We start from the raw sequence: 115343 nt of genomic DNA, 5'->3' as shown, positions 1-115343 counted from the left end.
GCCACGGACACGCGCAGCGACGAGCTGAAGGAGCAGGGCGTCCGGCCGCGGGTGTGGTTCGGGGAGCGGTGGATCACGTCGATCTTCGACCTGTTCGAGGAGAACGTGCGGTACTTCCCGGCGTTGCTGCCGATCTGCGACGAGGAGGACCCGTTGCAGGTGCTGGAGCGCGGTGACACGCCGTCGTTGGCGGAGCTGCGGCTGCACAACGGCACGATCTACCGCTGGAACCGCCCGGTGTACGACGTGGTGCGCGACCAGCCGCACCTGCGGGTGGAGAACCGGACGCTGCCCGCCGGGCCGACCGTGGTCGACATGCTCGCCAACGGCGCGTTCTACTACGGGCTGGTGCGCGTGCTGGCGGAGGAGGAGCGGCCGCTGTGGTCGCAGATGTCGTTCAGCGCGGCGGAGGAGAACTTCACGGCGGGCGCGCGGTCGGGCATCGACGCCCAGGTGTACTGGCCGGGTCTGGGCACGGTGCCGGTGGCGGAACTGGTGCTGCGCCGCCTGCTGCCGATGGCGCACGAGGGGCTGGTGCGGCTGAAGGTCGACCCGGCCGAGCGGGACCGGCTGCTGGGTGTCATCGAGCAGCGCTGCCTGACCGGCGTGAACGGGGCGACGTGGCAGGCGCGCACGTTCCACCGGCACTACGACCACACCGCGCTGGACCGGCCGGAGGCGCTGCGGCGGATGCTGCGCACGTACCGCGACCTGATGCACAGCAACGAACCGGTGCACACCTGGCCCGTGTCCTGAGCCCCCGGGATCGTCGGACCCCGCCGGCAGGATGACAACAGGGGTGCCCTGGGCGAGAACCCCCTGCGCGGCGTTCGTGTCGGGAGGGTCGGGCGTTGCCGCTCAGTCGGGCGTGTGCGGCGCCGCCGCGGCGTCCGCCTGCCGCGCCTCGATGGCGCGCTGCCACCACAGGTCGCCTTCCGGCCGGCCCCCGTGCAGGGCGGACAGGCTGACCATCGCGTCCGGGTGACCCGCCTCGGCGGCGCGGGTGAACCAGGTTCCCGGCTGGTCCGACGACGGCTCGACCCGGCGGCCCGGACGGCGGGCGGCGGCGCGCGTGGCGGCGCCGCCCCAGCGGGTCAGCAGCATCCCCAGCTCGTACATCGCCTGGGCGTTGCCCACGCCCGCGGCGCGGCGGAAGCAGCGCTCGGCGCCGTCTACGTCCTCCCGCCGCCGGGCCAGGAGGCCGAGCACGACGAGCCCCCGAGTCGCCGCGTCGCGTTCCCGCCGCTCCAGCGCGCGGGAGTCCAGCGGTGGCAGGGCGGACCACAGGTCGTGGTCCACCTCGACCCCGGCCGAGGTCGCCGACCGCTCCCACCAGTCCTCGGCCTCGCCGACCTCCCCGCGGTGCAGCAGCACCAGCGCGAGGTCGGCCATGGCGGACCGGTGACCGGCTCCGGCCGCCTGCCGGTACCACTGCTCGGCCTCACCCGCACGGCCCCCGGTCACCAGCACGGCACCGAGGTGTGCCATCGCGTCGACGTGACCGGCCGAGGCGGCACGCCGGTGCCAGTCCTCCGCCCCCTCGACGTCACCGCGCTCCGCGAGCAAGGACCCGAGCTCCACCATGAAGAACGGCTCACCGGTCGTCTCCACGGCCCGTCGCATCCAGCGTTCCGCCTCGGCGAGCTCTCCCCTGGCCCGCAACCGGGTGCCGAGCACCGCGAGGGCGCGCGGGTCGCCCGCCTCGGCGGCACGGCGGTACCACCCGTCGTCCGTCGGCGGCCCCGAGTCGGCCAGCGCCAGCATGGCGTCCCGGTCGCCGCGGTCGGCGGCTTCCCGGTACCAGCGCTCGGCGTCGGCCGGCCGGCCGTCCCGCCGCGCCAGGCGGGCCAGGCCGTGCATCGCGACCGTGTCGCCCACCGCCGCCGCACGGCCGTACCAGCGCAGCGCCTCCGCGAACCCGCCGCGCTCCTCGCAGAGCAACGCCAGCAGGTTCATCCCGTCCACGTCACCGCGGTCGGCGGCGGCGCGGTACCACACCTCGGCCTCCGCGACGTTGCCGCTGCGCGCCGCGGCGACGCCCAAACCCACCACGGCCGCCGTGTCGGTCTCACCCATGGTTCCCCCCGGATGTCGTCCCCCGATGCTCCCGCACGGCGGACCGACCTCTCAAGGCCGCGTGGCGTCCACCGGCCACGCCGTGCCGCGGCGGAACGCCGTCCTCACCCTGGAACGGCCGGGGAGGCGTCGGTGGGAGCGGCGGCGTCCGGGAAGCAGCCCCAGGGCGGTACGGCGTGCGCGATCTGGAGCGCACGCCGTACCCCCATGGACGCGGTCAGCTCGTCGGGAAGTCGTCCGGGGTGCGCATCCGGTCGCGGATCCAGACGCCGGCGGGCTTGAGCACACCCGTGCCGGCGAACGTGGAACCCGCGCAGGTGCCCTCCTTGAACACCGCGCCCGAGCGGAAGTCGTCGGAGAAGTTCCAGTTCGTCCAGCCGATCTTGTTGGCGGCCAGGAAGTCGAGGTACTTCTGGCTGTAGGTGAAGTCGTTCGCGCCGTCACCGGTGTAGGTCTGGGTGCCGAACTCGGTCACGAAGATCGGCAGCCGCGCCGCCGCCCGCTGCAACGCGGCGAAGTACTCGTCCTGGTGCGACGCCGCGTAGAAGTGGAAGGTGTACATGAAGTTCGTGGCGTTGATCGGGTTGGCGACGATGTCCTGCTCGCTGCGCCCGTCGGAGATCCCCAGCGACCCCCAGCCGTGCGTGCCGACGAACACCACGCCGTCGGGGTCCTGCGCCCGGATCACCGGGATCATCTGCTCGGCGTAGGACTTGATCCCCGCCCACGACACGTTGTTCGGCTCGTTCGCGATGTCGTAGATGATGTTGGTCTTGTCGCGGTGGCGCTGCGCGACCTCGGTGAAGAACGTGCGCGCCAGCGAGATGTTCGCGTTCGGGTCGCCCGGGTCGAGCTGGTGCCAGTCGACCAGCGCGTAGAGGCCGCGCCGGGTGGCCTCCTCGATGTAGCCGTGCACCAGGTCGGTGAACTTGCGCGGGTTCGTCTCGTACCCGCCTTCCTGCACGTACAGCGAGATGCGCAGCACGTCCGCGCCCCAGTCGTTCGCCAGCGCGTCCAACGACGCCGTCTTCACGCACTGCGCGTACCACTGGATGCCGTGCGTGCTCATGCCGCGCAACTGGATCGGCTTGCCGTACTGGTTGCACAGCTTCACGCCGCACACCCGCAACTGCCCGTTGACGTCCGCGGGCCGGCCGACGCCGGACGTGCCGGTGTCCACCGCGAGCCGGTCGAGGTTCGGGCCGCCGGTGGACGTGGTCGCGGTGGCGCGCACGCGGTTCGCGCCGGCGGCCAGTGACACGGTCGCGACGGCGGTGCTCCACGTGGACCACGCGCCGGTCGGGGGGAACGCCACGCTCACGCCGGCGGAGCCGTTGACCGTGACGTTCACCGGCCGGCCGGCCGCGGTGCCGTTGGCGTAGCGGAAGGACAGGGTCGCCGGACCGGCGGTCGCGGCGGTCACGGTGAACTCGACGTAAGCGCCGGTCTCGTTGTCGTAGTTGACGAAGCCGGAGCCGGTGTAGCCCGCGTGGTTCGACTCGACCAGGCCGTTGGAGATCGACGCGCTCTCCGCCTGGTGCTCGGTGACGGCCGCCGCGACGACGTCCGCCGAGGCCGTCGGCACGGACAGGACCGCCGCGACGAGCGGCACCAGCAGGGGTAGTACGGGCCATCGGGGTGCCACAGGGCGCCTCCCACGGTTCAGGGGTGAGGTGGAACACGGTGGCGGCGGTTCAGTTAGGAAAGTTTCCTATCTGTTGCGTGGGATCACAGCACCCCGGGACAGCCGCTGTCAACGGTTCAGACGACCGGAACGGGGGTCGGACGGGCCCGCAGGTGGGCGCTCGCGCTCCACGCCGACACCAGGCCGGGCAGCAGCACGCGCCACGGCAGGCGGGCGAGCACGTCACGCCGCAGCGCCAGCACGATCCGGCCGGACGCGCCGCCGTCGAACCACACCACGCGCAGCGGCACGCCACCCGGCACGTCCTCGACGGCGGCCAGCGGCACGAGGCTCGGCGGCAGCACCACCCGGTGGACGCACGAGTCGGCCGTGACGCCCTCGGCGCGCAGCACCTCGTGCCGCACGAACAACGACCGCACGGCGGCGACCAGCCGGCGCTCGCCCAGGCCCGCGCGCACCTGGATGGTCATGGACTCGTACCCGGCGATCGCGACAGGCCGTGTGGACACGCAGCGCCTTCCCTCAGCTTAGGGGAGGCTAACTTAGCACTAGTAGTCGTCGCCGCCGAAGAACGTTTCCTCCAGCCGGTCCGCCGTGCCCGCGAGCAGCGCCAGCGGCTCGGTGAACTCGTGGATGTCCAGGTCCGACAGCGGCAACGAGTGCCGCAGCACCACGTGGTCGCCCATGATCGCCGCGCCGCAGGCGATGGTCGAGTTGCCGACCTCGGCGAGGAACGCGTGCAGGTCGACGTTCGCCGCCAGGCCGATCGGCGAGGCGATCTGCACCCACTCGTGCAGCTTGTCGAGCACTTCGCGGACCAGGATGACCACCTGCGTCCGCTCGTCGTCCTCGTCGTACTGCTCGAAGTTGAACAGGATCCGGATCTCGTCCTCGTTCTCCGCGATCACGTCGTAGGTGTCGTGCACGTACGCGGCGAGGTCGCCCCAAGTGGCCATGCGATCACCCTACGGGCGCGACCACCGCCCACACCGCATCACCGACCTGATCGGACGCCACGGCCAGGTCCAGCGACCCCATCAGGTGGCGCCGGGCGCACTCGTGCGCGGGCCCCATCACCACGGGGTCCAACGACCACAACGGGATCTCGCGCAGCTCGCCCGCCGCCATCCGGGCGGTGAACCAGCGGGCGACCGGCTCGAACACCTCGGCCTTCACCGCGGGGTCGGCGGTGGACGGCGCGGCGTAGAGGAACCGCGCCCGGCCGGGGTGCTCGGCCACCCAGCCGAGGTACCGCGCCACCAGGGCACGCACGGCACGCTCGGCGTCGCCGGCGTCCAGCGCGGGCAGCATCGCCGCCACGCAGTGCGCGAAGCTCTCGCCGTACAGCACGGCGAACACCCCGGCCCGGCTGCCGAAGTGGTGGTACACGCTGCCGTTGGAGACGCCGGAACGGGCGGTCAGCGCGCTGATCGTGACCGCGCCCAACCCGCCCTCGTCGACCAGCGCGAGGGCCGCGTCCAGCACGGCCCGCCGGCCCGTCGATCCCACGGCGCTAGAGTACCGCTCTAGAGCGTCGCTCCCCCAGGAGGTCACCGTGGCCCGTTCCATCCCCGATCTGCTGCGCGAACGCGTGCGGGAGACCCCGGACGCCGAGGCCCTGCGCCACCGCGCCGGTGGCACGTGGACGTCGCTGACCTGGGCCGAGGTCGGCGAGCAGGTGCGCAGGCGGGCGCTGGGGTTCCGCGAGCTCGGCGTGCGGGACGGGGCCAGGGTCGCGATCATGGCCACCACCAGCGTCGACTGGATCCTGACCGACCTGGCCGTGCTCGCCGCGGGCGGCGTCACCACGACGATCTACCCGAGCAGCACGCCGGACGTCGTCGCGCACATCGTCCGCGACTCCGGGAGCGTGCTCGTCGTCGCCGACCCGGAACTGGCGGGCAAGGTGGACGCGAAGGTCGTCACGACCGACTGGGAGCCCGACCGCGCCGAGGGCGACTACGACGCGATGGTGGACGAGCTGACCCCCGACCGGCTGGCCACGTTGATCTACACCTCCGGCACGACCGGCACGCCCAAGGGCGTCGAGCTGACCCACGACAACTGGCTCTACACCGCCGAGGCGATCCGCGAGCTGGGCGTGCTGACGCCGCAGGACCTGCACTTCCTGTGGCTGCCGATGTCCCACGCGTTCGGCAAGGTGCTGCAGGTCGGCATGCTGGCGACCGGCGTGCCCACCGCCGTGGACGGCGACGTGGACCGGATCGCGGCCAACCTGCTGGAGCTGCGGCCGACCGTGGTGGCCGCCGCGCCGCGGATCTTCGAGAAGATCCACCAGCGGGTCGTGGCGTCCATGCGCGAGGCCGGCGGCGTCAAGGCGAAGCTGTTCGACTGGGCGTTGGCGGTGGCCGAGCACCCGGAGTGGAAGGTGCGGCGCCGGATCGCCGACAAGCTGGTGTTCAGCAAGCTGCGGGCGCGGGTCGGTGGCCGGGTGAAGTACTTCGTGTCCGGCTCGGCGCCGCTGTCGCGCCCGGTCGGCGAGTTCTTCGACCGGGCCGGGATCACGATCCTGGAGGGCTACGGGCTGACCGAGTCGTCGGCCGCGTCGTTCGTGAACCGGCCGGGCGCGAACCGGCTCGGCACGGTCGGTCAGCCGCTGGTCGGCACCGAGGTGCGGATCGCCGACGACGGCGAGGTGCTGATCGGCGGGCGGGGCATCATGCGCGGCTACCGCGGGCTGCCCGAGGAGACCGCCGCGACGTTGCGGGACGGCTGGTTGCACACCGGCGACATCGGCGAGCTCGACGAGGCGGGTCGGCTGCGGATCACCGACCGCAAGAAGGAGCTGATCAAGACCTCCGGCGGCAAGTACGTCGCGCCGCAGGCGGTGGAGGGGCTGGTCAAGGCGGGCAGCCCGTACATCGGCAACGTGCTGGTGCACGGTGACGGTCGCAACTACTGCGTCGCGCTGGTCACCGTCGACGCCGACCTGGCGCCCGCCGACCTGGACGCGGACGCCGAGGTCGGGCGGGCCGTGGAGGCGGCGAACCGGAAGCTGGCGCGGCACGAGACGATCAAGAAGTTCGCCGTGCTGCCGAAGGACTTCTCGGTGGACGACGGCACGCTCACCGCCAGTCTGAAGATGCGGCGCAAGGAGATCGAGAGCCGCTACAAGGACGTGCTGGACGGCTTGTACTCCTGAGCTCCCGCTCCCGGGCTCCCGCTCCCGGGCCTGCGCCCCCGGGCCTGGCCGCGCGACACCGCGATGGCCCACAGTCCCGCGACCAGCACGGCGACCACCTCGGTCAGCACCAGCAGCCGTTCGACGTACCCGAGCGGGATGACCCGCCACCAGGACGTGCCGACGACCGCGTTCACGCCGATCGCGTACAGGATCGGCGTGAACGCCAGGGCGGACAGCACGCCGAGCCGGAAGGTCCACCGGGCGTGCGCTCCCCACACCGGGTCGCGCCGCCAGGGCCGGGCGAGCAGCAGCGCCGCGACCGGCAGCGCGACGAACGCGAGCAGGCTGCCGAACCGGTGGATGCTGCCGCTCATGCTCGGGCCGATCGCCCAGTTGTTCTTGGGGAAGATCACCACCAACGTCAGGCCGACCGACCACGCGGCGAACGCCGCGGAGCCCACCGAGTTCCACCTCGCCACACCCCGGGCGACCAGCACGGCCAGGATGGCGACCGACCCGGCCACCAGCAACAGGACCGCCGTGTCGAACACCCAGCGGTGCGGGCCGAGGGCGTACTCGCTGATGGTGCGGCGGAGGTGCCTCGTGGACTCGCCGAGCCGGTAGAGGTCCAGTCCCCCGACGAGGGCGACGGTGAGCACCACGGCAACCGCACCCGCGAGGGCGACGTAGCGGGCCGGGGAACGGGTCGGGGCGAGTTCAGCGGTCGGCACAACGGACAGAACGGACGACGGCGGGCACGTTGTTCCGGCGTTCAGGTAATCGACAGCTCACCGACAGCCTCCGCCCCCGCTGACGCTCACTCGACCGGGCGAAGCATGCAACCTGTGACAACCCGGACCGCATCTCTCACGTTAGCCGGAGAAAACGGCCGGCCCGGCGGCGGACAGGGCTGCACCGGCGGCCCCGGGACAGGTGGCCGGACGCGCGGCACTGGCGGACCGGTGGCTCAGCCGGACTGGCGGGACCGGTGGGTCAGCCGGGACTGGAGGGACCGCTCGGTCAGCCGGACCGGCGGATCACGAGCGTCGGCGCGAACACGACCGAGCTGACCGGGCGGTCCGGGCGCTCGACCCGTTCCACCAGCAGGCGGGCCATCTCGGCGGCCATGTCCTCGACCGGTTGGCGCACCGTGGTGAGCGGCGGGTCGGATTCGGTGGCGGGGCTGCTGTCGTCGAAGCCGACCACCTTGACGTCCTCGGGCACGCGCCGCCCGTCGTGGCGCAGCACGGGCAGCGCGCCGGTCGCCATCAGGTCCGAGGCGACGAACAGGCCGTCGAGCTCCACGCCGCGCAGCCGCCGCGCGGCCTCGGCCCCGCCCTCGCGGGAGAAGTCGCCTTCCACCACCACCGGCTCGGGCAGGCCGTGCCGGGCCGCGGCCTCGCGGAACCCGCGCAGCCGGTCCTGGCCCGCCGGGGTTTCCAGGGGGCCGGTGATGGTGGCCAGCCGCCGGCAGCCCGACGCCACGAGGTGGTCGGCGGCCAGGGCCGCGCCCGCCGCCTGGTCCACGTCGACGTAGGTGATCGACATCGGCCGGACCGGGCGGGCGGCCAGGACGACCGGCAGGTTGGCCTCGATCAGCTGGCGCGGGAGGGGGTCGGCGCCGTGGGTGTGGATGAGGATCACGCCGTCGAGCCGGTGCTGGCGGATGTCGTCCACCACCTCGCGGTGGTCGCCGGTGGTCAGCACCAGTTGCACGCCCAGCGGCCGGATCACCGGCAGCACGCCGCTGACCACCCGGCCGAAGTACGGGTCGTGCACGGTCCGGCCCTCCTCGGGCAGGACGAGGCCGATCGCGCCCGCCCGGCGGGTGACGAGCGAACGCGCCGCGCGGTTGGGCGTGTAGCCGGTCGTGGAGATCGCCTGCTCCACGACTTGGCGCAGCTCACGGTCCACCGTGGCGACCCCGTTGACGACCCGGGACACCGTGGCCCGGGATACCCCCGCGATCCGCGCGACCTCTTCCAACGTGACTGGTCTGCGGTCCACGTCAGCCTTTATACCGGGGGTGCGGCCACGCCGAGGCGTGACCGCACCCACCCGTCACTGGTAGACGCGGACGTAGTCGACCAGCATGCGCTGCGGGAAGACCGTGGTGGCGTCCGGCGGGCCGGGCCAGTCACCGCCCACCGCGTTGTTGAGCAGGATGAAGAACGGCTTGTCGAACACCCACGGGCCGCGGGTCGCCTCGACCGTCGCCTTGTCGATGGTGAGGACGGTCACGTCGTCGATGCTGAACACCATGCCCTTGCTGTTCCAGTCGACCCGGAACACGTGGAAGGCCGCCGCGTAGTCCTGGCCGATGTCGCGCATCGCCCCGATCCCGCCGCCCCCGAAGTAGGCCGGGCCGTGGATCGTCTGGTACGCGGTGTTCGGCTCGCGGCCCAGGTGCTCCATGATGTCGATCTCACCGCTGGCGGGCCACGGCGTGCCCTTGAAGATGTCGGTGCCGAGCATCCAGAACGCGGGCCACAGGCCCTTGGTGCCCGACACCCGGACGCGGGCCTCGAACCGGCCGTACGTCCACGACGCCTTGCCCTCGGTGATGATCCGGGCCGACGTGTACTGGCACGTGCCGCTGCCGCTGACCGGGTCGACCGGGCACGCCGAGCCGGGCGTGACCTCCCGCCTGGCCTCCAGCACCATGTTGCCCGCGCCGTCGGTGAACGCGTTGCGGTTGTCGGTGTAGTACTGCAGCTCGGCGTTCTGGCCGGTGCCGGTCTCCGGCCGCCACTTGGCGGTGTCCGGCCGCGTGCCCGCGGGCGCGTTGAACTCGTCGCTCCACACCAGTCGCAGCGGGGTGCCGGGGTCCGGTGCCTGCGGCGGTGGTGGCGTGGGGCTGCCGCCGGTGCCGTAGACCTGGAACTCCCACAGGCTGTAGCCGTAGGGGCCGCTGCGCTTGGTCAGGTTGACCCGCACGTACCGGCCCGTGCCGTTCACCGCGATCGTCTGCTTGAACCCGGTGCCGTTGGCCACGGTGTGGATCGTGGTCCAGCTCGACGCATTGGCCGAGGTCTGGATCTCGAACCCGGTGGCGAACGCCGGGTCCCACTGCAGCACGACCTTGCTGACCTGCGCGGTGGCGCCCAGGTCGACGTAGATCCAGCCCGGGTCGACCCAGCCGGTGGTGGGGCTGGTGGCCCAGCGGGTGGCCGGGTTGAAGTCCAGGGCCTTGGCGGGCGCGCACTGCGGGCACGCGCCGTCGTCCTGGGACGACGAGGCGAACGCCGGCTTGTTGTAGGACAGCAGGCCGTCGCCGCCGCCACCGGAGTTGGTGCCCGTGCGGACGGCGAACTCCCACAGCGACACGCCGTACTGCGTGGCGCGGGCGGTGGTGTGCACGCGGACGTAGCGGCCCGTGCCGGTGAAGGTGAGGTTCTGCGTGCCGCCGGTGCCGGTGGTGGTCTGGTGCACGGTGGTCCAGGCGTTGCCGTCGGCCGACGTCTGGATCTGGAACGCGGTCGCGTACGCGGCCTCCCACTGCAACGTGGCGCCGCACACCTCCCGGCTGGTGCCCAGGTCGACCCGCAGCCACTGCGGGTCGCTGAACGCGCTGGACCAGCGGGTGCCGGGGTTGCCGTCGACCGCCGAGGCGGCCGTGAACGGGCTGCCGGTCTCGACCGACGACGCGGTGACGGGTGCGTTCAGCGCCGCGTTGGCCGTGCCGCACTCCGCCGCCTGGACCGCGGTGACCGGCACCACCAGGGCGGCGAGCAGGGAGAACGCGCCGATCAGCGTCCTCATGGCCGGCCGTCCGCGCCGCACTTGATGATCGGGTTGATGCAGTCGCGCACCCGGCGGGCGAGTTCCGCTTCCGGCCACGCGTTGAAGAAGTCGCCGTGCATGGTGAAGCCCCCTCCGGAGGCGAGCCGGAACCGCGCCGGGTCGCCGCTGACGGGGTAGCGCAGCACCTGGCGCAGCTTGGGCACCGGCACCGGGTGGGTGGACGGGCAGTCCGCGTTCACCGGGTAGGCCATGTGGCTCTTGTGGTCCGGCGAGTCGAGGTCGCGGCCGTTCCAGCACTGCGGGAAGTCCAGGTAGGACTCCAGCATGGTGCCGGCCGGGCAGTTCACGAAGTCCTTGGACGCGCCCACGTGCCCGGCGTGCAGGCAGGACCAGCGGGCGATCGTACTGGCGTCCGGCGCGGTGGCCTTCGCGTTGCCCGCCACGACGCGCAAGCCGAGCGGGAACGGCTGGATGCGCGCGATCACGTCGTCGCGCACGCCTTCGCCCAGGTAGTAGAAGGTGGTGCCGGTCGGTTCCACGGGCTGGTTGTCCGCGTAGAGGGTGGGCACCCAGTAGGACGAGAGGTCGACGCCCGGGCTGCAGTTGCTGGTGCCGGCCAGCAGGGACTGCGTGGTGGAGTGCGCGTTGGTCGTGCGGTTGCCGAAGAAGCTGTGCATGTGCGACGCGCCGGGCAGGTTGGGCGCCACGATCGGGTCGTCCGGCAGCCGGTGGCTGTACGGGCACTCGGCGAGGAACTCGGCGACCCGCACGATCGGGCCGCTGGTGTTGCGGACGCCGAACACCTGGAACTCCCACAGCGACACGCCGTACTGGGTGGCGCGGGCGGTGGTGTGGACGCGGACGTACCGGGTGGTGGCGGAGACGGTCAGGTTCTGCACGCCGACGTTGCCGGACGCGGTGGCGATGGTGGTCCAGGCGTTGCCGTCGGCGGAGGTCTGGAGCTGGAACGAGCGCGCGTAGGCGTTCTCCCAGTTCAGGGTGACCTGGCTGATGGCGGTGGACGTGCCGAGGTCGACCCGGAGCCACTGGGGGTCGGCGGCGGCGCTGGACCAGCGGGTGCCGGTGTTGCCGTCGACGGCGGCGGAGGCGGGCGTGCCGCCGTTCTCGGTGGAGGAGGCGGTGACGGGCCGGCCCTGGGACAGCAGTTCCGGGGCGGCGCCGGCGGGAGAGGCGACGAAGGTCAGTGCGGACGCGGTCAGCACCGCGGCGGTGGTGGCGGTGACCAGACGACGCCATCGGCGAATGGTGGGGATCACGACTCCCCTTTCGGAGGGCGATGCAGGGAGGGTTCAGAGAGCGCTCTCACAGCGGAACGTAGGACGGTGACCTGTATCAGTCAAGGAAAGGCGGGAGTTCCGGTCATCCCGGAACGGCACGCCAGAGAGCGCTCTCTGAGCCGGGCGTTGAACTCACGCGTCCCGGACGCAGGACTCACGCGCGAGTCCTGCGTCCGCGGTCGGTGGGAGGTCAGGCGCGGGCGGCGAGGGGCAGGGACGCGGGCGAGGCGGTCGGCCAGGACAGGGGGTCGGGGCCCAGGGCCCACAGCTCGGCCACCTGCAGGGCGCACCACGGCGACACCGGGCGGGCACCGGCCAGGACGGCGGGTGCGAACTCGGCCCACGGGGTCCACTCGAACGAGTCGACCTCGTCCGGGTTCGGTCGCGGGTCGGCGGAGACCAGGCCGCGGAACACCGGGCACATCTCGTTCTCCGTGACGCCGTTCTCCATCACCGCCCGGTAGCGGAACGCGGGCAGCACCAGGTCGAGCGTGACGTCGGCCAGGCCGAGCTCGTCGGCCAGCCGCCGCGTCACCGCCGACACCATCGGCTCGTCGGGCGCGGGGTGGCCGCAGCACGAGTTGGTCCACACGCCCGGCCAGGTCTTCTTGTGCAGGGCGCGCCGGGTCAGCAGGAGCCTGCCCGCCGCGTCGAACAGGTACGACGAGAACGCCAGGTGCAGCGGGGTGGACGCGTGGTGCACGGAGGCCTTGTCGGCGACGCCGACCCCCGCACCGGACTCGTCCAGGAGCACGACTTGTTCCACGCCGCCCACCCTGCCACACCGGCGATCATCGCGCGTCCGCGAGCACCTCCGGGTTGCGCACGAGCTTGCCGCTCGGCGTGCGGGGCAGCGCCCGCAGCACGTGCACCCGCTGCGGGCGCTTGTACTCGGCCAACCGCTCGGCGCACCACGCGGACACCTCGTCGGAGGTGAGCGCGTCGGACCCGGTCGCGACGTAGGCCTCGATCACCTGGTCGTGCACCGCGATGGCCTCGGTGACCAGCGGGTGGGCCCGCAGCGCGGCCTCCACCTGGGTCAGGTCGACGTTGCTGCCGCGCACGACGACGAGCGAGTCGGCCCGGCCCAGCAGCCGCAGGTTGCCGCGCGCGTCGAACTCGCCCCGGTCACCCGTCCGGAACCACCCGTCCAGGTACCGGGAGGGGTCGGTCTCGCCCAGGTACGGCGACTGGTCCAGCGCCACCTCGACCAGTCCGTCGCGCACCCTGATCGTGGTGTCCGACAGGGGCTTGCCCACCGACGGCCGGGTCGTGCCCGCCGCGTCCATGGTCAGCGCGCCGGTCTCCGTGGTGCCGAAGCACTCGCCGACGGTGAAGCCGTAGGCGGCGGCGAACCGCTCGGCGACGTCGGGCCGCATCAGCTCGCCGCCCGCGAAGGCGCCGCGCACGGTGCGCAGCGACGGTCGGTCGGCGGCCGCGGCCAGCAGTTCGAAGTGGAACGGCACGCCGGTGATGAAGTCGACCCGGTGCCGGGCCGCGGTGGCCAGGACGTCCTCGGCGGACAGCTTCCCGGCGAACACCAGGTGCACGCCCGCGGCCAGGGCGTGCAGCAGCCCGCCCATCAGGCCGAAGCTCTGCGCGGTGGAGTTGAGCACCAGCATCCGCTCGCCGCGCTGCGGCATGCCCTCGGCCGCGCCGAACCGCATCACCTCGCGGATGATCGACTCGGTGCTGCGGCCGACGACCTTGGGCCGCCCGGTGGAGCCGGAGGTGAACTGGACCAGCCGGTGCCGGGTCTCGGCGGGCCGCCCGTCGGACCTGCGCTCGGTGACCAGCTCGTAGCGCTCGCGGAAGATGCCGACCGGCCGGCCGGAGGCGCGCACGAAGAACTGCGGGCGGGTCAGCTCGCGCAGCACGTCGACCTCGGCGGGGGTGAGCCGGTGGTCGATCGAGATCACCCGGGCGCCGAGGCTCCACAGCGCGAGCACCACCTCGAGCTGGGTGAAGCTCGGTGGCACGTGCAGCGCGACCGTGCTGCCCTCCCCCACGCCGGACGCGGCGAACAGGCCCGCCTCGGCGGCGACGGCGGCGCGCAACGCGCCGTGGGTGACGGTGTGCTCGTGGCTGAACACCGGCACGTCGTCGCCGTGGCGGCGCAACAGGTCGGTGACGAACTCGCGCATCTTGGCTCAGGTCTCCTTGCAGAACTCGCCGATGGGGATGCCCACGTGCCGCTGCTCGGTCGCGATGTAGCCGAGCAGCTCGTCACCGCGTTGCAGCTCGGTGACGTTGCGGACCTTCCCGCCGGGGCCGAGCACCCGCACGTGCCAGTCGTCCTGCACGGTCAGGCACACCTCGACGCCCTCGGGCGAGTGCGCGGTGATGGTGAGGATCGGGCGCGACTCGAGCTTGGCGCGGCCGACGGTGAGCTTGCGGGTGCGGCCCTCGGAGTTGACGGCGAGCACGGTGCTGCCCGAGCGCAGCTCGGACAGGTAGTTGGTGCGGTTGTCCGGGCCGAGCACGTAGGAGTGCAGGGCGCCGGCGTTGACCCGGAACGGCCGGGTCGGCATGTAGGGCAGCGGGTGGGTCTCGCTGCAGCACAGGATGAAACCGGAGGAGAAGGAGCCGACGAGGATGCCCTCGTCCTCCTGGAAGTGCGAGGCGGTGTCCACGCAGACGCGGTCGCCGAGGCCGTTGTGGGTGATGCCGTCGACGGTGAGCGTGGTCAGGTTCAGCGGCGGGGTGGTGGCCTCCAGCAGCCGGGCCAGCTTGAACACGTCGTTGGCGTCGCGCGGGGCCATCAGCACGCCGTCCGAGCCGTGTTCGAGCACGTCGAGCACGATCGCGGCCTCTTCGAGGTCGGCGACGACGGTGATCAGCTTGCCGGGCGCGCCGTCGGCGGCGGCGATCACGATCTCCAGCGGGATCTTCGTCGGGTCGGTGAACGCGACCACGGTGTGCCCCAGCCTCACGGCGGCGGCGCACGCGAGCTTGAGCGTGCGGTCGTCGCGGACCTGCACGAACGCCGCGTCGGTGGTGAGCCGCTCCAGCGCGTCCTGGTCGTCCACGACCACGGTGACCAGGTGCGGGCTGTCGACCGCCGCGTCGGCGACGAGCACCCGGGTGATCGTGGGCGGCAGCGCGTCCAGCAGCGCCGGGTCGTCGGCGACCACGCCGGCCAGGCGGGCGTGCACGGCGGCGTCCACCACGGCCTCGCGGTGCGCTTCGGGGACGGTTCGGAGGTCGATCCAGGCGAACTTCAACGGTTCTCCAAGGGGTGAGAGCCCGGTCGGCGTGCGGACGGGCCGCCGCCGGTCGGGTGACCGGCGGCGGCCGCGGGCGGCGGGGTCATGAGGAGGCGACGACCCCCGTCATGGCGCGGACCAGGTCCGCTTCGGTGTCGTCGTGGACGATCGAGGCCAGTTCCGCGACCAGCGACATGGGCGCGGGCGCGGTGAACACGCGGCGGCCGACGGCCAGGCCCGCGCAGCCGACGGCCATCGCGGTGCGGGCGTGGTCGACCACGCTGCCGCCGGTGGCCGGGCCGCCCGCGACCAGCACCGGGATGGGGCAGCTGGCGATCACGTCGGCCATGCGGCCCGCGGGGTGGGCGAGGTTGGTCTTGACGATGTCGGCGCCCAGGTCGACGGCGATGTTGACCACGTGCGCGAGCAGCGCCGGGTCGTTCGGGTCGGCGATGCGCGGTCCGCGCGGGTACACCATGGCGACCAGCGGCACGTTCCACTCGTCGCAGGCCTTGGCGACCACGCCGAAGTCGGCGAGCTGGCGCTCCTCGGTGTCCGAGCCGATGTTGACGTGCACGCTCACCGCGTCGGCGCCGAGCCGCAGCGCTTCGTCCACCTCGCCGACGAGGACCTTGGCGTTGGTGTCGGCGGCGTGCGCGGTGCCCGCGCTGAGGTGCACGACGAGCGCGCAGCCCGCGAGCACGTCCGGGTCGATCGTGCGCACTCGTCCTTTGTGGACGATGATCGCGTCGGCGCCGCCCACCACGACCGAGTCGATGAGGTCGCGCCACCGGTCGCGCGGCACCACCGGTCCGTCCGAGACGCTGTGGTCGAGCGGGACGAAGAGGTACCTGTCGTCGCGCGGACGGGAAAGGCGCCGCAGGCGCAGAGCTTTCGTCATGTCGCTCACACCTCCTCGGTCATGGGTGCCGGCCACCCAGCAGGGTGGTCGAACGGGTGAGCGCGGCGGGAGGTGTGAGGTGGCGATAACTCGCCAGTTATGCACCTGTTGGAGCAACGGGCCGCGTCCCGCTCGACGCAGAGTCGCGTTCTTCGCCACACGCACGGTCGGTGTCCGGTTCGTTCCATTGCCCTAGGCTGCCGCAGTGAACATGGAGCTCAGGCACCTCCACGTCGTGCTGACCGTGGCGGAAGCGGGCAGCATCAGCCGGGCCGCCTCACTGCTGAAGATCGCGCAGGCGGGGCTGACCGCCCAGTTGCGCCGCATCGAACGGGGGTTCGGTGGTCCGCTGTTCCTGCGGCGCACCGACGGCGTCGAGCTGACCGAGTTGGGCCGCCACGTCGTGCTGCGGTCGAGGGACCTGGTGGAGCGGTTCGACGACCTGCTGGTCACCGCGCGCAAGCTGGCCGCGGAGAGCGACGTCACGGGCATCCGGCTCGGCGGCGTGGCCGGTTCGCTGACGCCGGTGCTGGTCGCGGTGGTGCGCTCGCTGCTGCCGACGCACCCGCGGACCACGCACGTCGAACGCACCAGCGACGGCGTGCTGGACCTGGTGCGGGCCGGGAAGCTGGACCTCGCGCTGGTGACGGAGTACCCGCAGAGTCCACTTCGGATTCCCGAACAGGCTGACTGCCGGACCGTCGTGACCGAGCCGATGCTGGTCGGCATCGGGGTCGGGCACCGGTTGTCGGCGCGCGCCGAGATTCGGCTGTCCGAACTGGCCGATGAGGAGTGGGCCGTCTCCGACGAGAGCTACGGCGGCGGGAAGCTGAACCTGCACCTGGCCTGCGAGGCGGCCGGCTTCACGCCGCGGTGCGCGCACTTCGGGGTCGACCCGGCGTCGGCGGCGGAACTGGTGCGGTCCGCGCACACCGTGGCGTGCTTCTTCCCGACCGGGCAGGACCTGCCGGGTGTGCTGCTGAAACCGATCGTGGGCAACCCCGTGCACCGGCGGGTGACGGTGGTGTGGCGGCGCGACTGCGTGGCCGCGGAGTACGTCGACGAGATCCACTCGGCGCTGGTCCGGGCCTACCAGGAGCGGCTGCGGGGTCACGGCCCGCGCACCGCGAAGCTCGCCGCCGCCGGGCTGACCGTGGCGGCCAGCTGACGCCCTCGACCGGGCGGGTACCGGGCCGCGGACCGCGGTGCCGCCCAGCACCGGCCCGCGCCCCGGTGCGCCGGCCGCAGGCCGGCAGGGCGGTCATGAGCTGGTGGCGCGGGTTTCCGGGAACGGGTGCTCGGCCACCGACGGCGTCAGCGCCTCCACCGCCCGGGCGTGCCCGCCCAGCGCGAGGTCGGTGTCGACGGCCGCTTCGAGGGTGGCCAGGTGGTGCGCCTCCAGCGGCGCGCACAGCCAGGCGCGCAGCGGCTCGGACTCCGCGCCCGCCACCGGTGTGCCGTGCCACAGGGCCGGCGCGCGGGTGCAGAGGTCGCGGCGGCGTTCGAAATCCACGGTGCCGGCGGCGCGCGCGGTCAGGTCGCGGAACCGCAGCGCGTCCACCTGGTCCGGTTGGGCCCGCAGCACGCGACCGGAGTCCTGGCAACTCCACGCCGACCCCGGTCGCGTCGACGTTTCACCGACGATGACGCGACTGTGACGATTCCTCCCGATGCGTGGTTCCGCCGGGTGCGCGGCCGGGTCAGCGGGCGTCCTCGTCGCGGGCGCTGAACCGCTCGGCCATCTCCACGTCCCACCAGGCGGCGAAGAACTGGAAGTCGGCCTCGCCGTCGTTGACCAGCTGGTGCTCCTCGTACGGGCGGAAGTGCACGATGTCGCCCGCCGCGAACGGCGTCCGGCCCTCGCGCGTGACGATCTCCGCCTCACCCGACACGGCGACCCAGACCTCGTGCTCGCGGTGGGCGTGCGTGCTCGACTCCGCGCCCGGCTGCACCACGCACCACGAGCCGTCGAACGGCGCGTTCACCAGCGGCCACGGCATCAGCCTGCGGGCCACCAGCCCGCTGTCCCGGACCAGCTCACGGGGGTCGAGCCGACGCACTTCCACGGCTACCGCCCCACCGCGGCGGCAGGCTCCACGTGTCCCACGATGTACTCCCAGGCGACGACCGGAAACCGACGTTGTCACCGGCGGGCGCCCGGACGCGACCGCCGGGGAGCACCGCCACGGCACGCCGGCGCGGGGATTCCTCGCCACCGAACGGCCCACCGCCAGAACTTATCGACCGAGGTGCCCGGCGGCCACACGCTTCGGCACGCACATTCGCCACGCGTCCACGACGAGTTCGGTCAGCTCGTCCTCGTCCACCGCGGCGAGGGTGCACTCGACCCAGTTGTAGCGCAGGTCGGACGCCGCGGGCAGGTGGAACCGGTCCGGTTCGGCGGTCACCAGCGCGTCCCGCTCGTCCTTCGGGAACGCGAAACCCAGCGTCCGCTCGTCGCGGGACAGCGCCAGGTACACGATTCGGCCGATCCGGAACTTCACCCGGTCCCGGACCACGGCCTCCTCGGTGCGCGGCAACGACCGCGCGATGCGCCGGACGTCCTCGACGGTCGCCATCAGCCGATCGTCCCGCGCGGGTCAGCGGTCGGCGTGCCGGAGCACGCTCTCGACCTCGGTGCGGAACGCGTTCACGCCGTCCTCCCCCTCCGGCGCGCCGTGCGCCTGCAACAGGTGCAGCAGCGCCACGCCGTTCGCGGACCGCCGTGACAGCGCGCGGAACGAGAACGCGGCCTCGTAGACGCCGACCGCCGTCGCCAGCGCCGCCGCGACCGCGGCCAGGAACGCCCACAGCGCGCGTCGCCCGTCGTCGGCCACGGCCACCGCGCCCAACGCCGCCGCCGCGGTGAACAGCAGCACGGTCAGGGCGGTGGTCCAGCGGCGCGCCGCGGTGTAGCGGGCCTGCGCCTGCTCGAACCCGGCGAGCCGTTCGCCGACCCGGTGCCGCAGGTAGGCCCGGAGGAACTGCTCGCGGTGGTCGTCCACCAGGGTCGTCATGTGCGGCTCACCGATTCGTGCCGGAGCCGCGCCACGGCCGTCGCCAGTTCGCGGGCGCGCTCGTCGCGCTCGGCGTCGTCGGCGGCGGGTGGTGCGGCGAGGTGGTCGAAGTACAAGGCGCGCAACCGCTCGGCGCGGACCTGCGCACCGGTGTCCTCGCCACCGCGCGCCACGACCGCGAGCACCGCCGCGGCCGCGCCGGACACGGCGAGCAGCACACCGGGCCACGGCTGGTCGCGCAGCCACACCTGCAACGCGGCGAACACCGTGGTGCCGAAGCCCGCGGCGATGGCGAGCACCACGAGCAGCCGTGCGCGTTCCCGCGACCTGAGGGCGGCGACCTCGCACTCGTGCAACGCGGGGGCGACGACCTGGTTCGCCTCGTGGATCGCGTCGGCCAGCAACGGGTAGTCCAGCACGTAGCCGGGGTCGATCACGGGCTGCGGCTCGGGCACCCGGAACCGCAACCGCGGCCACACGGCGGGCGGCGGCACGTCGGCGTGCAGCTTGGCACCGGGCCGGTTGCCCACCACCCGCCGCACGACGGCCACCACCTTGTCCGCGCCCTCGTCCAGGTGCACCAGGGCGACCTGGCCGCTGCGGACCAGCACGGCCAGGTCGTCGTCGCGCTCGGCGGGCACGTCGGGCGTGCCGGCGGCGGTGTCGGACGTGGGCCGGACAGCGGCGGCCTCGGGCACGGGCCGGGCCGCGGCGGCAGCAGCATCAGGGGCAGGCCGGATCGCGGCCGGGTCGGGGGTCGGCTCACCGGAGGCCGGGCCGGCCGGGCGGGACGTGGAGCCGCCCGCGATCTCGTCCGCCAGACCGCCGGTGCCCGCCAGCACGAGCAGCGGCCGGTCGCGGCCCAGGTGGTCGACCAGCGCGGCGCGGGACAGGTCGTCGCCGCCGATCAGCAGGGCCAGCGCCGGGCGCTTCGACCCGGCCACCGCGTCCACCGCGCGGAACAGCGCGGGCAGTTCCTCGCCCCACCTCGACCCCGGCACGAGCACCGCCGTGTCGTGGTTCACGTTGAGCCGTACCTCACCGTCCGCGGGCTCCGCGTCCTCGGCGGCCACCCGGCCGGACGGCGCCACGCCGACCATCCGGGGCCACCGGCCGTCCAGCGACTCGGCGGCCAGGCCGAGCAGGTGCGTGACACCGACGTCGGCCCCCGCCGTGATCACCACCGCGTCCGCCGCGGCCGCCGCGGCGAGCACCGCACGCAGCACCGGGAGCACCGAGGCGGCCAGGTCGGTGTCCAGCGCGTCGGCCGAGCCGAACACCGCCAGGACCGGACGGCCGCGGGGCAGGCCGAGGGCGCGCGGCCGGACGTCGGCGTCGGGGTGGTCCAGTCGCCGCACCCGTGGGCCGGTACCCGCTGTAGGCATGCCGGGCACCCTAGCGGTGGCTCACGCGAATTTCACCCGTCCGGGGGCGGATTTCGCCGCAGGTAGAGTGCTGGGCGTGTCGATTGACCCCGCCGAGCTGGAAATCGCCCTAAGGGTGCTCGCCCAAGTGGACGAACTGGACACCGAGCACCCCGACGCGGTAGCCGTCCGCCGGGCCACCGCCGGCATCTGGAAGAGCCTCCGCAAGCGCCGCAAGGCCGACCGCCGCGCCTCCGTCACCGCCGCCGACCGCGCCGTCATCGAGGCGACCGCGACCGGCTCGCCGTCCCGCATCGACGACGAGACCCGCGGCCTGCTGCTGCGCGAGCCCGAGCCCGGCGCGAAGGCCGGCACGCTGCTGCGCGCCCGGTCCTGCTACACGTGCAAGAAGCGCTACACCGAGGTCGACGCGTTCTACCACCAGCTGTGCCCCGACTGCGCGGCGCTCAACCGGGCCAAGCGCGACCAGAGCGCCGACCTGACCGGCAAGCGCGCCCTGCTCACCGGCGGTCGCGCCAAGATCGGCATGTACATCGCGCTGCGGCTGCTGCGCGACGGCGCGCACACCACCATCACCACCCGGTTCCCGCGCGACGCCGTGCGCCGGTTCGCGTCCATGCCCGACAGCGCCGACTGGCTGCACCGGCTGCGCGTGGTCGGCATCGACCTGCGCGACCCGGCCCAGGTCGTGCAACTGGCCGACTCGGTGGCCGCCGCCGGACCGCTGGACATCCTGATCAACAACGCGGCGCAGACCGTGCGCCGGTCGGCGGGCGCCTACGCGCCGCTGGTCGCGGCCGAGTCCGCACCCCTGCCGTCCGGGCCCCGGCCCGAGCTGGTCACGTTCGGCCACACCCTGTCCGCGCACCCCGTGGCGCTGGCGGGCACGCTGGCCGACACCATCCCGGCGGTCACCGCGCTGGCGCTGACCGCCGGGTCCAAGGAGATCGACGCGGGCGGTCTCGTGCCCGACGAGGCGCCGGTCAACAGCTGGGTCCAGCGCGTCGAGGAGGTCGACCCGGTGGAGCTGCTGGAAGTGCAGCTGTGCAACAGCACCGCGCCGTTCATCCTGATCTCCCGGCTGCGCCCGGCGATGGCCGCCTCGCCCGCGCGCCGCAAGTACGTGGTCAACGTGTCCGCGATGGAAGGCCAGTTCAGCCGCGCCTACAAGGGCCCGGGCCACCCGCACACCAACATGGCCAAGGCCGCGCTGAACATGCTGACCCGCACCAGCGCCGAGGAGATGCTGACCACCGACGGCATCCTCATGACCGCCGTCGACACCGGCTGGATCACCGACGAACGGCCGCACCCGACGAAGCTGCGGCTGGCCGCCGAGGGCTTCCACGCGCCGCTGGACCTGGTCGACGGCGCCGCCCGGGTGTACGACCCGATCGTGCGCGGCGAGCTGGGCGAGGACCTGCACGGCTGCTTCCTCAAGGACTACGCGCCCGCCCCTTGGTGACCCCATCGCCGCACCCGTCCACCGCACCCGTTCAGCGCGGCGTTCACTCCCCCATTCCGTCGATTCCCGACAGTCGTAATCCGAATGGGCCGTTCGGGGTGCACCGGTTAACGGGAACGTGCCCGTGTGCGACTCTCCGTCGGTAGGCTGAAGCTTTCGCTAGGCCGCCGCGAGGCGACGGGGGTGGGCATGGACGGCGGGCGGGCCGGTCGAGCCGCCGCGCTGCCGCGCGTGACCGGGTCGGTGGGGCCGTGGTGAGCGCGCCCCGCGTCAACCCGTTCCCCCTGCCGGGGTGGGAGAGCACGCCGATGCGGCCGCTGAGCCCGTGGCACCGGCCCGCCCACCGCGACTACTACGTGCCCGTGGACGGCGGCGAGGACGCGTTCGACCACTTCCGCGACGCGATGGGCGACCTCGCCGTGATGCTGGAGTACGGCCGGCTGGCGCTGGTCACCGGCGAGTCGGGCTGCGGCAAGACCGCGCTGGTCAACCGGTGCGCCGACTGGGTCGTCGGCGAGCTGCGGCGGCGTGACGTGCGCGGGGTCGTGCTGGACCTGACCGGCTGCCTGCCGACCGACCGGGAGCTCTCCATCGACGAGCGCACCGCCGAGGTGTGCGACCGGATGTTCGACCTGCTCGTGGACGCCGGGGCGTTGCGCCAGGACAGCGAGCAGCGGCTGGAGGCCGTCCGGGACGTGCCGGGCCGCGTGTTCCCGCGCCTGGGCCGGGCGCTGCGCGAGGACGTCGCGCTGGTCGTGCTCCTGCCCAGCCCGAACGAGCTGGTGGACGAGGTGATCCGGTACGCGCGGACGCTCAACAGCGCGAAAGTGCTGTTCCTGGCCGAATCGGCGTACCTGGGCACGGACGAGGTGGCCGACGTGGTGCGGCAACTGGAACCGTGGGTACCGCCGATCACGATGCACGTCGGCCCGCTCGACCCCGGTGACGCGCAGCGATTCGCCGAAGACCGGTTGACTCGTCACGCGGCGGCGGGAACGTATCCGCGGATGAGTGATGACGCGATCGAATTGGTGGCCAAGCACTGCCAATCGATCGCGATGTTGCAGAGGTTCCTGCACGGCACTTACGAACACAAACGTGCGACGGGACTAGGCTACTCCGAGGCCGACCTGGTGACCGTCGAGGACATCAGGGCGTTCCTGAACACCAAGTCCCGGAATGGACCGGTGAATGGGCCATGAGCGACCGCAGCGATCTCCCGCCCTCGCGGAAGAACCCCTTCTCGCCGATGGCGGTCGCCCGGATCACGGACTTCGACGCCGACCCGGACGCGGTCGACGTGGCGATCACCACCGACGCGACGCGGCAGGCGCTCGCGCACCTGACGGCCTACCTCGACGCGCCGCCCGCCCGCGCCGGCCGCGACCGCACCGGCACCGTGGTGGCCGTGCTGGGCGACTACGGCACCGGCAAGACGCACCTGGCCGTGCGGCTGGTCCGGCACGCCCGGCAGGTCCTGGCCGACCCGACGCACGCGCTGTACCTGGACGCGACCGCGGAGAGCTTCATCGAGCTGTACCGGCGGTTCATGCAGAAGCTCGGCCGGGAGGGCGTGCGGGCGCAGGTCAGCGAGTACTACGCCGACATCGTCGCGGAGTCGTTGCAGAGCAGCGGGCTGACCAGCGACATGCTGGAGTGGCTGGGCAGCAGGCAGCTGGAGCCGCAGGAGGTCGTGGAACGGCTGGGCCTGATGGAGAGCGCGTTGCTGCGCAAGGTCCAGGACACGCTGCGAGAGGTCACCAACAACAAGGACTTCGGCACCGCGCTCACCCTGCTGCTGCGTCCGGGGTTCGAGCACTCGGTGTGGTCGTGGCTGCTCGGCGGCGCACCCGACCAGGTGCTGGTGGAACGCGGCATCGGCACGCCGATCGACGACGAGGTGGCCGCGCTGGAGGCGATGGGCGTGTTCGCCCTGCTGTTCGGCGGCCGGCAGCGGCGGTTCGTGCTGGCGGTCGACGAGCTGGACAAGATCTTCTCCGCCGACAGCCGACCGCACGCCCGCACGATGGCCGCGTTCCAGACGTTGCTGCAGGTGTTCGGCAAGGCGGGGGCGTGCCTGGTGCTGTGCGGGCTGCCGGACTTCAAGTCCGTGCTGCCGCCCGCCGTGCGGCAGCGCATCCCGTACACGGTGGTGATGTCCGGGCTCAGCCAGGGCGAGGTCCGCGAGTTCGTCGAGCTGGCGCAGGAGCAGGTGTTCGGCACCCGGCAGCTCGCCCCGTTCACCGTCGACACCACCCGCTACCTGCGCGACCTCGCCCGGGGCAACGCGCGCAACGTGATCCGGCTGTGCCACCGGGTGTTCCGGATGGCCGACGACCTGTCCCGCGAGCCCGGCCACGGGTTCACCGTCACCGAGGACATGGTGCGGCGGGCCGCGCGCGACCTGTTCGGGTCGTTGAGCTCCGACGACATCGACGGCGTGGTGCGCCGGGTGCTCGACGCCAACGGCCTGGACTACCTGCACCGGCACCTGCTCGGCGTGGCGGGCGACTCGCTGGCGGACTTCTGGGTCACCTTCCCCGAGCAGGCGGGCGGGTGCGCCGTGCTGATCAGCCCGTCGCTGCTGGACAACGCCGACCTGGGCGCGGTGGTGCGGCGGATCTCGGCGGTGCGCGAGGCCGAACCGGACGCCGAGCTGGTCCTGCTGGTCAACGGGGTGGTGGCGGACGGCGTGGCGATCCAGCTGCGCGAGCTGCTGGGCCGGGAACCGCTCGTCTACGTCGACCGCACGTTCGCCGACGACTTCAAGGCGCTGGTGAACGCGGGACGGCGGCCGGGCGTGGACGCGGACCCGTTGTCGGGGCTGCGGTGGCGGATGGACCAGCTGGCCAGGCAGCAGTCCAGCATCTACGGGTTCATCGAGCACCTGGCCGAGCACATGGACGGCGTTCGGGCGTCGTCGGACCGGCAGCTGGGCGCGATCGCGCGGCAGCTCGGCGCGTTGACCGGCACGCCGGGCCGCGCGGCGGAGGCGGCGCCGTCCAGGTTGCCGGGTGAGGTGGAACGGCTGTTCCGGGACGCGGTGGACGCTTTGGAGGACGTCACGCAGGTCGACGTGATGTTCGAGGAGGCGTTCGACCACGCGCCGACCACCACCCGGGAGGCCGTGCACCGGCGGCTGCGGACACCCGAGTTCACCCTGGCCGCGACGCAGGCGGTGTTCCTGCAGAAGGCCGTGCAGGCGTTCCGGGCCGCCGTGGCGCAGTGGTACTCGTCGTCCGGGGACGCCGACGCGGAGGAGCGGCTGGAGGAGCTGTGCGGCATCTACGACGGGATCGTCGAGTTCCTGCCGCTGTTCCTGCTGGACCCGCTGTTCACGCTGCCGCCGTGGTCGGCGCGGGCGGGCGGGCTGGTGGCCGAGGTGAGCCAGGGTTCGCGCCGCACCCGCGTGCACGACGCGTTGCGCAACCTGAGCCCACGCGTCCGCCGCGCCGTGTTCCGCTCGTCCCCGGCCTGACCCGACCGCAGGACTCCCGCGAGAGTCGAACGCTCAGGCCCCGAGAGTCGAACGCTCAGGTACCCCGAATTCAACGCTCAGGGCGTCGGCTTCACCCGGTAGGGCGAAGCGCGACGCGGTGCCGGAGCGGGGTTGAGCGGCACGCGCGGGATGTGTTCCGGCGGCTGAGGCCGGGGCACCGGACGGCGTGCGGCCACGCGGTCGTGAGCGCCGTTCGCCGCGGCGTGCAGCACGTTCACCACGACGACCGCGGGCGCGACCACGGCGATGGCACCCGGGAACGTCGGCTCCAGCAGCAACGCCAGGATGATCGCCGTCAGCCCGTTCTGCTGCCCCAACGCGAGCCGCACCCGGTCGCCGCGCCACCGCTTCGGCACGGTCAACGCGAACGCCACCACCGCCTGCGCCCCGAACGCCGCCACCCCGAGCACCGCGCCGACACCGGCCAGCACCCAGCTGAACTCCGCCGCCAGCACCAACCCGACCGCGGCCAACGCCAGCACCAGGCCCGCCTGCGCCAGCCCGTCGACCCACCGACCCAGATCCGGCCGGAAGAACAGACCCAGCAACGCCAACGCCAGCAGCAGCGAGTGCTGCACCGCGACGAACCCGATGCCCAGCACCGCCACCACCATCACGGCACGCACCGCGTACCGCACGGCACGCCCACCGGCCTCGGCCCGCTCCACGCGCCCGCGCAACAGCGTCCACAGCATGAACGCCACCCCGGCCAGCGCCAGGTTCAGCACCAGGTTCACCGCGAACGACCCCACGCCGCCCACCGCCCCACCCCCCAGGGCGAACGACGTGAGGTACACGGTCAGCAGCACGGTGATCGGGTCGTCGAACGACGCCCACGCCGCCAGCAGCGCCTTCGCCGAGTCCGACATCCGCGACTTGGCCCGCATCGCCGCGACCGACAGCGGGTCGATCTGCGCCACCGCCACCGCGAGCACCAGGTGACCCGGTTCCCGGAACGCGAAGAACATCACCGCGAAGATCAGCGCGACTTTCGCCACCACACCGAGCGTGACCGCGATCACCACGGTGCGGAGTTGCCGGCGGAATTCCGCGATCACGATCCCGCTCGTGCTGGCGTACAAACCGAAACCGAGCAAAGCGGTGATGAAGAACGCGTACACCGGTGACCGGTCGACATCACGAAGTCCGAATTGCCACGCCACGAGCCAACCCGCGCCGAGCGCCGAGAGGAGCGCGGCCGAGCGCGTCGGTGCCGTCACCGTTCCACGATAGGCAGCGGTGGATGAGCGTTCAAGGACCGAGTGGGGTGAGTTCTTCCGCCAGGGCGGACATTCGATCATCCGCCGCCCGCACGCGTGCCTGGTCGATCGTCACGCCGACCAGGTATTCCCCCGCGCGCAACCGGTAGTAGTAGATCGCGCCCATCTCCACGTCCAGCACGAGCCGGGCCAGCAACCCGCCGACGACGGGGCGCACCGCCCGGTTCAGCTTCGTCGCCAGCGCACCCAGCTCCTGCACGAACCCGTGGTAGAACCGGCGCCGCGCGTCCACCGTGACCTGCCGGAAGAACGGCGCCAGCGACGGGTCGCCCAGGCAGTCGACCATCGACCGCACCTCACCGCCGGAGACGTGCGCGACCAGGTGCAGGTCCTGCGCCCGCACCGCCGACAGGCACGCGGTCAGCGGCCCCTCCCCCGCCGTCACGTGCGCCCGCACGTCCTGCTCCACGGGCAGCGGCACGGCGTCCCGCGCGCTCTCCCACCCGCCGGGGTTGAGCGAGCCGAGGCTGAGCTGGCCGCGCAGCCGGGTGGCGAGCGCGGCCACCGCGCGGTCCGCCTCGTCCACGGCGGGGTGGCCGAACAGCGGCCCCGTGCCCGCGTGGTCCAGCACCAGGCCGACGACGTGCTCGGTCGGCACGACGGAGTCGCAGAACAGCGCCCCCTCCTCGGTGTGCAGCACGGTGCGGATCAGCCGGCCCGTGCGCACCTCCTGCAGCGCGCGGTCCACCGTGGCGGCCTGGAACGTCAGGTGCCTGCCCAGCCGCTTGAGCTCCTCCCGGCGCGTGCCGCCGGGCAGGGCGTCCGGCGCGTGACCGGGTTCGCCGAGCGCGTCGACGCCGAAGTCGAACACGCCGTTGCTGTAGTGCGCGAGGTAGTGCAGCGCCGGACTGGCCTCGACCGCCTCGCGGCACGCCTGCCTGGCCAGCTCGAACTCCGGGCCCACGTGCTCGGCCCGCTCCTCGTGCAACTCCACGCCGGTCCCTCCTGCGCGCTCAGGTGTGCGGGATGTCGACATCGCACTCCCGCCAGTCCTGGTCGGTAGGCTGCGCCGCGAGCCGCAGGTTGTGCGCCGCCGCGGCGGTGTGCGGGTGATCGTGCCCCAGGAACTCCAGGCAGTCGGTGTGGGCGTCGGCGATCAGCTCGCCGGCCCGGTCCGGCTCGCCGGCCGCGGCGAGCACGCGCGCCTCGTCGATGGCCGCCGCGAGCGTCCACGGGTGCGTGTCGCCGAGCCGGGCGCGCAACGTCCGCGTCGCGTCCTCCACGTGGCTCACCGCGCCGCCGTGGTCGCCCGCGGCACGCAGCGCCAAGCCGAGGCCCAGCTCGCACAGCGCCACGAACGGGTGGTCGTCGCGCAGTTCGAGGTGGTGCCGGAAACCGGTCAGCGCGGTGCGCGCCAGTTCCACGGCCAGCTCGGGGTCGACGCCGAACCGGCGGTGGTCGGCGGCGAAGCTCAACGCGCAGCCCAGCGTGTACGGGTGGTGCGGGCCGAGAACCTCGCGGTAGTCCCGCAACGCCTTGCCGGTGCGCTCCTTGGCTTCCTTGACCCGGCCCACCAGCCGCAGCGCGATGGCCCGGTTCCACTGCACGCCGATCTGGAGCTGGTTGGCCTCCGGCCGCTGCTGCAGGCGCTGCGCCGCCACCAGCAGCGAGTCCAGCGCCTCCGGGTAGCGGCCCAGTTCCCGCTGGTACAGGCCGATCTGCGCGAGCGTGGCCCACGTCCGCACGTCGTCGGTGCCGAACAGCCGCCGCCGCCTGCGGTAGTTGTCCTCCTCCAGGGCGAGCGCGCCCGCCGCGTCACCGGACAGGAACATCGAGGACGCCAGGTTGTTCGCGGCACGGCGGGTGTCCGGGTGGTCCTCGCCGAGCACCGAGCGCAGGCCCTCCCAGGTCGCCTGGTCCTCGGCCAGCGCCTCGGCGAACAGCCCGAGCCCGCGCAGGTCGCCGCCGCGACCCCGGGCCGTGATCAGCGGTCGGGGGTGGGTCAGGTCCAGGGCGCGGCGCTGCTGGGCCAGCGCGAGGTCGTCCAGCCGCAGCGCCTCGGTCGGCTCGCCGAGCACGCGGTGCACGTTGGCCAGCTCGGTGGCCAGCCGGTTGCGCAGCGGGTCGGCCGGCCCGAACCGCCGGGTCCACGCGTCCAGCAGCGCCCGACCCGGTCCCAGCGCCGCCCGCCGCACGCCCGCGCCGCCGTCGGTGAACAGGAACCGCACCTGGTTGACCAGCCAGCGGCGCACGTCCGGGTCGTCGCCGTCCAGCGCACCGGACGGGATGACGTGCTTCTGCAGCTCGGCGAACCGGGCGTGCCGGGTCGGCGAGGTGTCCTCCACCTCGGTCGGCGCGAACGCGGCCAGCGCGGCCAGCACGTCGGCCTGCCGCTCCTCCCGCTCGGCCGGGCTCATCCGGTCGCGCAGCGCGCGCTGCACCACCCGGTGCAGGCGCAGCGAGTACTGGTCGCCCCAGTCGACGCGGAACAGCCCGTACCGCGCGCCGTGCCAGAGCACCCGGTCGATCTCGGCGGCGTCCAGCTCCAGCGGCTCGGCGTCCACCCCGCCCGCCGCGATCACCCGGCCGAGGAACGCGGGCGAGCGCACGAGCCCGAGGTCCGCGCCCTCGGGCGACAGGAACGCGGACAGCTGTGCCACCAGCACCGCCAACCGGCCGGTGGCGCTGTCCCGCAACGCGTCCACCGCGACGTCGACCACCCGCGCCACACCGTCCACTTCGGACCGGCGGAGCCGCTCGAACAGGGTGCGGGTGGCCCAGGTGGCGGCGTCGGCGTCCCGGGAACCCGCGCCCACCTCCGACCGCGCCGTCTCACCGAGCCAGCACGACGCCAGGTCCAGCGCCAGCGGCAGGTGGCCCACGGCGTCCGCGACCCGCCGCGCGTCGTCCTCGGCCAGCCCCGGCACCCGGTCCAGCAGCAGGCGCACGCTGTCCTCGGCGCGCATCGGCACCAGCTCGACGGCCCGCCCGTCCGCCGGGGCCGCGGTGATCAGCACGTGCCCGGTGGCGCCGGTCGGCAGCAGGTCGGTCAGCACGTCCGGGTCGTCGGCGTTGTCGTACACCAGCAGGAACCGCGCGTGAGCCGGGTCGTTCGACAGCCGCTCCAGCGCCGACAGCGTGCCGTAGTCCGTCGAGCCCGGCTGGCGCAGCCGCGCGGCCAGCTCCGCCAACCCGGTCAGCACCGACTGCCGGTCGTGCGCGGACAGCCACCACACCGCCGAGTAGTCCGCCGAGAACCGGTAGGCGTACTCCAGCGCCAACTCGCTCTTGCCCACGCCGGGCACGCCGTTCACCGACACCACCGCGTGCCGGTCGCCCGCCGCCGCGAACCGGTCGCGCAACGCCTCCAGGTCCTCGTCGCGGCCGACGAAACCGCGGTGGCGCGGCGGCAGCTCGAACACCGCCGGGTCGCTGCCCGGCACCCGCATGGCCGGCTCGTGCACCGTGCCGGGCCGGTCGATCAGCCCGAAGTGGCTCAGCAGCCGGGCGCCCAGCGCCTCCGGCGAGTGGTCGTGCACCGACAACCCGCCGTCGGCCGGCGCGTCCTCGGCCAGGTGCAGCCGCAGCACGGTCAGCGGCACGGCCGGCAGCTCCACCGGGCCCAGGTGCGGCGACGACAGGACCACCACGCCCGGCGGCACGTCGGCCTCGAACCACCCGTGCGCTTCGGGCAGCCGGCGCACCTGCGCGCCCGCGCGTTCCAACTGGCCGCGCACCCAGTCCGCCCAGGCCCGGTCGCGCGGCGCGTACACGAGCGCCACGCGGTCCGGCTCGGTGGTCGACGCCAGGCCGAACACCCGCCGGTAGCGGGCGCGCAGCACCGGTGACACCGGCACGACCCCGGTGACCGCGCCACCGCTGACCGCCGCGGCCAAGCGGCCGTACTGGGCTTCCAGCGCACCACCGGCGCCCGGCTCCTCCACCAGGATCGCCAGCAGCGGGTCGAACGCGTCGTACGGGCGGTAGGGGATCTCGATCGTGCCGCCGTCGGGCACCCGCTTCGCCTGCCCCGCCAGCAGTTCGGCGAACGCGGCGTGGATCGCCGAGCGGATGCGCTGCGCCCGCGACAGCTCGTCGGCGTCGTCGAACAACGTCGCCACCGGCACCACGTCGATCCTGATCGGCGCGCGTTTGCGCAGCCGCGCGGCGAGGTCCGCCGCGTCCGCGATCGCCCGGGGACGCGGCCGGAAGCACACCACGGCCAGCTCGCACAGCGTCGCGATCAGCGTCAGCGACTCGTCACCCGCGCCGGTCGGCGCGTCGATCAGCACCTGGTCGTAGTCGGACTCGGCCAGCCGCGCGCGCAGCTCGACGACCACGCCCGCGTCACCGTGCCCGGTCCCGGGCCGCGGTCGGCCCGCCGAGTCGGTCGGCACCGGCGACACCACGTCGACGTGGCCGGGCGCGGTGACGTCACCCGCCGGCGGCGCGAACCGCTCCACCACCGGCACCGGGTCGTCCTCGCGCACCGCGTCCGCCCGGTACGCGGCCAGCAGCCCGCGGCCCAGCGCGTCCGGCAGGCCGAGGCGCGCCACCAGGAACGGCTCCAGGTACTCGCGCACCCGCGGCACCTCCGAGCCCCAGTCCACCACCAGGACCCGCTGCCCGGCCGCGGCCAGCACCCACGCCAGGTTCGCCACCGCGCTGGTGCGGCCGGTTCCCCCGGTCGCCGACAGGAAGGCGGTGACCCCGGTGCGGCCCGGGGTGGTTCGCGGGGTCGTGCGCGGGGTGCTCATCTGCTGCTCCAGAGCGGCGGGGAACTGGGGAATACCGTCGAACGCGGGCCGCGCGCCCGCGATTCAGCCGCGTTTCACCCGAACGGCAGCAGCGGTCGCGGCCGTCACAGGGAGCTCTCGAAGGCCGCGAACCGGTTCGGCAGCTCGGCGTTCTCCGCGAGGATCCGGTGCAGCGCGGCGCGCAGCGCGGTGTCCGGCAGCTCGGCCAACCGGGCCAGGTCCACCCCCGTGACGTCCAGGAGCTCGGACTCCAGGACGGGTTCGGCAGCCATCCGACGTACCCCCTCACCGCAAAGCTGCGGCTTTCACCGCAGTCGCCTGATTGCCGGCACCGCCGGCGGCGCACTTCCCATCGTAGTGAACGACAACGGTCACCGTCGCGAATCCTCCGATTGGCGGAGGTAGCGGGCGGCGCGCTGTGTTTGATTGCCATAGGGGGTCGGCGATTGCTCGGGATGTCCGAATTATCCGGGGGGTGGCGAAAGCGTTGGCGTTCCGCCAGTTCGTGCTCAAGGTGCACGGCAGGTGCAACCTGGCTTGCGACTACTGCTACGTCTACGAACTGGCCGACCAGCGGTGGCGTTCCCGGCCGCGGGCGATGTCGCCGGAGATCGTCGCGCACACCGCCGAACGGGTGGCGGAACACGTGCGCCGGCACGCATTGTCGGACGTGGAAGTGGTGCTGCACGGCGGTGAGCCGCTGTTGGCCGGGCGGGCCGCGATCGAGTCCCTGGTCGCCCGGTTCCGCGCGGTCGTGCCCGCGTCGGTGCGGTTCACCGTGCAGACCAACGCGACATTGCTGGACCGCGAATTCCTGGAGCTGTTCTCCGCGCTCGGCGTCCGGGTCGGGGTGAGCGTCGACGGCACGCCGGAAGCGCACGACCGGCACCGCGTGCGGCCCGACGGCGGCGGCAGTTGGGCGGCGGTGCGCGCGGCGTTGGCGGGGTTGCGTTCGTTCCCCGACGTGTACGGCGGTCTGCTGTGCGTGGTCGACGTGGGTGAAGACCCGCTGCGCGTCTACGGCTCGTTGCTGGAATTCGAGCCGCCCGCGGTGGATTTCCTGCTGCCGCACGGCAACTGGTCCGCGCCGCCGCCCGGACGCGTCGCCGACCCGGCCGTGACGCCTTACGCCGACTGGCTGATCGCCGTGTTCGACGTCTGGTACGACCGGCCGTCGACGCGCGTGCGGCTGTTCGAGGAGCTGCTGGCGGTGCTGCTGGGCGGGCGTTCCGGGGTGGAGGGCATCGGGTTGAGCCCGTCGGCGCAGGTGGTCGTGGAGACCGACGGCGCGATCGAGGTGTCGGACATCCTGGCGTCGTCTTCACCGGGGGCGTCGACGACCGGGCTGCACGTGGCGCGGGACCCGTTCGACTCGGCGTGGGACCTGCCGGAGGTGCGCGCCGGGCGGGCGGGGCTGGCCGGGTTGTCCGCGCCGTGCCGCCGGTGCCCGGTGGTGTCGGCGTGCGGCGGAGGGCTGCGGGCGCACCGGTTCCGGGAGGGCGCCGGGTTCGACCGGCCCTCGGTGTACTGCCCGGACCTCGTGCGGCTGATCGGGCACGTGCGGGCGCGGGTCGCGACGGACCTGGCGGCGTTGGCGTGACCGTCGGGCCGTTCCGGGTGTCGGCCGCGGACTTCACCGCCCTCGCGCGCGGCGGTGGCGGTCCGTCGGCGGTGCGCACGTTGCGGCTGGCGCGGCGCAGCCGGACGCTGCTGCTGATCCGGTCGATCGCGGCGGACCCGGCGGCACGGGACGCGTTCGCGCTGCTGTGCGAGGTGGCTCGGGTGGCGCCGGAGGCGGTGGACCGGGTGCTGGACCACCCGTCGGTCGGCGCGTGGGCGACGCGGACGGCGTTGGCGGTGCGGCGCGGTGAGGCGGCGCGACCGGCGGAGCTGGCGTTCACGGCGGCCGCGGCGGCGGTGCGGGCCGGCGTGCCGGTGGACCTGGAGTTCCCGCCGGTGGAGGTGTTCTCGCTGCCGTCGTTGGGTGTGGTGGTGGGGCCGGGGCTGGCCTACGAGCCGTTGCCCGAGGTCGAGCTGGACGGGTTCACGCTCCAGGTGGACCTGTGGGCCGGGGGCGGGGTGCCGGACGAGCTGCCGGTGGCGTCGGAGGTCGACGTGCCGCGGTGGCGTGACGCGCTGCGCGCGGCGTGGGACCTGCTGGCCCGTGACCACCCGGGACCGGCGGCGGAGTTCGCCGAGGTGGTGACGGTGGTGACACCGATGCCGTCGTCGCCTTCGGGGACGAGCAGCGCGACGTTGGCCGACGCGTTCGGGTGCGTGTTCCTGTCGCCGACGCCGGACGCGGAGACGTTGGCCGTGACGCTGGTGCACGAGGCGCAGCACAGCAAGCTGGTCGCCGTGATGGACCTGTTCGCGCTGGTGCGGCCGGGTGGTGACGCGGTGTTCTACGCGCCGTGGCGGGAGGACCCGCGGCCCGCGGCGGGCCTGCTGCACGGCACGTACGCGCACCTGGGCGTGGCGGGGTTCTGGCGTTCCCGGCCCGGTCCGGCCGCGCGGGTGGAGTACGCGCGGTGGCGTTCGGCCGCGCTGGTCACCGCCGAGGCGCTGCTGGCGTCCGACGAGCTCACCCCGACCGGTGTCCGGTTCGTCCGAGAGCTGGCCGCCGTGCTGCGCGCGTGGTGCGCCGAACCCCTGCCGCCCGCCGCCGAAGCCGCCGCCGCCACCGAGGCCGCTGCCCACCGTTCCCGCTGGCAGGCCGCCCACGGTCCGCTGACCTGAACGTTGAACTCGGGGTACCTGAGCGTTCGACACTCGGGGCCTGAGCGTTCGACACTCGCGAGAGTCGAACGTCCGGGACGCGTGGGGTGAACGTTCGGGAGCGTGGTGGAGGCCGCAGAACGGCGACTCGCCGGGCGCGGTCCGCGGGGTTGGCCCGGCCGGCCGCGATACTGCCCGCCATGCTCACCGCCGACGGCCACCTGGTGCACTCCCCGGCGGACCTGGTCGACCTGTTGGAGTGCGATCACCGGAGCAGGCTCTCGCTGGCGCTGGCCGTGGGGCTGCCCGGCGCGCCGACGCCCGACGCCCAGCCGAACACGCTCGCCACCCGGCACGGTCACGCGCACGAGCAGGCCGTCCTGGCCCGGTTCCGCGCCGAGCACGACGTGGTCGAGATCCCTCAACCGGCACCGGCGCACGAAGCGCTCACGCTGGCCGCCGCACAGACCGCGCGGGCGATCGAGGACCGCGCGCCGGTCATCTACCAGGCCGTCTTCTACGCCGACGGCTTCCACGGCCGCGCCGACTTCCTCGTCGCCACCGACCGGGGCTACGAGCCGCACGACGCCAAGCTCGCCCGGCACGCCACCCCGGCCGCCGTCGTCCAGCTCACCGCCTACGCCCACGCCCTCGGCCACCACGCCGGCCCCGCCATGCACCTCCGGCTCGGCGACGGCACCACCAAGACGTTCCAGGTCGCCGACTTCCTCCCGCTGGTCCGCGACCTCCGGACCCGCCTCACCGCCCGCCTCGCCGCGCCCGCCACCCTGCCCGGACGCCTGTGGGACGACGAACGCCCCGCCTGCGCCACCTGCCGCTTCGGCCGGCACTGCGCCACCGGCCGCGAAGCCGACCGCGACCTGTCCCTGGTCGCCGGCATACGCGCCGACCAGCGCCGCAAGCTCGCCGCCGCGGGCCTGGGCACCATCGACGCCCTGGCCAACGCCACCCGCGCCGACCGCCCCGCCACCATGTCGGCGGCCACGTTCACCGGTCTGCGCGCCCAGGCCGCGTTGCAGGTCATCCAGGACGACTCGCGCACCGACGACGACCCGATCGGCAAGGTCGCCTACGAGGTCGTCGCGCCGGAAGCCCTCGCCACCCTGCCCGTGCCCAGCCCCGGCGACCTGTTCTTCGACATGGAGGGCGACCCGTTCGCGCTCGACGGAGAGGGCCTGGAGTACCTGTTCGGCGTGGTCGACGCGACCGAGCGGTTCACGCCGTTCTGGGCGCACACCCGGCCGCAGGAGAAGGCCGCGTTCGAGCGGTTCGTCGACCACGCCACCCGCGCGTTGGAACAGCACCCGGAAGCGCACGTCTACCACTACGCGCCGTACGAGGTGAACGCGCTCAAGAAGCTCGCCGCCCTGCACGGCACGCGTGAGGACGCCGTCGACCACCTGCTGCGCTCCGGCGCGCTGGTCGACCTCTACGCCGTCGTGCGCAAGGCGCTGCGCGTGTCCCAGCGGTCGTACTCGATCAAGTACCTGGAGCCGCTCTACATGCCCGACGCTCGCGCGGGCGAGGTGACCACGGCCGTCTCCAGCATCGAGGCCTACGAGGAGTTCCTGGCGCTGCGCGACGTCGACCCGGCCCGCGCCGAGGACGTGCTCACCGGCATCGCCGACTACAACACCTACGACTGCGTCTCCACCCTGCGCCTCTACCGGTTCCTGCTGGAGGTGCGCGCGGAGGCGGGCATCGAGCCGCACGTGCCGGAGCCGTCGTTCGGCGAGGAGATCGAGGACGAGATCGCCGCCCAACGGCGGGCCGAACGCGCCGAACGCCTCGCCGCCGTGGTCGACCCGCTGCTGGAAGGCCTGCCGGACAACCCGGCGGAGGCCACCGACGACGAACGGGCGCGGGCGCTGCTCGCCGCCGCGGTCGGCTACCACCGGCGGGAGACGAACCCGGCGTGGTGGGACTTCTTCCGGCAGATGGCGGCGCCGTTGAGCGAGCTGGAGTCCGACAGCGCCTGCGCGGTGCCGGTGTCCGTGCGGGCGCAGGACTGGGCGATGCCGTCCGGCCGGGTCCGCAAGGCCAAGCGGGAGCTGCGGGTGTGGTGCGACCCCGACCGGCCGCACCCGTTCGCGAAGGGCGACCAGGTGCGGCTGCTCTACCCCGGCACGCCCGCCAACGTGACGCGGGACGCGGTGGTGCTCGCCGAGTCGGCCGAGGACATGGTGGTCCTGGAGAGCGTCGCCCCCGACGAGGTGCACGGCGAGCAGCCCCTCGCGGTGCTGCCCGGCAGCCCGGTCCGCCCCACGCCCAAGGACGAGGCGGTGTACGACCTGGCCCGGTCGGTCGTGGACGGGCTGCCCGCGCTCCCGCCGCACCCCGGCGTCGACCTGGTCCGCCGCACGCCGCCGCGGTTGAGGACCGGCGCGCTGCCCCGCGGCGACGACCTGATCGCCGACGTCATCGCGGCGGTGGACGCGCTGGACGGCTCCACGCTGGCCGTGCAGGGCCCGCCGGGCGCGGGCAAGACGTACCTGGCCGGCCGGCTGATCGCGCACCTGATCCGCGGCGGCCGCAGCGTCGGCGTGACGTCGACCAGCCACAAGGCGGTGGAGAACGTGCTGAGCGCGGCCCTGGCCGCGGGCCGTGAGCTGGGCGTGCCGATCCCGACCGCGAAGCGGGCCAAGGGCGCGCCCGCGAAGGACTGCGCGTGGGAGCAGCCGCGCGACAACCCGGCGCTGGTGCGGTGGCGCAACGACCAGGGTGCCGGGCACCTGGTCGGCGGCACGGCGTGGACGTTCGCCAACGCGGCACTGCGGGAGCAGCCGTTCGACGTGCTGATCGTGGACGAGGCCGGGCAGTTCGCGCTGGCCGACGCGCTGGCCGTGTCGACGTGCGCGCGCAACCTGGTGCTGCTGGGCGACCCGCAGCAGTTGCCGCAGGTGGTGCAGGGCACCCACCCGGCGGGCGCGGAGGCGTCCGCGCTGGGGCACCTGATCGGCGACGCGGACGTGATCGGGCCGGAGCTCGGCTACTTCCTGGACCAGACGCGGCGCATGCACCCGGCGGTGTGCGGACCGGTGTCCACCCTGTCCTACGCCGGTCTGCTGCACGCGCACCCGAGTGCGGCCGCGCGCGGGATCGACGGCGTGCCGTCGGGTGTGTACGTCCACTCGGTCTCCCACGCGCACAACACCACGTCGTCCATCGAGGAGGCGACGGCGGTGGTGGGCGTGGTCCGGTCGCTCATGGGTCGCATGTGGACGGACGGGCCGGACGCGCGGGCGTTGGACGATTCGGACGTCCTCGTGGTGGCGCCGTACAACCTCCAGGTGCGCCTGGTGCGGCGGGAGCTGGAGAAGCACGGCTACGAGCACGTCCGGGTCGGCACCGTGGACCGGTTCCAGGGCCAGGAGGCGCCCGTCGTGATCACCACGATGACGTCGTCGGCCGCCGTGGACCTGCCGCGCGGGCTGGACTTCCTGCTGTCGCGCAACAGGTTGAACGTCGCGCTGTCGCGGGCGCAGGCCGTGGCGGTCGTGGTGTGCTCGCCGCGGCTGGTGGAGGCCGACATCCGCGACGTCGACCAGCTCCGGCTGGTCTCGGGGATGATCGGCCTGATGTCCGACGCCCGCCGGTGGGACATCGACGGGGGCTATGGCCAAACCGTATGACGCGAGCCGTTCACCCGCTCTTAATGTCGTAACACACGAACACCTCCTCACCCTGCACCGAAGGAGATCGTGTGACGAAGAGAGTGCTGCGCCTGCTGTCCGGGGCGCTGTTCACGACGATCGCACTGGTGGGCACCGTCCTGGTCGGTCCGGCGTCGGCCGCGACCGCGCCGCCGACCGCCCTCGCCAGGACCGTCTACTACAGCGCCTCCGGCTACTCGGCGGAAGCCGACCAGGCCGCGCAGATCTGGAACTCGAGGGTGCCGAACGTGCGGATGGTCCGCGGCGGCAGCGCCACGATCCGGATCCACGCGACCACCGGCGGCGGTTCCCGGGCCTACCCCTGCGGGCTCGGGTGCGCCACGATCTACATCGATTCGCGGGACGTGGCGGCGGGCAACTCGGCGCTGCGGATCGTGGCCCACGAGATCGGGCACGGCCTCGGCCTGCCCGACACCTACAACGGCATCTGCTCGTACCTGATGTCGGGCGGCAGCGCGGGCACGTCCTGCCGCAACCCCTACCCGAACGCCCAGGAGGCGAACCGGGTCAACCAGCTCTTCGCGGGCGGCTTCGGCGTCTCGGCGGCGACGACGTCCGGCGTCTACGCGAGGGGCTGACCAGGCGGCGGGCGGGGTGGTGGCGGGTCGCACTCCCGGCCACCACCCCGCCCGCCGTCCTGTCGCGAGGATGAACCGTCCCGGTGACACACAGATCACGGAACCACGGTAAGTAGTTACCGAACCCTAGATCGTGTCGTTACCTACCACCCGATAGGGTGGCGCGGTTCTCCTTAGCCCTTCCCTCAGGAGCCCTCACATGCAGTTCGCCAGAGTCGGTGCCCTGGTCGGCGCCGCCGTCGCCGCCGTCGCCGCGACCGTCTTCGCCGCCGTCCCCGCCTCGGCGCACACGCCGAAGTTCACGCCGGGCTGCGACGGCGAGAAGAGCACGCTGACCGCCGACCTGCAGTACTACGACAAGCACCACACCAAGAAGAACCGGATCAAGATCACCCTCAACGGTGAGACGATCGAGGACACCACGTTCGACCAGAACTTCAAGCAGACCTACGTCCGCGACAGCAAGGTCGAACTGGTCTTCGCCTACGAGGTGCTGGCGTGGAACGACCCGATCGACGAGGTGAACGACAGGAACTGGTCCGTCCGCGGGACCGTCAAGGTCCCGTCGTGCGTGAAGACCACCACGACCACGACGACGACGACGACCACCACCACCACGGTGGCGACGACGACCGACGAGACCGAGCCCACGACCACCACCACGACGGTGGAGGCGACCACCTCCGAGTCGTCGGCGCCGGCCACCACGACCACGACGGCCGCGGCGGTCGTGCCGGTGGCCGACACCGGTGACGGCCTGGCCAACACGGGTGCGAGCATCGCGATCCCGCTGGTCATCGGCGTGGTCCTGCTGGGTGGCGGCGCGGCGCTGCTGATCGTGCTGCGCAAGCGCGCGGCCAACAACTAGCACCGAGCGGACCGGCCCCGGTCTCCCGCGACGGCGGGTGACCGGGGCCGGTCCGCGTTCAGGGCAGCACCTGGATCTTGCGCCCCTGCCCCGCCCGGAACCGCGACAGCGCCGAGGCGTAGTCCGCCAGCGGCAGGCGGTCGCTGATGAACACCTCCGGGTCGAGCACGCCCGCGGCGAACAGGTCGGCCGCGCGTTCGAACGAGTGCAGCACCGCCATCGACCCGGTGATGGTGATCTCCTGGTTGTAGATCCGGTACGGGTCGATGGTCACCCGCGCCGCGTAGTCGGACACGCCGAACTGCAGGAACGTGCCGCCCTTGGCGACCCGGCCCAGCCCGTCCTGGATCGCCTTCTCGTTGCCGGTCGCGTCGATCACGACGTCCCAACCCCGCGGCCGGTCCAGCTCGTCCGGCGACGTCGCGGTGGCCGTGACGCCGAGCAGCTCGGCCGTGGCCAGGCGGTCCGGGTTGAGGTCGACCACCTCGATCGACGACGCGCCGGTGAGCTTGCCGAGCTGCAGCATCATCAGGCCCATCGTGCCCGAGCCGTAGATGAGCACCCGGCTGGCCAACTGCGAGCGCAGCACGTCGTACCCGCGCACCGCGCACGACAGCGGCTCGATCAGCGCGGCGTCCTCGGTGCGCACGTGGTCGGGCAGCTTCACGCAGTTCGCCACCGGCGCGAGCGCGTACTCGGCCGCGCCACCCCCGGTCGTGACGCCGATGGCGGCCCACCGCTCGCACAGGTTGGCGCGCCCGGACCGGCACATGCGGCACTCGTGGCAGTACAGCGACGGGTCCACCGCGACCCGGTCGCCGACCGCGACTTCGGTGACGTCGGTCCCCACCTCGACGACCACGCCCGCGAACTCGTGCCCCGGCACGACCGGCAGCGTCGGCGCGAACTCGCCCTGCAGGATGTGCAGGTCCGTGCCGCACAGCCCGCACGCCGCGACGTCCACGACGACCTGCCGCGGACCGGGCGCCGGATCCGGCACCTCGGCCACCTCCACCGCGCCGACACCGGTGATCACGGCTGCTTTCACTTCACGGCTCCCAGAGACAGGCCCTGGACCAGCTTGTCCTGGGCGGCGAACCCGGCGACGAGCACCGGCAGCGACACCACCACGGCGGCGGCGCACACCTTGGCCAGGAACAGGCCCTGGCTGGTGACGAACCCGGTGAGGTGGACCGGCGCGGTGCCCGCCACCACACCGGTCAGCACGCGGGCGAACAGCAGCTCGTTCCAGCTGAAGATGAAGCAGATCAGCGAGGTCGCCGCGATGCCGGGCAGGGCGACCGGCGCGACGACCCGGCGCAGCGTGGTGACCAGGCCCGCACCGTCCAGCGCGGCGGCCTCCAGGATCTCGCCCGGCACCTCGGCCAGGAACGACCGCATCAGCCACACCGCGATCGGCAGGTTCATCGACGTGTAGAGCACGACCAGGAACGAGATGTTGTCGAGCATGCCGGTGTGTTGCGCGACCAGGTAGATCGGCAGCAGACCGGCCACGACCGGCAGCATCTTGGTGGACAGGAAGAAGAACAGCACGTCCGACCACTTCTCGACCTTCTTGATCGAGAGCGCGTACGCCGCCGGGACGGCCAGCAGCAGCACCAGCACCGTGGAGCCGATCGACGCGCTCATCGAGTTGATCAGCGGCGGCCACGGGTTCGAGTCGAAGAACTCGGCGTAGCCGTCGAACGTGATCGGCGCGGCCAGTGACGGCGGGTTGGTCGCCGCGTCCGGCTCGCTGTGCAGCGAGGTGAGCACCATCCACGCCACCGGCGCGAAGAACAGCAGGCCGGCGGCCCACGCGGCCAGTCCCAGGAGCCTGTTCACCCGCGCACCTCCTCGCGAAGCAGCGACGACACCACGCGCAGCGCGAACGTGGCGATGACGATCGAGCCGACCACCACGACCACGCCCGCCGCCGACGCCCGGCCGTAGTCGTGCGCCTGGTAGAAGGTCTGGTAGATCGTGTACGGCAGGTTGGCCGTGCCCAGGCCGCCGGAGGTGATGGTGAAGACGGCGTCGAAGTTCTGCACCACGTAGATCGAGCCGAGCAGCGCGCCCAGCTCCAGGTACTGCCGCAGGTGCGGCAGCGTGAGGTGGCGGAACACCTGCCACGACGTGGCGCCGTCGATGCGCGCGGCCTCCACCGCGTCCTGCGGGCGGCTCTGCAAGCCCGCCAGCAGGATCAGCATCATGAACGGCGTCCACTGCCACACCAGCGCCGCCTCGACCGCGAGCAGCGGCATGCCGCTGATCCACTCCGGCTGAGGCGCGTCGGCGCCGAACAACCACGTCAGCACACCGTTGAGCAGGCCGTACTCGGGGTTGTAGAGCGCGTGCTTCCACAGCAGCGCGGCGGCGACCGGCACCACCAGGAACGGCGCGATGAGCATCGTGCGCACCACGCCCCGCCCGGCGAACCCCCGGTCGAGCAGCAGCGCCAGCCCCAACCCGAGCGCGAGGCTGACCAGCACCACGGTCGCGGTGAGCAGGACCGTGACGCCGATGGCGCCGCGCAGGTCCGGGTCGGTGAACACGGCCGCGTAGTTGTCCAGGCCCGCGAACCCGCGGTTGGCCGGGTCCAGCGAGTTCCACCGCATCAGCGAGATCACCAGCGTGGCGACGAACGGCAGCTGGGTGACCACGATCGTGAAGATCAGCGCGGGCAGGAGCGGGGCGCGGCGGGCCCAGCGAGCCGCCGCCCCCAACCGCCGCGTCCGCGCGGGTGGCCCGGGTTCGGTCCGCGCCGGTGCTTCCCGCACGGCGGTCACCGGGTCCTCCCGATGGGGGTGGGGTTCGTCATCACTTCCCCCGGTACTTGGCGGCGACGGTCTCGGCCAGCGCCTGGCTCTCCTCCAGCGCGGCGTCCACCGTGGTGGAGCCCGCGATGGCGGCGCTGATCTTCTGCGACACCTGCGTGCCCAGGTCGGTGAACTCCGGGATGCCGACGAACTGGATGCCGCTCGCGGGCCGCTCCTGCACGCCGGGGTCGGTGGGCTTGGCGCCCGCGATGGCCGCCTCCGCCTGCTCGGCGAACGAGCCGCCCGCGGCCAGGTACTCGGGCCGCTGGTAGGTCGACTTCCGCTTGCCGTCGGGCAGCTTCGACCAGCCCAGCGTCTTGCCGACCAGCTCCTCGTAGCCCTTGCCGGACGCCCAGGACACGAACTTCCACGCGTTGTCGGCCCTCTTGCTTGCCTTCTGGATGCCGAACGCCCACGTGTACAGCCACGCCGAGCTGTCGGTCTTGACGACCGGCGCCTGGGCGAAGCCGAGCTTGCCCTTCACCGGCGAGTCCTCGGCCTCCAGCAGGCCGGCCGCGACCGTGGCGTCGTACCACATGGCGACCTTGCCCTGGGTCATGTTGTTCAGGCACTCGGCGAACCCGGCCTGCGGCGCGCCCGCCTCGCCGTGCGCCCGGACGAGGTCCACGTAGAACGTCGTGGCCTCCTTGAACTCCGGCGAGTCGAGCTGCGCCCGCCAGTCCTTGGTGAACCACGTGCCGCCGAACGTGTTGACCACCGTGGTCAGCGGCGCCATCAGCTGACCCCAACCGGGCTGGCCGCGCAGGCAGATGCCCTTCATGCCGGGCTGGGCGCCGTCGACCCGGGCGGCGATCTCGGCGACCTGCTGCCACGTCGGGTTCTCCGGCATGGTCAGGCCCTTGGCGTCCAGCACGTCCTTGCGGTACATGAGGAACGACGACTCGCCGTAGAACGGCTGCGCGTAGACCTTGCCGTCGGCGGCGGTGAGGGACTGGCGGATCGGTTCGAGGACGTCGTCCTGGTCGAAGCCGGTGTCCTTGGCGACGTAGTCGTCCAGCGGGGTGAGCCAGCCGTTCTTGGCGTAGATCGGCGTCTCGTAGTTGCTGATCGTGGCCACGTCGTACTGGCCCGCCTGGCTGGAGAAGTCCTGGCTGATCTTGTCGCGGACGTCGTTCTCGGGCAGCACGGTGAAGTTGACCGTGATGCCGGTGTCCTTGGTGAAGTTGTCCGCGGTGAGCTTCTGCAAGTCCTGCATCTGCGGGTTGTTCACCATCAGGACGTTGATCGAGTTCCCGGCGTCGCCGCCCCCGCCGCCCGCGCCGGCGCACGCCGTCGTGGCCAGGAGCACCGCGGCCAGCAGACCGCCATACCGCAATGACTTCATCGTCTTTGCCTTCCTCGGGGCGAGCGGGACCAGGCCCCCGGTGCTCCGGGGGCCCACGCGTGGATCGGGGTCAGGCCCGGACGACCTTCGGTCCGAGCAGGGCGTAGCGGTGCGCCTCGCCCGCGGGCAGCACGGAGTCGGTGACGATCGCCTCCAAGTCGGCGATGCCGCCGAACCGGTGGAAGCTCGACACGCCGAACTTCGTGTGCACGCCGACGAACACGCGGCGGCGGGCCGAGGCCAGTGCCTGCGCCTTGACCGCGCCCACCGCCGGGTCGGGCGTGGTCAGGCCGTGCTCGCGGGAGATGCCGTTCGCCCCGATGTAGGCCAGGTCGATCACCATCTCCGAGAGCATGCGGGTGGCCCAGTGGTCCACCGTCGCGAGCGTCCGGCCGCGCACCCGACCGCCGAGCAGCAGCACGGTCGCGGACGGCACCTCCGACAGCACGGCGGCGGTCGGCAGGGACGCGGTGATCACCGTCAACGGCCTGCCGGTGGGCAGCGCCTCGGCGACGAGCTGGGGCGTGTAACCCTCGTCGACGAACACGGTCTCCGCGTCACCGAGGCGGTCGGCGGCGGCTCGGGCGATCCGCCGCTTCTCCGGCACCATCGACGCGGACCGGAACTTGAGCCCGGTCTCGTAGCCCGCGCTCTCCACCGGGAACGCGCCGCCGTGCGTGCGGCGGACCAGGCCGTGCTCGTCGAGCAGGCGCAGGTCGCGCCGCACGGTCTCCTGCGCGACCTCCAGCTCGGCCGCGATCTCGGCCACGTCGACCCGGCCGTCCGCCCGGGCCCGGGCCAGGATGCGCCGCTTCCGCTCGTCCGCCCGCACGTCGCCTCCCTGCCCGGTCGGACCGTCGCTGCCCGTTCGGGCCGCGCCTAAAGGTCTAACACCACCGATTTGGTGTGGCCAGCGCCACAAGTGGGTGAACCTGGCCCGAGTTCCGCCCGCTTGACCTGACCGAACGCACACGTCGCGGTGGATCCGTGCCCGAACCGGCGTCACTTCCTGCCCGATCCCACTCCGCCCGCCCACGCCGAAGCCCCCGGGTTCCACAGAACCCGGGGGCCTTCCCACCAACGCGAGAGTCGAACACTCAGGTCTCGAGAGTCGAACGCCCAGGACCCCCGAATTCAACGCTCAGGACGGAACGTCACGCGTTCACGCTGGTCAACGCCGGGTAGTCGACGTAGCCCTTCTCGGTGCCGCCGAAGTACGTGGACGGGTCCGGCGTGTTGAACGGGCCGCCGGTGCGCAGCCGGGCGGGCAGGTCCGGGTTGGCCAGGAACAACGCGCCGAAGCTCAACGCGTCCGCGGTGCCGTCGTCCAGCAGCGGCAGGTGGTCCGGACCGGTGACGCCGTCGGGCGTGAACGGGTTGAGGATCACCGTCCCGGTGAAGCGCTTGCGCAGCTCCAGCGTCAACGCCCGCTCGCCGGACTCGCCGATGTGCAGGTAGGCCAGGCCGAACGGGTTGATCGCGTCGACCAGGGCCGGGTACACCTCGTCGGCCGACCCCTCGACGATGTCGTTGTACGAGGCGAACGGGGAGATCCGCAGGCCGACCCGCCGCCCGCCGATCGCCTCGGACGTCGCCCGCACCACCTCGACCACGAACCGGATGCGGTTCTCGACCGAGCCACCCCACTCGTCGGTGCGCAGGTTGGTGTTGTCGGCCAGGAACTGGTGCAGCAGGTAGCCGTTGGCGCCGTGCAGCTCGATCCCGTCGAACCCGGCCTCGACCGCGTTGCGGGCCGCGGTGGCGAAGTCGGCGATGGTGGCCTCCACCTCCGCCCCGGTCAGCTCACGCGGCGTCTCGAAGTCCACCATCCCCTCGCCGGCGAACAACTGCCCCGCGGGACGCACCGCCGACGCGCCCACGGGGTGCAGGTCGCCGGGCAGCAGGCTCGGGTGCCCGATCCGGCCGCCGTGCATGAGCTGCGCGAAGATCCGCCCGCCCGCCGCGTGCACCGCGTCCGTGACGCCGCGCCAGCCCTCCACCTGCTCGTCGCTGTGCAGACCGGGCGTGAACGGGTAGCCCTGCCCGATCACGGACGGCTGGATCCCCTCCGTGATGATCAACCCCGCACTGGCCCGCTGGGCGTAGTACTCGGCCATGACCGGCGTCGGCACGGTGTCGTACGCCCGGCTGCGGGTCATCGGCGACATCACGATCCGGTTGGGCAGCTCGGTGCCCGCCAGGTCCAGGGGCTCGAACGCGGTGCTCATGGCTTCCTCCAGGTTGCGCTCTTTATCTGCCCGAACAGTAATCCGAACTCGGATGATTCCCGTGCGCGAACGTGACAGCCATCACTCTCACCGCCAGCTAAACTCGAATCATGGCCAGGACAGGACAAAATCCCACGTCAGTGCCGGTTCCCCAGGTCGCAGAAGGTGGCCGGATCAGCCACGCGATCTTCCGCGTCGCCCGGCTGCACCGCCTCCTGGCGAGTCAGTTGCTCAGGCAGGCAGGTCTGCACCCAGGCCAGGAAATGGTGATGATGTACCTCTGGGACTGCGGCCCGCAGCGGTTGACCGACCTGTGCACCGTGCTCGGGGCGGACTCGCCGGCCATGACCAGGACGGTGCAGCGGCTGGAACGCGCCGGCTTCGTGCGCCGCTCCCCCGACCCCACCGACGGCCGCGCCGTGCTCGTCGAGCCGACCGCCGCGAGCCAGGCGCTGCGGCACGAGGTCGAGCGCATGTGGCGCGAGCTGGAAGAGGCCACCGTCGGCGACCTGGACGAAGACCAGCAGGCCGAGACCCTGGGGGTGCTCGGCCTGCTGGAGTGCAACCTGGCGGCGCGGACCCACCGGCCCGCGATGGTCAACGAGCGGGCCTGATCCAGACCGCGGTGTCCGGCGGCAGGGCGCCGTCCACCAGGGGCCCGCTGGCCAGCACCACGGCGTCGTGCGCGGGCAGCTTGACCGGCTCCGCGGACAGGTTGAGCACGCACGCGAAGTCCTCGCCGCGGGTGAACGCGACCACGTCCGGCCCGAGGTCCAGCCACGCCATCGTGCCGTCGCCCAGCGACGGCTCCGACCGCCGCAGCGCCAGCACGGCGCGGTAGTGCGCGAGCATCGAGTCGGGGTCACCGGTCTGCGCGGCCACCGACAACGACCGCCAGTGCGCCGGCCGCGGCAGCCACGACGGCCCGTCCTCGCCCCACGGGATCGGCACCCGGCACCCGTCCCGACCACGGTCGGTGTGGCCCGAGCGCACCCACACCGGGTCCTCGCGCAGCTCGTCGGGCAGGTCGTCGACCTCCTCCAGCCCCAACTCCTCCCCCTGGTAGACGTACACGCACCCGGGCAGCGCCGTGGTCAGCATGATCGCCGCACGCGCCCGCTTCACGCCCAGCTCCAGGTCCGTCGGCGTGAGGTGCTGCCGCCGTCCGAAGTCGAACGACGTGTCCTCCCGGCCCATCCGCGACACGTGCCGCGTCACGTCGTGGTTGGACAGCACCCACGTGGGCGGCGCGCCGACCGGCGCGTGCGCGGCCAGCGTGGCGTCGATGACCCGCCGCAGCTCACCGGGCTCCCACGGGCAGCACAGGAAGTCGAAGTTGAACGCCGAGTGCAGCTCGTCGGCCCGCAGGTAGCGGGCGAACCGCTCCGGGTCGGGCAGCCACATCTCGCCGACGAACACCCGCTCGTCCGGGTACTCGTCCAACACCTTCCGCCACGACCGGTAGATGTCGTGCACGCCGTCCTGGTCGGAGTACGGCAGCTCGGCGTCCGGCTTGGAGAAGTCCTTGACCAGGCCGTCGGCGACGTCGATGCGGAACCCGTCCACGCCCCGGTCCAGCCAGAACCGCAGGATCGACTCGAACTCGGCCCGCACCTCCGCGTTGGTCCAATTCAGGTCAGGCTGCTCCGGGCTGTACAGGTGCAGGTACCACGAGCCGTCCGGCGCCTGGCTCCACGCCGGCCCGCCGAACCGCGACCGCCAGTCGTTCGGCGGCCCGTCGCCCTCGTGGAACCAGAACCGGTCCCGCCCCCTGCCCGCCAACGCCTCCTGGAACCAGGGGTGCCGGTCGGAGCAGTGGTTGGGCACGATGTCGATGATCACCCGCAGGCCGACCGCGTGCGCCTCGCCGATCAGCTTCTCCGCCTCCACGAGCGTGCCGAACACCGGCTCGATGTCGCGGTAGTCGGCGACGTCGTAGCCGCCGTCCGCCAGCGGCGACGGGTACCAGGGACTGAGCCAGATCGCGTCCACACCCAACTCGGCGAGGTACGGGAGCTTCTGGCGCAGACCCGCCAGATCACCGATCCCGTCGCCGTTGCCGTCGGCGAAGCTGCGCGGGTACACCTGGTAGATGGCCGCACCGCGCCACCAGTTCATGTGGATCCTCCCTCGGTAGTGGCGTCAGCCCTTCACGCTGCCGGCGGTGAGTCCCGCCAGGACGTGCCGCTGGAACACCAGGAACAGTCCGATCATCGGCACGCTGGACAGCACGAGACCGGCCAGCAGCAGGTTGACCGGTGTGTCGGGGGCGAAGCGCTGCAACGCGACGCTGAGCGTCTGCCGCGCCGGGTCGGAGAACACGAGCAGCGGCCAGATGAAGTCCTTCCACGCGGCCACGACCGCGAAGATGGACACGACCGCGAGGATCGGCCTGGACAGCGGCAGCACGATCCGCCACAGCAGGGTGAACTGGCCCGCGCCGTCGATCCGCGCGGCTTCCAGCACCTCCGCCGGCAACTGGTCGAAGAACCGCTTGAGCAGGAACACCGTGAACGCGTTGGCGGCGCCCAGCAGCCACAGCGCCAGGGGGTTGTTGAGCAACCCGAGGTCGGAGATCGTGAGGTAGGTCGGGACCAGCAGCACCGCGGCGGGCATCATCAGGGTCAGCAGCATCATGCCGAGGATCCCCTTGCCCAGCACCGGTTTGAGCCGTGACAGCGCGTACGCCGCGGGCACGTCCACCGCGAGCTGCACCGCCCACACCCCCACCGCCACGACGATCGTGTTGAGGAAGTAGCGGCCGAGGTCCATCAGGTCCCACGCCTCGGCGTACGTGCCGGGCGTCCACGTCTCCGGCAGCACCGTCGGCGGCACGCGGGCCAGCTCCACGGCCGGTTTCATGGCCGACAGCACGACCCACACCAGCGGCACCACGAAGATCGCGGTCAGCACGACCGTCGTGACCGCCAGTGCGACGTGGTAGCCGGCCCGGTGACGTCCCGGCGCGATCAACGTCCTCACGCGTCCGCCTTCCGCGTCACCCGCAGGTACAGCGCGGTGAACGCGCCGAGCACCAGCAGCAGCAACAGGCTCAGGGCACTCGCCGTGCCGAAGTCGTTGTAGTAGAAGGCGTACCGGTACAGCAGGAGCAGCACGGTGACCGTGGAGTCCTCCGGACCGCCGCCGGTCATCACGTACGGCTCGGTGAACACCTGCATCGTCGCCACGACCTGCAGCAGCAGGAGGACCAGCAGCACGAACCGGGTCTGCGGCACGGTGACGTGCCACAGCCTGCGCAGCACGCCCGCGCCGTCCAGCTCGGCCGCTTCGTACAGGTCGCCCGGGATGCTCTGCAACGCGGCCAGGTAGATCAGCGTGGCCGTGCCCAGGTTCGCCCAGGTCGCCACGATCACCAGCGACAGCATCGACGTGTCGGCGCTGTCCAGCCACGCCGCGCCCTCCAGCCCGAGCCCGCGCAACGCGGTGTTGAGCAGGCCCGGACCGGGGTCGTACATCCACTTCCAGATCAACGCGGCCACCACCGGCGGCAGCATCACGGGCAGGTACACGATGAGCCGGAAGTACGCCTTGAAGTGCCGCAGCTCGTTGAGCACGACCGCGAGCAGGAACGGCACCACGAAGCCGAACACCAGCGCCAGCGCGGTGAACAGCAGGGTGTTGCGCCACGCCGTGGCGAACAGGGGGTCGGCGAAGAGTCGTTCGAAGTTCTCCCAGCCGACCCACGCGGGGTCGGTGACGAAGTCGACCTGCTGGAAGCCCAGCACGGCCCCGCGCGCGATGGGGTACCAGGAGAACACCGCGAAGCAGACCAGCGCGGCGGACAGGAACCCGTACGCGGCCAGGTTCTCCGCGACGCGGCGGCGCATCACTTGACCTGGGCCAGGACGGGGTTCACCTTGGCTTCCGCGTCGGCCAGCAACTGGCTGACGTCCGCGTCGCGGTTGGTGAGCACGGCCTGCATGACGTTGTCCAGGATCGCGTACACCTGCTGGGCGTTCGGCGGCTCGATCTGCCCCTTCGGCGTGGCGTCCACGTAGGACTGGAAGTTCGCCACCGGCACCGTGGCCAGGCTCGCCTTCAGCTGGGACTGCTTGGCGGCGATGTCACCGGTCCACACGTCCGCGACCGGCGGCACGGGCAGGCCGATCGGCTGGCCCTGCTCCTTGTACCGCTTGAGGTTCTTCTCGAACCGGTCGGGGTTGAGGAACTTCCACTGGATCCACTTCAGGCCCGCCTTGATCTTCTCCGGCGACGCCTTCGGGTTGAGCATGTAGCCCTCGCCGCCGATGAGCGTGCCCTCGCCGTCCGGGATGCCGGTGAGGCCGTAGTTCGCGTAGTCGCCCTTGAACTGGTTGACCAGGGTCGGCACGTTGTCCGGCGCGGCCAGGTACATGCCGAGCTGGCCCGCGCCCATCATCTGCTGGACGTCCTCGATCACCAGGAGCTGCTTCTCGCCCATGGTGTTGTCGGTCCAGCGCATGTCCTTGAGGTGCTGGAGGACTTCGCGGCCCTTGTCGTTGTTGAAGTCGGCGACCCACTTGTCGCCGTCCTGGCGGGCGATCCGGCCGCCGACCGAGTACATCCACGCGGTGAAGTGCCAACCGCCCTGGTTGTTCTTGCTGTACTCGGCGAAGCCGACCTTGCCGTCACCCAGCGCGGTGATCTTCTTGGCGGCCTCGCGGACCTCGTCCCAGGTCTTCGGCGGCTGGTCGGGGTTCAGGCCGGCCTGGGTGAACAGGGCGCGGTTGTAGAGCAGGCCCATGGAGTAGTTGGCGGTGGGGACGCCGTAGACCTTGCCGTCCTTGCTGAAGACGTCGCGCAGCTCGGGGCGGATGGCGTCGTAGTGCGGCACGTCCTTGACGTACTCGGTGATGTCCGCGGCCTGTCGGCGGGCGATGAGGTTGGCCGGGTCGGTGAAGTAGGCGTAGAAGACGTCCTCGAGCTGGCCGCCGGCGAGCTTCGCGGAGAACGTCTTGGGGTCCATGAACCCCTCGTGCGGCTCGATGTCGATGTCGGGGTTCGCGGCCTCGAACTCGGCCACGTCCTCGTCGAAGACCTTGCGGTCGAACGGCTGGGTCTGCGGCGGCTGGCCGTTGACCGAGATCGTGACCTTGCCGCCGGCGGACGTGCCGCCGTCACCGGCTTGCGAGCACGCGACGGCGGTGAGGCTCAGGCTGCCTGCCAGCAGCAGCCCCGCCGCTCTGCGGAGGCTGAGTGAGTTCATGGGGGCGGACCCTCCTCGGGAGTGGTGTGGCGCACACGCTAAATCGCCCCATCACCGTCCCGCAAGATGTCTACGAAAATTCGCAACTTCCCGACATCTCGTCGTAAGCCCACACCCCGCGAGTCGAACGTTCAGGTCCCGAGTGTCGAACCTCCGCGTCCCGAGTGTCGAACGCTCAGGACCCCCGAGTTCAACGCTCACGACGGCCGGGGCACGGTCGCGAACGTCGAACTCGGGGGTCCTGAAGGTTCGACTCGGGGGTCCTGAAGGTTCGACTCGGTGGTCCTGAGCGTTCGACACTCGGGACCTGAGCGTTCGACTCTCGGGTTAGCGGGGGGCGGGGGCGGTGGAGGAGCGGACGACCAGCTCGGGTTCGAAGAGGAGTTCCTCGTCGGGGACCGGGGTGCCGGAGATCTGGTTGGCCAGCAGCTCGACGGCCGCGCGGCCCATCGCCTCGATCGGCTGGCGGACCGTGGTCAACGGCGGTTCGGTGCACGTCATGAGCGGTGAATCGTCGTAACCCACCACGGAGACGTCGTGCGGCACCTTGAGCCCGTGCCGCCGCACGGCGCGCACCGCGCCCAACGCCAGCGGGTCGGACGCGCACAGGATCGCGGTCACGCCCCGGTGCAGCAGCCGGGTGGCGGCGGCCTGCCCGCCCTCCAGCGAGAACATCGCGTGCTCCTCGAACAGCTCCACCCCCGCCGCGCCCGCGCACGACGTCAACGCGGTGAGCTTGCGCCGCGACGGCATGTGGTCCGACGGGCCGAGCACCGCCCCGATCCGGACGTGCCCCAGCGCCACCAGGTGCCCGAACGCCTGCTCGACCGCCACCGCGTCGTCGCACGACACGCGCGGGAACCCGAGGTCCTCTATCGCGGCGTTCACCAGCACCGCCGGCAGCTTGCGCCGCGTCATCTGCCGGTAGTGCTCGTGCGACGCGTCGGCCTGCGCGTACTGCCCGCCGGCGAACACGACCCCCGACACGTGCTGCTCGAACAGCAGCTCCAGGTAGTCCGCCTCGGTCACGCCGCCGGCCGTGCGGGTGCACAGCACCGGCGTGAAGCCGCGCTGCGCCAGCGCGTTGCCGACCACGTCGGCGAACGCGGGGAAGATCGGGTTCTGCAGCTCCGGCAGCACCAGGCCGACCAGCCTCGCCCGCTCGCCGCGCAGCTGCGTCGGCCGTTCGTACCCCAGCACGTCCAGCGCGGTGAGCACGGCCGAGCGCGTCGCGTCGGACACACCGGGCTTGCCGTTGAGCACCCGGCTGACCGTCGCCTCGCTCACGCCGACCTTCGCGGCCACTTCCGCCAACCGCCGTTGCGTCATGGAGCAACTATACGGCAGGATTTACGTCCCGCTTGCGTTGACTTGCACTCGTTTGCGAGTTCGAGTGCGGTCCTGAGCACCGCCGACGGCGGCACGACGCGGTCCACCAGCCCGGTCCGCAACGCCTCGTCGGCGGTCACGCGCCGTGCCACCAACACCTGACCGCCGGTCACCCGGCTGTCGGTCACCCAGCCGAGTGCGGCGTCGGACGACAACACCCGCAGGTCGCACGCCATCGCCAGCTCGGCCACCTCGCCGTACGGGCTGCCGCCGATCGCCGCGACCACCGGCACGGGCAGGTTCGCCACCTCGTCCCGCACCCCGCGCACCGCCGCCGCGAGCGCCTCCCGCTCCGCCGCCGACACCCGGACCAGCCGTTTGATGTCGATCGAGCACAGCCCGGCGTCCACCGGCAGCACGACGGCCCGAGCACCGGCCGCCATCGGCAGCAGCGCGCGGAGGTCGGGCAGCACGGTGTCCGACGGCTCGCCGATCCGGATGACCGCGATCCCGCCGGAGACATCGAGTGAGACGGTCATGAGGCGGACATCGTGGCCGACGATTCCCCCGTTTGTCATGTTCCACCCCACTATCGGGTGATGACGGGGTACAAATCCCCTGTGAAGCGGTGGGTGGTGGCGGTGGCGCTGGTCGGGCTGACCGGGTGCGCGGTGCCCGTGACGGGGCAGCCGACGGCCGGCCCGGTGTCGTCCGGCGGGGCGGACGCCGAGGTCGTGCGCTGGGTGAACAACTTCTGCGGCGTGGCGAAGTACATGGTCGCCTCGGGCGGGGTCCAGTTCGACCAGACGCAGACCGACCCGGCCGAGGCCAAGAAGGCGATCAGCGACTCGCTCGGCCGGGTGGTCGACGTGCTCGACGTCGTGCTGCACGACCTCGGCGAGCTGACCCCCGCGCCGAACCCCGCCGCCGACACCGCGGTCGAGGTGATCAGCGAGCCGCTGGGCCGGGCGCGGGACAAGTTCGTCTCGGCGAAGGCGACCGTGGACGACGCGCCGGAGATGACCACCGACATCTTCTCCACCGTCATCCAGGACATGACCGAGGCGGTCACCGTGATGAACGAGGCGGTGGAGAAGATGGCCGTGGTCTCGCTGCCCGACGACTTCCGCGCCGCCGCCGGCCAAGCCGAGAACTGCGCCTGACGCCAGGGGCTACAACCAGCCGCGGCGCATGGCCTGGACACCGGCCTGGAACCTCGTCCGCGCGCCGCACCGGTCCATCAGCTGCCGCACCCGCCGCTGCACGGTGCGCGGGCCGAGGCCCAGGTGGCGGGCGATGCTCTCGTCGGTCAACCCGGCCGCGAGCAGCGCCAGCAACCGGGTGTCGACCTCGCCGCCGGACCCGCGCGGGCTGAACGGGATCGCGTTGTCCCAGTACAGGTCGAACATGGACACGAGCACGTCCAGCAGCGGTGACGGGCGGATCAGCAGCACCTGGTCCACCGCGCCCCGCACCGCCACCGGCAGCACGGCCACCCGCGCGTCCACCACGCCGAGCTTGAACGGCAGGGTCGGCGTCACCCGGGCCCGCTCCCCCGACGCGACCAGCTCGCCGATCTCGGCCAGCCGCCCCGGCAGCTCCACGCTCGACCGGTCGTAGATGACGCGCCACTGCACGTGCCGCCGCCGCGTGTCGACCTCCAGCCCGGTGTGCTCCTCGACCGGTGAGAGGTACGGCGGCTGGTCGAGCACGCACACCTCGGTCCGCGCGCCGGCCAGCAGCGCCCGCCACACGTCGCGCACCGCGCCCGCGCCGTTGACCACCTCGACCATCGACGTGTCGTGGTGCTGCTCGGCCCGGTTGCGCAGGTAGGCCTCCATCAGCGGGGCCGCCTCGGCCCGCGCCCGCCGGTGCCCGTCCTCGCGGGCGGCGATCAGCACCTCCACCGCGAGGTCCGGCGGCACGGCCTGCCACACGTCGTCGGCGAGCCGCTGCACCACCCCCAGCCGCACGAGCTCCCCGAGCACGCCGGGTGACGTCCCGGCCTCCGCCGCGGTGCACGACCCGGTGCGGACCAATCGCTCGTAGACACGCGCCTGCTCGGCGGAGACACCCAGGTGTTCGAACACCCGCACATTGTCCCCGTTTCGACCGAACAGCCCGTTCGACGTGGACCGTTCGGCCCAATCCGCTGACGGGAACACGTCAGTGTCGCGAAACTGCCGCGTTCCGACTCTGGGCCAATCCCCGCCTTCCTGCCTACCTTTCACGCACTTCGCAGCCGTTTCAGACCCCTGATGCCCTCGACGGCAGGCGAAGTCCCTGCAGTCGGAAGGAACCACCCCTGTGAACGGATTGCGACGCGCCGCGCTGTGCGCGACGGCCGTCTCGGCCGCGCTGCTGTCCGGCGTGACCGCGGCGACCGCCGAGCCCGCGGCGCCCCCGGCCCCGGCCGACGCCCGCCCGTACGAGCGGCTGATCGTCGGCTACAAGGCAGGCGCCGCGGAGGCGAGCTCGGACACCGCCGCCGCCCAGGACGCCGAGGCCAAGGGCGACCGGGTCGGCCGGGACCTCAGCCTCCGCCGCCGGCTGGGCACCGGCGCCACCGTGGTCGACCTCGGCACCACCGACCGGGCGGCGGCGGCGAAGGCGATCGAGGAGTTCCGGGCCGACCCCGACGTGGCCTACGTCGAGCCGGACCTGATGATGCAGCCGCTGGCGGACCCGAATGACACCGACTACGCCAAGCAGTGGGACCTGTTCGAGGCCACCGCGGGCATGAACGTGCCCGGCGCGTGGGGCACGGCCACCGGGCAGGGCGTCACGGTCGCGGTGCTCGACACCGGTTACGTCGCGCACTCGGACCTGGCGGGCAAGGTCGTCGCGGGCTACGACTTCGTCTCCGACGCCTCCCGGGCGCGCGACGGCAACGGCCGCGACTCGAACCCGGCCGACAACGGCGACTGGATGAAGGCGGGCGACTGCGGCACCGACCTGTTCGGCAACCCCGTGCCGCCGAAGGACCAGAACTCGAGCTGGCACGGCACGCACGTGGCGGGCACGATCGGCGCGGCCACGAACAACGCCAAGGGCGTCGCCGGCATCGCCTACGACGCGAAGATCCAGCCGATCCGCGTGCTCGCGCAGTGCGGCGGCAGCACGTCCGACATCGCCGACGCCATCGTGTGGGCGTCCGGCGGCACGGTGTCCGGCGTGCCCTCGAACCCCACGCCGGCCAAGGTGGTCAACATGAGCCTGGGCGGCCAGTCCGCGTGCTCCTCGACCTACCAGAACGCGATCAACTCGGCGGTCGGCCGCGGCACGACGGTCGTCGTCGCGGCGGGCAACTCGAACGCCGACGTCTCCGGTTTCACGCCGGCGAGCTGCAACAACGTCATCGCGGTGGCGGCGAGCAGCCGTGAGGGCAACCGGGCGTACTACTCGAACTACGGCGCCAAGGTCGACATCGCGGCGCCCGGCGGCGAGACCCGGCGCGCCACCGACACGCCGGGCACGATCACCACGCCGCAGAACGGCATCCTCTCCACGCTGAACGCGGGCACGACCACCGCCGGCGCGGAGTCCTACGCGCCGTACCAGGGCACCAGCATGGCCGCGCCGCACGTCGCCGGCCTGGCCGCGCTGCTCGCCCAGGCCAACGCGGCGCTGACCCCGGCCCAGGTCGAGGCGCTGATCAAGAACAACGCCCGCCCGCTGGCCGGCACCTGCACCGGCGGGTGCGGCGCGGGGCTCGCCGACGCGGCGAAGGCGGTCGCGGCGGCCGGTGGCGGCACCACGCCGCCGACCGGCACGTTCGAGAACGCGACGGACGTGCGGATCGTGGACCGCGGCACGGTGACGTCCGACATCGCGGTGACCGGCCGGACCGGCAACGCGCCGGCCACGCTGAAGGTCGGTGTCGACATCAAGCACACCTACCGCGGCGACCTGGTGGTCGACCTGGTCGCGCCGGACGGCACGGCGTACCGGCTGAAGGGCTCGTCGTCGAGCGACAGCGCGGACAACGTGGTCGCCACCTACACCGTGAACGCCTCGGCCGAGGTCGCCGACGGCACCTGGAAGCTCCGCGTCCAGGACGTGTACTCCGGTGACACCGGCTACATCGACGTCTGGAACCTGACCTTCTAGGCCCTGCCGAGAGGGTCGTCCGGTGCCCGGTCCCGCCTGCACGGGGCCGGGCACCACGCCGTTCACCGTCCCGTCATCCCGGCGGTGACCTGCGGCGAAGCGGTTCACCGCACATGTGCGGTCTCGTCGGGGTCCGCGCGCAAATCTGGGGGCACGGCCCCCATGTGCGGCACCGGGCCCCCATGACACGTTGTCGGCGTGATTCCCTCCGCCGTGGAACGGCCGCCAGCGACGTGGTGGCACAGCGGCGTGCGCGGGAACACCCAGGAGCTGGTCGTCCCCCGTGGACGGCCCTCATGGGCCGCGTTCGTGGAACGCGCCACCACGACCGCGGCCCGTGCAGACTTCGCCGGCGGCAGCTGGGACGAGGCGTTCGCGTTCGCGCTGAGACCCCTGGTGCGCGCGGCCACGGCGCTCGACCCGCGGCTGGACGCCGACTTCGCCCGCGCGCTGGGCAAGCGGCTGGTCCGGATCGCGGCTCGCACCCTGGTGCTGGAGCTGAACCTCGACCGGGTCGGCGGCCGGCTCGTCGGCGACACGCCGCAGGAGCGGTTCGCCGACTTCGTCCGGCACGTGGACCTGCCCGCGCTGTTCGCCCGGTACCCGGTGCTGGCCCGGCTGCTCGGCCAGGCCTGCCTGCACTCCGTGGACGCGCACCGCGAGCTGCTGGACCGCTTCACCGCGGACCGGGCGGAGATCGTGCGGACCCTGCTCGACGGCCGCGACCCCGGCGCGCTCGCGCACGTGGAGACCGGCCGGGGCGACCCGCACGCGCGGGGCCGCTCGGTGGCCGTCCTGACCTTCACCGACGGCCGCCGGGTGGTCTACAAGCCGCGGCCGGTCGCGCTGCACCGGGCGTTCGCCGACCTGGTCACGTGGTTCGACGGGCACACCGGCCTGGACCTGCGGCTGCCGCGCCTGCTGGCCCGCCCCGGGCACGGGTGGCTGGAGTTCGTCGAGCACCGCCCGTGCGCGGACGTCACCGAGGTCGGCCGGTTCTACCAGCGGCTGGGCGCGCTGATCGCGCTGCTGTACGCGGTGGACGGCACCGACATGCACTACGAGAACCTGATCGCGGCGGGCGATCAGCCGGTGCTGGTGGACCTGGAGACCCTGTTCCACCCCACCCTGGGCGCGCCGACCGACCCGGCGGTCCGGGCCCTGGCGCGGTCCGTGCACCGCACCGCCGTGCTGCCGCGCGTGCTGCTGGGCGAGCACGGCGCGCTGGACGTCGGCGGCCTGGGCGGTGACCACGGCGACCGGCCGCCCGTCGACGGCGTGGCGTGGCTGGACCCCGGCACCGACCGGATGCGGCTGGTGCGCAGGCCCGCGCCGATGCCCCCGGCGCAGAACCGGCCCGTGGTGGACGGTCGCGACGCCGAGCCCGCCGACTACCAGGGCGCGCTGCTGGCCGGTTTCCGGATCGGCTACGACGCCCTGTGCTACCACCGCGCCGAGCTGCTCGGCCCGGACGGGCTGCTGAGCCGCTTCGCCGACCTGCCGGTGCGGTTCGTGCCGCGGATGACCCAGCTGTACTCGACGTTGCTGGACGAGTCGACGCACCCGGACGCGCTGCGCGGCGCGTCGGCCCGCCAGGACGTGCTCGACCTGCTGTGGGACGGCGCGGGCGACGACGACGTGACACGTGCACTGGTGCCGCACGAGATGCGCGACCTGTGGGCGGGCGACGTGCCGCTGTTCACCACCCGGCCGGGCAGCCGCGACGTGGTCACCTCGACCGGGCAGCGGCTGCCGGACCTGCTGCCGTGCTCCGCGCTGGACGCCGTCACGGCCAAGGTCGCCGCGCTGGACGAGGTGGACAAGCACGACCAGCAGTGGCTGATCAGCGCCGGGCTGGCGAGCAGGCCGCGCCCGGTGGAGCACCGCACGGGCCGGGGCGTGGCCGCGCCGGTGGAAGCCGGCGTGCCGGACCCGCAACGCCTGCTGGTCGCCGCCTGCGGCATCGCCGACGAGGTGCTGGCGCACGCCACGACCGCCGACGGCCGGGTCAACTGGGTGGGCCTGGAGCTGGTGGACGACCGTCACTGGGCGGTCGCGCCGATGGGCGCCGGACTGTCCAACGGCTACACCGGCGTCGCGCTGTTCCTCGCCCAACTGGGCCGGCTCACCGGTGCCTCCCGCTACACCGAGTACGCGCGGGACGCGCTGCGGCCGATCCCCGGCCTGCTGACCGCGTTCGCCGAGGACGGTGAGCGGGCGGCGGCCGTGGGCAGCGGCGGGTTCCACGGGCTGGGCGGCATCTGCTACGCGCTGGCCCGGATGGCGAACCTGCTGGACGACGGCGAGATCACCGGCTGGCTGCGCACCGCGGTCGACGTCGCGGCCGCCGTCGAAGCGGCCGGCGAGGACCCGGCCAACGTGGTCGAGGGCTGGGCGGGCGGCCTGGCCGCCATGCTGGCGGTGCGGGCGGAGAGCGGCCTGCCCGCCGCCTCGGCGCTCGCCCGCGCGTACGCCGACCGGCTCCTCGCGGCCACCCCCGGCGGCGACGGCTTCGCCCGCGGCCGGGCGGGCGTCGGCTGGGCGTTGCTGCGCTACGCGCGGACCGTCCGCGACGACCGCTACGGTGTGGTCGGCCGGGCCAACCTGCGGGCCGACCACGCGTTGCGGCAACGGCTGCTCGACGTGGCCGAAGCCGACCACAGTTGGTGCTCCGGGTTGTCCGGCGCGGTGCTCGCGCACTGCGCCCACCCCGACCAGCCGGTCGACGCGCACACCCTGCACGTCGACCGGTGCACGAACGCCTTGGCGGTGCACGAACCCCTGCGGGACCTGAGCCTGTGCCACGGTGAGCTGGGCGTGATCGAGGCCTTGACCGTGCTCGCCGAACGCGGGCACGGCCTGGCACCGGCCATGCAGACCCGGCGCGCGGGGCTGGTCCTCGGCGCGCTGGACCAGTACGGGGCGCGCTGCGGCACGCCCGGTGGCGTGCCGTCGGCCGGCCTGCTCACCGGGCTGTCCGGCATCGGGTACGGCTTGCTCCGCCTCGGTTTCCCCGAGCAGGTGCCTTCGGTGCTCCTGCTCGGGTCCACGCACGACACCCACCCCATCGAGGAGAACACCCCATGAGCAACGCCAACCGCGACGAGGTCACCACCTGGAGCGCCGACCAGGACGGCGACCACCCCGCCGGGGAGATGGCGCTGTCCCGCAAGGCCAAGGCAGGGGCCCGCGCCCGCGCGCTGGCCGGCCTGACGCTGGCCGTCGGCGCGTACGCCGCCGTCACCGTGAGCGAAGGCACCATGACCACGGTGAGCGCGCCCGGCCTGCCCCTGTAACCGGCTCGCACCGCCGCCGAACTGCCCGCCCGCACTGGGGGTGCGGGCAGTTTGGCATGCGGTGACGCGGCTTGACTAAGGTCGGCGCATGCACACCCGCGCGCCGGTCGTGGTCGGCCGCGACGAAGAACTCCGCGTGCTCGACCGCGTGCTGGCCGACGCGGGCGCCCACCGCGGGCGCGCCGTGTTCCTCGTCGGGGAGCCCGGCATCGGGAAGACCCGGTTGGCGCGCTTCGCCGCCGGCGCCGCCTTCGACCGCGGCATGCGGGTGCTGCGCGGTCGGGGCAGCACGATCGGGCCCATCGTGCCGTTCCGGCCGCTGGCCGAGGCCCTGATGTCGCTGCTGCGCGTGGGTGATGGCCTGGACCTGGCCGAACTGGGTCCCTACCAGCCGGCGCTGGGCAGGCTCGCGCCCGAGTGGAGCCCGGACGGCGGCCCCGAGGAGCCGCGGCCCGCGCACTCCGTGCTGGTGCTCGCCGAGGCCGTGCTGCGGCTGCTGGCCCTGGTCGGCCGGACCCAGCCGAGCCTGGTGGTGCTGGAGGACCTGCACGACGCGGACGCCGAGACGCTGGCGGTCGTCGACTACCTGGTGGACAACCTCGACCAGGCGCCCGCCGCGCTGCTGGTGACGACCCGCGCCGACCCGGGCCCCGCGCTGGACGTGATCCGCTCGGCCGCGCAACGGCAGGCGGGCGTGCTGATGGAGTTGCGCCGGCTGGACGAGCGCCAGGTGAGCCGGATGGTGGCGCTGTGCCTGGAGGCGGAGGACGACGAGGTGCCCGCCGAGGTCGTGCAGCGGCTGTGGGCCGACAGCGCGGGCAACCCGTTCGTGGTCGAGGAGATGGTGCACGGCCTGGTGAACGGCGGCCTGCTGGTGCGCGGCCCGGCGGGCTGGCAGGTGCTCGGCGAGCTGCGCATCGACGTGCCGTCGGCGCTGGTGCGGTCGATCGCGCACCGCACCGACCGGCTCGGGCCGCAGGGGCGCGAGGTGCTGTCCGTGGCCGCCGTGCTGGGCCACCGGTTCCCGCTGTCCGTGCTGCGGCGGGTGACCGGCATGGACGACCGCGCGCTGCTGTCGCACCTGCACGCGGGCGTGGCCGCGCAGCTCGTGACGCCGGACGAGCCGGTGCCCGACTGGTACGCGTTCCGGCACCCGCTGACCGCCGAGGCGCTGCTCGCGCAGATACCGCCACCGCACCGGGCCGAGCTGGCGCGGCGGACCGCGGACGCCGTGCAGCGGCTGCACCCCGGGTTGCCCGGCGAGTGGTGCGCGCTGGTGGCGTCGCTGCGGCTGGACGCCGGGCAGACCGCCGAGGCGGGCGCGCTGCTGGCCGAGGCGGGACGTCGGGCGCTGGCCGACGGCGCGGCCGGGTCGGCGGTGCGGCTGCTCGACCACGCGCACCGGCTGCTGGCGAGCGAGGTCGACGTGGCGGTCCGGGCCGACGTGCTGGACTCGCTGCTGCCCGCGCTGGCCGAGGCGGGCCAGTTCGAGCGGGCGTTCGCGCTGGTCGACGCGGTCACCGAGCTGAGCGCCGCCGGGCTGGGCCGGGTCCGCCGGGCCGAGCTGCACACCAAGCTGGCGCAGGTGGCCAACACCGCGGGCCGCTGGACCGACGGCATGGCGCACGTGGAGACCGCCCGCGCGCTGCTCGGCGCGGACGCGACCGACGAGCACACCGCGCGGCTCGACGCGGTGGCCGCGTTCCTGACGTTGAACCTGGAGGTGCCGGACCGGATCGCCTCGGCCGAGTTCCTGGCCCGGCGCGCGGCCGACGCGGCGAAGCGGGTGCCGCTGCCCGAGGTGGGCTGCGAGACGTGGCAACTGCTCGGCGTGCTGGCCCGGGAACGCGACCTCGACGAGGCGGCCGACTGCTTCAGCCGGGCGCGGGCGCTGGCCGACGAGCACGGGCTGCCCATCCAGCGCGCCTACGCGGTGATCCGGCAGGCCGGGCTGGACTGGCTGGCCGAGGGCAAGGCGGCGGAGCTGGCCGAGGCGCGCGAGGAGGCGTTGCTGATCGGCGCGGTGAGCGTGGCCTACAACGTGGACGCGATCCTCGGGCTGGACGCCGTGCTGCGCGGGCAGTACGCGGCGGCGGCCGAGCGGTTGCCGCGGGTCATCGCCGACACCCGGCGGCTGCAACTGCGCAACCTGACCCTGTACGGGTTGATGGCGCGGGCGACCGCCGCGGCGCACCAGGGCAGGCGGGCCGAGATGGACGCCGCGATCGAGGAGTTCGACGAGGTCGGCGGGGTCGGCTCGCAGGAGCGGCCGCTGTGCTTCGGGTTGGCGCGGGCGTTCTGCGCGCTGCTGGAGGAGGACCGCGCCGCGGCCGGGCACGACCTGGCGCGGGCGATCGCGTACGAGGCGGAGACGCCGACCGTGTACCACCTGTCCGGTCGGCACGGGCTGCTCCTGCTGCTGGAGGCGGTGTCCGGTGCGCTGGACCTGGACGGCTACCGCGCCGTGACGCGGTCGGCGGCGGCCCGGATGCGCTGGAACCGGGTGTTCGCGCAGTTCGCGCTGGCCGTGCTGCTGGGCAGGCTGGGCCGGGAGGCGGAGGCGGCGCAGGCCGTGCGGGCGGCGCGGGAGGCGGCGGCGATCCACCCGCTGGCCCGGCACCTGGGGCTGCGGCTGGTGGCCGAGGCGGCGGTGGCCGACGGGTGGGGCGAGCCGGTGGCGTGGCTGCGCGGCGCGGAGGAGTACTTCCACCAGGCCGGTCAGGCGGCCGTGGCCAGCGCGTGCCGCGGGCTGCTGCGGCAGGTGGGCGCGTCGGTGCCGCAGCGGCGGACCGGGTCCGACCAGGTGCCGCGCGAGCTGCGGGCGCTGGGCGTGACCGTGCGCGAGTTCGAGGTGTTCCGGCTGCTGGCGGGCCGGCTGGGGAACAAGGCGATCGCCACCCGGCTGCACATCTCGCCGCGCACGGTGGAGAAGCACGTGGCCAGCCTGATCACGAAGACCGCGCAGCCGGACCGGGAGTCGCTCAGCGCGTTCGCCGCGTCGCTGGGACCCGCCGACCGGCCCTAGCACCGCGGTGGCGGGTCCGTTAGACCTGGTGCGGTGAGAATCCTCGTGGCAGTGGCGCTGGCGGTGGTCCTCGGCGGCGGGGTGGCGCAGGCGTCACCCGAAGCTCCCGGTTCGACCCGCGGTCCGTGCGCGTACACCGTGACGCCGGACGAGCCGGCCGCCCGTCCCGTGCCGCTGCCGCCGGACCCGCGGCACACGCCCGACCGCGGCCACCCCGAGGTGCTGCTGCGGACCAACCAGGGCCCGGTGCCGCTGGTGCTGGACCGCGCGCAGGCGCCGTGCACGGTGCAGAGCTTCCTGCACCTGGTGCGCCGGAAGTTCTACGACGACACGACGTGCCACCGGCTCACCGCCTACCCCACGTTGAAGGTGCTCCAGTGCGGCGACCCGTCCGGCACGGGCGAGGGCGGGCCCGGTTACAAGTACGAGGACGAACTGCCGACCGACCTCGCGCCCGCGCCGAACGACCCCACCGGCCAGCGCCGCACCTACCCGCGCGGCACCCTCGCCATGGCCAACGCGGGCCCGGACACCAACGGCAGCCAGTTCTTCCTGGTCACGTCGGATTCCGTGCTGCGGCCCAACTACACCGTGTTCGGCCGCGTCACGCCCGCCGGGCTCGCCACGCTGGACAAGGTCGCCGCGGGTGGCATCGCGCCGAACCCGGACAGCGAGGTCGACGGCCGGCCGGCCCTGACCACGGACATCGAGCGGGCCAAGCGCACCTGCTAGGTCTCTAGGAGACGGGTGCGGTCACCCGGATGTCGGCGTTCCAGTCGGTGAAGACGTGCAGGGTGCGCTGGAAGACGTTGTCCTCCAACGTCCTCAGCACCTGCTCGACCCGCACCGGCAGGTCGCCCGGACCCACCCACACGGTCGCCGAGGCGGTGAAGCCGGACTCGTAGGCGGCGAGCAGCTGGGCGCGCCGCGAGCTGTCGGGCGTCCGCTCGGCCTGCACCCGCAGGTCGACCAGCAGGGTGTAGCGGCGGGTCGGCACGCCGTCGAGCCGCTCGTCGCCCTTGTCCACCAGCAGGCTGCCCGCCAGCGACTCCACCACCGACGCCGGGTCGACCTCGTCGGCCAGGCCGGCGACCGTGGTGTCGGCCCGCACGGGCGCGCGGTCGGCCAGGTCGAGCCTGGTCCACGTGCCGCCGTCGGTGCGGGAGTAGCCCGCGTCGGCGAGCACCACGACGTCGGTCGACGAGTCCTGCCGCAACGACACCAGCCTGCCCTCTCGGGCGCGCAGCAGGCCGCCGTCGAGGTCCACCCGCAGCCCGGTCATGGTGGTCTCGGTCCGGAACCGCACCGACCGCTGCTCGTCGGCGCGGGCGGCGAGGCCGGTGACCAGCGTGGCGCTGTCGTCCACCACCGGGCCGAGGGTCGGCGCGGGCAGGGGTGTCCGCTCGGCGCAGCCCGCCAGTGCCACCCCGGCCAGCACCAACGCGACTGCGGACCTGCGCATGACTCCCCCCACGGACGGTGAACACCGCCATCCTCCCCCACCCGCGCCCGATAAGGAGTGCGAACCCCGAAAGTGGCTCGGCTACCGTCGGGGCATGCCCCACGTGCTCTCCCTCAACGTCGGCTCCCGCGTCGAGTTCGACCAGGCCGACATCGGCCACACCGGCATCGGCAAGCGCGCCGTGACCGGCCCGGTGGACGTCCGCGCACCCGGCCCGCGTGGCGTGGGCGGCAGCGGCGTCGCCGGCGACCACATCTCCGACAAGCGCCACCACGGTGGCGACGACCAGGCCGTTTACGCCTACGCGCGGGAAGACCTGGACGAGTGGGCGGTCGAGTTGGGCCGCGACCTGCGGCCCGGGCTGTTCGGCGAGAACCTGACCACGGTGGGTGTCGACGTGTGCGGTGCGCTCATCGGCGAGCGGTGGCGGATCGGCGGGCTGCTGCTCCAGGCGACCGGCCCGCGCGTGCCGTGCCGCACGTTCGCCGGGGTGATGGAGGAACGCGGGTGGGTGAAGAAGTTCACTCAGCGCGGGCTCCCCGGCACCTACTTCCGCGTCCTCGAACCCGGCACGATCACCGCGGGTGACGAGATCACGATCGAGCACCGGCCCGACCACGACGTCACGATCGCCCTCGCGTTCCGCGCCCTGACGCTGGAGGCGGAGCTGCTTCCTGGCCTGCTGGCCGCGGGCGACGACCTGCCCGACGACCTGCGCCGCCGGGTCGAACGCCGGGTCGAGCGGGCGGCGTTCGACCCGGCGTAGCGCCCGGGGTCCAGGCGGGGCCCGGAGTTCAGGCCTGCGCCGACAGCTTCTCGAACTCCTCGTCGGTCAGCTCGATCTTCGCCGCCGCCACGTTCTCCTCCAGGTGCGCGATCGAGGACGTGCCGGGAATGGGCAGCACGACCGGCGACCTGCGCAGCAGCCACGCCAGCGCGAGCTGCGCGGGCGTGGCGCCGTGGTCCTTGGCCGCCGCGTCGAGCACGCCACCCGGACGGGCCAGCTCGCCGGTCGCCACCGGGAACCACGGGATGAACGCGATGCCCTGCTCGGTGGCGCGCTCCAGCACGGCCTCGTGGCCGCGGTTGGCCAGGTTGTAGAGGTTCTGCACGCTCGCGATCGGCGCGACCGCCTGCGCGGCCTCCAGCTGGGCCACGGTCACCTCGGACAGCCCGATGTGCCGGATCTTGCCCTCCTCCTGGAGCTTGCGCAGCTCACCGACCTGGTCCTCCAGCGGGTAGGCCGGGTCGACGCGGTGCAGCTGGTAGAGGTCGATGCGTTCGACGCCCAGCCGCAGCAGGCTCGTCTCCACGGCCTGCCGCAGGTAGTCGGGCCTGCCCAGGACCGGCCACTCGTTCGGGCCGGTGCGCAGCAGGCCGCCCTTGGTCGCGATGACCAGGTCGTCGGCGTAGGGGTGCAGGGCCTGCCGGATCAGCTCCTCGTTGACGTGCGGGCCGTACGAGTCCGCCGTGTCGATGAAGTTGACGCCCAGCTCGACCACCCGGCGCAGCAGGGCGATCGCGTTGTCGCGGTCGGCCGGGTAGCCCCAGATGCCCTCGCCGGTGAGCCGCATCGCGCCGTAGCCCAGGCGGTTGACGGTCAGGTCGCCGCCCAGCGAAAAGGTCTCAGACACCTCAGGTGCTCCTCGAACTCGTTGAAGGTCCTCCTTCCCCGCCAACCACGTGACGCGCGCCGGTTGTTCCCGTCCGGGTGATCGGACCGGCGCGCGTCCACCTGGTGGAACCGGCTACTGCTTGGCGACCAGCGTGAGCACGTCGTACTTGGCCACCGACTCGCCCTTCTGGTTGACCACGTCGGCGTCCCAGCGGACCTCGCCGTAGTCCTGGTCCTCGCGCGGCGTGATCTGCTTCGCGGTCAGCGTCACGGTCAGCTCGTCGCCGGGGAACGTGGGCGTGAGGAACCGCAGGTTCTCCAGCCCGTAGTTGGCCAGCACCGGCCCCGGCTCGGGCGAGACGAACAGGCCGGCCGCGAACGACACCACCAGGTAGCCGTGCGCGACCCGGCCGCCGAAGAACGGGTTCGCGGCCGCGGCCTCCTCGTCCGTGTGGGCGTAGAACGTGTCGCCGGTGAAGTCGGCGAAGTGCTCGATGTCGGCCAGCGTCACCGCCCGCGGCCCGGCCACGACCGAGTCACCGATGCGCAGCTCCCGCAGCGACTTGCGGAACGGGTGCGCGTCCGGCTCGGTGCGCGGCGCGCCCGTCACCCACTGCCCGGTGACCGCGGTCAGCACCCGCGGGCTCGCCTGCACGGCGGTGCGCTGCATGTGGTGCAGCACGCCCCGGATGCCGCCCATCTCCTCGCCGCCGCCCGCCCGGCCCGGGCCGCCGTGCACCAGCATCGGCAGCGGCGAGCCGTGCCCGGTGGACTCCTTGGCGTCGTCGCGGTCCAGCACCAGGATGCGGCCGTGCCACGGTGCGACGCCCAGCACCACGTCCCGGGCGAAGTCGGCGTCGTGCGTGACGACGGAGCCGACCAGGCTGCCCGAGCCCCGTGCGGCCAGCTCGACCGCGTGCTCGGCGTCGCGGTAGGCCATCAGCGTGGACACCGGCCCGAACGCCTCCACCTCGTGCGGCTGGGCGTGGTCGGGGTCGGCCTTGAGCAGCACCGGCGACAGGAACGCGCCGCGCTCGGCGTCGGCGTCCACCACGTCCACGCGGTCCAGCGAGCCGTAGACGACGTCGCCGACCTCCAGCAGCGCCTTGAGCGACCGGCGGACCTCCTCGCGCTGCTCCAGCCCGGCCAGCGCGCCCATCCGCACGGTGTCGTTGGCGGGGTTGCCGATCACGACCTTCGCCAAGCGCGCGGTGGCGGCGTCGGCGACGGCGTCCACGAGCGGGGCGGGGACCAGGGCGCGCCGGATCGCGGTGCACTTCTGGCCCGCCTTGACCGTCATCTCGCTGACGAGCTGCTTGACGAACAGGTCGAACTCGGGCGTGCCCTCGACCGCGTCCGGGCCGAGGATCGAGCAGTTCAGCGAGTCGGCCTCGGCGTTGAAGCGGACGCTGTTGCGCACGACCGCCGGGTGGGTGCGCAGCACCTGCGCGGTGGACGCGGAGCCGGTGAAGCCGACCAGGTCCTGCGCGGTCAGGTGGTCGAGCAGGTCGCCCGCGCTGCCGGTGACCAGCTGCAACGAGCCTTCTGGGAGCAGGCCGGAGGCGAGCATCAGCTCGACCAGCTTCTCGGTGACGTAGGCGGTCTGGGAGGCGGGCTTGATGAGCGACGGCACGCCCGCGATGAACGCCGGGGCGAACTTCTCCAGCGGGCCCCACATCGGGAAGTTGAAGGCGTTGATCTGCACGGCCACGCCGCGCAGCGGGGTCGCGATGTGGCGGCCGACGAACGTGCCGCCCTTGCTCAGCGGCTCGACGTTGCCGTCCGGGTAGACCTTGTCGTTGGGCAGCTCGCGCTTGGCCTTGCTCGCGTAGCCGAACAGCACGCCGATGCCGCCGTCGACGTCGATCAGCGAGTCCGTCCTGGTCGCGCCCGACCGGGCGGACAGGGCGTACAGCTCGTCGCGGTGTTCCCGCAGGTGCGAGGCGAGTGCCTTGAGCAGGGCCGCGCGCTGGTGGAACGTCAGCTCCCGCAGCGCCGGCCCGCCGACGCGCCTGCCGTGGTCCAGTGCCGCCGCCATGTCGATGCCCTGGGAGGAGATCCGGGCGATCTCCTCGCCGGTCACCGCGTCGTGCAGCGGGGCTCCTTCGACGGACGGGACGTGCCAGCGACCTGACACGTAGCTGCGCAGCATGGCCATCGGGTGTCGACCTCCTCGTCGGGCCGGTGGGTGTCCCGGCATGACCCGACAGTAAAGCCTCCCTACTTTCATCGTGACTTGATTAAAGGCTATGCAGTAACTTCTGGCCTGCCGTCGCCAGAAGTGAAGGGAGTGTCGATGAGGACACGAGTGGTGCTGAGCGCGGTCGTGCTGGCCCTGAGCGGATTCACCCTGCCGGCCGCGCAGGCCGCGCCGACCGCGCCGATCGCGGACGCCGCGGCCGACGTGGGCACGATGGCGGTGACGTTCGCCGAGGAGTTCAACGGCGCGGCGGGCACCCGGCCGGACGCCTCCAAGTGGAACACGGAGGTCGGCGACAACAACGGCAACAACCGCGAGCACCAGTACTACACGACGTCGGCGAGCAACGCGGCCATGGACGGCGCGGGCAACCTGGTGATCACCGCCCGCAAGGAGAACCCGGGCAACTACAACTGCTGGTACGGCCGGTGCCAGTACACGTCGGCCCGGATCAACACCGCGGGCAAGTTCACCACGACCTACGGCAAGGTCGAGGCGCGGATGAAGATGCCGCGCGGCAAGGGCATCTGGCCCGCGTTCTGGATGCTCGGGCAGGACATCAACTCGGGCAACCCGTGGCCGGGCAGCGGCGAGATCGACATCATGGAGTTCCTGGGCCACGACCTGGACACCGTGTACGGCACCATCCACGGCCCCGGATACTCGGGCGCGGGCGGCATCGGCATGCCGTTCAACGGGCCGAACTTCGCCGACGGCTTCCACACCTTCGCCATCGAGTGGTCGCCGACGGGCATCGCGTGGTCCGTCGACGGCAACGTCTACCAGCGCCGCACGCCCGCCGACGTGGGCGGCAACCAGTGGGTGTTCAACAAGCCGTTCTTCATCATCCTGAACCTGGCGGTCGGCGGCGAGTGGCCGGGGTACCCGGACGCGAGCACCACGTTCCCGCAGCAGTTCGTGATCGACCACGTGCGCGTGTCGACCCTGGACGGCAACCCGCCCGCCGGGGGTCGGATCACCGGGATCGGCGGCAAGTGCGTGGACGTGGCCGGCGCGAACCCGGCCAACGGCACGCCCGTGCAGCTGTGGGACTGCAACGGCACGGCGGCCCAGCAGTGGTCCCGCCCCGGCGACGGCACGATCCGCGCGCTGGGCAAGTGCCTGGACGCGGCGTCGGGCGGCACCGCGGACGGCACGCTGGTGCAGTTGTGGGACTGCAACGGGACCGGTGCGCAGAAGTGGGCGGTCAGCGGCGCGAACGACATCGTCAACATCCAGGCCAACAAGTGCCTGGACGCGCAGAACAACAGCTCCGCCAACGGCACCCGGCTGCAGCTGTGGACGTGCTTCGGTTCGGCCAACCAGAAGTGGACCGTTTCCTGATCGGGCAGTGCATGATCGCACCGTGCACAACTTGATCAGAGCGGAAGCGGCCCAGGCCGACCGCGACCGCCGACTCTCCCCGGCGGTCGTGGCGGCGCTGGTCGAGGCGGGCGCGACGCGGATGCTCGCGCCCGCCTCGCTCGGCGGCGGCGAACTGGACCTGCCGTCGTGGGTGGTGGCGGTCGAGGACCTGGCCCGCGCCGACGGCTCGGCCGGGTGGACCGCGATGACCACCAGCGCGACCTCGTCGTTGGCCTGGTACCTGCCGCCGGACACCGCCGCCGAGGTGTTCGGCCCGCCGAAGTCCGTGGTCGCCGGGACCGCCGCGCCGGTGGGACGGGCGGTGGCCGCGGAAGGCGGGCACCACGTCACCGGCCGGTGGGGCTGGGGCAGCGCGGTTCCCCTGTGCGACTGGGTCGTCGGCGGCGCGATCACACCGGACGGCCCGCGCCTCGTGCTCTTCCCGGCGGCCGACGTGACGGTGCACGACACCTGGCACGCCACCGGGCTGCGTGCGACCGGGTCGCACGAGTGGGAGGTCGCGGGCGCGTTCGTGCCGACCCGTCGCCAGGTGTGGCCGCCGGCCGTGCGGGTGCCCGGCGCGCTGCCCGCGTTCCCGTTCTTCGCGTTCCTGGCCGTCGGTGTGGCGTCGGTGTGCCTGGGCATCGCCGCTCGTGCGATCGAGGAGGCCGAGGCGCTGGCGATGACCAAGACACCGCAGAACGTCGGCGGGCTGCTGGCCGAACAGCCGGAGGCCCAGCGCGACCTGGGTGTGGCCGAGGCGCGTTGGTCCGCGGCGCGGGCGTTCCTGCACGCCGAGGTGGCTCAGCGGTGGGAGGCGGCGGTCGCCGGGCAGCCGAGTACGGATCCGGGACGGGCACGCCTGCGCCTGGCCTGCTCCCACGCCGCCGCGGAGGCCGTCTCGATCACCCGCCTGGCCTTCGACATCGGCGGCGGCACGTCGGTCTTCGAGGAGTCCCCGCTGCAGCGCTGCCTGCGCGACGCCCACGTGGCCGCCCAGCACGCGATGGTGTCCCGCCGGCTGTTCGAGACCTACGGCAAGGTGAAGCTCGGCGTGCCGACGGACACGACCCGCCTGTGACCCGTTCGCCGGAATGCGCGGTGATCGGGGGTCGTTGACCAGTGGTGTGAAGCTCTCCGTGCTGGACCGGTCGCGGGTGCGGGCAGGTCACGGCCACGCCGAGGCGCTGCGCGACACGGTCGCGTTCGCCCGGCAGGTCGAGCAGCTCGGCTACCACCGCTTCTGGGTGTCCGAGCACCACGGCGTGCCGGGCGTCGCCGGGTCGGCGCCGACCGTGCTGGCCGCCGCGGTCGCCGCCGCGACGTCCCGGATCAGGGTCGGCACGGGCGGCGTGATGCTGCCCAACCACCAGCCACTGGTCGTGGCCGAGCAGTTCGGCGTGCTGGAGTCGCTGTTCCCGGGCCGCATCGACATGGGCCTGGGCCGCTCGGTCGGCTTCATCGAGGCGGTCCGCAAGGCGCTGGGCCACGACAAGTCCGATGCCGAGGAGTTCGGCCCGAGGCTCACCGAGCTGCTCGGGTACTTCACCGGCGACCAGGCGGTGCGCGGCTACCCGGCCGACGGCCTGCGCGTGTCGCCGTTCGTCCTGGCCACCGGCGCCGGGGCCCGCGTCGCGGCGGCGCACGGTCTCCCACTCGTGATCGGCTCGTTCCGCGGCGAGGACGCGATGGTCGAGGCCATCACCGGCTACCGCGCCGCGTTCCGCCCCTCGATCTGGGCGGCGGAACCGTACGTGGTGCTCTCCACGACCGTCGCGGTGGCGGACACCACCGAGGACGCCTGGCGGCTCCTCGTGCCGGAAGCATGGGCCATGGCCCACTCCCGCACGCGGGGCGAGTTCCCGCCCTTGCACGCCACGGACGACATCCTCGCCCGGCCGATGACGAACCGGGAGCGCACGCTGTTCGAGCAGTCGCTGCGCGGACACGTCCACGGCACGCCGTCGGAAGTGGTCAAGGCCCTGGACGACCTGCTCGACCGCACCGCCGCCGACGAGGTCCTGGTCACCACCAGCACCCACGACCGGACCGCGCTGCTGGACTCGTACCGCCTGCTGGCCGAGCTCTACCGCTGACCCGCGCGGCCTGGGCGGCCTAGTCCCGGTTCGTGGCGTGCTCGGCCAGTTCCAGCTCGATGAACGCGCCGATCATCGCCCGCCAGACCGCCTCCGCCACTGCGGGGTCGAGCCCCTCGGCCGACGCGCGCTCCCGCACCGAGGCGATCACCCGGGCCACCCGGTCCGGCGCGCGGACCGCCTGGTCGTCCGACTTGAACGCCGCGGCGGCGCGGACCAGGTCCTGCCGCCGCGCCAGCAGGCGCACCAGGTCGGAGTCGATCGCGTCGATCCGGGCCCGGACCTCGGCCAGCGACGTGGGTGGTGGTGTGACGGTCACGGCGATCATCATCCACGACCGGCACCACCGACCGGGTCAGTGGTCCCGTTGCTGCTCGGCCAGGAACCGCTCGAACTCCGCGCCCAACTCGTCCGCGCTCGGCAGCGGCTGGTCGTCGTCGATCAGCAGGTTGTCCGACGCCTCGGTGAACGCGTCGTACTGCCGTTCCAGCGCCTCGACCACCTGGGCGACCTCGGCCGACTCCGACACCTGACGCGTGATCTCGGCGTCGGTCCGGCGTGCGGCCTCGTTCAGGGCGGCGGCCTGGATGACCAGCCCCGTCGACTTCGTCAACGCCTGGAGCAGGCTCAACGCGGCGGCCGGGTAGGTGCCCTGGGCGAGGTAGTGCGGCACGTACGCGGCAAAGCCCATGGCGTCGTGGCCGGACTCGCCCAGGCGCAGCTCGAGCAGCGCCGACAGGTTCCCCGGCACCTGCACCCGGCTGAACGGCGAGCCCTCGGTGACCAGTTCCGGCCTGGTCGCGTGCGAGATCACCGACAACTTCCGGGTGTGCGGCACACCCATCGGGATGCCGTGGAAGCTGATCGCGAGGCGAAGGCCCCACCGGTCGATCAGCGACCGCACCGCCTTGACCACCGCCTCCCACCGACGGTCCGGCTCGGGGCCGGTCATCAGCAGGAACGGCGTGCCCACCGCGTCGTGCATCAGGTGCACCACCAGCTCGGGGGCGTCGTAGGACTCCCACCGGTCGGTGGCGTAGGTCATCGTCGGCCGCCGGGCGCGGTAGTCGATCAGGTCGTCGATGTCGAACCGGGCGACCACCCGGTGTTCGTGCACCTCAAGCAGGTGGGCGACCAGCGCCGCTCCCGCCGCACCGGCGTCCATGAAGCCGTCGAAGTGGTGCAACAGCACCGCTCCGGTCAGGTCCGGGACGTCGGAGTCGACCTCGAACAGATCCTCCGGGTCCAGCGCCACCGCGTGCCTCCCCAAGTGCTCACATGCCAGTCCTCCCCTCGGTCAACGTCGAGCGACCACTGATCCATTCCCCGATCCCGTCGAGCATTCGAGCGAGACCGAATTCGAACAGCGTGTCGAGCCCCAAGTCCAGCTCGGAGTTCACCACGCGGTTGAACATCGGGAACCTCCCGGTGGAGACGATGTCCAGCAGCGCCGGCGCCTGCTGGGTCATCCACTCGTCCCCGGTGATCCCGGTGTCCCGCCGCTGTTCGGCCTCCGACTCGATGTTCACCGCGACACCGCGCACGAAGCCGAACACCGTCACCGCGACGTGCATCATCTCCTCGAGGCTCAGCCCCTTCCTGTCGAGCGCGTTCAGGACCCACTCGGTGTAGGCGACCGCGCTGGGCAGCAGTTGCGGCCTGGTCATCGACATGGCCGGCGCCAGCCACGCGTGTTCCTGGAACAGCCGCCACTGCGACCTCGCGCACACCTCCAGCCGCTCGCGCCAGGTCTCGGGCGCGGGCTCGGGCAACCCCTCCTTCCGCAACACGTGGTCGATCATCCGAAGGACCAGTTCGTCCTTGTTCTCGACGTGCCGGTACAACGACATGGTCGCCACGCCCAGTCGCGACGCCACCCGCCGCATCGACACCGCGTCGAGCCCTTCCGAGTCCGCGAGGCGGACGGCCGCGAGGACCAGCCGTTCGCCGGTCAGGTCGGTCTCCTGCGCGCGCGGTCGCGCAGCTTCCCCACCTTCAGGCGAGACGACGGTGCCCACGCCGGCCACGGGACGCACGAAGCCTTCGGAGCGCAAGGTGACGAGCACCTTGGTCGCCGTGGCCATCGCGACGTTCCACCGCACGGTGATCTCGCGCGTCGACGGCACCCGATCACCGGGCCGCAGCTCCCCCGACTCGATCGATTCGCGGATCTCGCGCGCTATCCGCTGGTAGATCGCGTCGTTCATGACTGCCTCCTCGAATGTAGTGCACCAGAGCTTAGTGCACTAGTGCACGATCAGGTGACTTGACCAGGCAGTGCACCTCTGTACGATGTACGCATGACCACCGTATTGATCTCCGGCGCGAGCATCGCCGGCCCCGCGCTCGCCTACTGGCTGAGCCACCACGGCTTCACCCCGACCGTCGTCGAGCGGGCGCCCGCGCCCCGGCCGGGCGGCCAGGCGGTCGACCTGCGCGGCACCGCCAGGGAGGTCGCCGAGCGGATGGGCGTCCTCGACCGGGTGCGGGCGGCGCACACGGGCGCGCGAGGTATGGCGTTCGTGAACGCCGCGGGCAAGCGGACCGCCACGATGGCGTCCGACGCGATGGGCGACTCGGGCGGCGTGATCGCCGAGCTGGAGATCCTGCGGGGTGACCTGGTCCGCATCCTCCACGAGGCGACCGCCGCCGGGGTCGAGTACCTCTTCGACGACACCGTCACCTCCCTCACCCAGACGCCGACGGGCGTGGGGGTGACCTTCGAGCGCGCGGCACCGCGCACGTTCGACCTGGTGGTCGGCGCGGACGGGCTGCACTCCAAGGTGCGGTCGCTGGCGTTCGGCCCCGAATCGCGGTTCGCGCACGACCTCGGCGCCGACATCGCCATCTTCGGCACGACCCAGCGGGAAGACCTCGACGGGTGGCAGCTCATGCACACCGTGCCCGGCCGCACGGCGGGCATCTACCCCCTCCCCGACGGGGAGGCCAAGGCGATGTTCGTGTTCGCGTCTCCCCCGGCGGAGCACGACCGGCGCGACCTGGCGTGGCAGCGGGACCTGGTCGCCACCGCGTTCGCGGACGACGGCTGGGAGGTGCCCCGGCTGCTCGCCGACCTGCGGGAGGCACCCGACTTCCACTTCGACCGGCTCTGCCAGATCCGGATGGAGAGATGGTCGGCCGGCCGGGTCGCGTTGCTCGGCGACGCGGCGTTCTGCGCGTCACCGATGGCGGGCAACGGCACGAGCATGGCGCTGGTCGGCGCGTACGTGCTCGCGGGAGAGCTGGCCACCGCACCGGACCACGCCACGGCGTTCAGACGGTACGAGGAGGAGATGCGCGAGTACGTCTCGCGGTGCCAGAAGTTCGCCCTGGGCGGGGTGAGCAGCCTGACGCCGAAGACGCGGGCGTTCATCCGCATGCGCGATCTGTCGTTGCGCGTCGTGCCGCACATCCCCGGCGGCGCACGGTTGTTCGGCGACCTGCAGAAGCTGGCGAACACCGTGTCGCTGAAGGACTACCGCGCCCGGAGCTTGACCTCCAGCTGAGTCCAGGTCTTACGTTCCGGGCATGGACATGGAGACCACCGCCTGGATGTCGCTGTACCACGTGACGAACGCGCAGGACGACAAGCGGCCGTTCTCCGTCGCCACGTTCCGCCGGATCTGGGCGTTCGCCCGTCCGCACCGGGTGAGGTTGACCCAGTACCTCACCTTGAGCGTGGTCGTGGCGGTGTTGGCGGTGGTGACGCCGGTCCTCGCGGGTCGGATCGTGGACGCGATCGTCAACGGCTCGGCCTACCGGGTGGTGCTCACCCTCGCGGTCGTGATCGCGGGCATCGCGATCGTCGAGGCGGGGTTGGGCCTGGTCACGCGGTGGCTCTCGGCGAGCATCGGCGAGGACCTGATCCTGGACCTGCGGACCACGGTGTTCGACCACGTGCAGCGGATGCCGATCGCGTTCTTCACCCGCACCCGCACCGGGGCGCTGGTGAGCAGGTTGAACAACGACGTGATCGGCGCACAGCGGGCGTTCAGCGACACGCTGTCCAGCGTGGTCGGCAACCTGGTCACGCTCGCGCTGACGCTGGCCGTGATGATCAGCCTGTCGTGGCAGATCACGCTGCTCGCGCTGGTGCTGCTGCCGGTGTTCGTGGTGCCGGCACGGCGGATGGGGTCGCGGTTGGCGCGGCTGGAACGTGAGGCGGCCAACCACAACGCGACGATGAGCACGCAGATGACCGAGCGGTTCTCGGCGCCGGGCGCGACGCTGGTGAAGCTGTTCGGCCGGCCCGCGCACGAGTCCTCGGAGTTCGCCGCGCGGGCACGGCGGGTGCGGGACATCGGGGTGCGCACGGCCATGGTGCAGACCGTGTTCCTCACCGCGTTGACGCTGGTCTCGGCGCTGGCTTTAGCCGTGGTGTACGGGTTGGGCGGGTTCTACGCGCTGCGCGGCGAGCTGGACCCGGGGTCGGTGGTGGCGCTGGCGTTGCTGCTGACCAGGCTGTACGCGCCGCTCACGGCGTTGGCCAGCGCGCGGGTCGAGGTGATGAGCGCGTTAGTGAGCTTCGAGCGGGTGTTCGAGGTGCTCGACCTGAAGCCTTTGATCACCGAGAAGCCGGGCGCGCGGTCGGTGCCGGACGGTCCGGTGTCGGTGGAGTTCGAGAACGTCCGGTTCGCGTACCCGTCGGCGGACAAGGTGTCCCTGGCGTCGTTGGAAGAGGTCGCGGTGCTCGACAACCGCGGCGGAGTGGAGGTGCTGCACGACGTGTCGTTCCGGGCCGAACCGGGCCAGGTGGTGGCGTTGGTCGGCTCGTCGGGAGCGGGGAAGTCCACGATCGCCTCGTTGCTGCCCCGGCTGTACGACGTGGACTCGGGCGCGGTGCGGTTGTCCGGCGTGGACGTGCGCGACCTGACGGCCGACTCGGTCCGCGACGTGCTGGGCATGGTGACGCAGGACGGTCACCTGTTCCACGAGTCGATCCGGTCGAACCTGCTGCTCGCCCAGCCGGGCGCGACCGACGACGAGCTGTGGGAGGTGTTGGGCCGGGCGCGGCTGGCCGACCTGGTGGCGTCACTGCCGGACGGGTTGGACACCGTGGTCGGCGAGCGGGGTTACCGGTTGTCCGGCGGCGAGCGGCAGCGGTTGACGATCGCCCGGCTGCTGCTGGCGCGGCCGCGGGTGGTGATCCTGGACGAGGCGACCGCGCATCTGGACTCCACTTCGGAGGCCGCGGTGCAGGCGGCGTTGGGTGAGGCGCTGGCGGGGCGGACGGCCGTGGTGATCGCGCACCGGTTGTCGACCATCCGGGCGGCCGACCTGATCCTCGTGGTGGAGGACGGCCGGGTGGTGGAACGCGGCACCCACACCGAACTTCTCGCCGCCGGCGGCCGCTACGAAGAGCTGTACCGGACCCAGTTCGCGGAGGAGGCGCGGACGCAGTGACAGCCGGTGCGCGCCCGGTGCGCGCCCAGGTGTCGGACAGGACGACAGCGCAGGACGACAGCGCAGGACGACCAGGCAGGACGACCGGGCACCGTCGTGCGGCCGGGAAGGACGACCGGCGGGACGGCGGGCGGGACAGCGGACAACCAGGCAGAGCGGCGGCAGGGCTGTCCAGGCGGCGGACGGGGACGGTGCGCACCGTGTGGAGGCAGGGCGCGCGGCGACCAGTCGGACGGCGGGCCGGCACGGCCGGCCGTCAGTCGGGTACGCGGCAGGTCGGGGGCGGTCGAGTGCAGGCCGGTAGGGGTAGGGCAGTTAGGCGGTCCGGGTTAGGGGGTGGGAGGTCGGGGTCAGGCGTGGCGGGCGGCGTCGATGGGGAGGTCGAGGATTCGGATGGCTTGGCGGCGCATCTCGACCTTGCGGACCTTGCCGGTGACGGTCATCGGGAACTCGTCGACCACGTGCACGTATCGGGGGATCTTGTGGTGGGCGAGCTTGCCGGCGCAGAAGGAGCGCAGCGACTCGGCGGTCAGTGGTTCGGTGCCGGGGCGCATCCTCACCCACGCCATCAGTTCCTCGCCGTACTTCGCGTCCGGCACGCCGACGACCTGTGCGTCCACCACGTCGGGGTGGGTGTGGAGGAATTCCTCGATCTCGCGCGGGTAGAGGTTCTCGCCGCCGCGGATCACCATGTCCTTGATCCGGCCGGTGATGGTGATGTAGCCCTCGTCGTCCATGACGGCGAGGTCGCCGGTGTGCATCCAGCGGGCGGGGTCGATGGCCTCGGCGGTCTTGTCCGGCTGCTCCCAGTAGCCCCGCATCACCGAGTACCCGCGCGTGCACAGCTCACCGGGGGTGCCGCGGGGCACGGTGCGGCCGGTGCCCGGGTCGACCACCTTGACCTCCAGGTGCGGTCCGACCCGGCCGACGGTGGACACCCGCCGGTCCAGTGAGTCGTCGCGACGGGTCTGGGTGGACACCGGTGAGGTCTCGGTCATGCCATAGCAGATCGACACCTCGCGCATCCCCATCCGGTCCACGACCTGCTTCATCACCTCGACCGGGCACGGTGAGCCGGCCATGATCCCGGTGCGCAGCGACGACAGGTCGTAGGAGTCGAAGTCGGCCTCGGCCAGTTCGGCGATGAACATCGTCGGCACGCCGTACAGCGACGTGCACCGCTCCTCCGCCACGGCGCGCAACGTGGCGGCGGGTTCGAACGCCGGCGCCGGGATCACCACGCACGCACCGTGCGACGTCGCCGCCAGGTTGCCCATGACCATCCCGAAGCAGTGGTAGAAGGGCACCGGCACGCAGATCCGATCGTCCTCCGTGTACCCGAGCAGCTCGCCGACGAAGAAGCCGTTGTTGAGGATGTTGTGGTGCGACAGGGTCGCGCCCTTCGGGAACCCGGTGGTGCCGGACGTGTACTGGATGTTGATCGGGTCGTCCGCGGACAGCTCCGGCCACTCCGGCAACGGCTCCGCGTGCAGTTCCGTCCACTCGGGACTGTCGAACAGCACCACCTGGCGCAGCGCGGCACACCGGGGCCGGACCTCGGCGATCATCCCGGCGCAGTCCGAGGTCTTGAACGACGCGGCGGCGAACAGCGTGCGCACGCCCGACTGGTTGAGCACGTACTCCAGCTCGTGCACCCGGTACGCGGGGTTGACGGTGACCAGGATCGCCCCGATCCGCGCGGTCGCGTACTGGACCACGACCCACTCGGCGCGGTTGGGCGACCAGATGCCGACGCGGTCGCCGACCTCGACGCCGGACGCCACCAGCCCGGCCGCGACCGAGTCCACCTCGGCGGCCAGCGAGCGGTAGGTCCACCGGCGGCCGGACGGGCGGTCGACCAACGCCTCCCGGTCGCCGTGCGCGGCCACCGCGCGGTCGAAGTTCGCGCCGACGGTGTCGCCCAGCAGCGGCACGTCGGAGGTCGCCGAGGAGTAGCTGAGCTGCGCCATCACGGCAACGTACCGCAGCCGGCAACCCGCTCACCAGCGACAACGCTATTCGTGCTTGCCCGCCGCCGACCTACCGACACAATCGTCGTCATGCGAACCATCGGGTTGATCGGCGGGATGAGCTGGGAATCGTCCGCCGAGTACTACCGGCTGCTCAACGAGGAGACGCGGCGCCGGCTCGGCGGTCACCACTGCGCCCCCAGCCTGCTGCTGACGGTCGACTTCGCCGAGGTCGAACAGCTCCAGCGGACCGGGCAGTGGGAACGCTCGGGTGAGCTGCTGGCCGACGCCGCGCGCAAGCTCGAAGGCGCGGGCGCCGAGCTGGTGCTCTTGTGCACCAACACCATGCACAAGGTGGCCGACGCGATCACGGACGCCATCAAGGTGCCGTTCGTGCACATCGTGGACGCCACCGCGCAGCGGCTGACCGACCACCGCAAGGTCGGCCTGCTGGGCACCCGGTTCACCATGGAGCAGGACTTCTACCGCGACCGGATGCGCGGGCACGGCATCGAGCTGGTCGTGCCGGACGAGCCGGACCGCACGCTCGTGCACGACGTGATCTACCAGGAGCTGACCAGGAACAAGGTCGAGCCCGCGTCACGCGCCGCCTACCGGGACGTGATGGCGCGGCTGGTCGAGCGGGGCGCGGAGGCGGTGATCCTGGGCTGCACCGAGATCACGCTGCTGGTCGACCAGTCCGACGCGACCGTGCCGCTGGTCGACTCCACCCGCATCCACGTGGAGACCGGCGTCGACCTGGCGCTGGCCTAGAGATTTCACGACGTCAGGGATCTCCCTGAGGCCGGGCACGGCCGCGTGCGGCAGAGTGGACGCCATGGAGCTGACCCCGCGCGGCCTGTTCGACCTGGCCAGGACGACCGTCGAGACCGCCGTGTCCGTGCCCGGCCGCGTGCTGGACCTGCTGGGCGCGGCGGAGTCCGTCGTGCGCCGCGCCGACGAGCTGGTCTCCCGCACCGAACGGGTGCTGGACGAGACCGAGTCGGTGGTGGGTCGGGCCAAGGCGATCACGGCGGCGGCCGAGGGCGTCACGACAGACGTGGGCCGCACCGCCCGCGTGTCGCGGGAGCTGCTGGACTCCTACGCGCCGATCGCGCAGAAGGCGCAGCCGCTGGCGCAGCGGTTCGTGGACGACCTGTCGCCGCACGAGGTCGACGCCGCCGTGCAGCTGGTGGACCAGCTCCCGGTGCTGACCAAGCACCTGATCGAGGACGTGCTGCCGATCCTGGCCACGCTGGACCGCGTCGGCCCGGACATCCACCAGCTGCTGGAGGTCACCAACGACGTCCGGCAGGCGATCCTGGGCATCCCCGGGTTCACCTTCATGCGCCGCCGCGGCGAGGCAAAGGAAGACGACTAGAGCCCTCGAAGACAATGTCCGGCGCACTGTTTGTCGGAAATCGCGGGTTTTCCGCGCCGCCCTTGCCGCTGGTCCGCGCACCTCATTAGCTTCCGTCGAGTCGGCATATTTCCGGCAGATTTCGAGGAAGGAACACCCGTGAGGTTGAGGACAATACTGGGCGCGGGCGTGACGTCCGGGCTCGTCGTGGCCGGTCTGCTCGCCGGCGTCGGCAGCGGCTCGGCGGCGCCCGTCCAGGTCGACAAGACGCTGACGTTCACCTGCCCTTTCCCGCTGATCGGCAACCAGGTGCTGTCGACCCGCATCCGGGCCACGATCGACGCGCCGACCACCGTCGGCGGCGAGTTGACGACGACGGACTTCTCCGCCACGGTCACCGTCCCCCCGACCGCGACGCAGGGCCTGACCCTGGTCGGCGCCACGACGGTGGAGGGCTCCGCCGAGGCGGGCGTGACGCTGGACAACGCCGGCGGCAAGCTCGACATCAAGATCCCCGGCCTGACCGTGCCGAAGACCCCGGTGCCCGCCGAGGGCGCGTTCGACGTGGTCGCGAGCGGTCCGGTGCCGACGGCGGTGATCCCGAAGGCGGGCACGACGACCGTGACGGTGGGCAACTACAGCACGACGTTGACCCCGAAGAAGGCCGACGGCACGGAGACCGGTCTGGGCACGTTCACGTCCAACTGCGTGCTGGACCCCGGTCAGGACCCGACGCTGATCCGGTTCGACGTGTCGGGCGGCGGCCCGACCACGACGACCACCACGACCACGACCACCACCACGACGACGACCAGCACGACCGTGCCCACGACCACGACGACCACCCGGCCGCCCGGCGGCATCAAGTACGCCTACTCGCTCGACGGCACCTCGACGATCAAGAAGCTGGGCGGCCCGGTCGCGCTCGGCCCCGGCAGCCTGAACGCCGACCTGGAGCTGGCCACCGGCCGGTTCACCGGCGACCTGGTGCTGCCGCCGACCTCGGGCAGGTTCCGCCTGTTCGGGTTCGTGCCGGTGGAGTCGAGGATCGAGTTCGTGCCGGAGGGCAAGACCACCGGCACGCTCACCGCCGGCGCGGTGAGGTCGAGCTCGAAGGTCACCATCAAGCTGCCGTCGGTCACCGCGTTCGGCATCCCGATCAGCAACGACCCGAACTGCCGGACCGGCACGCCCGCGGACATCGCCCTGACCTCGGCGCCGGGCTTCGACCCGCTCACGGGCGGCAAGCTGGCCGGCACGTACGAGATCCCGGCGCTGACCGGCTGCGGTCCGCTCAACGACCTGGTCAGCGGTTTCGCCGCTGGTCCGGGCAACACGATCGACCTGACGCTCACCGCGAAGACCGCGTAGCCGGCCGACCACCCCGGACACCACCGGAGCAACCGGAGACCGCCGCGTCCGACCGCGGCGGTCTCCTGCTGCCGGCGGGCCTCAGCAGTTCGACGTCGCCGGACGGCCCGCGATCCGGTCCGCCGTGAACGCCTGCGCCGCCGCGCTGCCCGTGTGCACGGCGGTGATGTGGTCGGTGGCGTAGGTGCGCCAGTCGACCCGCACGCCCAGCCCGCAGTACGCGTCGCGCAACGCCTTGGCCTGTGCGAAGTCCACCAGGTCGTCCCCGGTGGCGTGGTAGGCGTGCACCGGCACGCGGATCGCCGTGCCGCCGAGCTTGTTCTCCGCCACCCGGGCGAGCCACGGCGGCGTGAGCACCGGGCTGGACGTCGTGTAGTCGGCCAGCCGGCGGCCCCGGTAGTCGACCAGGAGCTCCAGCGTGCACGCCTCGCGCCGCATGCGGGCGAACTCGGCCCGGCCCGCGTCGTTGAGGTAGTCCTCCAGGTCCAGCTCGGGGTAGGCGTTGTCCAGCCCGATCAGCGAGTACGCGAGCAGGCCGAAGCCCTTGCGGCCGTCCAGCGGCAGGGCGACCTGCACCAGGTCCGCGGGCACACCGCCGCCGACCACGCCCACGAGGTTCAGCTCCGGCGCGTACCGCGGCTGCGACTGGCCCGCCCACATCGCCGCGCCACCGCCCTGCGAGTAGCCGCGGAACACGACCTTCGCGTCACGCGACAGCCGTGCCTCCGGCAGCCGTTGCGCGGCGCGGACCACGTCGATCACCGCGTGCCCCTCGGACCGGCCGGTGACGTACGTGGTCCGCGGATCGGGCCGGTAGCCCTCGTAGTCGGTGATGGCCACGGCGTAGCCGGCCCGCAGCAGGTCGTTGACCGCGGGCTGCTCGTACAGGGCGCCGATGCGCACCATCTCCGAGGGCGCGCACCGGAACGCCGGACCGTGCGTGCCCACGGCGAACGCGACCACCGGCGCGGTGCCCGGGTCGACCGAGCCCGGCACGAGCACCGTGCCGGTCACCGCGTTGGGCTGCCCCAGCGCGTCGGTCGACCGGTACATGACCTGCCACGCCCGCACGGTCGAGCCCAGCGCGCCCGCCTGCGACGCCCGGTAGCGGATGAGGTCGCCGGGCGCGCCGGCGGGCAGCGGGCTGGGCGGCACGTAGAACGAGTCGTTGGCCGCCGCCGAGGGCCCGAGCGCCGTGACGGCGGCGGCCAGCACCACCCCGACCGCCGATAACGAGAAGATTTTTCGCAAACCAGCACCTCCCGGTAAATGTGACAAGGACAATGCACACTGCATTAATCGCGACCGGCGAGTCCAGGCCGCACGACCGAGTTGTCATCCCCGTGCGTGTTTTCGGAACAAAAATTGTAATGCCGCTACAACGTGTCGGATCACTCGATAGAGTGAATGCATCCAGGTGCCCGGAAGAATATTTGACACGCCAACACGAGTGCTTTTACGGTCAGCCGGGCGAAGTCCCACCGGCGGTGCTTCGCCAGGCGGAGGCGGCATGACGATCCCACTCAACGGCGGGTTGGTGCGGCAGCGGACGGCCCCGAGGGCCGAGCGCGGCGAGTACAGCGCGGCGCGCCAGCTCTGGTCCAGCATCCCCGGCGAGCTGGCGGAGAAGATGGCGCCGCTGTCCGGCGCCATGGTGCGCGACGTGATCCGGGAGATCCGCCGGGCGGTGCCCGCGTACGCGCAGCCGCTGGAGGGCAAGTTCCGCGAGGTGCTCGTGGGCGCGGTCGAGATGGCGATCGTGAAGTGCTTCGACAACATCGCCAACCCGGACGCGGCGCAGACCGACTGGCAGGCCGTGCTGCGCTACAGCGGGCGCATGGAGTACCTCGAAGGCCGCACGATGGACTCCCTGCAGACCGCGGTGCGGGTCGGTGCCCGGGTCGTGTGGCGGCACCTGAGCGAGCACGGCCGCGCGATGGGCGTGGCCACCGACACGCTGTTCGTGGTCGCCGACGCGATCTTCGCGTGGGTGGACGAGCTGTGCCGGGTGGCCATCGAGGGCTACTCGGAGGCGCGGGCCAACGCCAGCGGCGCGCTGGAGCGCAGGCGGCGGCAACTGCTCAAGCTGGTGCTGGCCGAGCAGCCGCCGACGCCGCAGTCGCTCGCGGACCTGGCCGGGACGACGGACTGGCCGCTGCCCGAGCGGGTCGCGGTGGTGGCGCTGGAGTACCGGGAGGACCAGCACCAGCTGCCGTCCGTGACGCTGGGCCGTGACGTGCTGGTCGACCTGGAGAGCTCCACGCCGTGCCTGGTGGTGGCCAACCCGGCCGGCCGGCTGCGGCCGGAGCTGCGCGGGCGGCGCGCCGCGGTGGGGCCGACGGTGCCGTTGGCGCAGGCGCGGCAGTCGTTGGCCTGCGCGCGGCGCGCCCTGGGGTTGGTGCGCCGCGGGCTGCTGCCCGCGGCGCCGGTGACGTGGTGCGACGACCACCTGGCCACGCTCGCGCTGCTGTCCGACGAGTTCCTGGTGGGTCAGCTCAGCGGGCGGGCGCTGGCGGCGTTCGCCGGGTTGACGGTGAAGCAGCGGGAACGGCTGGAGACCACGTTGCTGGCCTGGCTGGAGACCCGCGGCGGCGTCGGCGAGATCGCGGCCCGGCTCGACGTGCACCCGCAGACCGTGCGCTACCGGATGCACCAGCTCGAAGAGCTGCTGGGCGACCGGCTGGCCGACCCCGACGAGCGCCTCACGCTGGAGATCGCGCTGCGCGCCCGTCGGTTGCTCAGCCGGGCCCGTGACGTTCAGCAGGTGCCGCGGGCGGGGACGCCCGCGAAGCGCGCCTCCAACCAGGCGAACGCCTCCGGGTAGGCCGCGACCATGGCGGCGGCGTGCGTCGGCACGAGCGAGGTGCTGAACCTGACGTTCGCGCCCAGGGCGCACCACCGCCGCACCATCTCCGCGCCCTGCGCGTACGGCACGATGTCGTCCAGCGCGCTGTGCACCACCAGCACCGGCGCACCGGGCTTGCGCACGCCGATCCGCTGCTCCTCCACGCGTGACGCGTACGGCTCCTCGTCCAGGTACGCGGCCAGCGGCCGGCCGTCGGCGGTGAGGTCCACCGACTTGCGGAACGCGTGCGCGAGCAGCGCCTCGGCGGTGCACTGGTGCTCGACCTGGGCCAGCAGTTCCCGGCCCGCGTCGTTCAGCACGCCCGGGATGTCCAGCTCCGGGTACGCGGCGTCGAGGCTGAGCAGCGAGTAGCCCAGGAACCCGGCCGCGTAGTGGCCGTCCAGGTTCCGCGCCACCGCGCCGAGGTCGGCGGGCGGCGCGCCCGCGTAGGCGCCCTTCAGCTTCAGCTCCGGCGCGTAGGCCGGGTACAGCTCGACGGCCGCCGCGGACGCGCCGCCGCCCTGCGAGTACCCGGCGGTGGCCACCGGCCCGTCGTCGGGCAGGTTCGCCTCGGGCAGCCGTTGCGCGGCGCGGATCGCGTCCAGCACCGCGTGCCCCTCGGCGGCGCGGTTGACGTAGGTGTGCACGCCGGGCGTGCCCAGGCCCTCGTAGTCGGTGACGACGACGCCGTAGCCCCGGGTCAGCAGGCCTGCCAGGAACGGGCCCTCGTACTCGCTGCCCATGGCCAGCTGCCGGGACGGCGCGCAGTCGTCGCCGACGCCCTGCGTGCCGGGCGCGTACCCGATGACCGGTCGCGGGCCCGGCCCGATCCACGGCGCGTGCGGGGTGAGCACGGTGCCGCTGACGTCGATCGGCCGGCCGTGCGTGTCCGTGCTGCGGTACAGGACGCGGTGCGCGGTGGCGGGCGCGCGCAGCAGCTTGACCGGGTTGAGGAAGAAGTCGGTGGGTCCGGACCGCAGCACGTCGCCGTTGGCCGGCGCGGACCCGGTGTCGTGGAAGGAGATCTGGGCGGTGGCGTCGGCGGTGCCGACCACCACCAGGGCCGCGGCGACTGCGGCGGCCCACCCCCGGTTCACGCGCATTGGCTGCTCCTCGTCGAGCGCGGGCGAAGACCGCCGAACCATGGCGTGGCCGGTTCTCGCAGGTCAAGCACCCCGCGAATTCTTGTCACGCGGGTGCAAAGACGGCCCGACGAATTGCGCGCACGTGCTACCGGAGACCCGACGGGAGCTGTGTCAGCGAACCGTGTCGAGGAGGATGTCGCGCACCGAACCCATGCCGTACCGGTCGACGTCGCTGGAGATCGCCGCGACCTCGCGCAGGATCGGGTCGACGGCCACGCCCGCCGCCCTCGCCTCGTCGCACAACGCCCACAGCGCCATCAGTTCGTCCCTCGTGTCCGCACCCTGGTCGCGCACCGAGAGCAGCAGCAACGCGGACCGCACCCCGTCGGGTGTGGTGGGGAACCGCGGGTTCACGGCCCAGCGGAACGACGTGTACCGGTCGAACAACGCGCGCAGCCCCGGCCGCGCGACCTCGTCCGCCGCGTACCGGTCGAGGATCTCGGCCAGCACGGCTTCCGCCTCGGGCCGCACGCCGGCGCGGTCCAACGGGTGCGGCGCGGCGCGCAGCTTCACCATCCAGTCGGGATCGGACAGGTCCACCGGCGCCTTGGCGACGGGTTCCAGGACGGCGTCGAGCAGCGCGACGTCCTCCTCGATGGCGGCCGGGTCCCTCGTCATGGAACGGATCGTAGGCGGGTGTCCTCCCGGGCGGGTCCCGTTCGTCGTAGTGGTGGAATGCACCGGACGACGGGAGTGACCGATGAAGTACATGCTGCTGATCTGCGTCGACGACACCATCGAGCCGACCGCGGGTGACCCCACGATCGAGCAGTGGCTCGCCGAGGTCGACGGCGTGCGGCTGGACGGCTCGCAGCTGCGGTCCGCTCAGGACGCCACGACCGTGCGCAGGCGCGGTGACGAGGTGCTGTTGACCGACGGGCCGTTCGCCGAGACGAAGGAGCAGATCGTGGGTTACGACGTCGTCGACTGCGCCGACCTGGACGAGGCGATCCGGATCGCGTCACGGCACCCGTGCGCGCGGTTCGGGTCCGTCGAGGTCCGCCCGTTCTTCACCGGATGACGGTCGGAGCGGAGGTCTCGGCGCTGTTCCGGGCCGAACGGGGGCGGATCGTGGCGACGCTGATCCGCCTCACCGGCGACTGGGACCTGGCCGAGGAGTGCGTGCAGGACGCCTTCGCGCGGGCACTGGAGTGCTGGCCGCGCGACGGCGTCCCGCAGCGTCCCGGCGCGTGGCTCACCACGACCGCTCGCAACCGCGCGCTGGACCGGTTGCGGCGCGCCGGCGTGGAGGCGGCCAAGCTGGGGGAGGTGGTGGCCATGCCGCACGACGTGCCCGACGAGCACGACGGCATCGGGGACGACCTGCTGCGGCTGATCTTCACGTGCTGCCACCCGGCGTTGACGCTCCAGGCACGGGTCGCGCTGACCCTGCGCACGGTCGCCGGCCTCACCGCGGCGGAGATCGCGCGGGCGTTCCTGGTGCCGGAGGCGACGATGACCAAGCGGCTGGTGCGGGCGCGGCAGAAGATCCGCAACGCCCGCATCCCGTACCGGGTGCCGCCCGCCCACCTGCTGCCGGAACGCACGGCCGGCGTGCTGGGCGTGCTGTACCTGCTGTTCAACGAGGGTTACGCGGCGGGCGGCGGGGCGGAGCTGCTGCGGCGGGAGCTGTGCGCGGAGGCGATCCGGCTGGCGCGCACGCTGGTCGCGTTGCTGCCCGACGAGCCGGAGGCGGTGGGCCTGCTGGCGTTGACGCTGGTGCAGGACTCGCGCCGGGACGCGCGGTTCGACCGGGCGGGCGACCTGGTGCCGCTGGACCGGCAGGACCGCACGCGCTGGGACCACGCGCAGGTCGAGGAGGGCGTGGCGCTGCTCGACGCGGCGCTGCGACGCGGCCGGCCGGGGCCGTACCAGGTCCAGGCCGCCATCGCCGCCTGCCACGCCACCGCGACGCGCGCGGAGGACACGGACTGGCCGCAGATCGCCCTGCTGTACGGGGAGCTGCTCAAGCTGGTGCCGTCACCGGTCGTGCGGCTGAACCGGGCGGTGGCCGTGGCGATGGTGGACGGGCCGGCGGCCGGCCTGGCCCTGGTGGACGAACTGGCCGACGGGATCACCGGTCACCTGCTCCCGGCCACCCGGGCCGACCTCCTGCGCCGCCTGGGCCGGGAAGCGGAAGCGCGGGCCGCCTACGAACGCGCCCGCGACCTGGCCCCGACCGACGTCGAGCGCCGCCACCTGGCCCGCCTGGTCAACGCCCGGTCGGGAGGAGTTCGACGGTGAACTCCTGGCCCGGCGAGTCCGCGCACGGTTCGCGGACCGCCTCCGCGCCCTCCGCCACCGCGCCGCCGCGCAGCCCGACGCACGCCGATCCATCCGCCGAGCGGAAGCGGAAGCGGTCACCCTCCACCCGTTCCACCTGGAACAGCTGGTCGAGGTCGTCCCCGGCGCAGTGGCTCCGCGGTTCGAGCAGGTCGGCCGCGGGACCGGACCGCATCACGGTCAGGCAGCCGATGTCCCGGTCGACCGGGTGCTCCCACTGGATGGCGGCCGTCCCGTCGTCCACCGGGTCCAGGAACACCCGCGGCCCGGTTTCGGGGCACGGCCGCAGCGCCGCGACGGCGTGCGGGTAGCGCCCGGTGCTGTCACGCCCCTCGGTCAGGCACAGCCCGGGCGCGTCCGCGGCGTGGACGCGCACCTGGCTCCCGCCCGGCGGCAACGGCAGCAGGTCGCGCCCCGGCCCGCTGGTCCGCCTGTCCGCGGCGGGGTCCGACGCGGTCGGCGCGTCGCGTTGCAGGACCACGGCGGTGGCCACCAGCGCGGCCACCACGACGGCGGTCAGCACCAGCGACGGGCGCTGCCACGGCGCGGGCCCCGGCGACGTTCCCGCCGCCGGGGCGACCACGCCCGCGGCCAACCGCTCCCGCGCCCGCAACCACGGCTCCGGCTCGTCGACCCCGCACGCGCGCACGTACGCGGCCAGCAGTTCCGGGCGGGGCAGGGAGTCCTTGCGCAGCATGTCCGCGACCGTGCTGCGGGCCAGCACCTCGCCCTGCGCCGCCGCCTTCTCCTCCAAACCGCGCAGCGTCAACCCCGACCGTTGCCTGAGCTCCCGCAACGCCGCCACGAAGGCGGCCGCGTCACCTACCGAGTCCAGCCGGTCACCCTGCGACGTCACGGGCGCAATCTTGGTGGTCGGGCTCCGCCGCGGGCAAGCGGACCCCGGTCAGAACCGCAGGTTCACCAGGTAGTCGTAACCGACCCGGGCGGTGACCAGGGCGTCGCGCGGCTGGTCGTTCTCCACGATGTACTCGGTCACGTCGGTGGCCCGGAAGATCGACGCGAAGTCGATCGTGCCCGTGCCGAGGTCGGCGAACGACCCGTCGGCCGCCCGGTCCTTGACGTGGAACTGCCGCACGCGCGGGAAGTTCGCCCGGTACAGGGCGACCGGGTCCACGCCGCCCGTCACCGCCCAGTACAGGTCGACCTCCAGGTGCACGTTGCGCCGGGTGGTCCCCGCCGTGATCACGTCGAACGGCCGCGTGCCCTCCACCGCGGCGAACTCGTGCGCGTGGTTGTGGTAGCCCAGGCCCAACCCCGCGCGCCGCAGCTTGTCCCCGGCCGCCTCCAACCGGGTGGTGAACGCCCGCCACTCGGCCAAGGTCGCGTAGTTCACCCACGGCACCACGACGTACTTGTTCCCGAGCGTGCGCGCGTCGGCGATGAGCCGGTCGAGGTCGCCGTCGATGCCGGCGTGGCTGGACGTGGCCCGCAGCCCGGTGCGCCGCAGCACGGCGGCGAACTCGGTGGCGCTGCGCCCGTACGTGCCGGCCAGCTCGACCTTGCGGTAGCCGATGTCCGCCAACGCCGACAGCACGGGCTCGGGGTCGTCGCCCATGATGTCCCGCAGCGTGTAGAGCTGGATGCTGATCGACTGCTTGGGCACCCGGCGGCGCGGTCGGCCGGGCGTGGCGGCCGCCGCCGCGGGCAGGGTGACGGCCGCGCCGGTGGCGAGGGCGGTGCTGAGGAACGTGCGACGGGACGGCATGGGTGGCTCCTCGGTCATCGGGACAGCTCCTTGACGCGGACGTTGCGGAACCACACGTCGTCGCCGTCGCCGTGGTTCTGCAGGCCGACGTGCCCGCTGGTGAGGTCGCGCGCGGGGTCGGTGCTGGTGAAGTCGTTCACCAGCACGCCGTTGAGGAACACGCGGATGCGCTGCTCCCGCACGACGATCTCGTAGGTGTTCCACTCCCCCGGCGGCTTCAGCGCCGCGTCCCGGGCGGGGATGTCGGCCGACTGGAACGAGTAGATGGCGCCGGTGGTGCGGTCCGGCGCGTCGGTCGCGTCGATCTGCACCTCGTAGCCCTGGTTCACGGCCACCCACGGGTCCGCGCCGGGGTCGGGGAAGCCGACGAACACGCCGGAGTTGTCGTCGCCCGCGACCTTCCAGTCGAACTTGAGGCGGTAGGAGGAGAACTCCTCCTCGAACCACAGCAACCCGAGCCCGCCTTCGGTGCGCAGGGTGCAGTCCTCCTCCACGAACCGCCCGGGACCGGCCTGCCGCCACCCGGTCGCGCCCGTGCCGTCGTAGAGGCTGCGGTACCCCGGCTCCGGCTTGGTGGGCTTGCACGCCCCGGCCTGCTTGTAGCGCAGGTGCCGGATGGTGTCGACGTCGAACAGCGCTCCCGCGCCGCCCTCGAACACCAGGTACAGGTCGCGCACGCCGGTCAGGCGCACCTCCTGGGGCGCGATGTCGAGGTAGAAGTCCCAACTGCCGGTCACCGGCACGGTCACCGGCGCGTGCACCAGCGGGCCGGTCGGCGAGTCGGCGCGCGCCTCCAGCGTGCCGCCGACACCGCCGGACGAGATCCGGTAGCCGATGCCCGCGGTCTTCGACAGGTCGACGTCCGCGTAGGACACCCAGTCGCCGTCGTTGATCTCGCCGACCCGCTTGCCGCCCTGCGCGGTCTCGCGGTCGTACACCGCGACGCCCTGCTGCCCGCTCAACGCCTCCGCGGGCACGTCGACCGCGGCGACCGTCCCCGCTCCGCGGAAGGTGATCGTGTCGAGGTCCAGCAACGCGCCCCGGCCGCCGCGGAACACGAAGTACAGCCGGTGCGTGCCGCCGGGGTCGGTGATCGCCGCGGGCGGCAGGTCGGCGTACACCCGCCAGTCACCCGTGCCCTTCACCCGGGTGCTCGACACCAGCGGACCGGTCGGTGAGCCGACGCGCGCCTCGATCGTGCCGCCCGCCGTGGCCGACGAGACCCGGTAGCCGATGCCCGTGACGCCGGCCAGCGACACGCCGTCGAACGCGATCCAGTCGCGGTCGTGGATGTTGCCGACCTGCTCGCCGCCCTGCGCCTCGTCGGCCCGGACCACCGAGGTGCCCCGCTGAGCGGAGTACGACTCGGCGGGCGTGCGCCGCACCGGTTCCCAGGACGGTGGGGCCGCGCCGGCGGTGAACCGGACCGCGTCCACGTCGAACAGGCTGCCGGAGCCCCGGAACACCAGGAACAGCCGGTGCGAGCCGCCGGGGTCGGTGATCGGCGACGGCGCGAGCTCGACGTAGTTGTCCCAGCCGCCGGTCGACGGCACGGGCTGCTGCTGCACGAGCGGGCCGGTCGGCGAGTCCACGCGCACCTCGATCGTGCCGCCGCTCCCGCCGGACGACACCCGGTAGCCGATCGCCGCGACGCCGCCGAGGTTGACCGGGTCGAACGCGATCCAGTCGCCGTCGTCGACGTAGCCGACGCGCTTGTCACCCTCGGCCGTGCCGGTCTCCACCACCTGCACGCCCCGCATGGCGGTGAAGTACTCGGCCTGCTTGTCCCTCGGCTGCAGGATCGCCTCCGCCTCGCCGGTCAACGCGGGCGCGCCGGGCGCTCCGTTGTCGGTGTAGGAGGCGTTGATGACGCCGAAGATGTTGGCGTCCATGCCGTGCCCGCCGTCCGACGGCGTCGGCAGCACGCCCTCGCAGCCGGTGGCGCGGGTGAGCGGGTGGCCGTGGCTGTCGTGGCCGAGGATGTACTCCACGGTGACCTTGGCGCAGTCGACCGGCCCGTCCTCCGGGTCGGTGACCGTGACCGAGAACGGCACTTCGTCGCCGAAGCTGAACACCCGGCCGTCCGCGGGGGCGTTGAGCACCACCACGGGCTCGGTGTTGCCGACGTTGACCACGACACTGGCCGAGCCGACCAGACCGGTCGGGTCGGTGACGGACAGCTTCGCGGTGAACCGGCCGACCGACGTGTAGGTGTGGGTGACCGGTCCGGACGCGGTGTCGTCGGTGGTGCCGTCGCCGTCGAAGTCCCACGCGTAGGTCAGCGGGTCGCCGTCCTCGTCGGCCGTGCCGCCGGGGTCGAACCGCACGGTCAGCGGCGCCGGGCCGGAGGTCTTGTCGGCGGCCAGCTTCGCGACCGGCGTGTGGCGGCCCCGGGCGTAGTCGATGCGGTAGACCGCCGAGTCCTCCGCGCCGCCGAAGTAGCCGCTGCCGTAGTCCAGCACGTACAGCGAGCCGTCCGGGCCGAACTCCAGGTTCATCGGGCGGGTCAGCGTCATCGAGTCGAAGAACGGGCTGATCGCGCCGCGCTCGCCGGCCGGGCCGACGTCGATCGTCTTGATCCAGCCGCGGTCCCACTCGTAGGCGAACGTCCGGCCGTCGAAGAACTCCGGGAACTTCGTCGGGCTGTCCAGGTCCGGGTCGAAGTGGTAGGTGGGGCCGCCCATGGGCGACTCGCCGCCGCCGCCGAACTCGGGCACCGACCCACCGTCGTAGGGGATCCACGCGGGCTGCACGGGCGGCAGGTCCACCAGGCCGGTGTTGTGCGGGCTGGTGTTCTCGGGCGCGGCGCAGTCGAACGCGGCGCCGGACGTGCCGGTGGCGAAGTCGTGATCGACGTACGGGACGTTGTCGCCGACGCAGTAGGGCCAGCCGTAGTTGCCGGGCGCCTTGACGAGGTTGAACTCGACGCTGCCGCCGGGGCCGCGGGCCGGGTTCGCCGCGCCCGCGTCCGGGCCGTAGTCGCCGAGGTGGATCCAGCCGGTGGCCTTGTCCACGGCGAACCGGAACGGGTTGCGGAAGCCCATCGCGTAGATCTCGGCGCGGGTCTTGTCCGTGCCGGGCGCGAACAGGTTGCCCTCGGGGACGGTGTACGTGCCGTCGTCCTGGACCTTGATCCGCAGCACCTTGCCGCGCAGGTCGTTGGTGTTGGCCGAGGAGCGCTGCGCGTCGAACGCCGGGTTGCGGTCGGCGCGCTCGTCGATCGGGGTGTAGCCGTCGGAGGCGAACGGGTTGGTGTCGTCGCCGGTGGACAGGTACAGGTTGCCCTGCGCGTCGAAGTCGATCTCGCCGCCGGCGTGGCAGCACAGGCCGCGGTCGGCGGGCACCTGCAGGATGCGCTGCTCGCTGGTCAGGTCGAGCACGCCGTCGGTGGTCAGCTTGAACCGGGACAGCTGGTTGTGGCCCTTGAACCGCTCGAAGTCCGCGGCCGTCCCGTTCTCCGGCGCGTCACCGGCCGGGGTGTCCAGCGGTGGCGCGTAGTACAGGTAGAGCCAGCGGTTGTCCGCGAAGTCCGGGTCCGCCGCCACGCCCTGCAACCCGTCCTCGTCGTGGTTGTAGACGGGGACGCGGCCGGCGAGCGTGGTCGTCGCCTCCGGGCTGGTGAGCCAGACGCGGCCGTCGCGGGAGGTGTGCACGACCTCGCGGTCCGGCAGCACGGCCAACGCGATGGGCTCGCCGGTCTTCTCCTCGCCGAGCGCGAGCGTCACCTGGTCGAAGTCGCGGTCGGTCGGCGGCGCGTCCTCGGGTTCGCAGTCGGCGGGCGCCACGCCGAGCGCGTACCGCAGGCCGCCGAGCAGGTGGTCGCGGAACGCCGGGTCGGCGTAGGACTCCTTGGTGTGGCCCATGCCCGTGTACCAGGAGCGGCCCTGGCCGGGTGTGTGGCACCACGAGATCGGGTGGTCGCCGGACGGGTCGGTGGGCGTGTAGCTGGTCTCGTCCAGCGCGGCCAGCACCTTCACCCGCGAGCGGGGGTTGGACTGGTAGGTGTACCACTCGTCGGTGCGGTGCCAGGTGTCCGGCAGGTGCGCGGTCGACGGGTGGTCGTGGTCCTCCACCACCACGTCGGCGGGTTGGATGGCCGGGTGGGACTTGAAGTACGAGCCGACCAGCCCGGCGTACCAGGGCCACGAGTACTCGGTGTCGGCGGCGGCGTGCACGCCCGCGTACCCGCCGCCGTTCTCGACGAACCGCTCGAACGCCTGCTGCTGGGCGTCGTCCAGGACGTCGCCGGTGGTGGACAGCCAGACCACGGCGTCGAACCGGGCGAGGTTGGCGTCGGTGAACGCGGCGGAGTCCTCGGTGGCCTCGACGGTGAAGCCGTGCGCCGCGCCGAGCTCGGTGATCGCGGCGACCCCGTCGGGGATCGAGTCGTGCCGGAAGCCCGCCGTCTTGGAGAAGACGAGGAGGTGTTCACCGTCGGGGTGCGCCGTCGCGGGTGTCGCCACCAGCGTCATCGCGCCCAAGGCGGCGGTGAGGGCTAGCGCCGCGGCGGTTCCGCGGGTGGGTCGGGGCCGGATTCCGAGCGTGCTTCGCTGACGTCGCACCGCTGTCTCCTCGGTCGCACAACGCTGGGCGGTGTGGTCCAGTTCACAAGGCTGAACGCGAGCGTCATTCTGTTCACGGTCGTTCGAAGTGCACAAGACTTTTGCTTGTTTTTGACAAAAGTCATGCATGAATGGCCGAAAGTCCGGCAACGTCGCGCACGGTCAGTCAGCGCCTGCGAGCCGGTCGGCGGTGCCGCACTGGGTCGGTGGACGTACTCCCGTGCGGGCATCCGGCGCACGCCTCCCGGTACCGCGGCTGCGCGCACCTCGTCGCCGAGCAGCCCCCTGGTCACTACGGGCGGTTCACCGGGGTGGGCTTCACGTACGACGTGCTGTGCAAGTCGTGCGCCGAGCGGGAGGACCCCCGGTTGACCGTGCTGTGCGTCGGGTGCGCGGAGCGGGTGGACGACCACAGCGACGTGCTCGGCTGGATCGGGCAGCCCGAGGTGCGCCACCACGACGCCGAGCCCCGGGGCACGTGGACCACCCGGGAGTGCGCGGTCGAGCCGGTGAACGAGCGGTGCGTGGCCGCGGTGCCCGACGGGTGGCTGGTGCTCACCGCCGCCGGCCTGGTCGAGGTGGGCTCCCGGCGGCCCGCCGTGCCCGTGCCGCTGCCCGCCGAACCGCCGGACACCCTGCCCGACGCGCCGCGGCCCGCGCTGCACACCTCGCCGGACGGGCGGCACGCGGCCGTGGTGACCGACTTCGGCCGGCACGGTGTCGTGGTCGACCTCGTCACCGGCGAGCCCGTGCTGTCCCTGGACCGGGGCGACTACCGGTACCGCCACACGCCCTTCCCGGTGGCGTTCGTCGGCGGAGTGCTCGTCACCGCCACGGACTGGAACCGCCTGGACGCGTTCGACCCGGCCACCGGCCGCCTGCTCACCGACCGCGTGACGGCCTAGTCGGGCGACGGCCCGAAACCCGACCACTACCTCGACTACTTCCACGGCGCGCTGCTCCCGTCACCGTCGGGCCGGTGGCTGCTGGACGACGGCTGGGAATGGGCCCCGTGCGGGGTGGCGGTCGTGCACGACGTGGCGGCGTGGCTGCACGGTGACGCGCACGCGACCGAGCACGGCCGGACGCCGGCCGTGCGGGACGCGTGGGACCTGCCGATGGCGTGGCTGGACGACCGCACGGCCGCGCTCCAGCCGATCGGCGGTCTCGACCGGCCGGCCGTGCCGGGCGTCGAGGTGCACGACGTGGCCGAGGGCAGGCGGGTGACGGCGTTCGCCGGTCCCGCCGGGCGGATGTGGGGCCACGCCGGGCTGCTCTACGTCGCCGCCGCGGCCGGGCTGGAGATCTGGGACCCCACCGCGGGCGCGCGGACGGGCGTGGTCGAGGGCTTCGCGCCGCACGCCCACAACCCGCGCACCGGCAGGTTCGCCGAGCTCGCCGACGGCGGGCTGCGGACGTGGACCCCGTCGCCGTGACGTGGTACGGCATCATGTGCGCGTGCGCGAGACCACGACGGCAAGCCCGTGACCGGCGGTTACCTGAAAGGCCGGATCCGGCGCGAGGACATCATCACGGCGGCGGTCGCGGTGTACGGGGAGGCCGGGTACCACGGCTCCTCGCTGCGCGAGATCGCCAAGCGCGCCGGGATCACGCACGCCGGGCTGCTGTACTACTTCCCCACCAAGGAGGCTCTGCTCGCCGCCGTGCTGGAGCGCCGTGACGCGGAGGACGCCGAGCGGGAGCGGCTGACCGCCACCCCCGGTCTCGACGTCCTGCGCCACTTCGTCGCCCTGGCCGAGCACAACGTGCGCCACCCCGGCATCGTCGACCTGTACTCCCGGCTGGCCGCCGAGGCCGTGGCCGCCGACCACCCGGCGCACGAGTACTTCGTGCGCCACTACCGGGCGGCGCGCGACGGCGTGGTCGGCTCGTTCCGGGCCCTGGCGGACCGCGGCGAGCTGCGCCCCGGCGTCGACCCGGCGGCCGCGGCGCTGGCGTTCATCGCGTTGATGGACGGGCTCCAGGTGCAGTGGCTGACCACGCCGGACGAGGTCGACCTGGTCGGCTCCCTGAGGTTCTACCTGGGCGCGCTGCTCACCGTGCCGCTGGACTGAGCGGGTCCCAGTCGACCGGCAGGGCGGCGGGCGGCTCGACCGTGCTGCCGACGTCCACCGAACGCCCTTCCGCGATGGACCGCTCGATGGCCAGCATCGCGTCCAGCACGTGGTAGGCGAGCTCGCCGGACGCGCGTTCCGGCGCACCGGCCCGGATCGCGCGCGCCAGCTCCAGCACGCCCGTGCCCCGTGAGGCCGAGTGGCCCCGCGGTTCGAGCGTGTGCACACCGTCGGACAGGTGCAGCCCGGTCGTGCCGTCGAACCGGTTGGGATCGGGCAGCACGGCCGTGCCGAGCGTGCCGGCGACCTCGACGAAACCCGTGCGCGACAACGCGGAGTCGAAGCTGAACACCGCCTGCGCGGACCCGCCGCGCTCGAACTCGACCAGCGCCGTCACCGTGGTCGGCACGGTCACCGCGAACTCGACGCCCGCCCGCGGCCCGGACCCGATCACCCGCGTGTCCCGCGCCCGGCCGCCGCTCGCGGTGACCCGGCGGATCGGACCGAGCAGGTGCACCAGCCCGGTCAGGTAGTACGGCCCCATGTCGAGCAACGGCCCGCCGCCCGCCTGGAACAGGAACTCCGGCGCGGGGTGCCAGCTCTCCGGACCCGGTGACTGGAACAGCGCCAGCGCGGTGCGCGGCTCGCCGATCCGGCCGGCGTCGACGGCCCGCCGCGCGGTCTGCCACCCCGCGCCCAGCAGCGTGTCGGGGGCGCACGCGACCCGCAGACCCCGTTGCGCCGCGAGGTCGAGCAGCGCCCGTGCGGCGCGCAGGTCCAGCCCGAGCGGTTTCTCCACCCACACGTGCTTGCCCGCCTCGATCGCGGCCAGGCCGACCTCGACGTGCGCCGCCGGCACGGTCAGGTTCACCACGATCCCGATGTCCGGGTCGGCCAGCAGTTCGTCCACAGTAGACGATCGCGGCACACCGTGCCGGGCCGCCTGCGCCGCCGCCCGCGCCGGGTCGAGGTCGGCGACGGCCAGCACCCGCACGTCCGGGAACGACGTCAGGTTGCGCAGGTACTCCTCGCTGATGACACCCGTGCCGACGACACCGACCCCGATCACGCCCCCACCTCGGCGAGGAACGCGCGGCTGCGGGCGAGACCGGCGAACACGTCACCGTCGTAGGCGTCGAACTCGACCACGCGCAACGCCCGCGGTGCGGCGGCGAGCACCTCGACCACCGGCACGCGGCCCTGGCCGGCCGGGACCTGCCCGGACCCGTCCCGCGCGAGACCGCCGTCCTTGACGTGGATCGCGTGCACCCGGCCGCCGAGCCGGCGCAGCAACGCGGGCGCGTCCTCGCCGCCGACCGTGGCCCAGTAGGTGTCGACCTCCAGCACCACCGCCGGGTCGAGCCGGTCGGCCAGCACCTCGAACGCGCTGCGGCCGTCGACCCGGGAGGCCAGCTCCCACCAGTGGTTGTGGTAGCCGACGCGGACGCCGTGGCGGGCGGCGACCTCGGCGGCGGCGTTGAGCGCGGCGGCGGTGGCGGCGATGTCCGCCGGGTCCCGCCACCGCTCTTCGCCGACGTACGGGTCGATGACGACCTCGATGCCGCACTCGGCCGCGACGGAGAAGACGGTGTCCTGGTCCGCGCCTATGAGCTGCGCGTGTGCGGTCGGCGCGGTGAGGCCGTGCTCGGCCAACGCGGTGCGCAGCACGTCGGCGTTCTCCACCACGCCGTAGGGCTCGACGGCGGTGAAGCCGATGCCGGCCAGGCGGCGGAGGGTGTCGGCGGGATCGGCCGCGAACGCGTCGCGGACGGAGTACAGCTGCACGGACGTTCTGCTCATCACGGGCTCCTGACGTCGGCGTCAGCGCGTGTGGAGCGCTCCCACAGATTTCTACCACCTGGTAGAAATTCAGGCCAGACCCGCCGCGTTCACTCGTCCGTGAAACGGACTTGAACCTGACGTCGCGTGAGGTTCTAAGGTCGGTCCCATGACCGCTGAGGGGGGCCTCGACCAGCCGCGGTGGAGCGTCGGCGCGCTGGCCAAGGTCGCCGGGATGACGGTGCGGACGCTGCACCACTACGACGAGCTGGGCTTGTTGCGGCCGAGCGAGCGCACGCCGTCCGGCCACCGCCGCTACACCGAGGCGGACCTGCACCGGCTCTACCAGATCCGGCTGCTGCGGCAGCTCGGCATGTCGTTGGACGAGATCGGCGACGTGCTGGCCGACGCGGTCGACCCGGCGCCGCTGGCCCGGGTGCTCGCCGGGCACCTGGAGCAGCTGGACGAGCAGGTGTGGCGCCTCAACGCGTTGCGCCGCCAGACGAGGGGTCTGCTCGTCCAGCTCACCGGGCCGACCCGGCCGGACTCGGACCGGCTGCTCGCGTTGCTGGGCAGCACCTCGATCTTCGACCGGCACCTCACCCGGGAGCAGCGCGAGTTCCTCGACCAGCACGCGTTCGACGTCGGCCCGCGGGCGCGGGAACGGTTGGACGAGGAGTGGCCCGAGGTGCTCGCGAAGGTCGTCGAGCACTACCGCGCGGGCGACCCGGTGGACGACCCGGAGGTCCGCCGGACCGCCCGGCGGCTGGTCGACGTCGGCGAGACGTTCGCCGCCGGCGACCGGGAGATCCTGCGCTCGATGAGCGCGTTCTTCCGCGAGCACGGCCGGGGCGTGCTGCGCGACGTGCTGCCGGGTCAGCCGGTGGACGACCTGGGCGACGGCCTGTGGGACTACCTGTCCCGCATGTACGCCGCGCTGTCGCCCGAATGAATCACCAAGGGGGAGAAGAATGTTCCGCAGGACAACCGCGTCCATCGCAGCCCTGGTCCTCGCCGCGAGCCTGACCGGCGTCGCCGAGGCCGAACCCGACCTGGTCCCGACCCTGCCCGCGCCGACCGGCGGCCACCGGGTCGGCGTCACCGCACTGCACCTGGTCGACGCCGACCGCCCGGACCCGTGGCCCGACGCCGGGGGCAGGCCGCGCGAGGTCATGGTCTCGGTGCACTACCCGGCGCTGGACGTCCGCGACCACCCCGTCGCACCGCACCTGACGCCGGGCGTGGTCGCGAGGCTGCCGTGGATCCGGCCACTGGCCTACCCGCACCTGCCGCCCGCCGGCGTCGACTGGGCCGCCACGTCCACCCACTCGCACGTGAACGCGCCCGCGCACCCCGCGCGCCGACCGGTCGTGCTCTACAGCCCCGGTCTGGTCGACCCACGCGCCCTCGGCACCAACACCGCCGAGGACCTGGCGAGCCGCGGCTACGTCGTGGTGACGATCGACCACCCCGGCGAGGTGTTCGCGGTGGACCTGCCCGCCGGGCCGCGGCCGATCGCCCTGCCCGGCAACCCGGCCACCGACCCGGCCCTCTACCGCACCGTCATCGCCACCAGGCTCGCCGACACCGCTTTCGTCCTCGACCGCCTGGAACTGCTCGCCGCGGGCGGCAACCCCGACGCCGACGGCCGCCCCCTGCCCCGCGACCTGGGCCATGCGCTCGACCTGCGCCGGGTGGGCATGTACGGCCAAGGGCTGGGCGGCACGATCGCCGCCGAGGGCATGCACGAGGACCGCCGGATCGACGCGGCGATCAACATGGAGGGCTTCCTCGACTACCACCCGGAACAGCCGGGCCAGGACGGCGAACTGCTGCCCGTGGCCCGTGAGGGCGCCAACCGACCGTTGCTCCTCCTGGGCACGGAGGGCTTCCAGAACGACCGCTACCGCCGCGCGTGGTCCGCCGCGCTCGCCCACGGCTGCGCCCGCCGGCACGTGATCGCCGACGCGAACCACTGGGCGCTGACCGACTTCGCCGCCATCGTCCCGCAACTGCACGCCGCCGGCCTGGTGGACGACCTCGGACGGGACGCCATGGTCGGCCGGGCCACCTCCGTACCGACCGTGCGCCACCACGTGGCGTCCTTCTTCGACCGCCACCTGCGCTGACCGTCGGACGGCCGACGCCTCCGCCACGACGGCGAGGTGCTCGTCCGTGATCCCGGTCGCCGGACCGACCGCGACCAACGCCGTAACGCCACACCGTCGGTCCAGGAAAGCCCTTCGTGCCGACGGGGAGGTCGAAGTCGCCATCCGACCACCGACAACCCGAGCACCGGGCCAACCGTCGCGTTGGCCCGGTGCTCCCACGTCGCAACCCGAGCCGACCCGACCCACTCGGGCCCGTGCGCCGGCTGCGACCGAGCCCTCCGCGCCTTCCGCCCCCACCGCCCTCCCGCGCGCAGCGTGAAGTCCGGTGTGGACACGCCGCTCACCGGGCGCGACGGGTCGCGTGGGCGACCAGCTCCGCCAGCGGCGCCTTCGCGGCCGGGCTCATCGACGACGACCGCAGCGCGCCCAGCGCCCGGTCGGCGCGGAGGGTGATCAGCCGCTCGACCCGCGCCGCCGCCCCGGTCGCGACCACCACGTCCCGCAGCCGCGTCGCGCCCTCCTCGTCCAGCTCCGGATGCCCGTGCAGGGCCGAGATCACCTCGCGCTGCCCCGGGGTCGCCTGCTGCCACGCCAACGCCATCAGCACGGTGGGTTTGCCGCCGCGCAGGTCGTCCAGGTGGGGTTTGCCGGTCACCCCGGGGTCGCCGAACATCCCGAGCAGGTCGTCGCGGAGCTGGTAGGCCTCGCCGACCGGCCGGCCGTACGCACCGCACACCCGCATCAGCGCCGCGTCGCCGCCGGCCAGCGCCACGCCGATGCGCAGCGGCAGCTCCACCGTGTACCGGGCGGTCTTGAGCCGGATCGTCCGCCACGCCGACCGCACCGGGTCGGCCGGTGACCGCGGGTCACCGCCCAGGTCCAGCAACTGCCCGGCGATCAGCTCGGTGCGCATGGTGTGCAACAGCGCCCGCACCGCCCGCCACCGCCGCTGGTCGACGTCGGCCCGGTCGAGCACCTCGTCGGTCCACGTGAAGCACAGGTCACCCGCCAGGATGGCCAGGTTCGCGCCGAACCGCTCGGCGGCGTGCCCGTCACCGGCACCCCGGCCCGCGAACCGCTCGGCGAGCGCCCGGTGCACGGTGGGGCGGCCGCGGCGCAGTTCGGAGCGGTCCATGATGTCGTCGTGCACCAGCGCGAAGGTGTGGAACATCTCCAGCGCGGCGCCGGCCCAGGCCACCGCGCGGTCGTCCGGTGACCCGCCCGCGGCGACGTAGCCGCAGTGGCAGAACAACGGGCGCAATCGCTTGCCACCGGCCACGAACTCCCGCAGCACGTCCACCAGCGGCGGCAGGCAGGGGTCCGGCGCGGTGCGCGCCTTCTCCGCGAGGAATCGGTCGAGCGTCGCGTCCACCTCGGCGCGGACCTCGGCGAGGTCGCCGCGCACGGCGTCGATGACTGTCATGGGACCTCCACAGGCGCGAACAGGACCGGTTCCGGCGAGGACGTGGGGAGGGGACGCGGTGAGTGCACACGGTGACGTTCCGGCGGTCGGACGTGGTCACCTCCCGGCCGTCCGAAGCTAACACCGGTGCGGCGGGACCGGCGGCCGACCGCCGTCGCCGACCCCGTTCGGGGCCGCTCGGACCCGGACTACCTGCACTTCTCGCCCGCACATCCGCCCGGTGACGGTGACGGAGGCGCGTTCGGCGACGCTGAGGCACGACACTCCCCCGATTTCGGGGAACGACACGCACACGACCGGGTAACACCCGGGAACCCGTCCGCGTGAAACGCGTCGGCGCGCTTGTACCGGTCGTCGGGGTGCGGCACGTTCGCCACATCCCCCGTCACCGCAAGGACTCCCGCACCGCATGGAGTGGCTGATGACCGACACCACCACCCTTCCCGGGGCCGTCCGGGCACCGGCGCCCGTGATCGCCGGACCGGCCGACCTGTCGGGTCTGTCAGCCGCCGCGCTGGAGGAGCTGGCGCGGGAGCTGCGGGCACGCCTGGTCGGGGCGGTCACCCGGGCCGGCGGCCACCTCGGGCCGAACCTCGGCGTGGTGGAGCTGACGCTGGCCGTGCACCGGGTGTTCCGGTCACCGCACGACCGGGTCGTGTTCGACACCGGCCACCAGTCCTACGTGCACAAGATGCTCACCGGCCGGGTCGACGGGTTCGCCGACCTGCGCCGCGAGGGCGGCCTGTCCGGCTACCCCAGCCGCGCGGAGTCGCCGCACGACCTGGTGGAGAACTCGCACGCGTCCACCGCCCTGTCCTATGCGGACGGGCTGGCGCGGGCGGCACGGCTGCGGGGCGAGCACGACCGGCACGTGGTGGCGGTGGTCGGGGACGGCGCGCTCACCGGCGGCATGGCGTGGGAGGCGTTGAACAACCTCGGCGACGTGGACCACCCGGTGGTGGTGGTCCTCAACGACAACGGCCGGTCCTACGGGCCGACGGCGGGCGCCGTGGGCAGGCACCTCGCCGCCCTGCGCGCGGGGGCCGGCGCGGGTGTGTTCGCGGACTTCGGGTTGCACTACCTCGGCCCGGTCGACGGGCACGACGTCCTCCGGGTGGAGGAGGCGTTGACCGCCGCGAAGGCGCTGCGCCGCCCGGTCGTCGTGCACTGCGTGACGACCAAGGGCAAGGGTCACCCGCCGGCGGAGAACGATCCGGTGGACCGCCTGCACACCGTGTCCGCGCCGGCCACGTCCCGAGGCCCGGGGTGGACGTCGGTGTTCGGGCAGCACCTGCTGGTGCTGGCCGACCGGCACCCGGACCTGGTGTGCCTGACCGCGGCGATGCTGCACCCGACCGGGTTGACGGCGTTCGCCGAGGCGTTCCCCGACCGGGTGTTCGACACGGGGATCGCCGAGCAGCACACCGTGACGTGCGCGGCGGGGCTGGCCATGGGCGGGCTGCGGCCGGTGGTGGCGGTGTACTCGACGTTCCTGACCCGGGCGGTGGACCAGGTGCTGATGGACGTGGCGCTGCACCGCCTGCCGGTGACGTTCGTGCTCGACCGGGCGGGGGTGACCGGTGAGGACGGGCCGAGCCACCACGGCGTGTGGGACCTGGCGCTGCTGCGCGTGGTGCCCGGGATGCGGTTGGCCGCGCCGCGGGACGGCACGCGGTCGCGCGAGCTGCTGGACGAGGCGGTCGCCGACGACGGGCCGACCGCGGTCCGCTTCCCCAAGGGCGCGATCGGCGCGGACGTCGCCGCGGTGGACCGGCTCGGCGGGGTGGACGTGCTGCACCGGTCGTCGCGGCGGGACGTGCTGCTGGTGACCGTCGGCGCGCTCGCGGCGGACGGGGTGGCCGCCGCGGTGGCGCTCGCGGGCGAGGGCATCGGGGTGACCGTGTGCGACCCGCGGTGGGTGTCGCCGGTCGACCCGGCGGTGGTGGCGTTGGCGGCCGAGCACCGCGTGGTGGTGTGCGTCGAGGACGGCGTGCGCGGCGGCGGGGTCGGCGAGGCCGTGGCCGCGGCGCTGCGGGAGGCCGGGGTGAGCCGTCGGACGCGGGTCCTCGGGCTGCCCGACGAGTTCCTGCCGCACGGGTCGCGTGCCGACATCCTGCGGATGCACGACCTGGACGCCGCCGGCATCGCCCGCGCGGTGGCCCGCTTCCTGCCGGGGTGGGCGTCGTGAGCACCGTCGACCCGGGCGTTCCCGTGATGCCTCCTCCGGTGTTGTCGGGGCGGCGCAGGGCCCGCCGGCTCGTGGTGGGGTCCGGCAACGGCAAGGGCCAGGTCTTCGTCAAGGGCAAGGTCGTCAAGACCGTGCCCGAGCACCGGATCGTGGAGACGCTGATCGAGGAGGCCACGCGCATCGCCGGCGCGGCCGGGAGCGCGCCGGCCCGGGTCGAGCGCGTCGGCCTGGCGGCCGACGATCCGCCGGCCCACCCGAGGAGCGACCACGCACCGCCTGACCGCCATGACCGCCGGCGGGTTCCTCGGCTACCGGGACGAGTGGAAGTGCGATGACGGCAACACCCTGTGGGTGGGCAAGTGACCGAGCAGTCGGCCGTCACCGGCGATCGGCCGCGAACACCCTCGTCAGGTGACGTTCGACCACCGGCGCCACCTCGGCCGGCGCGACCCGACGGCCGAGTTCGGCGGTCAGGGAGGTGACGCCCGCGTCCTCGATGCCGCACGGCACGATGGCGTCGAACGCGGTCAGGTCCGGGTCGCAGTTGAGCCCGAACCCGTGCAGGCTGGTGCACCGCTCGATGCGCACGCCGATGGCGGCGATCTTGCGGTGCTGCCCGTGCGCGCGGGCGGCCGACGGCGGCACCTCCGGTGCGGGTGGCCGGTCGCCGAGCACCCACACGCCGCTGCGCCCGGCGAGCCGCGCGCACGCGACGCCGAACTCGGCGCACGTCCCGATCAGCGCGTCCTCCAGCCGGCGGACGTGGCCGACCGAGTCGAGCGGCACCGGCAGCTTGACCACGGGGTAGCCGACGAGCTGACCGGGACCGTGCCAGGTGATCTCACCGCCGCGGTCCACGGTCAGCACGGGCACGTCGTCGGGCGGGAACGCGGTGGCCTTGGTGCGCTTGCCCGCCGTGTAGACGGGCAGGTGCTCCTGGAGCACGCAGACGTCGCCGATCTCGTCGGCGACCCGCGACGCGTGCAGCCGCCGTTGCTCGGCGTACGCCTCTTCGTACGACACCGCGTCCGGCCCGAAACCGCTGTACAGGAACCGCATCGCAACCCCCCTACGAGTTCCGGAGGTCGGCCGCGGCACGCGAGGTGGTGACGACCCGACCGACGGTCATCACGACGTGCCCCTCGGCCTCCGACCGACCGGTGAACGCCACCGCGGCACCGCGGGCGTCCAGGACGCGGACCGAGTGCCGCACCACGCAGCCCGGCGGGACGGGCCGGTGGAACTCCACGTCCGCCATCGCGCCGAACAGGACCAGCCGGTCGGGGTCGGGCGCGTCCCACGTCGACAGCAGCACGGCGGCCTGGCACCAGGACTCCAGCAGCAACGTGGGCGGGAAGTCGTCGGGCGCGCGGTACCAGGGCTCGTTGGCGCTGACCGCTTTGAGGGCGGTGAGCGCCTCGCCGGGCGTCACGTCGACCACCCGGTCCACCAGCAGCATCGGGTGGCGGTGGGGCAGCACGCGCAGGATGTCGGACGGCATCATCACGGCTCCTCGTAGCGCAGCTTGATCCGGGCCACCACGCCGTCCGCGCCGCTGACCACGGCGGCGCACCGGTCGCCGTCCCAGGTCAGGTCGAGGGTGAGGGTGGTGCCGGGGAAGGTGGGGCGCAGGAACCGGGTGGACTCGATCGCGGCGAGCCGCCGGGCACCGGGCGCCGTGGCGAGGGCGGCGCGGTGCGCGAACTCCACCACGGCCACGCCGGGCAGGACGGGCAGGCCCGGGAAGTGCCCCGCGAACACCGGGTCGTCCGCCGCGAGCCGCACGCGCGCGACAGCCGTCGGGCCGGACCGCTCCACGACCTCGACAGGGGATGACGGGAAACTGCTCACGGAACCTCCACCGGAGACGGGAGGTGGCCGGCGACTTCGGCGTGCCCGGTCACCGGTCCTCCCCCAGCACGCCGAAGTCCGCGGTCACGTCCGGCCAGACGAGGGTGGTCGCGCCCCAGGTCAGGCCGCCGCCGAAGGCCGCGGTCAGGACGCGGTCACCCGCCTTCAGCCGGCCGTGCGCGGCGGCGTCGGCGAGCAGCACGGGGATCGAGGCGGCGGCCGTGTTGCCCACCGCCTCCAGGTCCGCCAGCACCTTCGACCCGGCCAGGCCGAGGCGGCGGGCGACGGCGTCGCAGATGCGCCGGTTGGCCTGGTGCGGCGCGAGGTGGTCGACGTCGGCCAGGTCGAGGCCGGCGCGGGCCAGGGCGTCCAGCGACACGTCCGCCATCCGCTCGACCGCCGCCCGGAACACCTCCTTGCCGCTCATCCGGAAGTAGCGCTCACCCGCGGGCACCTGGATGAGGTCCGCGCCCGTGCCGTCACTGCCCAGCACGCACGGCCCGATCCCGTCCTCGCCCTCACCCACCACCACCGCGCCCGCGCCGTCGCCGAAGATCACCGCCGTGCCGCGGTCGTCCGGGTCGAGGATGGTGGAGAACGCCTCGGCCGCGACCAGCAGCACGGTCCGCGCCGCGCCGCTCGCGATCAGCCCGACGGCGTTGGCCAGGCCGTAGAGGAACCCGGTGCACACCGCCGCCACGTCGTGCGCGGGCACGCCGACCAGACCCAGCCGCGCGGCCACGGCGGGCGCGATCGCCGGGCACGTCCGGTCCGGCGTGGTGGTGGCCACGATCACCGCGTCCACGGCGGACCTCCCGGCCGAGCGCAACGCCCGCGCGCCCGCGTCCGCGGCCAGGTCCGAAGTGGACGTGCCCAGCTCCACCCACCTCCGCGCGCCGATGCCGGTGCGCGACCGGATCCACTCGTCGGAGGTGTCCAGCCGGGTGGCCAGCTCGTCGTTGGTCACGACCCGCCGCGGCACGCTCGCGCCCACGCCGAGGATCACCGACATCGCCCCTCCTTCACGCCTTCGCGATGGCCAGCACCGCGTTCTGGCCGCCGAAGCCGAACGAGTTGCTCAACGCCAGGTCGACCCGCCGCCGCACCGCCGCGGTCGCCACGTCCAGCTCCAATCGCGGGTCGAGGGTGGTCAGGTTGGCGGTCGGCGGCACGACCCCCCGCTCCACCGCCAGCACGGTGAACACCGCCTCCGCCGCGCCGGCCGCGCCCAGCATGTGCCCGGTCACGCCCTTGGTCGACGTCACCAGCGGCCCCGACGGCAGCAGCTCGGCCAGCACCCGCCCCTCGACCAGGTCGTTGAGCTGCGTGGACGTGCCGTGCGCGTTGACGTGCCCGACGTCCGCGGGTGACGCGCCCGCGTCGGCCAGCGCCGCCCGCGTCGCCGCGATCACGCCCCGCCCGTCGGGGTGCGGGTTGGTGATGTGGTGCGCGTCGGCGGTCGCGCCGTACCCGACGACCCGCGCCCGGACCCGCCGCCCGTCGGCCCGCGCGTCCTCGGCGCGCCGCAGCACCAGCACCGCCGCGCCCTCGCCCGCGACGAAACCGTCCCGGTCCACGTCGAACGGCCGCGAGGCCGTCGCCGGGTCGTCCCGCCGCGACAGCGCGCCCATCCGCGCGAAGCCCGCCATGGTCAACGGGTTGAGCAGCGCGTCGACCCCGCCGGCGAGCACCACGTCGCAGCGCCGCGCGGCGAGCAGGTCGCACGCGACACCGATCGCGGTGGCCCCGGACGCGCACGCGGTCGACACCACGAGGTTCGGCCCCCGCAGGCCGAACTCCATCGCGAGCTGCCCGGCCACCATGTTCGGCAGGTGCATGGGCAGCACCAGCGGGGACACCCCGGTCGGCCCGTCGGCCAGCAGCACGCCGTGCTGCCGCTCGAACGTGGCGCCGCCGCCCGCCGACGTGCCGATCACCACGCCGACCCGGGCCGCGTCCTCCGCCGTGACGTCGTCCTCGGCGACCGCCTCCCGTGCCGCGACCAGCGCCAACGCCGAGAACCGGTCGAGCCGGACGGCCCGCCGCGCGCCCAGCAGCGCGTCGGCGTCGAAGCCGGGTACGCGGCACGAGATCGTCACCTCGTGGCCCGCCGACACGGGGTCGTGCGCGGCGGCGGACCGGCCCGCGAGCACCGCCGCCCAGCCCGCGTCCACGCCCACCCCGCCGGGGGTGACCAGGCCGAGCCCGGTGACCGCGACGTCCAGGCCGGTCACCTGCCCGTCCCGGCGCGCTCCTCCATCAGCGCCACGATGTCGCCGACGGTCTCCATGTCGAACAGCTCGTCGTCGCTGATGTGCAGGCCGTGCTCCTTGCCGAGCACCATGGACAGCTCCACGAACGCCAGCGAGTCCAGGTCGAGGTCGTCCTTGGTCGCGTCCGGGGTGATCTGCTCCGGCGCGACCTTCAACGTGTCGACGAGGATGTTCCTCAACGTCTCGTACACAGCGGTCTCCCCTCGTTCACCCGGCTCCTCCCCACCATCGAACCCCATCGCCGGGACCGGCGGTCAACCAGGGAGAACGTGCGGGGTACCCGGCTGGGGGAAGCGGGCGTGGCGGACGCACCGGTGGCGGACGTGACGAGCGGGAATCGGGGCACCGGGCTGGAGGTGTGCCGTCAGCTCGCGTCGCTCGGGCACCTGACCGGGCGGCACGGGCGGGTGGACGTGCCGGTGGACGACGCGGCGATCCACTACGACACCCGGCAGCGCGCGTCGTCGGCCGATCCGGGGGTCGCGCGGGCGGCCGTGGAGACCAACTTCCCCGGGCCGCGGCGGGGCTGCTGCCGCTGCCGCGGGCGGCGCGCAGCCCGCCGGTGGTGAACGTGTCGAGCGAGGCCGGGTCGCCGGCGCCGATGGGCGGCGGGACGCCCGCGTACGGCACGTCGAAAGCCGCGCTGAACGCGCTGACCTCGATGTCGGCCGCCGATCTGCCCGCGATGGAGGTCGACGCCGGGTGCCCCGGCGGGGGCGCCACGGACGTGGGCGGCGCGGGCGGGCGGCCGGTGGAGCGGGGCGCGGCGAGCGTGGTGTGGGCGGCGACGTGGCGCGACGACGGGCCGACCGGCGGGTTCTTCCGCGACGGCGCGGGGGTTCCCCGGTAGCGGTTGCCGGGTACACCGCCGGTATGAAGTGGCGCATCGGTGTGGCGGCGGCGGTGCTGGTGGCGGTCGGGGTGCTGGTCGCGGCGGTCCTGGTGGTGCCCCGGTTCTTCGCGGGCACGGACACGATCGACCGCAGCCGGCCCGCGTTGCTGCAGTCCTTGCGGGACCTGAGCCAGTACCACGCCTCGGCGGGCGACTTCCAGGTGGTGCTCGACATCGAGCGGGACGTCCGGTACGTGCCGTCGGCGCTGGCCGGGCAGCGGACGCTGTTCGTGGCGGCCGGGACCGTGAACGCCTACGTCGACTTCGGCGGGTTGGGCGAGGACGCGCTGGCGGTGTCGCCGACGAACGCCTCCGGTGAGGCGCGGAAGGTGCGGCTGGCGCTGCCGCGCGCGGTGCTGGACAAGCCGAACCTGGACCAGGGGCGGTGTTACGTGTTCGCGCAGGAGCGCGGGCTGTTCGACCGGTTGGCCTCGCTGGTGGAGACCCAGGACCAGCAGCCGTTCTACGTGGCGGCGGAGCAGAAGATCGCGGACGCGGCCCGCGAGTCCGGGCTGGTGCGGCGCGCGGAGGACAACACGCGCAAGATGCTCACCGGCATGTTCGGCGCGCTGGGCTACCAGGTGGAGTTCACGAACCTGGACTGAGCCCGCGCGCCGGCCGGCGTACGCTGCGTGACGATGAGGCGCAAGCTCCGGCCGCCGCTCGACCAGCGCCACGGCCTCGACCCGGCACGGCTGCGACTGCCCGACGACGGGCCGTGGGCGACCGTCCGCGACCACCTGGTCGAGCGCCTGCCCCGGGTCGCGCCCGAGCGGATCGACCTGATGCTCGCCGAGGGCCGGATCTACGACCTGGACGGGCCCATCGCGCCCGACGCGGTGTTCACGCCCGGCGGCTCGGTGTGGTTCCACCGCGACCTGCCCGACGAGGTGGCGGTGCCGTTCGAGATCCGGGTCGTGCACCGCGACGACGCGATCGTGGTGGTCGACAAGCCGCACTTCCTGGCCACGATCCCGCGCGGCAAGCACGTGGTCGAGACCGCGCTGGTCCGGCTGCGCCGCGACCTCGGGCTGCCGCACCTGAGCCCGGCCCACCGGCTGGACCGCGTCACGGCCGGGCTGGTCATGTTCGTCGTCGAACCGGCCCTGCGCGGCAAGTACCAGACGATGTTCGCCGACCGGGCGGTGCGCAAGGAGTACGAGGCCATCGCGCCGCACGACCCCGCACTGACCCTGCCGACCCGCGTGTCCAGCCGGATCGTCAAGGTCAAGGGCGTGATCACGGCGCAGGAGGTGCCCGGACCGCCGAACGCCGAGACGGTCGTCGAGCTGGTCGAGCACCGCGACGGGTGGGGCCGGTACCGGCTCGTGCCGCTCACCGGCCGCACGCACCAGCTCCGGCTGCACATGGCGTCGCTGGGCGTGCCGATCCGCCACGACGACTTCTACCCCGTGCTGCGGGAGAAGCCGTTGGACGACTTCACCGACCCGCTGCAACTGCTGGCGAAGGTGCTCGAGTTCACCGACCCGGTGACGGGCGAGCACCGTCGCTTCACCAGCAGCCTCTCGCTCGACCTCTAGTCCAGGTAGCCGAGCATCTGCGCGATCTGCGCGGTGCGGGAGTTGAAGATCCGCTCCGCCAGGTCCTTCGTCTGCGGGTTCACCCCGCCCTCCCGCTCCAGCTTGGCCATCGCCACCGCGTTGTGCTGGTGGGCGATGAGCAGGTTCAGGAACGCCTTCTCGAACTCGCCGGGCCCGGTCGCGGCGAGTTCCGCGATGGCCTCCGGGCTGGTCGAGTGGTCGCCGCCGTGACCGGCGTGCAGCTGCGGGTTGTCGCCCGCCGACTCCGGCTGCTCCCACTCCGCGAGCCACTTCGTCATGGAGTCCACTTCGGACAGCTGGGTGACCTCGATGGCCGAGGCCAACGTCTTCACGTCCGCGCGCACCGGCCGGTCCTTCGCCAGCCGCACGATCTCCAGGCCTGCCCGGTGGTGCGGCACGGCCATCTGCAGGAACATCACGTCGGTCTCGTTGAACTCGTCGGTCTCCACCACGGTCGACACCGGCGGTGGCGGGACCGCCGCGGTGGTGAAGCCGCAACCGGCCAGCACGAGCACACCGGCCACCAGGGCTGCGAGACGTCGCAAGGGTCGTCCTCTCGGCCGGGCGACCCGCCCGCACCGTCACAGGGTCGGCGCGGACGGGTCGCGCATCCGGTCCCCGTCAGGGGGTCAGAGCCGCTGCCACAGCGACGCGGTGTTCGGCGGTTCCCAGCCCACGAGGGACGTGTGGGCCTGGATGCAGCGGTAGCTGACGCCGCCGTAGGTCACCGTCGAGCCGACCGAGTACGCGGTGTTGGGCGCCCACGTGCCGCCGACCGGCGGCTGGGACGTGGTCGTCGTGGGCCGCGTGGTGGTGGTCGTCGGCGTGGTCGTGGTGGTCGGCGTGCCGCCACCGGAGCCCACCTGGAGGTCGACGCACGAGTAGAACGCCATGGGCGTGTCGGCGATGTTCCACACGGCCAGCAGCTTGATCCGGCCGGTGCGCCCGCCCAGGCTCACGTTGTGCGTCACGGTGGCCGCGGGCTGCCGGCCGCCGTCGTTGAACTCGGCGATCTTGGTGCCGCCGACGAAGTACTGCCACGTGGTGGTGGAGTGCCGGGCGGTGAGCGTCCAGTTGAACGTCACGTTGTTGCCCACCGAGGTGGTGGGCCAGGCGCGGCTGTCGTCGTTGAGCTGGGCGAACTGGCTCAACCCGGCGTGGCAGTTGTACTGGCCCTTGGGGCCTTCCACGCTCTGCGGCTCGTAGACGATGGGACCGCAGTTCGAGATCCGCCCCTGCGCGCACATCGCCTGCCGGCTGGGCGGCGAGGAGATGTAGCCGTGCGCGCTCGCCGTTCCCGCCGACATCACGACGAAGAACGGGGTGATGCCCACGGCGGCCAGCGCCACCGCGAGCTTGCGTTTCAGGCTCATGTGTCCAGCTCCTTCGGAGGAGATCCCGGGTGAGGGGTCTCCCAGGCAGGGTCCATTTCCGCGGCGGCCGGAACACGCGTTGCGTGACGATCGTGGGACCGTCCGTCACGCACCGCGACGTGGTCTAGACCATAATCGGGAACGTCATCCGGGTCAAGGATCTGAACCGACTGGTCCAGCCGGCCGTAACCCTGACTGTGAACGCACACCACGACGACTCAATTGGCCACATCGGTGCACTGCGGCGCGCGGTTGCCTGACACTGGTCCACATGGAGGAGCACAAGGTCATCACTGACGACGGCCGCGTGTTGTGGGCGGTCGGGCAGGGGCGCGGCGAGCCGCCGCTGGTGCTGTGCCACGGCGACGCCGGACCGCCGGACGTGTTCGACGGGCTCGTCGGGCTGCTGGCCGACCGAGTCCGGGTGATCCGCTGGCACCAGCGCGACGACCCCGGGTGCCCGACCGCCCGTGCGGTCGCCGACCTCGACTCGGTGCGGGCGCACTTCGGCCTGGCGGAGATGGCCCTGCTCGGCCAGGGCGGGGGCGCGGACGTCGCGCTGCACTACGCGCTGGCGCACCCGGGCCGGGTGTCGTCGCTGGTCTACGTCCCCGGCGTGGGCCTGGACGAGCCGGGACTGGTCGCCCGCTGCCGCGGGCTGGACGTGCCGACGCTGATCGTGGACGGCGCGGCGGACGTGCGGCCGCGGTGGGCGGTGGACTCGCTGGCCGAGGCGCTGCCGGACGTGGCGCGGGTCGTGCTGCCCGGCGCGGGCGACGTGCCGTGGGTCGGGTCGCCGGGGTCGTTCGGGTGGGCCGTGCTCGCGCACCTGGCGCGGTGAGCCGGGACGGGGACCGGCGGCGACCCCCGTCCCGGGCTCGCTCAGCAGTACAGGTTGTTGCCCGCGGGCACGCCGAGGATGCCGACGAACCGCTGGTAGGCGTCGACGCGGCTCTGGACCTGCGCCGGGTTGCGCCCGCCGCACTCCAGCGACCCGTTGATGCTGCGGATCGTCTCGCCGAAGCCGTAGCCGTTGACCATCGCGTTGTGCGGGGTCATCGTGCCGGGACCGGACTGGGTGTTCCAGTACCAGAGGGCGGTCTTCCAGGCCACCGAGGCGTCGTTCTGCACCAGCCACGGGTTGGTCAGCAGCGGCAGGCCGAGGGCGTCACCCGCGGCCTTGTAGTTGAAGTTCCAGCTGAGCTGGATGGGACCGCGGCCGTAGTAGGCCGCCTGGCCGGCGGGGCAGCCGTAGGGCTGACCCGCGTCGCAGTAGTGCGGGTAGTTCGCCTGGTTCTGCTCCACGATGTGGACCAGGCCGCCGGTCTCGTGGTTGGCGTTGGCCAGGAACGCCGCCGCCTCCTGCTTGCGGACGGTGTCCGAGCCGGTCTTGGCGAAACCGGGGTACGCGCTCAGCGCCGCGGTGAGCCCGGCGTAGGTGTAGAAGGGGTTCCGGTTCGGGAACATCTGCTGGAACTGCGCCTGGCTGACCACGAAGCCGCCGGTCGCCGGCGGGGTGGTCGTGGTGGTCGGCGGGTTCGTGCCGCAGGTGTAGGGCTCCCAGTACCAGGTGCTGATCGTGGGGTCGTAACCCGGGTTGTCGTGCTCGGCGATGTAGTAGAGGCCGTTGGTGTACTTGACGATGCTGCCCGCGGCGTAGAACTGGCCCTGCACCCAGTTCGGGTGGTTGCACGTCGTCGGCGGCGGGGTCGTCGTGCCGCCGCACGTGCCCTGGTCGGCCCAGACCGCGGCGGTGCCGGGGGTCTCGTTCTGGGTCCACCACTGGGCTCGCCAGTTCTTGTTGTTGTAGGACGCCGTCATGCCGCCGGTGTAGACGGCGGACGAACTCCACGCGGACGCGCACGCGGCGGCGGAGGCGGAGTTGGCCGCGACGACGGTCAGCGCGGCCCCGACCACGACGGCGGCGATCGCCGCCACCAGGCGGATTCTCGACACGTGATCACTCTTTCCGGTTGGGGGCGGCCCTCGGACGTGACTGGGGCCAGTCAACCGGAAATGGTCTACACCAGTCAAGAGTGCGCCTCGCTTTCCCGTCGGGAACCGACCAGTGAGCTGGCGATTCTCGTGAGAGCGCGGCCATCGCCGAGGCGTGCGGTTGAATGAACGGCGTGCAGTGGGCGCGGTACTGGCGGGCGGCGGATCAGCCGGTCGAGGCGATGCACGCGCACTTCACGTCCCACCGCTACCACCGGCACAGCCACGACGCCTACTCGTTCGGCGTGACGGAGCAGGGCGCGCAGGCGTTCCGGTGCCGGGGCGGCTCGCACCTCAGCGCGGCGGGCACGGTGCTCGCGTTCAACCCGGACGAGGCCCACGACGGCCGCACCGCCACCGAGGACGGCGTCACCTACCGGATCGTCCACATCGGACCGTCGTTGGTCGCCGAACTGCTGCCGCGACTGCCGCTGTTCCGCGACCCGGTGGCGCACGCCCCGGAACTCGCCGACGCGCTGCGCCGCCTGCACACCGCCTTGCAGGACGGCAGCCTCGCGCGGGACGAGCACCTGATGCGCGCCGTGCGGGCGATGGCGGCCCACGTGATGCCGCTGCCCGCCGCGACCGGACGACCGGGCAACGCCTCCGCCGCCCGCGACCTGATCGAGGCCCACTGGGCCGACGACGTCACCACCGGGGACCTCACCGCCGCGACCGGCCTGAGCCGGTTCGCGCTCTACCGCGCGTTCCGCGCCGAGTACGGCCTCTCCCCCAGCGACTACCAGCGCCAACGCCGGTTGCGCGCGGCCAGGCGACTGCTCGCCGACGGCCGCACGGCCGCCGAGACGGCGGCGCTCACCGGCTTCGCCGACCAGGCGCACCTGACCCGCTGGTTCCGCCGCTGCTACGGCATCACCCCGGCCGCCTACGCCCGTTCCGCGACCTGAGCCACACGACGGAACGCTCGCCGACACCGATCTCGTCACGGTGTGGGCCTGTCGGGCGGCGGTCTTCGCGCCGTCACCGAGGCCGACGGCACCCGGCTCGTGCTCGCCGAGGTGGTCGACGGTCGGCGCCACCTCGTGACCGTCGAGGCCGAGCCGGTGTGGACGAGCGACCCGTTGGTGCACGACGGCGAGCGCGTCACCCACGTGGTCCGGGACGGCGTCGCCACGCCGACCTCCACCACGCCGGTCCTCGCCGAGCGGAACGCCCCGGCCCACCAGGTGGACCCGGCGGCCCGCGGCTGACGCGGTCGGCCGCCGCCACCCGGGCGAATCGACGCGGCGATCCGGGGGAACACTTCACATAACTGTGTTGTGTTTTCGTCCGATCGCCGCTCGACCCGGTCTCCCGCCCTCGGGACACTGATCACATGCCGCACATCGAGTTGGACAACGCCCTGCCCGGGATCGCCGGGCTGATGAACTACCGCCCCGAGACGGGCCGACCGCTCACCGAGCTCACCGAGGTGCTGTTACGCGGACCGAGCACCCTGTCCCGCGGTGAGCGCGAGCTGATCGCCACGCACGTCTCCGAGTTGAACCAGTGCAAGTTCTGCGCGGGCTCGCACGCGGCCTTCGCGGCGGCTCAGCTGCCCGAGGACTACCAGCACACGGCGAAGCTGATGGCGTTGATCGACATCGCGACGGCGGTCACCGAGAGCGGGCGCGCGGTGACCGCCGAGTTGATCGCCAAGGCCAGGGAGAACGGCGCGACCGACCTGGAGGTGCACGACACCGTGCTGATCGCCGCGATGTTCTGCGCGGCCAACCGCTACGTCGACGGGTTGGCCACGTGGGCGCCCGACGACCCGGAGGCGTACAAGAGGATGGCCGACAAGATCGTGCCCCACGGCTACCCCTCGATCATCGGCATCAGC

Annotated in this window: 104 protein-coding genes and 1 pseudogene (2 of these 105 cut by a window edge); 45 read left to right on the top strand and 60 right to left on the bottom strand. The window is 72.9% G+C overall.

From position 1 onward, the window contains the following. On the top strand, positions 1-756 hold the 3' portion of the coding sequence (locus tag FHX81_RS32410; protein WP_141982321.1) for a glutamate-cysteine ligase family protein. The gene continues 723 nt to the left of window position 1, outside the view; 756 of the gene's 1479 nt are visible here — the last part of the coding sequence; its start codon lies beyond the left edge, outside the window; its stop codon occupies positions 754-756. A gap of 102 nt (positions 757-858) precedes the next feature. Here the strand turns inward: FHX81_RS32410 and FHX81_RS32405 are convergent, their stop codons facing one another. The 5 genes from FHX81_RS32405 to FHX81_RS32385 all read right to left on the bottom strand — a co-directional run bounded on the left by FHX81_RS32405 (position 859) and on the right by FHX81_RS32385 (position 5230). Further along, positions 859-2076 carry an SEL1-like repeat protein gene (locus tag FHX81_RS32405; RefSeq protein WP_141982319.1) on the bottom strand — a complete coding sequence of 406 codons (1218 nt, stop codon included), beginning with the start codon at positions 2074-2076 and terminating at the stop codon, positions 859-861. Positions 2077-2293: 217 nt separating this feature from the next. Continuing rightward, positions 2294-3721: a cellulase family glycosylhydrolase gene (locus tag FHX81_RS32400; protein WP_246108079.1), complete on the bottom strand. Its 1428-nt coding sequence runs from the start codon at positions 3719-3721 to the stop codon at positions 2294-2296. A gap of 116 nt (positions 3722-3837) precedes the next feature. After that, entirely contained in the window at positions 3838-4230 is a 393-nt protein-coding gene (locus tag FHX81_RS32395; protein WP_141982317.1) for a condensation domain-containing protein, read from the bottom strand. A gap of 39 nt (positions 4231-4269) precedes the next feature. After that, complete coding sequence (locus FHX81_RS32390; RefSeq protein ID WP_053721705.1) at positions 4270-4677, bottom strand: hypothetical protein; 408 nt, start codon at positions 4675-4677, stop codon at positions 4270-4272. A 4-nt stretch (positions 4678-4681) separates the two neighbouring features. After that, the gene (locus FHX81_RS32385; protein WP_170232247.1) at positions 4682-5230 is read right to left on the bottom strand and encodes a TetR/AcrR family transcriptional regulator; all 549 of its coding nucleotides are present in this window, start codon (positions 5228-5230) and stop codon (positions 4682-4684) included. Positions 5231-5276: 46 nt separating this feature from the next. Here FHX81_RS32385 and FHX81_RS32380 point away from each other — a divergent pair, with 46 nt between their 5' ends. Next, positions 5277-6884, top strand: coding sequence for an AMP-dependent synthetase/ligase (locus FHX81_RS32380; protein WP_141982315.1), 1608 nt, complete (start codon positions 5277-5279; stop codon positions 6882-6884). Here the strand turns inward: FHX81_RS32380 and FHX81_RS32375 are convergent. The 8 genes from FHX81_RS32375 to FHX81_RS32340 all read right to left on the bottom strand — a co-directional run bounded on the left by FHX81_RS32375 (position 6851) and on the right by FHX81_RS32340 (position 16015). Beyond that, positions 6851-7597, bottom strand: a complete 747-nt coding sequence (locus tag FHX81_RS32375; RefSeq protein WP_141982314.1) for a DUF998 domain-containing protein — start codon at positions 7595-7597, stop codon at positions 6851-6853. The two genes, FHX81_RS32380 and FHX81_RS32375, sit on opposite strands and share 34 nt — an antisense overlap. 289 nt (positions 7598-7886) lie before the next feature. Continuing rightward, positions 7887-8873 carry a LacI family DNA-binding transcriptional regulator gene (locus FHX81_RS32370; RefSeq protein WP_211363619.1) on the bottom strand — a complete coding sequence of 329 codons (987 nt, stop codon included), beginning with the start codon at positions 8871-8873 and terminating at the stop codon, positions 7887-7889. A gap of 54 nt (positions 8874-8927) precedes the next feature. Next, positions 8928-10628: a discoidin domain-containing protein gene (locus tag FHX81_RS32365; protein WP_141982313.1), complete on the bottom strand. Its 1701-nt coding sequence runs from the start codon at positions 10626-10628 to the stop codon at positions 8928-8930. Continuing rightward, the gene (locus tag FHX81_RS42875; protein WP_211363618.1) at positions 10625-11887 is read right to left on the bottom strand and encodes a DUF1996 domain-containing protein; all 1263 of its coding nucleotides are present in this window, start codon (positions 11885-11887) and stop codon (positions 10625-10627) included. The genes FHX81_RS32365 and FHX81_RS42875 overlap by 4 nt, the downstream gene beginning before the upstream one ends. Before the next feature lie 211 nt (positions 11888-12098). Next, positions 12099-12674, bottom strand: a complete 576-nt coding sequence (gene idi, locus FHX81_RS32355; RefSeq protein ID WP_141982312.1) for an isopentenyl-diphosphate Delta-isomerase — start codon at positions 12672-12674, stop codon at positions 12099-12101. Positions 12675-12699: 25 nt separating this feature from the next. Next, positions 12700-14052, bottom strand: a complete 1353-nt coding sequence (locus FHX81_RS32350) for a class I adenylate-forming enzyme family protein (RefSeq protein ID WP_141982310.1) — start codon at positions 14050-14052, stop codon at positions 12700-12702. A 6-nt stretch (positions 14053-14058) separates the two neighbouring features. Next, a complete protein-coding gene (locus FHX81_RS32345; RefSeq protein ID WP_141982308.1) occupies positions 14059-15132 on the bottom strand; it encodes a 3-dehydroquinate synthase II family protein in 1074 nt (357 codons plus the stop codon). Between the two features lie 85 nt (positions 15133-15217). Next, positions 15218-16015 carry a 2-amino-3,7-dideoxy-D-threo-hept-6-ulosonate synthase gene (locus tag FHX81_RS32340; RefSeq protein WP_141982306.1) on the bottom strand — a complete coding sequence of 266 codons (798 nt, stop codon included), beginning with the start codon at positions 16013-16015 and terminating at the stop codon, positions 15218-15220. Positions 16016-16226: 211 nt separating this feature from the next. Here FHX81_RS32340 and FHX81_RS32335 point away from each other — a divergent pair, with 211 nt between their 5' ends. Beyond that, positions 16227-17183, top strand: coding sequence for a LysR family transcriptional regulator (locus FHX81_RS32335; RefSeq protein ID WP_246108324.1), 957 nt, complete (start codon positions 16227-16229; stop codon positions 17181-17183). 93 nt (positions 17184-17276) lie between these two features. Here FHX81_RS32335 and FHX81_RS40880 read toward each other — a convergent pair whose 3' ends face one another. The 5 genes from FHX81_RS40880 to FHX81_RS42280 form a co-directional block, all read right to left on the bottom strand. Beyond that, on the bottom strand, positions 17277-17600 hold the full coding sequence (locus FHX81_RS40880) for an AfsR/SARP family transcriptional regulator (protein WP_170232246.1): 324 nt from the start codon (positions 17598-17600) through the stop codon (positions 17277-17279). Between the two features lie 115 nt (positions 17601-17715). After that, a complete protein-coding gene (locus FHX81_RS32325) occupies positions 17716-18081 on the bottom strand; it encodes a cupin domain-containing protein (RefSeq protein ID WP_141982300.1) in 366 nt (121 codons plus the stop codon). Between the two features lie 171 nt (positions 18082-18252). Further along, complete coding sequence (locus tag FHX81_RS32320; protein WP_141982298.1) at positions 18253-18594, bottom strand: MmcQ/YjbR family DNA-binding protein; 342 nt, start codon at positions 18592-18594, stop codon at positions 18253-18255. A 21-nt stretch (positions 18595-18615) separates the two neighbouring features. After that, positions 18616-19032 (bottom strand): hypothetical protein, encoded by a 417-nt coding sequence (locus FHX81_RS32315; RefSeq protein ID WP_141982296.1) that lies wholly within the window; start codon positions 19030-19032, stop codon positions 18616-18618. Next, complete coding sequence (locus FHX81_RS42280; RefSeq protein ID WP_246108078.1) at positions 19029-20417, bottom strand: hypothetical protein; 1389 nt, start codon at positions 20415-20417, stop codon at positions 19029-19031. Before FHX81_RS42280 ends, FHX81_RS32315 begins: the two co-directional genes overlap by 4 nt. 76 nt (positions 20418-20493) lie before the next feature. On the opposite strand from FHX81_RS42280, the gene FHX81_RS32300 reads away from it, so the two are divergent. The 3 genes from FHX81_RS32300 to FHX81_RS32290 all read left to right on the top strand — a co-directional run bounded on the left by FHX81_RS32300 (position 20494) and on the right by FHX81_RS32290 (position 25360). Next, positions 20494-21882 carry an SDR family oxidoreductase gene (locus FHX81_RS32300; protein WP_246108077.1) on the top strand — a complete coding sequence of 463 codons (1389 nt, stop codon included), beginning with the start codon at positions 20494-20496 and terminating at the stop codon, positions 21880-21882. Between the two features lie 254 nt (positions 21883-22136). Then, entirely contained in the window at positions 22137-23084 is a 948-nt protein-coding gene (locus FHX81_RS32295) for an ATP-binding protein (protein WP_141982293.1), read from the top strand. Continuing rightward, a complete protein-coding gene (locus FHX81_RS32290; protein ID WP_141982291.1) occupies positions 23081-25360 on the top strand; it encodes a hypothetical protein in 2280 nt (759 codons plus the stop codon). Before FHX81_RS32295 ends, FHX81_RS32290 begins: the two co-directional genes overlap by 4 nt. Positions 25361-25437: 77 nt before the next feature. Here FHX81_RS32290 and FHX81_RS32285 read toward each other — a convergent pair whose 3' ends face one another. The 4 genes from FHX81_RS32285 to fxsA all read right to left on the bottom strand — a co-directional run bounded on the left by FHX81_RS32285 (position 25438) and on the right by fxsA (position 31630). Next, the gene (locus FHX81_RS32285; RefSeq protein WP_141982289.1) at positions 25438-26601 is read right to left on the bottom strand and encodes a hypothetical protein; all 1164 of its coding nucleotides are present in this window, start codon (positions 26599-26601) and stop codon (positions 25438-25440) included. Positions 26602-26632: 31 nt separating this feature from the next. Next, entirely contained in the window at positions 26633-27595 is a 963-nt protein-coding gene (locus FHX81_RS32280; RefSeq protein ID WP_141982286.1) for a hypothetical protein, read from the bottom strand. A 19-nt stretch (positions 27596-27614) separates the two neighbouring features. Then, complete coding sequence (gene fxsT, locus FHX81_RS32275; RefSeq protein ID WP_141982284.1) at positions 27615-31358, bottom strand: FxSxx-COOH system tetratricopeptide repeat protein; 3744 nt, start codon at positions 31356-31358, stop codon at positions 27615-27617. A gap of 104 nt (positions 31359-31462) precedes the next feature. Next, the gene (gene fxsA, locus FHX81_RS32270) at positions 31463-31630 is read right to left on the bottom strand and encodes an FxSxx-COOH cyclophane-containing RiPP peptide (protein ID WP_141982283.1); all 168 of its coding nucleotides are present in this window, start codon (positions 31628-31630) and stop codon (positions 31463-31465) included. A 203-nt stretch (positions 31631-31833) separates the two neighbouring features. Between fxsA and FHX81_RS32265 the strand changes: the two genes are divergently transcribed. The 5 genes from FHX81_RS32265 (at position 31834) to FHX81_RS41455 (ending at position 39217) form a co-directional block, all read left to right on the top strand. Further along, complete coding sequence (locus FHX81_RS32265) at positions 31834-32958, top strand: FxsB family cyclophane-forming radical SAM/SPASM peptide maturase (protein ID WP_246108076.1); 1125 nt, start codon at positions 31834-31836, stop codon at positions 32956-32958. Beyond that, on the top strand, positions 32955-34097 hold the full coding sequence (locus FHX81_RS32260) for an aKG-HExxH-type peptide beta-hydroxylase (protein WP_170232245.1): 1143 nt from the start codon (positions 32955-32957) through the stop codon (positions 34095-34097). The genes FHX81_RS32265 and FHX81_RS32260 overlap by 4 nt, the downstream gene beginning before the upstream one ends. Before the next feature lie 203 nt (positions 34098-34300). Beyond that, on the top strand, positions 34301-37729 hold the full coding sequence (locus tag FHX81_RS32255) for a TM0106 family RecB-like putative nuclease (protein WP_170232482.1): 3429 nt from the start codon (positions 34301-34303) through the stop codon (positions 37727-37729). Between the two features lie 71 nt (positions 37730-37800). Beyond that, the gene (locus FHX81_RS32250; RefSeq protein ID WP_141982277.1) at positions 37801-38349 is read left to right on the top strand and encodes a snapalysin family zinc-dependent metalloprotease; all 549 of its coding nucleotides are present in this window, start codon (positions 37801-37803) and stop codon (positions 38347-38349) included. A 199-nt stretch (positions 38350-38548) separates the two neighbouring features. Continuing rightward, the gene (locus tag FHX81_RS41455; RefSeq protein ID WP_211363617.1) at positions 38549-39217 is read left to right on the top strand and encodes a hypothetical protein; all 669 of its coding nucleotides are present in this window, start codon (positions 38549-38551) and stop codon (positions 39215-39217) included. A 58-nt stretch (positions 39218-39275) separates the two neighbouring features. Here the strand turns inward: FHX81_RS41455 and FHX81_RS32235 are convergent, their stop codons facing one another. From FHX81_RS32235 to FHX81_RS32210, 6 genes are all read right to left on the bottom strand, one after another. Next, on the bottom strand, positions 39276-40265 hold the full coding sequence (locus FHX81_RS32235) for a zinc-dependent alcohol dehydrogenase family protein (RefSeq protein WP_141982273.1): 990 nt from the start codon (positions 40263-40265) through the stop codon (positions 39276-39278). Continuing rightward, entirely contained in the window at positions 40262-41062 is an 801-nt protein-coding gene (locus FHX81_RS32230; RefSeq protein WP_246108075.1) for a carbohydrate ABC transporter permease, read from the bottom strand. Before FHX81_RS32230 ends, FHX81_RS32235 begins: the two co-directional genes overlap by 4 nt. Further along, entirely contained in the window at positions 41059-41997 is a 939-nt protein-coding gene (locus FHX81_RS32225) for a carbohydrate ABC transporter permease (RefSeq protein WP_425473898.1), read from the bottom strand. Before FHX81_RS32225 ends, FHX81_RS32230 begins: the two co-directional genes overlap by 4 nt. A gap of 40 nt (positions 41998-42037) precedes the next feature. Continuing rightward, complete coding sequence (locus FHX81_RS32220; RefSeq protein WP_141982269.1) at positions 42038-43381, bottom strand: ABC transporter substrate-binding protein; 1344 nt, start codon at positions 43379-43381, stop codon at positions 42038-42040. A gap of 70 nt (positions 43382-43451) precedes the next feature. Beyond that, positions 43452-44213: a DeoR/GlpR family DNA-binding transcription regulator gene (locus tag FHX81_RS32215; protein WP_141982267.1), complete on the bottom strand. Its 762-nt coding sequence runs from the start codon at positions 44211-44213 to the stop codon at positions 43452-43454. A gap of 322 nt (positions 44214-44535) precedes the next feature. Then, positions 44536-45609, bottom strand: a complete 1074-nt coding sequence (locus FHX81_RS32210) for an alkene reductase (RefSeq protein ID WP_141982265.1) — start codon at positions 45607-45609, stop codon at positions 44536-44538. Positions 45610-45719: 110 nt separating this feature from the next. Here FHX81_RS32210 and FHX81_RS32205 point away from each other — a divergent pair, with 110 nt between their 5' ends. Then, positions 45720-46223 carry a MarR family winged helix-turn-helix transcriptional regulator gene (locus FHX81_RS32205; RefSeq protein ID WP_141982263.1) on the top strand — a complete coding sequence of 168 codons (504 nt, stop codon included), beginning with the start codon at positions 45720-45722 and terminating at the stop codon, positions 46221-46223. Here the strand turns inward: FHX81_RS32205 and FHX81_RS32200 are convergent. The 6 genes from FHX81_RS32200 to FHX81_RS32175 form a co-directional block, all read right to left on the bottom strand. Then, entirely contained in the window at positions 46207-47727 is a 1521-nt protein-coding gene (locus FHX81_RS32200; protein WP_141982261.1) for a glycoside hydrolase family 13 protein, read from the bottom strand. The genes FHX81_RS32205 and FHX81_RS32200 overlap by 17 nt on opposite strands. A gap of 24 nt (positions 47728-47751) precedes the next feature. Beyond that, complete coding sequence (locus tag FHX81_RS32195) at positions 47752-48591, bottom strand: carbohydrate ABC transporter permease (protein WP_246108073.1); 840 nt, start codon at positions 48589-48591, stop codon at positions 47752-47754. Then, positions 48588-49457 (bottom strand): carbohydrate ABC transporter permease, encoded by an 870-nt coding sequence (locus FHX81_RS32190; protein ID WP_141982260.1) that lies wholly within the window; start codon positions 49455-49457, stop codon positions 48588-48590. Before FHX81_RS32190 ends, FHX81_RS32195 begins: the two co-directional genes overlap by 4 nt. Next, entirely contained in the window at positions 49457-50815 is a 1359-nt protein-coding gene (locus FHX81_RS32185; protein ID WP_141982258.1) for an ABC transporter substrate-binding protein, read from the bottom strand. The genes FHX81_RS32190 and FHX81_RS32185 overlap by 1 nt, the downstream gene beginning before the upstream one ends. 327 nt (positions 50816-51142) lie before the next feature. Further along, positions 51143-52144, bottom strand: coding sequence for a LacI family DNA-binding transcriptional regulator (locus FHX81_RS32180; protein WP_141982256.1), 1002 nt, complete (start codon positions 52142-52144; stop codon positions 51143-51145). Continuing rightward, on the bottom strand, positions 52141-52683 hold the full coding sequence (locus FHX81_RS32175; RefSeq protein ID WP_170232243.1) for an enoyl-CoA hydratase/isomerase family protein: 543 nt from the start codon (positions 52681-52683) through the stop codon (positions 52141-52143). Before FHX81_RS32175 ends, FHX81_RS32180 begins: the two co-directional genes overlap by 4 nt. An 81-nt stretch (positions 52684-52764) precedes the next feature. Here FHX81_RS32175 and FHX81_RS32170 point away from each other — a divergent pair, with 81 nt between their 5' ends. Next, a complete protein-coding gene (locus FHX81_RS32170; protein ID WP_141982252.1) occupies positions 52765-53307 on the top strand; it encodes a hypothetical protein in 543 nt (180 codons plus the stop codon). Between the two features lie 9 nt (positions 53308-53316). On the opposite strand, the gene FHX81_RS32165 is transcribed toward FHX81_RS32170, so the two are convergent. After that, complete coding sequence (locus FHX81_RS32165; protein ID WP_141982250.1) at positions 53317-54234, bottom strand: LuxR C-terminal-related transcriptional regulator; 918 nt, start codon at positions 54232-54234, stop codon at positions 53317-53319. 217 nt (positions 54235-54451) lie between these two features. Between FHX81_RS32165 and FHX81_RS32160 the strand changes: the two genes are divergently transcribed. The 5 genes from FHX81_RS32160 (at position 54452) to FHX81_RS32140 (ending at position 63307) form a co-directional block, all read left to right on the top strand. Next, positions 54452-56254, top strand: coding sequence for a S8 family peptidase (locus FHX81_RS32160; protein WP_211363616.1), 1803 nt, complete (start codon positions 54452-54454; stop codon positions 56252-56254). 249 nt (positions 56255-56503) lie between these two features. Continuing rightward, entirely contained in the window at positions 56504-59341 is a 2838-nt protein-coding gene (locus FHX81_RS32155) for a type 2 lanthipeptide synthetase LanM family protein (RefSeq protein ID WP_246108072.1), read from the top strand. After that, positions 59338-59550 carry a hypothetical protein gene (locus FHX81_RS32150; protein ID WP_141982247.1) on the top strand — a complete coding sequence of 71 codons (213 nt, stop codon included), beginning with the start codon at positions 59338-59340 and terminating at the stop codon, positions 59548-59550. Before FHX81_RS32155 ends, FHX81_RS32150 begins: the two co-directional genes overlap by 4 nt. 88 nt (positions 59551-59638) lie before the next feature. Beyond that, positions 59639-62575 carry a helix-turn-helix transcriptional regulator gene (locus FHX81_RS32145; RefSeq protein WP_141982245.1) on the top strand — a complete coding sequence of 979 codons (2937 nt, stop codon included), beginning with the start codon at positions 59639-59641 and terminating at the stop codon, positions 62573-62575. Between the two features lie 33 nt (positions 62576-62608). Continuing rightward, on the top strand, positions 62609-63307 hold the full coding sequence (locus FHX81_RS32140; RefSeq protein WP_141982243.1) for a peptidylprolyl isomerase: 699 nt from the start codon (positions 62609-62611) through the stop codon (positions 63305-63307). Positions 63308-63311: 4 nt separating this feature from the next. Here FHX81_RS32140 and FHX81_RS32135 read toward each other — a convergent pair whose 3' ends face one another. Further along, positions 63312-64037 carry an SCO4651 family lipoprotein gene (locus tag FHX81_RS32135; RefSeq protein ID WP_141982241.1) on the bottom strand — a complete coding sequence of 242 codons (726 nt, stop codon included), beginning with the start codon at positions 64035-64037 and terminating at the stop codon, positions 63312-63314. A gap of 94 nt (positions 64038-64131) precedes the next feature. Here FHX81_RS32135 and FHX81_RS32130 point away from each other — a divergent pair, with 94 nt between their 5' ends. Next, positions 64132-64803 (top strand): MOSC domain-containing protein, encoded by a 672-nt coding sequence (locus FHX81_RS32130; protein WP_141982240.1) that lies wholly within the window; start codon positions 64132-64134, stop codon positions 64801-64803. Positions 64804-64831: 28 nt separating this feature from the next. Here FHX81_RS32130 and FHX81_RS32125 read toward each other — a convergent pair whose 3' ends face one another. Together FHX81_RS32125 and paaZ are read right to left on the bottom strand one after the other, a co-directional pair. Beyond that, positions 64832-65671, bottom strand: a complete 840-nt coding sequence (locus FHX81_RS32125) for an aldo/keto reductase (protein WP_141982237.1) — start codon at positions 65669-65671, stop codon at positions 64832-64834. A gap of 114 nt (positions 65672-65785) precedes the next feature. Beyond that, a complete protein-coding gene (gene paaZ, locus FHX81_RS32120) occupies positions 65786-67810 on the bottom strand; it encodes a phenylacetic acid degradation bifunctional protein PaaZ (RefSeq protein WP_141982235.1) in 2025 nt (674 codons plus the stop codon). A 138-nt stretch (positions 67811-67948) separates the two neighbouring features. Here paaZ and FHX81_RS32115 point away from each other — a divergent pair, with 138 nt between their 5' ends. From FHX81_RS32115 to FHX81_RS32105, 3 genes are read left to right on the top strand one after another with little or no spacing between them, the layout of a single operon-like run. Then, positions 67949-69196: a glycoside hydrolase family 16 protein gene (locus FHX81_RS32115; protein ID WP_141982233.1), complete on the top strand. Its 1248-nt coding sequence runs from the start codon at positions 67949-67951 to the stop codon at positions 69194-69196. 31 nt (positions 69197-69227) lie between these two features. Continuing rightward, the gene (locus tag FHX81_RS32110; protein WP_170232242.1) at positions 69228-70298 is read left to right on the top strand and encodes an acyl-CoA dehydrogenase family protein; all 1071 of its coding nucleotides are present in this window, start codon (positions 69228-69230) and stop codon (positions 70296-70298) included. A gap of 34 nt (positions 70299-70332) precedes the next feature. After that, the gene (locus FHX81_RS32105) at positions 70333-71313 is read left to right on the top strand and encodes an LLM class flavin-dependent oxidoreductase (RefSeq protein ID WP_246108071.1); all 981 of its coding nucleotides are present in this window, start codon (positions 70333-70335) and stop codon (positions 71311-71313) included. Between the two features lie 19 nt (positions 71314-71332). Here FHX81_RS32105 and FHX81_RS32100 read toward each other — a convergent pair whose 3' ends face one another. Genes FHX81_RS32100 through FHX81_RS32090 form a run of 3 tightly spaced genes read right to left on the bottom strand, consistent with a single transcriptional unit; the run spans position 71333 to position 73520 of the window. Next, positions 71333-71644: a chorismate mutase gene (locus tag FHX81_RS32100; protein WP_246108070.1), complete on the bottom strand. Its 312-nt coding sequence runs from the start codon at positions 71642-71644 to the stop codon at positions 71333-71335. Positions 71645-71668: 24 nt separating this feature from the next. Beyond that, on the bottom strand, positions 71669-72568 hold the full coding sequence (locus FHX81_RS32095; protein WP_141982227.1) for a proteasome assembly chaperone family protein: 900 nt from the start codon (positions 72566-72568) through the stop codon (positions 71669-71671). A 19-nt stretch (positions 72569-72587) separates the two neighbouring features. Continuing rightward, positions 72588-73520, bottom strand: coding sequence for a TetR/AcrR family transcriptional regulator C-terminal domain-containing protein (locus FHX81_RS32090; RefSeq protein ID WP_141982225.1), 933 nt, complete (start codon positions 73518-73520; stop codon positions 72588-72590). 93 nt (positions 73521-73613) lie between these two features. Between FHX81_RS32090 and FHX81_RS32085 the strand changes: the two genes are divergently transcribed. After that, complete coding sequence (locus tag FHX81_RS32085) at positions 73614-74819, top strand: FAD-dependent monooxygenase (protein ID WP_141982223.1); 1206 nt, start codon at positions 73614-73616, stop codon at positions 74817-74819. A 46-nt stretch (positions 74820-74865) separates the two neighbouring features. Further along, positions 74866-76716 carry an ABC transporter ATP-binding protein gene (locus tag FHX81_RS32080; protein ID WP_246108322.1) on the top strand — a complete coding sequence of 617 codons (1851 nt, stop codon included), beginning with the start codon at positions 74866-74868 and terminating at the stop codon, positions 76714-76716. A 350-nt stretch (positions 76717-77066) separates the two neighbouring features. On the opposite strand, the gene FHX81_RS32075 is transcribed toward FHX81_RS32080, so the two are convergent. Beyond that, positions 77067-78686 (bottom strand): AMP-binding protein, encoded by a 1620-nt coding sequence (locus FHX81_RS32075; RefSeq protein WP_141982219.1) that lies wholly within the window; start codon positions 78684-78686, stop codon positions 77067-77069. A gap of 90 nt (positions 78687-78776) precedes the next feature. Here FHX81_RS32075 and FHX81_RS32070 point away from each other — a divergent pair, with 90 nt between their 5' ends. The 3 genes from FHX81_RS32070 (at position 78777) to FHX81_RS41450 (ending at position 81417) form a co-directional block, all read left to right on the top strand. After that, entirely contained in the window at positions 78777-79460 is a 684-nt protein-coding gene (locus tag FHX81_RS32070) for an aspartate/glutamate racemase family protein (protein ID WP_141982217.1), read from the top strand. 64 nt (positions 79461-79524) lie between these two features. Then, complete coding sequence (locus tag FHX81_RS32065) at positions 79525-80067, top strand: hypothetical protein (RefSeq protein WP_141982215.1); 543 nt, start codon at positions 79525-79527, stop codon at positions 80065-80067. A gap of 138 nt (positions 80068-80205) precedes the next feature. Next, entirely contained in the window at positions 80206-81417 is a 1212-nt protein-coding gene (locus FHX81_RS41450; protein ID WP_211363615.1) for a DUF6801 domain-containing protein, read from the top strand. An 81-nt stretch (positions 81418-81498) separates the two neighbouring features. Here the strand turns inward: FHX81_RS41450 and FHX81_RS32050 are convergent, their stop codons facing one another. Beyond that, entirely contained in the window at positions 81499-82713 is a 1215-nt protein-coding gene (locus FHX81_RS32050) for a lipase family protein (protein WP_141982208.1), read from the bottom strand. Positions 82714-82927: 214 nt separating this feature from the next. On the opposite strand from FHX81_RS32050, the gene FHX81_RS32045 reads away from it, so the two are divergent. Continuing rightward, positions 82928-84241 carry a PucR family transcriptional regulator gene (locus FHX81_RS32045; protein WP_141982206.1) on the top strand — a complete coding sequence of 438 codons (1314 nt, stop codon included), beginning with the start codon at positions 82928-82930 and terminating at the stop codon, positions 84239-84241. On the opposite strand, the gene FHX81_RS32040 is transcribed toward FHX81_RS32045, so the two are convergent. Next, entirely contained in the window at positions 84175-85365 is a 1191-nt protein-coding gene (locus tag FHX81_RS32040; protein WP_141982204.1) for a lipase family protein, read from the bottom strand. The genes FHX81_RS32045 and FHX81_RS32040 overlap by 67 nt on opposite strands. A gap of 153 nt (positions 85366-85518) precedes the next feature. Then, entirely contained in the window at positions 85519-86025 is a 507-nt protein-coding gene (locus FHX81_RS32035) for a hypothetical protein (RefSeq protein WP_141982202.1), read from the bottom strand. Between the two features lie 82 nt (positions 86026-86107). On the opposite strand from FHX81_RS32035, the gene FHX81_RS32030 reads away from it, so the two are divergent. Together FHX81_RS32030 and FHX81_RS32025 are read left to right on the top strand one after the other, a co-directional pair. After that, positions 86108-86428, top strand: coding sequence for a YciI family protein (locus tag FHX81_RS32030; RefSeq protein WP_141982200.1), 321 nt, complete (start codon positions 86108-86110; stop codon positions 86426-86428). Next, a complete protein-coding gene (locus FHX81_RS32025; RefSeq protein WP_141982199.1) occupies positions 86425-87651 on the top strand; it encodes an RNA polymerase sigma factor in 1227 nt (408 codons plus the stop codon). Before FHX81_RS32030 ends, FHX81_RS32025 begins: the two co-directional genes overlap by 4 nt. Here the strand turns inward: FHX81_RS32025 and FHX81_RS32020 are convergent. From FHX81_RS32020 to FHX81_RS32005, 3 genes are read right to left on the bottom strand one after another with little or no spacing between them, the layout of a single operon-like run. After that, positions 87620-88546 carry a helix-turn-helix domain-containing protein gene (locus FHX81_RS32020; RefSeq protein WP_211363614.1) on the bottom strand — a complete coding sequence of 309 codons (927 nt, stop codon included), beginning with the start codon at positions 88544-88546 and terminating at the stop codon, positions 87620-87622. The genes FHX81_RS32025 and FHX81_RS32020 overlap by 32 nt on opposite strands. Positions 88547-88594: 48 nt before the next feature. Further along, positions 88595-89434 (bottom strand): sugar phosphate isomerase/epimerase family protein, encoded by an 840-nt coding sequence (locus FHX81_RS32015; RefSeq protein ID WP_141982197.1) that lies wholly within the window; start codon positions 89432-89434, stop codon positions 88595-88597. Then, on the bottom strand, positions 89431-93888 hold the full coding sequence (locus FHX81_RS32005) for a carbohydrate-binding protein (protein ID WP_246108069.1): 4458 nt from the start codon (positions 93886-93888) through the stop codon (positions 89431-89433). Before FHX81_RS32005 ends, FHX81_RS32015 begins: the two co-directional genes overlap by 4 nt. Before the next feature lie 296 nt (positions 93889-94184). Between FHX81_RS32005 and FHX81_RS32000 the strand changes: the two genes are divergently transcribed. From FHX81_RS32000 to FHX81_RS31990, 3 genes are all read left to right on the top strand, one after another. After that, on the top strand, positions 94185-94883 hold the full coding sequence (locus tag FHX81_RS32000) for a YncE family protein (protein ID WP_141982196.1): 699 nt from the start codon (positions 94185-94187) through the stop codon (positions 94881-94883). Positions 94884-95006: 123 nt separating this feature from the next. Continuing rightward, positions 95007-95414 (top strand): hypothetical protein, encoded by a 408-nt coding sequence (locus FHX81_RS31995; RefSeq protein ID WP_141982195.1) that lies wholly within the window; start codon positions 95007-95009, stop codon positions 95412-95414. A 48-nt stretch (positions 95415-95462) separates the two neighbouring features. Further along, complete coding sequence (locus FHX81_RS31990; RefSeq protein ID WP_141982194.1) at positions 95463-96053, top strand: TetR/AcrR family transcriptional regulator; 591 nt, start codon at positions 95463-95465, stop codon at positions 96051-96053. On the opposite strand, the gene FHX81_RS31985 is transcribed toward FHX81_RS31990, so the two are convergent. Both FHX81_RS31985 and FHX81_RS31980 read right to left on the bottom strand, forming a co-directional pair. Beyond that, complete coding sequence (locus FHX81_RS31985) at positions 96034-97122, bottom strand: Gfo/Idh/MocA family protein (RefSeq protein ID WP_141982193.1); 1089 nt, start codon at positions 97120-97122, stop codon at positions 96034-96036. The two genes, FHX81_RS31990 and FHX81_RS31985, sit on opposite strands and share 20 nt — an antisense overlap. Continuing rightward, positions 97119-97853 carry a sugar phosphate isomerase/epimerase family protein gene (locus FHX81_RS31980; RefSeq protein ID WP_141982192.1) on the bottom strand — a complete coding sequence of 245 codons (735 nt, stop codon included), beginning with the start codon at positions 97851-97853 and terminating at the stop codon, positions 97119-97121. Before FHX81_RS31980 ends, FHX81_RS31985 begins: the two co-directional genes overlap by 4 nt. A 148-nt stretch (positions 97854-98001) precedes the next feature. On the opposite strand from FHX81_RS31980, the gene FHX81_RS31975 reads away from it, so the two are divergent. Continuing rightward, complete coding sequence (locus FHX81_RS31975) at positions 98002-98784, top strand: MerR family transcriptional regulator (RefSeq protein WP_141982191.1); 783 nt, start codon at positions 98002-98004, stop codon at positions 98782-98784. A 19-nt stretch (positions 98785-98803) separates the two neighbouring features. Further along, positions 98804-99961, top strand: a complete 1158-nt coding sequence (locus FHX81_RS31970; protein WP_141982190.1) for an alpha/beta hydrolase — start codon at positions 98804-98806, stop codon at positions 99959-99961. A 322-nt stretch (positions 99962-100283) separates the two neighbouring features. Here the strand turns inward: FHX81_RS31970 and FHX81_RS31965 are convergent, their stop codons facing one another. Continuing rightward, entirely contained in the window at positions 100284-101366 is a 1083-nt protein-coding gene (locus FHX81_RS31965; protein ID WP_141982189.1) for a polyprenyl synthetase family protein, read from the bottom strand. A 421-nt stretch (positions 101367-101787) separates the two neighbouring features. Between FHX81_RS31965 and FHX81_RS31960 the strand changes: the two genes are divergently transcribed. Then, complete coding sequence (locus FHX81_RS31960) at positions 101788-103554, top strand: 1-deoxy-D-xylulose-5-phosphate synthase (protein WP_141982188.1); 1767 nt, start codon at positions 101788-101790, stop codon at positions 103552-103554. A 68-nt stretch (positions 103555-103622) separates the two neighbouring features. Continuing rightward, a pseudogene (locus tag FHX81_RS31955) lies at positions 103623-103751 on the top strand (flavodoxin-dependent (E)-4-hydroxy-3-methylbut-2-enyl-diphosphate synthase); the annotation flags it as partial. A gap of 181 nt (positions 103752-103932) precedes the next feature. Here FHX81_RS31955 and lipB read toward each other — a convergent pair. Genes lipB through FHX81_RS31925 form a run of 6 tightly spaced genes read right to left on the bottom strand, consistent with a single transcriptional unit; the run spans position 103933 to position 107869 of the window. After that, positions 103933-104613: a lipoyl(octanoyl) transferase LipB gene (gene lipB, locus FHX81_RS31950; RefSeq protein ID WP_141982187.1), complete on the bottom strand. Its 681-nt coding sequence runs from the start codon at positions 104611-104613 to the stop codon at positions 103933-103935. A 10-nt stretch (positions 104614-104623) separates the two neighbouring features. Then, positions 104624-105058, bottom strand: coding sequence for a 3-hydroxyacyl-ACP dehydratase FabZ family protein (locus FHX81_RS31945; protein WP_141982186.1), 435 nt, complete (start codon positions 105056-105058; stop codon positions 104624-104626). Then, positions 105058-105405, bottom strand: coding sequence for a 3-hydroxyacyl-ACP dehydratase FabZ family protein (locus FHX81_RS31940; RefSeq protein ID WP_141982185.1), 348 nt, complete (start codon positions 105403-105405; stop codon positions 105058-105060). Before FHX81_RS31940 ends, FHX81_RS31945 begins: the two co-directional genes overlap by 1 nt. A 49-nt stretch (positions 105406-105454) precedes the next feature. Further along, positions 105455-106417 (bottom strand): beta-ketoacyl-ACP synthase III, encoded by a 963-nt coding sequence (locus FHX81_RS31935; RefSeq protein WP_141982184.1) that lies wholly within the window; start codon positions 106415-106417, stop codon positions 105455-105457. 10 nt (positions 106418-106427) lie between these two features. Continuing rightward, positions 106428-107639 (bottom strand): beta-ketoacyl-[acyl-carrier-protein] synthase family protein, encoded by a 1212-nt coding sequence (locus FHX81_RS31930; RefSeq protein ID WP_141982183.1) that lies wholly within the window; start codon positions 107637-107639, stop codon positions 106428-106430. Then, positions 107636-107869 (bottom strand): acyl carrier protein, encoded by a 234-nt coding sequence (locus FHX81_RS31925; RefSeq protein ID WP_141982182.1) that lies wholly within the window; start codon positions 107867-107869, stop codon positions 107636-107638. The genes FHX81_RS31930 and FHX81_RS31925 overlap by 4 nt, the downstream gene beginning before the upstream one ends. A gap of 108 nt (positions 107870-107977) precedes the next feature. On the opposite strand from FHX81_RS31925, the gene FHX81_RS41445 reads away from it, so the two are divergent. The 4 genes from FHX81_RS41445 to FHX81_RS31910 are packed head-to-tail and all read left to right on the top strand — an operon-like array spanning position 107978 to position 110111. Further along, positions 107978-108247: a Rossmann-fold NAD(P)-binding domain-containing protein gene (locus FHX81_RS41445; RefSeq protein ID WP_211363613.1), complete on the top strand. Its 270-nt coding sequence runs from the start codon at positions 107978-107980 to the stop codon at positions 108245-108247. Continuing rightward, the gene (locus FHX81_RS41440; RefSeq protein WP_211363612.1) at positions 108244-108528 is read left to right on the top strand and encodes a Rossmann-fold NAD(P)-binding domain-containing protein; all 285 of its coding nucleotides are present in this window, start codon (positions 108244-108246) and stop codon (positions 108526-108528) included. Before FHX81_RS41445 ends, FHX81_RS41440 begins: the two co-directional genes overlap by 4 nt. 23 nt (positions 108529-108551) lie before the next feature. Beyond that, entirely contained in the window at positions 108552-109175 is a 624-nt protein-coding gene (locus FHX81_RS31915) for a DUF4230 domain-containing protein (RefSeq protein WP_141982180.1), read from the top strand. Positions 109176-109208: 33 nt separating this feature from the next. Continuing rightward, entirely contained in the window at positions 109209-110111 is a 903-nt protein-coding gene (locus tag FHX81_RS31910; RefSeq protein WP_141982178.1) for an RluA family pseudouridine synthase, read from the top strand. Here the strand turns inward: FHX81_RS31910 and FHX81_RS31905 are convergent. Together FHX81_RS31905 and FHX81_RS31900 are read right to left on the bottom strand one after the other, a co-directional pair. Further along, a complete protein-coding gene (locus FHX81_RS31905; RefSeq protein ID WP_141982176.1) occupies positions 110108-110677 on the bottom strand; it encodes a DUF305 domain-containing protein in 570 nt (189 codons plus the stop codon). The genes FHX81_RS31910 and FHX81_RS31905 overlap by 4 nt on opposite strands. Positions 110678-110761: 84 nt before the next feature. Beyond that, on the bottom strand, positions 110762-111505 hold the full coding sequence (locus FHX81_RS31900; protein WP_141982174.1) for a lytic polysaccharide monooxygenase: 744 nt from the start codon (positions 111503-111505) through the stop codon (positions 110762-110764). Between the two features lie 271 nt (positions 111506-111776). Here FHX81_RS31900 and FHX81_RS31895 point away from each other — a divergent pair, with 271 nt between their 5' ends. Further along, the gene (locus FHX81_RS31895; protein WP_141982172.1) at positions 111777-112346 is read left to right on the top strand and encodes an alpha/beta fold hydrolase; all 570 of its coding nucleotides are present in this window, start codon (positions 111777-111779) and stop codon (positions 112344-112346) included. A 41-nt stretch (positions 112347-112387) separates the two neighbouring features. Here FHX81_RS31895 and FHX81_RS31890 read toward each other — a convergent pair whose 3' ends face one another. Next, the gene (locus FHX81_RS31890) at positions 112388-113461 is read right to left on the bottom strand and encodes a glycoside hydrolase family 19 protein (protein WP_141982170.1); all 1074 of its coding nucleotides are present in this window, start codon (positions 113459-113461) and stop codon (positions 112388-112390) included. A 164-nt stretch (positions 113462-113625) separates the two neighbouring features. Between FHX81_RS31890 and FHX81_RS31885 the strand changes: the two genes are divergently transcribed. The 3 genes from FHX81_RS31885 to FHX81_RS31875 all read left to right on the top strand — a co-directional run. After that, complete coding sequence (locus FHX81_RS31885; RefSeq protein ID WP_141982169.1) at positions 113626-114408, top strand: AraC family transcriptional regulator; 783 nt, start codon at positions 113626-113628, stop codon at positions 114406-114408. Positions 114409-114450: 42 nt separating this feature from the next. Beyond that, the gene (locus FHX81_RS31880; protein WP_141982167.1) at positions 114451-114711 is read left to right on the top strand and encodes a hypothetical protein; all 261 of its coding nucleotides are present in this window, start codon (positions 114451-114453) and stop codon (positions 114709-114711) included. Positions 114712-114836: 125 nt separating this feature from the next. Next, a protein-coding gene (locus FHX81_RS31875) for a carboxymuconolactone decarboxylase family protein (RefSeq protein ID WP_141982165.1) crosses the window boundary here: on the top strand, positions 114837-115343 show its 5' portion. Its footprint extends 3 nt past the window's final position; 507 of the gene's 510 nt are visible here — the first part of the coding sequence; its start codon is at positions 114837-114839; the stop codon falls past the right edge of the window.

Source organism: Saccharothrix saharensis (assembly GCF_006716745.1).
Taxonomy (GTDB): domain Bacteria; phylum Actinomycetota; class Actinomycetes; order Mycobacteriales; family Pseudonocardiaceae; genus Actinosynnema; species Actinosynnema saharense.
The sequence above is the reverse complement of the archived record's forward strand: the minus strand, read 5'-3'. Positions and strand labels throughout refer to the sequence as shown.

Coding starts and splice junctions, on each gene's coding strand:
- FHX81_RS32405 (WP_141982319.1), bottom strand. CDS start 2,076: ATGGGTGAGACCGACACGGCGGCCGTGGTGGGTTTGGGCGTCGCCGCG.
- FHX81_RS32390 (WP_053721705.1), bottom strand. CDS start 4,677: ATGGCCACTTGGGGCGACCTCGCCGCGTACGTGCACGACACCTACGAC.
- FHX81_RS32365 (WP_141982313.1), bottom strand. CDS start 10,628: ATGAGGACGCTGATCGGCGCGTTCTCCCTGCTCGCCGCCCTGGTGGTG.
- FHX81_RS32350 (WP_141982310.1), bottom strand. CDS start 14,052: ATGCGCGAGTTCGTCACCGACCTGTTGCGCCGCCACGGCGACGACGTG.
- FHX81_RS32340 (WP_141982306.1), bottom strand. CDS start 16,015: ATGACGAAAGCTCTGCGCCTGCGGCGCCTTTCCCGTCCGCGCGACGAC.
- FHX81_RS32335 (WP_246108324.1), top strand. CDS start 16,227: ATGGAGCTCAGGCACCTCCACGTCGTGCTGACCGTGGCGGAAGCGGGC.
- FHX81_RS32320 (WP_141982298.1), bottom strand. CDS start 18,594: ATGGCGACCGTCGAGGACGTCCGGCGCATCGCGCGGTCGTTGCCGCGC.
- FHX81_RS32315 (WP_141982296.1), bottom strand. CDS start 19,032: ATGACGACCCTGGTGGACGACCACCGCGAGCAGTTCCTCCGGGCCTAC.
- FHX81_RS42280 (WP_246108078.1), bottom strand. CDS start 20,417: ATGCCTACAGCGGGTACCGGCCCACGGGTGCGGCGACTGGACCACCCC.
- FHX81_RS32290 (WP_141982291.1), top strand. CDS start 23,081: ATGAGCGACCGCAGCGATCTCCCGCCCTCGCGGAAGAACCCCTTCTCG.
- fxsT (WP_141982284.1), bottom strand. CDS start 31,358: ATGAGCACCCCGCGCACGACCCCGCGAACCACCCCGGGCCGCACCGGG.
- fxsA (WP_141982283.1), bottom strand. CDS start 31,630: ATGGCTGCCGAACCCGTCCTGGAGTCCGAGCTCCTGGACGTCACGGGG.
- FHX81_RS41455 (WP_211363617.1), top strand. CDS start 38,549: ATGCAGTTCGCCAGAGTCGGTGCCCTGGTCGGCGCCGCCGTCGCCGCC.
- FHX81_RS32220 (WP_141982269.1), bottom strand. CDS start 43,381: ATGAAGTCATTGCGGTATGGCGGTCTGCTGGCCGCGGTGCTCCTGGCC.
- FHX81_RS32210 (WP_141982265.1), bottom strand. CDS start 45,609: ATGAGCACCGCGTTCGAGCCCCTGGACCTGGCGGGCACCGAGCTGCCC.
- FHX81_RS32205 (WP_141982263.1), top strand. CDS start 45,720: ATGGCCAGGACAGGACAAAATCCCACGTCAGTGCCGGTTCCCCAGGTC.
- FHX81_RS32200 (WP_141982261.1), bottom strand. CDS start 47,727: ATGAACTGGTGGCGCGGTGCGGCCATCTACCAGGTGTACCCGCGCAGC.
- FHX81_RS32190 (WP_141982260.1), bottom strand. CDS start 49,457: ATGCGCCGCCGCGTCGCGGAGAACCTGGCCGCGTACGGGTTCCTGTCC.
- FHX81_RS32185 (WP_141982258.1), bottom strand. CDS start 50,815: ATGAACTCACTCAGCCTCCGCAGAGCGGCGGGGCTGCTGCTGGCAGGC.
- FHX81_RS32180 (WP_141982256.1), bottom strand. CDS start 52,144: ATGACGCAACGGCGGTTGGCGGAAGTGGCCGCGAAGGTCGGCGTGAGC.
- FHX81_RS32175 (WP_170232243.1), bottom strand. CDS start 52,683: ATGACCGTCTCACTCGATGTCTCCGGCGGGATCGCGGTCATCCGGATC.
- FHX81_RS32150 (WP_141982247.1), top strand. CDS start 59,338: ATGAGCAACGCCAACCGCGACGAGGTCACCACCTGGAGCGCCGACCAG.
- FHX81_RS32145 (WP_141982245.1), top strand. CDS start 59,639: ATGCACACCCGCGCGCCGGTCGTGGTCGGCCGCGACGAAGAACTCCGC.
- FHX81_RS32135 (WP_141982241.1), bottom strand. CDS start 64,037: ATGCGCAGGTCCGCAGTCGCGTTGGTGCTGGCCGGGGTGGCACTGGCG.
- FHX81_RS32130 (WP_141982240.1), top strand. CDS start 64,132: ATGCCCCACGTGCTCTCCCTCAACGTCGGCTCCCGCGTCGAGTTCGAC.
- paaZ (WP_141982235.1), bottom strand. CDS start 67,810: ATGGCCATGCTGCGCAGCTACGTGTCAGGTCGCTGGCACGTCCCGTCC.
- FHX81_RS32115 (WP_141982233.1), top strand. CDS start 67,949: ATGAGGACACGAGTGGTGCTGAGCGCGGTCGTGCTGGCCCTGAGCGGA.
- FHX81_RS32100 (WP_246108070.1), bottom strand. CDS start 71,644: ATGATGATCGCCGTGACCGTCACACCACCACCCACGTCGCTGGCCGAG.
- FHX81_RS32090 (WP_141982225.1), bottom strand. CDS start 73,520: ATGAACGACGCGATCTACCAGCGGATAGCGCGCGAGATCCGCGAATCG.
- FHX81_RS32085 (WP_141982223.1), top strand. CDS start 73,614: ATGACCACCGTATTGATCTCCGGCGCGAGCATCGCCGGCCCCGCGCTC.
- FHX81_RS32080 (WP_246108322.1), top strand. CDS start 74,866: ATGTCGCTGTACCACGTGACGAACGCGCAGGACGACAAGCGGCCGTTC.
- FHX81_RS32075 (WP_141982219.1), bottom strand. CDS start 78,686: ATGGCGCAGCTCAGCTACTCCTCGGCGACCTCCGACGTGCCGCTGCTG.
- FHX81_RS32070 (WP_141982217.1), top strand. CDS start 78,777: ATGCGAACCATCGGGTTGATCGGCGGGATGAGCTGGGAATCGTCCGCC.
- FHX81_RS32065 (WP_141982215.1), top strand. CDS start 79,525: ATGGAGCTGACCCCGCGCGGCCTGTTCGACCTGGCCAGGACGACCGTC.
- FHX81_RS32050 (WP_141982208.1), bottom strand. CDS start 82,713: ATGCAGTGTGCATTGTCCTTGTCACATTTACCGGGAGGTGCTGGTTTG.
- FHX81_RS32045 (WP_141982206.1), top strand. CDS start 82,928: ATGACGATCCCACTCAACGGCGGGTTGGTGCGGCAGCGGACGGCCCCG.
- FHX81_RS32040 (WP_141982204.1), bottom strand. CDS start 85,365: ATGCGCGTGAACCGGGGGTGGGCCGCCGCAGTCGCCGCGGCCCTGGTG.
- FHX81_RS32035 (WP_141982202.1), bottom strand. CDS start 86,025: ATGACGAGGGACCCGGCCGCCATCGAGGAGGACGTCGCGCTGCTCGAC.
- FHX81_RS32030 (WP_141982200.1), top strand. CDS start 86,108: ATGAAGTACATGCTGCTGATCTGCGTCGACGACACCATCGAGCCGACC.
- FHX81_RS32025 (WP_141982199.1), top strand. CDS start 86,425: ATGACGGTCGGAGCGGAGGTCTCGGCGCTGTTCCGGGCCGAACGGGGG.
- FHX81_RS32015 (WP_141982197.1), bottom strand. CDS start 89,434: ATGACCGAGGAGCCACCCATGCCGTCCCGTCGCACGTTCCTCAGCACC.
- FHX81_RS32005 (WP_246108069.1), bottom strand. CDS start 93,888: ATGACGCTGGTGGCGACACCCGCGACGGCGCACCCCGACGGTGAACAC.
- FHX81_RS31980 (WP_141982192.1), bottom strand. CDS start 97,853: ATGAGCAGAACGTCCGTGCAGCTGTACTCCGTCCGCGACGCGTTCGCG.
- FHX81_RS31975 (WP_141982191.1), top strand. CDS start 98,002: ATGACCGCTGAGGGGGGCCTCGACCAGCCGCGGTGGAGCGTCGGCGCG.
- FHX81_RS31970 (WP_141982190.1), top strand. CDS start 98,804: ATGTTCCGCAGGACAACCGCGTCCATCGCAGCCCTGGTCCTCGCCGCG.
- FHX81_RS31965 (WP_141982189.1), bottom strand. CDS start 101,366: ATGACAGTCATCGACGCCGTGCGCGGCGACCTCGCCGAGGTCCGCGCC.
- FHX81_RS31960 (WP_141982188.1), top strand. CDS start 101,788: ATGACCGACACCACCACCCTTCCCGGGGCCGTCCGGGCACCGGCGCCC.
- lipB (WP_141982187.1), bottom strand. CDS start 104,613: ATGCGGTTCCTGTACAGCGGTTTCGGGCCGGACGCGGTGTCGTACGAA.
- FHX81_RS31945 (WP_141982186.1), bottom strand. CDS start 105,058: ATGATGCCGTCCGACATCCTGCGCGTGCTGCCCCACCGCCACCCGATG.
- FHX81_RS31935 (WP_141982184.1), bottom strand. CDS start 106,417: ATGTCGGTGATCCTCGGCGTGGGCGCGAGCGTGCCGCGGCGGGTCGTG.
- FHX81_RS31915 (WP_141982180.1), top strand. CDS start 108,552: ATGAAGTGGCGCATCGGTGTGGCGGCGGCGGTGCTGGTGGCGGTCGGG.
- FHX81_RS31910 (WP_141982178.1), top strand. CDS start 109,209: ATGAGGCGCAAGCTCCGGCCGCCGCTCGACCAGCGCCACGGCCTCGAC.
- FHX81_RS31900 (WP_141982174.1), bottom strand. CDS start 111,505: ATGAGCCTGAAACGCAAGCTCGCGGTGGCGCTGGCCGCCGTGGGCATC.
- FHX81_RS31895 (WP_141982172.1), top strand. CDS start 111,777: ATGGAGGAGCACAAGGTCATCACTGACGACGGCCGCGTGTTGTGGGCG.
- FHX81_RS31885 (WP_141982169.1), top strand. CDS start 113,626: ATGAACGGCGTGCAGTGGGCGCGGTACTGGCGGGCGGCGGATCAGCCG.